A 115,343-nucleotide genomic window follows, 5' to 3' on the forward strand; every position below is an offset into this window, starting at 1 on the left:
CCGGTGATCGGCAATGCGGACAATGTGTCGCAGCTTTATTCGGTTTATGCCGGACCAACGCTCGCGACCCGCGTCGGGGATCTAGATGTCGGTGCCGCTTATCGCTTTGGTTATACAAAGCTGGACAATCATCTCGGCAACTTACCCGCCGGACAGACCGATCTCGGCGGTTTCGATTCATCGACCAATCATGTGCTGGCGGCCAATGTCGGTATGCGGGTCGGAGTCCTGCCGATCGCATGGAATGTCAGCGGCGGTTATGAGCGCGAGGATCAGAGCGAACTCGATCAACGCTTCGAAAGCGGCTTTGTGCGAGCGGACGTGACTGTCCCGGTATCCCCGACGCTCGCAGCGGTGGGCGGCGCGGGTTACGAGAAAATCAGATCGAGCGCGCGCAATGCCCTTGTTGACGACGCGGGCAATCCAGTTCTCAATGGAAACGGAAGTTTCGTGACCGATCCTGCCAGTCCGCGGCTGCTCGATTACGACCAATCCGGGTTTATCTGGGATGTCGGCATATTATGGCGACCAAGCCAACGCACCTCGCTCGAGGCGCGGGTTGGACGCCGTTACGGTAGTATGACGTACATCGGCTCATTCTCGTATCAACCGAGCGACGACATGGCTTTTCAGGTCGGCGTATATGACGGCGTCCAGACGTTCGGACGTCAGATCGACGCGTCACTGTCTAGCTTGCCGACGCAATTCACCTTGCAGCGCAATCCTTTCGGCGGCTCGATCGGAGGCTGCGTGTTCGGCACTTCGGGCGGAAGTGCGGGGGGCAGCGGCGCGGGCGGTTGCCTGAACGATGCGCTGCAATCAATCATTGGCGGCACATATCGATCGCGTGGTGTCAATGCTGTCTGGCGTTATTCGCGCGGGCCGTGGCTGGCCGGCCTCGGCCTTGGTTATGCGGAGCGGACCTTCCTCGACTCGCGCGGTGTGTTGGCGGCAGTCAATGGATCGAAGGATCGCGGCTATTACGTGCAGGCCAATCTGGGGCGGCGGCTGACGTCACATTCGGGCATTGATGGTACTGTCTATATCGACTGGTACGAACCGGGTTTTCCGGGTGCGCAGGACGTGCTCGGCACGGGCGCGACGGGCAGTTATTATCATAATTTCAGCAATCACCTGACCGGCACGGCGACGCTCGGCTTATATTCGACCCGCGTCCAGGATGTTGATTCATCTTTGATCGGTGCGGCTCAAGTCGGCGCCCGGTATCGGTTCTAGGCAGCAGAAGTTTCAGGGAAGTATGCGCAATGTACACTGACTATTACGGTCTGACCGCCCCGCCGTTTCAGCTAACGCCCGACGCTCGTTTCTGGTTTGCCAGCGGCACGCATAAAAAGGCGATGGCGTATCTTGGCTATGGGCTGGCGCAAGGTGAAGGCTTTATCGTTGTCACCGGAGACATCGGCGCGGGCAAGACGACGCTGACCGGCCATCTAATGGCTACAATCGACCCGGCACGGGTTGCGGCGATCCAAATCGTTTCGACGCAGGTTGAGGGCGACGACATGCTCCGCCTTACCGCGCAAGGACTGGGACTGCCGACAGAGGGCGTGGAGAAGGCGCAGTTACTCGACCGGATCGAACGACATCTGGCCGAAACCGGGCGGGGTGGGCGGCGGACTTTGCTGATCATCGACGAAGCGCAGAACTTGCCGACTTCGGCGCTTGAAGAATTGCGGATGCTGTCCAATTTTCAGGCGGGTGGTCATCCGCTAATGCAAATATTTCTCTTGGGACAACCGGAATTTCGTGATCGGCTCGCTGAATCGGAGCAGCTCGAACAACTCCGTCAGAGGGTCATCGCGACGCATCACCTCGACCCAATGAAGCCGGACGAGACGCGGGGTTATCTTGAGCATCGTTTGACCACAGCAGGTTGGACGGGGCGTCCTGCCCTGACCGACGAGGCGTGCCAGATGCTCCACGGTGCAAGCGGTGGCGTTCCGCGCAAACTGAACACGCTGGCGACGCGGGCACTGTTGATGGGTGCGCTGGAGAAGGCGGACACGGTCGATGGTATCATCGTCGCGCAAGTCGTGGCCGATCTCGATGGTGATCGTCCAAAGGTTGTCGTTCAAATTTCATCGCCGCCGAGACAGCCCTTGCATGCCGTCAATGTCGAGCATCAGCAGTCACAAACCAATCCCCGCACCGTCGATCACGAAGTACGGATTGCCATGCTCGAATCGCAAATCCGCGAACAGGAAGCTGCCTTGCGCCGTGTCTTGACGCTGTTGGTTGACTGGGTGGAGCGCGACGAACCCGCAATGGCCCGCGCACCCGCCGCCTGAACCTGTTAGGACGGGCCATGCTCAACGCGCTTTCGGTCGATATCGAGGACTGGTTTCAGGTCGGAGCCTTTGAAAGAGTGATTGACCGTGCCGACTGGGACAATCTGGAATGCCGTGTCGAGCGCAACACCGATGCCGTCATCGCGCTGTTTGCCGAAACCGGCGTCAAGGCAACGTTCTTTACGCTTGGCTGGGTTGCGCATCGTTATCCGGCATTGATCCGACGTATCGTCGCGGCGGGGCACGAGGTCGCAAGCCACGGCTGGGATCACGCACGGGTGTTCACTATGACGCCTGCGGAATTCAAAGCCGATCTGAAGCGTGCGCGCGATATTCTCGAAGATGCAGCCGGATGTCCCGTCACCGGATACCGCGCGCCGAGTTTTTCGATCGATAAGCGTACACCATGGGCGCATGAAGTCCTTGCCGAAGCGGGCTATCGCTATTCGTCGAGCGTCGCTCCGGTAAAGCACGATCATTACGGCTGGCCCGAAGCGCCGCGTTTTGCGTTTCAGCCCGTTGCCGGAGTGCGTTGACTGAATTGCCCGTAACAACGGCGATTTTCGCTGGCCGGACACTGGCGGCTGGGGGCGGGGGATTCTTTCGCCTGTTGCCTTATGCCTTTTCCTCATGGGCGATCCGACAGGTAAATGCGGCGCAGCAGCCCGCGACGTTCTATTTCCATCCGTGGGAGATCGATCCCGACCAACCACGCGTCGCCAATGCGCCGATGCGTTCGAAAATACGGCATTATTCGCGGCTGGACGCCATGGCCGATAAACTGCGTCATGTAGTTCGCGATTTCGAATGGGGCCGTGTGGACGAGGTTATCGAGACTTATAGCGGCGCGGGCCGGGAATCGATCGCTGCGTGACGGTCGTTCGATTGGCTGATTTGAGTTCGGCCGCCGATTGCGCCGCGATCGATGATTTCCTCGCCACCCATTCCGAAACCACCCCCTTTCACCGCCGCGAATGGATCGAGGCGGTCGCAAAGGGATGCGGACAAAAGGCGCACTATCTGATCGTGGGCGCACCCGTTTCGGGCTTGGTGCCGCTCAACGAACTTCATTCGCCTTTGTTCGGTCGCGCCCTCGTTTCCAGCGGGTTTGCCGTTGGCGGCGGCATTATCGCCGATGACGAGGCTACGGCTGATGCATTGGCAACGGCGGTCTGGAAACTGGCGGGAAGTTTGTCGTGTCCAACCGTCGAACTGCGTGGCGGACGTTTGCCCAAAGATTGGCCGCAGGACGTTACGACCTATCTCGGGTTTGCGCGTGATCTGGCTGTGGATGACGAGGCCGAATTGCTTGCCATTCCGCGCAAGCAACGCGCGGAGGTGCGTAAGGCGCTAACCAATGAGCTGACAGTCGATTTCGGCGACCATGATGCGCACTATGCGGTTTATGCAGAGAGCGTCCGCAACCTCGGCACTCCGGTGTTTCCCAGAGCGTTGTTTGCCGCGATTCTCGACGCGTTTGGCGACGATGCGGATATCTTGACGGTCAGGCATAATGGTGTGCCGCTCGCCAGCGTGTTGAGCCTTTATCACCGTAGCGTCGTGATGCCATATTGGGGTGGTGGCACGGCGGCGGCGCGACCGGTGCGGGCGAACGACATGATGTATTTCGCGCTGATGCGACGCGCGCGCGAACGGGGATGCATGCGTTTCGACTTCGGACGGTCGAAAACCGGAACGGGAGCCGCTGCGTTCAAGCGCAACTGGGGTTTCGAGGGTGTGCCGCTGGCCTATGTCAAGCGCACCGCGGATGGACAGGCCGCGCGTGAGATCAATCCGCTCGACCCACGATACAGCCTTCAGGTCAAACTCTGGTCGAAGCTGCCGCTCGCTGTTGCCAACCGCCTTGGTCCAATGATTTCGCGTGGGCTGGGCTGATGGGTGAAATCCTGTTTCTTGCACACCGACTGCCATACCCGCCCGATCGCGGTGACCGGATCAGATCCTGGCATATTCTTCGGGCGCTGGCGAAAATCGCACCGATCCATGTCGCTTCGTTAATTGACCACGAAGCCGATCGCGTTCACCTGGCGACGGTTGAGAGCGTGGCCGTCAGTGTGACCGTAGAACCTCGCGATCCATCGAAGTTGCGTGCAATGATGGCGGCGCTACTGCGAGGGACACCTGCATCGGTGGAGGCATTTCGTAATCAGGCGCTGAAAACCAAGGTCGATGCGCTGCTAATGACTCGTCCAATCGACTGTATCTACGCCTTTTCCGGACAGATGGCGGCCTATGTTCCTCCCGAGTTCGGTGGGCGGTTCATCATGGATTTCGTCGATATGGATTCGGCCAAGTTTGAACAGCTTGGTGGTTTTGCCAATCGTCAGGAGGCCCGGCGGCTTTTGCGCTGGGAGACCGAGGCAGCCGGTCGCGCGGCGGTGTCGCTGTTTGTCAGCGATGCCGAAGTGGGGCTTTTCGAGAGCAAAACAGGTTTGGCTGCAACAATGTTGGGCAATGGTATCGATCTCGATCAATTCGATCCCGATCATGTTGAACCGGTTCCAAAGACTGGTCCCCTGATCGTGTTTACGGGTCAAATGGATTACGCGCCGAACATCGAGGCAGTGGTGGATTTCACGCACACGCAACTTCCTGCGATTATCGCAGCCGTTTCTAACGTGAAATTCGCAATCGTGGGACGTGCCCCGGCGCCCCAAGTGCTGAACCTCGCTGGCCCCGACGTAATCGTGACTGGGGAAGTTACTGACACGCGACCGTGGCTCGCAGCCGCCGATGTCGTGGTGGCTCCTCTGAAACTGGCGCGCGGGGTGCAGAACAAGGTTTTGGAAGCGATGGCGATGGCGCGTCCTGTCGTCGCATCGACAGCCGCCGCATTGGGAATCGACGCCGTGTATGGTCGCGATCTTATTGTGTCGGATAATGCGGCATCTGCGGTGATTGACCTGTTTCAAAATCCGACACGCGCCACCGCAATCGGGGCCGCCGCCCGCACCCGTATGCTGGAGTATTATCCCTGGGACGCTCAACTGGTTCCGCTGGCCGGAATCGTCGCCGGATGACCAGCGCGACGATCACCACCGGCACTGCATCCAACAGGGGATTTTGGCGCGTACCGCTGAAGACGCTCGCGGTCACCCTTGCCGCAATGCTCTTACTTTTTGCGCACGACGCTAACGCAATGGTGTGGCAGTGGTGGAATAGTTCAACCTATCAACATTGTCTTTTCGTGCTGCCGATAGTTGCGTGGCTGATCTGGCAACGTCGTGTTGAGGTCGCTTCAGTCAAATTGGGAGCATGGCTCCCCGGCCTCGCCTTTCTGGGATTGGCTGCGTTCGGATGGCTGATCGGTCAGGCGGGTGGCGCATCGCTGATCCGACACGCCGCTCTGGTTGCGATGGTGCAGGCAACGGTGCTGACAATCCTCGGTCCCGCCGTCACGCGCGCCATTCTGTTTCCGCTATTTTATCTGATCTTTCTGATCCCTTTTGGGGATGCCTTCGTCCCGGCACTCCAGAATGTCACGGCGTCGATAACGATGGCGTTACTGCATCTGACCGGGGTGCCGGCGCATATCGACGGCGTGTTCATCACCATCCCCAATGGCTGGTTCGAAGTTGCGGAGGCTTGTTCTGGCGTAAAATTCCTCGTTGCAATGGTGGCCTATGGTGCCCTTGTCGCGCACGTTTGTTTCAAAAGCTGGCGACGCCGCGCGGCGTTCATGATGCTGTGCATCGTCGCGCCGGTTCTGGCGAACGGTGTGCGAGCCTTTGCAACCATCTACGCCGCGCATCTGACCTCCGTGGAAATTGCGACGGGATTCGATCATGTCGTATATGGCTGGTTCTTCTTCGCGATAGTCATGGCGCTGGTCATGCTTGCGGGGTGGAAATTCTTCGACCGCACGCTCGGCGATCCGTGGTTGGCCGGGTTTCGTGCTCCGGACTTTCGCGCAAGACCATTCCTCGGGATGGCGCTGGCGACGGTCGGCGTGGTCCTGCTGCCATTGCTATGGAACGGAACGGTCATTGCGGCAGGTCGCGCTCAACTCCCGCATAGTATTGCATTGTCTCAAGTCGCTGGTTGGACGATCGAACCGAGAGTCGCAGGATACCCATGGGTTGCTCGATTCGACGGTGCGGATCACCGTCTCTACGGACGCTATCGAGACGCCAGCGGGCAAAGCGTTGACCTCGCCATCGCGCTTTACGGATGGCAGAACGAGGGGCGAGAGATCGTCGGGTTCGCGCAGGGCGCAGTCGACCCCGATAGCAAATGGAAGTGGACGGCCACCGCCGCGCCTCCTCCGGCTGGTAAGGCAGAGCGCCTGATGGCGCCCGGACGGCTGGCGCGTGAGGCGTTGACCTTCTACGTGCTGGGCGGTGGGTCGACGGGAAGTAGCATGACGGTCAAACTGAGGACTTTGCGCGCGCGCTTGCTCGGCGGCGATCAGGGCGCGGCGGTGGTCATCTTGTCGGCAGAGGACGGCCCCGGCCATCCTGCACGGCTCGCCATCGACCGCTTCATGCAGGCATTCGGCCCGCCGCAAGCCCAGACTGCTCGCCTGTTCGCAGTCGCCCGGAGCCACTGACAATGTGCGGCATTGCCGGTCTTTTCCACCTTGGAACGCCGAAGCCAGTCGATCCCGCCCGCGTTCGCGCCATGATCGACATACAGGCCCATCGCGGCCCGGATGGCTCGGGCGTGTGGGTCGCGCAGGGTGTTGGTCTCGGTCACCGTCGCTTGTCGATCATCGACCTGGGCGGTGGCGCGCAACCGATGCTCAGCCCCGACGAGCGGGTCGCCGTTACCTATAATGGCGAAATCTATAATTTCCGCGAAGTTCGCCGCGAACTCGAAGTCGGTGGCGCGGAGTTTCGCACTGACAGCGACACCGAAGTCCTGATCCACGGTTGGCGCGCGTGGGGGCCGGAATTGCTTCCCCGGCTCAACGGCATGTTCGCCTTCGCGCTGTTCGACGCCGATCGGCAGACGCTGTTCATGGCGCGCGACCGCCTCGGCGTGAAACCGCTGCATTATACACGGCTGGCGGACGGCAGCATCGCCTTCGCGTCTGAACTGAAAGGCTTGCTCGCCAATCCCGCCGTCCGCCGCGAACCCTCGCTTCAGGCCATCGAGGATTACTTTGCGCTCGGCTATATTCCCGATGACGCCTGCTTGGTCGCCGGCGTGCAAAAACTGCCAGCAGGCAGCTATCTCCTCCTTGAACGCGGCAAACCCGAACCCGCGCCCGTCACTTGGTGGGATGTCGACTTTTCCCAAAGAACGACCGGATCGACGCGCGACGCCGAAGAACAGATGCGCACCCACCTCCGCGACGGTGTGACATCACGCATGGTCTCCGACGTTCCGCTCGGCGCATTCCTGTCCGGGGGTGTGGACTCCTCCAGCGTCGTCGCCCTTATGGCCGAAGCCAGCCCCAACGCGGTCCAAACCTGCTCCATCGGTTTCGATTCTGCAGCTCACGACGAGACTCACTACGCCGCGTTGATCGCCAAACGGTTTGCCACCAACCATCGTAAACGCATCGTCGCAGCAGATGATTTTCCTGCAATCGACGTGCTGGCAAACGCGTTCGACGAACCCTTCGCCGACGCCTCTGCGCTTCCCACTTGGCGGGTTTGCCAACTCGCACGCGAAACGGTGACGGTGGCGCTATCGGGTGACGGAGCGGACGAAATCTTTGCAGGATATCGCCGCTATAAATTCCAGTCCGCCGAAGAACGCGTGCGTGGCCTGATGCCCGCGGATTTCCGCCGTTCAATATTCGGAAAACTCGCCCACTATTACCCAAAAGCCGACTGGGCACCACAGAAATTCCGCGCCAAATCCACCTTCGAAGCTCTCGCCCGCGACGGCGACGAAGCCTATGCCCGAGCAGTCGGCGTAACCGGCCCCGAAATGCGTGCCGCGCTATTCTCTCCCAGCTTCAAGGCCGCGCTACAGGGCCACCGCGCGGAGGACCGCATCGTCGCCGCCATGCGCAATGCCCCTGCGCGCGACCCGTTGGACCGCGCCCAATATGCCGATCTCAAAATCTGGCTCCCCGGCGACATTCTGACCAAAGTCGATCGCACCAGCATGGCCGTCAGCCTCGAAGCGCGTGAACCACTCCTCGATCACCGCCTTGTAGAATTTGGCGCAACGCTGCCGGTGTCGCTACGTTTGCGAGGCGGCACAGGCAAATGGCTAATGAAAAAGGCAATGCAGAAATACTTGCCTGACGACATACTCTATCGCCAGAAAATGGGCTTCGTGACGCCGATCTCGGCATGGTTCCGTGGCGCGTTGGCAGAGGAGGCGACCCGTATCACCACGACCGCCTTTGCGGAAACCGGATGGTTCGACCCCGTTGTCCTGGCGAAGGTCGGCACCGATCACGCCAGTGGCGTGCGCGATCATGGGCGGCTATTGTGGCAACTCGTCATGCTTGAAAAATCACTTGCCCGCGTATTTGGCCTTCACGGATAGTCGGCCCGCACGAAATACAGCCCATCGGGCGGCGCATTCAGTCCCAGCCGCGTCCGGTCCCTGGCCTCCAGTGCCTCGCGCAAATCGCCCGCCGACCAGCGCCCGATCCCGACCAGCGACAGGCACCCGACCATCGACCGCACCTGATGATGCAGGAACGACCGCGCCGATGCCCGGATGGTAATCGCATTGCCCGTCCGCGTGACATCGAGCCGATCCAGCGTTTTTACCGGATTTGCCGACTGGCAATGCACCGATCGAAACGTTGTGAAATCATGATGCCCGACCAATATCTGCGCCGCGTCGTGCATTGCCTCCGCATCGAGCGCCTTTTTGATCCGCCACTCGCGCCCGGCACCCAATGTCAAAGGCGCGCGCCGGTTTACGATCCGATATTCATAATGCCGCGCCAGACACGCAAACCGCGCGTGAAAGTCCGCCGCGACCGTCTCACACGCGATTACCGCAACCGGTACATCGATCAGGCCCGCATTGATCGCCTCCATCAACGCGAAGGGTGTCATCACGCGCGCTACGTCCAGATGCGCGACCATCCCCAGACCGTGAACCCCCGCATCGGTTCGCCCGGCGGCATGAACAACGATCGTCTCCTTCAGGATCGCGGCGCACGCATCCTCCAGCGCCTTCTGCACGGTGGCCCCATGCGGTTGCCGCTGCCAGCCCATGAATGGTTGCCCGTCGAATTCGACAGTGATTCGAAACCGTTGCGTCAAAGCTGCGTGCCCGCCGGAATGGCAAAGCCCCGCAACAGATCGGCGGGTTTCATTGCTCCACGTCCTGCCCGCTGAACCAAAGTCGGCCGGATCGCGCCGGGATTGCACGCAATCGTCAGCGCGTCATCGATCACCATGGCTGGCCGCGCCGATCCGGTAATCAACGGCTCGGCGCTCAAAATACGAATCCGCTCCCCCAGATATTCAAAAAATGCGCCCGGCGTCGGAGCGAATGCCCGAACTTGGCGCTCAGTCTGTGTCGCGCTTGCCATGAAATCGATCCGGGCCTCTGCTTTGTCGATTTTCGCTGCATAGGTCACGCCTTCGTCCGGCTGAACAACCGGCGGAAACGTGTTCAGATCAGTCAGCACATCGACCAGTAACCGCGCACCCAATTCGGCCAACTCCCCGGTCAATTCCCCCGCAGTCTTCCGCGCAACGTCGGCTTCGACTGTCGCCAGCATTGGACCGGTATCAAGTCCAGCCTCCATTCCCATAATCGTCACGCCGGTCTTAATATCGCCAGCAAGGATGGCGCGGTGGATCGGCGCGGCCCCCGCCAGCGCGGCAGCAACGAAGCATGGACATTGATGCACCCGAATTTCGGCGCATCGAGCACCGCGCGTGGCAAGATCAGTCCATAAGCCGCAACCACCGCAATATCCGCCCCGAAAGCCGCAAACTCTTCCTGAGCCTCCGTCGTTTTCAAGGAAACCGGATACCGAACTGCGATCCCCAACTCCTCCGCGCGGCGCTGCACAGGAGAGGGCGATAACGTCTTGCCACGCCCAGCAGGGCGCGGTGGCTGGGTGTAAACCGCCACAACGTCATGCCCCGCGGCGACCAGCGCGCTCAGGGTCGGGACGGCGAAATCGGGAGTTCCCATGAATGTAATGCGCATCAGGAACCTCAACCGCTTGGCAAGCGCGCGCGCAACCCCCTATCTGTCGGTTCATGGCTTCAACGGAAATCGATGCACTGTCTCAGGCACTGGCCCGGCTTCCCGGTTTGGGCCCACGTTCGGCCCGCCGCGCGGTGCTGCACCTGCTCAAAAAGCGGGAAGGGGCGCTGATCCCGCTGTTGCGCGCACTCGAATCGGTGAACGAACGGCTCGCGACATGCTCGGTTTGCGGTAACGTCGATACGCGCGATCCGTGTTCCATCTGTTCCGACCCCCGCCGCGATGACCGTTCCATCGCCGTTGTGGAGGATGTCGCCGACCTCTGGGCACTCGAACGTTCGCGCCTGTTTCCGGGGCGGTTCCATGTCCTTGGGGGGAGATTGTCCGCGCTCGATGGCGTCCGTCCCGAAGACCTCACCATCGACCGCCTCGTCACGCGCATTTCGCAGGGCGGTGTCGATGAAGTCGTCCTCGCCATGAACGCGACTTTGGAGGGCCAGACGACCGCGCATTATATCGCTGACCGCCTCGAAAATTTCCCGATTCGCCTCACTCAGCTTGCGCATGGGCTGCCGGTTGGCGGTGAACTCGACTATCTCGACGACGGCACGCTGGCGCAGGCATTGCGGGCGAGAAGGCCCGTCAGTTAGTCAGTTTTACATTCTGCGCTTCCCTGAGCCTGACGAAAGGCTGCCCTTCTTCCTCGCAGAACTAACAGACCAATAGTTGACGCAGGAACCCACAATTCCTACCTGAGAATTATGGCGATCCTCTCAATCATAGAAGCCCCGGACCCCCGGCTGCGCGTAATCTCGACCCCAGTAGAGGCCGTCGATGACAGCATCCGCACGCTCGTGGCCGATATGCTGGAGACGATGTACGATGCACCCGGCATCGGTTTGGCAGCAGTCCAGATCGGCGTGCCAAAGCGCCTGCTCGTCATCGACCTGCAAGAACAGGAAGACGAAGAGGGCAAGAGCATCCGTGAGCCGCGCGTCTTCATCAACCCTGAAATCCATGACGAAGACGAAGAATACACCGTCTATAACGAGGGCTGCCTCTCGGTCCCCGATCAATACGCCGAAGTCGAACGACCTGCCTCCATCCGTGCGACCTGGATGGACCTTGACGGTAAGCAGCATGACGAGCGTATCGAGGGGATGCTGGCGACCTGTCTCCAGCACGAGATGGATCACCTTGAAGGCGTGTTGTTTATCGACCACCTCAGTCGCCTGAAGCGCGAGATGGTGATGAAGAAGCTGCTGAAGTTCCGCAAAGCTGCCTAATCCTAGCCAGTAAAACCCGCTTCCGTGAGTCTGTCGAAGGGGTGCCCTCCTTCTCGAGGTGCAGAAAGAAGGACAATCCTTCGACAGGCTTAGGGAAACGGCTAGGCTCGCAAATAACCCCTGTTCCTAACCATCCGTTCGTCCTATGTTCCCGCAATAATTTGACGGGGCAATGCGACGATGACGACCGAAATCCTGATTGTTGCCGTCCTCACGCTGCTTGCAGGGCTGGCGATTGGCTGGCTGCTCGGCGGTCGGACGGCGGGGAAGGTCCGCGAACAACTCGCCGCCGCACAGGTCCACGCCGGACAAGTCGAACAGGTGCGTCAGATGCACCAGCAGGTCGAAACCGAACGTGACCAGCACCTTCGCGACCTCACCGATCTGCGCGCGCGATCCAGTGAACGCGAAGCCGCATCGCAAGCCCGTGCTATAGAACGAGAAACGGCATGGCAGGCATCGCATGACCGTTTGCTCGCCGATAAAGAAGCCCTTGGCGCACAATTCGCCGAAACGGGTGCCAAGCTCCTCGAAACCGCGCAACGCCAGTTTCTCGAACGCGCCGACGCCCGGTTCAAACAATCCGAAGAAACAACGGGGCAGGGGCTAAAAGCACTGCTGGCACCGGTCACCGAAAAACTCGCACGTTACGAAGCCGGCGTTGCCAAGGTCGAAGCCGAACGCCGCGACGCTTTCGGCGATCTAAAGGGCCAGATCGAAGCCATGCGCGTCGGCACCGAGCGTGTTTCCGGCGAGGCGGCGAAACTGGTCAACGCTCTTCGTAACGCTCCCAAGGCACGCGGCCGCTGGGGTGAACAACAACTTCGCAATGTCCTTGAAAGCTGCGGGCTGTCCGAACACGCCGACTTCCAGACCGAAGTCAGCATCAACGGCGAAGAAGGTGGCCGCCTTCGCCCAGACGTCATCATCAACGTCCCCGGCGGCCAGTCATTGGTCATCGACGCGAAGGTTTCGCTGAACGCTTATCAGGACGCATTCGGAGCCGTGGACGAAGGCGAACGGCTGCTCGCCCTGACCGCCCACACCGCTTCGATGCGCGCCCATGTGAACAGCCTCGGCAACAAAGCCTATTGGAGCCAATTCGCCGACGCGCCCGATTATGTGATTATGTTCGTGCCCGGCGAACACTTCCTGTCCGCTGCGCTGGAGCATGACCCAACGCTTTGGGACTTCGCGTTCGAAAAGCGGGTGTTGTTGGCGACGCCAACGAACCTGATCGCCATTGCCCGCACGGTGGCTGCGGTATGGCGACAGGAGAAACTGGCCGGACAAGCGCGCGAAATCGCTGAACTCGGGAAAGATCTTTACGCACGTCTCAGCGTCATGGGCGGTCACGTCGCACGCGTCGGAAAGAATCTAGATACCGCAGTCGGGGCTTACAATGCGTTTGTCGGAAGCCTCGAATCGCAGGTTCTGACACAGGCCAAGAAATTCGAAGCGCTCAACATCGAAACTTCGGGAAAAACGATTGAATCGCTTCCCGTCGTTGAAACTCTGACCCGTCCGCTCGTTAAGCTGGTGAGCGACGCTTCTGGTTGATCACTTCATAAGCCATCACCGCAGTCGCAACCGCAGCGTTCAGACTGTCCGCCTTGCCCAGCATCGGCATCTTCACCAACAGATCGCACTCGGCTTCATAGTCTGCCGGTAATCCCTGCGCCTCATTCCCAACCAGAATGAACGTCGGCGCGGTGTATTTCACGGCCTGATAATCGACATCGGTATTCAGGCTGGTTCCGACCAACTGTCCGGGTCCACCGCGCAGCCATGTTACGAAGTCGGCCCACGAAGCCACGCTCACGCTTTGCGTAAAGATCGCGCCCATGCTCGCCCGCACTGCTTCGACCGAAAACGGGTCGGTGCAATCGTCGATCAGGATCAACCCGCCCGCGCCAACCGCATCGCCGGTTCGTAACATCGTTCCCAGATTGCCGGGATCGCGCAAAGCCTGCGCCACGATCCAGATGTCGGCCGTACTACGATCGACCTGATCCAGCGGCACCAGCCGTTCGTGATACACGCCAAGGACGCTGCCCGGATTATCCTTGCCCGACAGCTTGGAAAGAATATCGGGATGAGTGACAACGACCTCGCCCCCCGCAGCCTCGGTCGCCTCGGTCAGCCGAACCACCAGCGGATGGTTTGCGCTTTCCGGCGAATGCCAAAGCATCTCGGGCGTAACCCCGGCGTCCAGCGCCTCGGTCAATATCCGCAGCCCCTCGGCGAGAAAACGTCCTTCGGCCCGGCGATGCTTCTTGTCGCGCAGCGATCGCACGCGCTTGACGATGGGATTGGAAAACCCCGTAATTTCTCGGGCCATGACCTAGTCTTCCCCGAACTTATTCTCCACCAGTTCGGCCAATGCCGTAACTGCCTGTTCCGCCCCGTCGCCGCTGGCGCTGATCGTCACGCTGTCGCCCATCGCCGCGCCAAGCATCATCAGTCCCATGATCGAGGTACCAACCACGCTGGACCCATCTTTTTCGACCTCGACCTTGGCCGGTAAGCCACTGGCAAGCGTCACGAACTTGGCACTGGCGCGCGCATGTAGTCCGCGCTTGTTGGTGATCAGGACAGTCTTTTGAATCACGCCGCCTGCTCGCCCAGAACTTCGGACGCGACGGAGATATATTTACGCCCTGCTTCACGCGCGGCGGCTACGGCATCACGGACATTCATTGTTCGACGGGCCCCCTCCAGGCGGATCAACATCGGCAGGTTGATCCCAGCGATGACCTCTACCTTACCTGGATGCATTAACGAAATGGCGAGGTTCGAAGGCGTGCCCCCGAACAGATCGGTCAGCACGATAACGCCGCGCCCACCGTCAACCTCGGCAATCGCCTTGGCAATGTCGGTGCGTCGCAGTTCCATATCGTCTTCTGGACCGATGCAGATCGTCGCAATTGCGCGCTGCGGTCCTACGACATGCTCCATCGCGACGACGAATTCCGTCGCTAGCCTGCCGTGTGTCACCAGTACCAAACCGATCATTACGAACCAATCTCGCTTCTAGACCCAATTGTGCCCTCTGACGTCTTAAGCGTCATTTCCTCGCCGGTGCGATGCTTGCCTTCCGTCGAGTCGTCAGGCCTGCTCCGCAAATCACGGTGTAAGACCGTGGGCGAAAATGCTGCATTGCGCAACCGGGCGGCAACCCGCTCTGCAACATGGACGCTGCGGTGTCTCCCGCCGGTACATCCAAAGGCAATCGTTACATAAGCTTTGCCGTCCGCCTGATAGCGCGGGAGGAGGAAAAGCAGCAGTTCCTCGATGCGGCTGACGGCCTCCTCATAGGCAGGATCTTCGGCCACATAGTCGGCGACTGCCGCGTCCAGCCCGCTCAATGGGCGCAGTCCGCTGTCCCAGTGCGGGTTACGCAAAAATCGCATATCGAACATCAAATCGGCATTTCGTGGCACACCACGGGCAAATCCGAACGACATGATTGTCAGCGTAGAGGCCGATTCGCGGTCCTCATCGAACCGTGCACGGATCTCCAGCCGCAGGTCGTTACTTGTGTTTGCAGTCGTGTCGATGACATGGTCGGCCCATCTCCGCAGCGGGCTCAGCAGTTCGCGCTCGCGTGCAATGCCGTCCGACGCCGGGCGGTCGAGTGCCTGCGGGTGCCGCCGCCGCGTCTCCGCATAGCGCCGCTCGAGCTCCGACCCCGAGCAATCGAGGAACAGCGTCCCGATGTCGTCGCCAGCTTCGCGCATGACCTTGATGCGTTCGACAATCGCATCGGCATCGAACCCACGCGTCCGACTGTCGATACCAAGAGCGAGAGGGCGGCTATCGCTTGCCCCCTCGGGCGGTGTTGTCCCAAGCAACAGTCCCAGTAGCCGCAGCGGCAGATTATCGACCGTTTCCCAGCCGATATCCTCGAGTGATTTCAGCACAGTGGACTTGCCTGCACCAGACATGCCCGTGACCAACAGGATGCGACCCGGCCGTGTCATGGAGTCCGCAATCCATGTTGGGCGAGCGCCATCTCGACCTTGATCGGTGCCGATGCTTCAAGTGCGGCCAGTGCCACCAGTGGAATGTCTATCCCGGCGATTTTCCGTTCGCGACCCGGCTCCGGCATTCTCTCGACGGGTTCCCCCACGACGACCATCAAAGCGACAGGCACGCGATCGACATGGGCCATCTGTTGAATTCCAAGACCACGAACTTCAATTTTGCCAGCGATTGTCGCAGGCGCGCTTGCCAGCAGGGCTTTGTCGATACGCTGCGTCAATGTATAATCGTCACTCACCAACGTAGCACCGCGGTCGATCAGCCGTAGCGTCAGGTCGGATTTTCCGGCACCCGACGGCCCTGCGATCAGGACGGCACGACCCGCTATCGCCACGCACGACGCGTGCAGCGTTTCGGACGATACCCCTGTTACGGGCGAATAAACCGTCATGGTGCGCGCTTCTGCTCCTTTATGCCGCGGGCATTCGAATGACGAAACGCGCTCCGTCGGCTCCCGAATCGCGGTCTTCGATCGCGATTGTCCCGTTATGCCCGTCCACGATCGTCTTGGCGATGGCGAGGCCAAGCCCGGAATGTTTGCCGAACGCTTCGGTGTCGGGTCGGTCGCTATGAAAGCGCTCGAACGCCAGTTCTCGCGATGCGACGGGAATGCCCGGCCCGTCATCCTCCACGGTCACGATCACATCTTCGCCTGCTCGGGTCGCTCCGACCTGCACGACGCCGCCGGGGGCGAGAATGAAACCGCATTATCGATAAGGTTGCGGATGGCACGCTCCAGCCGATTGGGGTCGCCCATGACCACCGCTGTGTCGCGCCCCGGACGGGCGAACGCGATGCGTGTCTGGTCGGAGGTTCTGATATTATGTTCGGCAAGCAGCGTTTCGATCAGTTCGCCCAGATCGACGCGTTCAAAGCGCGTCCGGGTCAGCTCCGCGTCGAGCCGGGATATATCCGAAATGTCTGTTATCAGCCGGTCCAGCCTTCGAACGTCCTGCGCGATAATATCGGTAAGCTGCTTTTGCAGCGCAGGATCGGTCACTCGATCTAGGCTCTCGACCGCAGAAGATAACGAGGCCAGCGGGTTTTTCAGTTCGTGCGAAACATCTCCGGCAAACCGCTCGATCGCGTCGATCCGTTCGCGCAGCGCGTGTGTCATGTCGGAAACGGCGCGCGCCAACAGGCCGATCTCGTCGCTGCGACCGGGCAGGCGGGGCACGACGACATCGCGCGCACGGCCAAGGCGCACGCGAACGGCGGCACGCGCCAGTCGCCGCAGTGGTCGAACGATCGTGCGCGCAAGGAAGAACGAGAGCGCGGCTGAAAGAACCAGTGCGATCAGGATGACAGTCGCCAGTCGCAGTCTTTCGGCGCGCACCAGCCGGGTCACATCGCGCGTGTTCTGAACACTGAGCAGATAGGCGGACTGCCCCGGTGCAACGCTTGTCGCGGCACTGATGACAAGGGTGCGATCGGGGGCAAGACGCACTTTTGAACGGACCAACTGCCCCATCATCACATGTTGCAGCTCGCGCCAGTAATGGGCGGGAAGGGCGCCCTGATCGACAAACGGGCTTGGAATATGAGCGCCAACGGCGCGATCTATGACCGCATCCATCCAACGGGCAAAATGTTTGTCCCATGGCTCGCTGGCAGGGTCGACCAACTTAAAACTGCGCCGTTTGTCGTGCCAACTGTCGTAAATCATCGTCCCGGATTTATCGTACATTCGCAGGTGGTCGCCCGAGGTTGCCGCGATGGCATCGAGTATTGCCGGGCGCGCTGCCTCCGGTGCACTGGCGAGTACGACCGAAACGATTCTGATTTCGCTTTCCTCTTGCGTCCGTCGCTCTTCGATGAGGCGGGTGCGAAACCCGTCGAGATACAGCACGCTGCCGCCGATCAGCACCAATACAAGCAGATTGACCACGAGTATGCGGAGCGTGAGCGAGCCACGACCGATCCAGCGTGACGCACGATCCGGGGCGTCACCCGTCGGAAAAGCGATAACCTGCGCCATATAGCGTCTCGATTGCGTCGAATTGCGGATCGACAGCGCGGAATTTGCGCCTCAATCGCTTGATGTGGCTGTCGATCGTGCGATCATCGACATAGGTGTCATCCTGATAAGCAACGTCCATCAACTGACTGCGGCTTTTGACGACATCGGGACGCTGGGCCAGTGCTTCCAAAATCATGAATTCGGTGACCGTCAGCGTTACGCTCGATCCCGCCCAATGCACCCGGTGACGCGCTGGATCGAGTTCGAGGCGGCCCCGGACGACTGGGTCGGGGACTTCTCCCGATGGCTCTCCCGGATCGACCTTCGACAGCTCCACGCGGCGCAGGATCGCCCGAATTCGCGCGATCAGCAGCCTCTGGGAAAATGGCTTTGCAATGTAATCGTCAGCACCGAGCGCAAGCCCAAGCGCCTCGTCCAGTTCGTCGTCTTTGGATGTGAGGAATATCACCGGCAGCGACGACTTTTCCCGCAGGCGACGTAACATCTCCAGCCCGTCGAGGCGCGGCATCTTGATGTCGCTTACCGCAAGGTCGGGTGGATTATCGATCAGCGCCTTCAACGCGGACTCGCCATCAGTGTAGAGGCGCGTGGTGAAACCCTCTGCCTGCAAAGCAATGCCGACCGATGTCAGGATGTTGCGATCGTCATCGATCAGGGCGATGGTCGCGGTCATTGCTACCGGTGATAAGCCAAGCTCATGCCGCCCGCAACCGGTGACCTGTTCCACGGCTATATGTCCCACTGCGGCACCGGACTGGTTTGACGGTTTTACCGACCCGGTATAAGCGCGATCGGAACTGTCCAGATCGACCCGTCACGCGGGAGATTTGTCGTATTTTCCTGAAAGAGGTTCCAGTGACTGATCGCATTCCTTCCTTCGATCTTGCCGCGCAGGGCATTTCCACCGCCGCCAATCTGAATTGGAACCTGATCACCGCGCCACTGGTCGAACACGCAGTACGACGTGGCGAAGGAATACTCGCAGCCGACGGTCCGCTGGTCGTCGAAACCGGCAAGCACACCGGGCGCTCGGCCAACGACAAATTCATCGTCCGTGATGCGACGACCGAAGACACGATTTGGTGGGGCAAGACCAACAAGGGCATGACGTCAGAGCATTTTGCCGCATTGAAGGCCGACTTTTACAGCGCGCTCGCGACGAAAGACACGCTCTACGTTCAGGATCTGTTCGGCGGATCGCAGCCCGAATATCGCGTCAATGTCCGCGTCATCACTGAACTGGCCTGGCATAGCTTGTTCATCCGTACGCTGCTTGTCCGCCCGGAAACGGCGCAACTCGCGGACTTCGCTCCCGAATTTACGATTATCGACTTGCCAAGCTTCCGCGCCGATCCTGCGCGTCATGGCAGCCGTGGCGAAACGGTAATCGCAGTCAACTTCACCGAAAAACTGATCCTCATCGGCGGCACGGCTTACGCTGGCGAAATGAAGAAGTCGGTGTTCGGCATCCTCAATTACAAGCTGCCTGTCGAAGGCATCATGCCGATGCATTGCTCGGCCAACATTGGGCCAAAGGGCGACACGGCTGTATTTTTTGGTCTGTCCGGCACTGGTAAAACGACGCTGTCTGCCGACGCCAGCCGCACGCTGATCGGCGATGACGAACATGGCTGGTCCGACACGGCGGTCTTCAATTTTGAAGGCGGCTGCTACGCCAAGATGATTCGCCTGTCCGCCGAAGCCGAACCTGAAATCTTCGCCACGTCGAAGCGTTTCGGAACGGTTCTGGAAAACGTCGTGATCGACAAGGACACCCGCCAGCTTGACTTCGACGACAACAGCCTCGCCGAAAACAGCCGCGGTTCATATCCGATCGACTTCATCCCCAATGCGTCGGCCGACAACATGGGGCCGGTTCCGCAGAACATCGTGATGCTGACCGCTGATGCTTATGGCGTCCTGCCTCCGATCGCGAAGCTTACTCCCGATCAGGCGATGTACCACTTCCTGTCGGGCTACACCGCGCGCGTTGCGGGCACCGAAATTGGCGTGACCGAACCCGAAGCAACCTTCTCGACCTGCTTCGGCGCACCGTTCATGCCGCGCCACCCCAGCATCTATGGCAACCTTCTGAAGTCGCGCATCGCCAAGGGCGGCGTGTCTTGCTGGCTCGTCAACACGGGCTGGACGGGCGGTAAACACGGCATTGGTCGTCGTATGCCGATCAAGGCAACCCGCGCGCTGCTGAACGCTGCACTCGACGGCAGCATTAACGATGGCGAGTTCCGTACCGATCCCAACTTTGGCTTCAAGGTTCCTGTGACGGTCGCTGGTGTCGATACCGGCATCCTCGACCCGCGTAGCACCTGGGCGGACAAAGAGGATTATGACCGCACCGCGCAGAAACTTGTTGGACAGTTTATCGACAATTTCGCTCAATTCGAAGATCATGTTGACGAAGGCGTTCGTCAGGCCGCCCCGAAAGCTGCATAATCGCCTGACCTCACCGGTAAAGGAAATGACGATGGGTATGCTCGACGGAATTCTGGGATCACTCGGTGGTAACGCCGTGGTTGAAAATCTGGCCGCAAAGGTCGGACTTTCGCCTGAACAGGTGCAGTCCGCTGTCGCCGCTCTCGGTGCCGCTCATCCGCAAGAGGGCGATACTGTTGAGACTGCTGCTGCCAGCACCGGTTTATCGACTGACACGCTTCAGCAGATCGTTGGTCATCTCGGTGGAGAAGGCGCTCTCGCCAGCGTCTCCGGGATGCTTGATCGTGACGGTGACGGCAATCCGATCAACGACATCACCAGCATGATCGGCGGCTTCTTCAGCAAGAAATAAGCCGGCGCTGAACAAAGCGGGGGCGCATTAAAAACGCCCCCGCTATCAGGCTTTCTCGACCAGCAGGACGCTCCGCTCGATACCGATGACGCGCAGGCGATCTCCGATGTCAGCGATTGCGCCACGCGCAGGCCACACGCCGTCACCGACTTTCACGCGTCCCTGAGAGGCGTCGATCGCAGTGACCGCTGTTACTATCTCACCGATCAACCGCGCTCCGCGATCGTTGAGCAATGGATCGGCCGACTCGATCGGGTTGCGCACCAGCACCCGGCGTCCGACGTAAACTGACGCAATCGCGGTGACGGCGAATACAAAAAGCTGCACCGGCACGCCGATGGGCACCAACAACGCCACCAATCCGGTAATCAGCGCGGCGATGCCGATCCACATCAGGAACGCGCCGGGCATAATGATTTCCGCAATGCCGAGCGCGGCTGCGGCAATCAGCCACAGCCAGTGATCCGCAATGCCAGCAGCCCAGTTCATTTCGTGGGCGTCTCAAACGGCCCCGGCCGCCGTAGCGGTGCGGGGGCTGGAGTGGGGCTATCCCTGAACGCATCGCGCGCCAGTTCGCCAATCCCGCCCAGCGTCCCGATCAACTGTGTCGCCTCGACCGGGAACAATATCGTCTTGGCATTGGGCGAAGTCGCAAACAGCGCGACAGCCTCGACATATTTCTGCGCGATGAAATAGTTGATCGCCTGCGCGCTGCCGCCTTCGATCGCGTCGGACACCAACTTGGTCGCAGTCGCCTCTGCCTGAGCCGAGCGTTCCCGCGCTTCGGCATCGCGATAAGCCGCTTCCCGACGCCCCTCGGCCTCCAGAATTTGCGACTGTTTCTGACCCTCGGCCCGGTTGATGTCGTTCTGCCGCGCGCCTTCCGACTCCAGAATCGAAGCGCGCTTTTCACGCTCTGCCTTCATCTGCCGTGTCATTGCATTCACGATGTCGGCGGGCGGGCGAATGTCCTTCAACTCCACGCGGGTGATCTTCACGCCCCACGCCTCGGTCGCGGCGTCAACGACGACCAGCAGCCGCGCATTGATCTCGTCGCGCTTCGACAGCGTCTCGTCCAGATCCATCGACCCCATCACCGTGCGCAGGTTGGTGGTCGATAATTGCATGATCGCGCGGTACAGGTCGCTGACCTCATAGGCGGCCTTGGCGGCATCCAGCACCTGAAAGAACACCACACCGTCGACCGCGACCATCGCGTTGTCCTTGGTGATGATTTCCTGACCGGGAATGTCCAGCACCTGCTCCATCATGTTAACCTTGCGACCGACACGATCGACAAACGGCATGATGAGGGTGAGACCGGGAGGGGCAACAGCGGTAAATTTGCCGAAACGCTCGATCGTATATTGATACCCTTGCGTGACCATTTTCACGCCCATGATGACGTAAACGATGGCTAAGACAGCAAGAACGGTAAACGCGACTTCCATGGACGGCTCCCCAGCGTGAATTGGCTGTCCTTATGGCCCCCCGCGATCCCAACCTCCAAGCACATTCGCGCAACGGTCGGTCAGGGGCAGATAGAGTTCAACCTGTCAGCGGTATTCGTGGGTGACGTCGCGTTTAAACCCTTCCAGTCGCACAGCCCGGTTCCCGATGCAGACCGGTGTCGCGATCACGCGGATCCAGCGATGCCCGCCATTGGCAGGAACGATCTCTGCATCGAGGGTAAAGCCGCGCTGGTGCTTGATCGAATAGGCCCGCAGCCGCTCCATCTTGGTGCGCGAAGCTTCCCGATAGAGCGAAACCGTTCGTTTTCGATTGGCAGGCTTGTGTTGCGGCATTCCGAAAAAATCAAAAACCTCAGGCGACCAGGTCAGCACATTGTTGACGAGATTGCATTCCCAGGTGCCGATACCCTGTTGGGCCAGCATGGCCTGGCCTGCCGAAAGGTCGAGCGTTGCCGTGTTGGACCAGGCAAAGTCATGCCCCAGAGAGAATTGCCGACCGTGTTCGAACAGCGGCCAACTATGGGTAGACTGCGAAAGTTCATTCGATATCATGAGCAGCCCCCTGGTTGCACCTATGCGTAAGCCATTCCTCCAATAGTGGGTACCAGTCAACATCGTCGAGTGCATTTGATGCACTGTCATTAATACTTGTCGCGAACAGACTGAAGGCGGGGAACGGGCGAAGCGACAACGCCAAAACGGCCGTCAACTAATCCTGTACTTGCTTGTCCAGAAACATCGTTACCTATTCAGCCCCCCTTTATGAAGATCCGTACCATCGCTATGGCCTCGAACATGCAACTACTCCGCACGGCGCGAACAGCGATCCCGGTAGCCGTCTTGATGTTATCAGCCTGCGCCAGCAACAATTTCCGCCCGGTGAGCGACGCGCCGGTTCGGATCGGTCGACCCTATATCGTGGGCGGCAAAACGTTCGTGCCCGCACCCGATCCCAGTTACGACATGCTCGGCGTCGCAAGCTGGTACGGTAACGAATCCGGCAATCGCACGGCCAACGGAGAACGCTTCCGCGCCAAATGGATCACCGCCGCGCACACAACTTTGCCGCTTCCCACTTATGCCGAGGTTACTGCGCTCGACACCGGGCGTCGCATCATCGTTCGAATCAACGATCGCGGACCATTTGTGACTGGTCCAAGGATCATCGATCTGTCTCGAGGAGCGGCCGAACAACTCGGTATCCGTGAAAGCGGCCATGCCCGCGTCCGCGTCGTAAGGGTTGAACCGTCGGAGAAAGACCGTGACCGCCTCCGCCACGGCAAACCGGCGCGCGAACTGCCGCCGGTACGTGAGGACGTGCTGCAAAACCTACGCGCTCAGCTTTCGAAGGCGGGCTTATAATTAAGAGTTTGAGCTTTCCCGTTGATGAGCCAAATCCAGCGCTGAACTTCCAGAAGCCCCCCACAGATCCCCAGAATTCGGCGATCCCGCATTCTGAACCTCCGAAATCTCCACATTGCCCAACCCGGAAAACCTACAACGCTAGCGCCAATCGCCCAGTGCGGTTACATGGGCCGCCACGACTCACCCATGAAGGTGCCCGCTTGGCTATCGAAATTCCCCTCGGACTTACATTTGACGACGTTCTGCTTCAGCCTGGGGCGTCCGACGTCCTGCCCAGCCAGGCAGATACGCGTACGCAACTGACCAAGACCATTTCGCTCAACATCCCGATTCTGTCGTCGGCGATGGACACTGTGACAGAGGCCGACATGGCCATCGTCATGGCTCAGCTTGGCGGGATCGGTGTGCTTCACCGCAACCTGACCGTCGAGGAACAGGTCGAAGCCGTCCGTCAGGTAAAGCGTTTTGAAAGCGGTATGGTCGTCAATCCGATCACCATAGCGCCCACGGGCACGCTTGCCGAAGCGCGCACGCTGATGACCTATCACAAGATTTCGGGGATTCCCGTTGTCGAGGCATCGGGTCGTCTGGTCGGCATCCTGACCAACCGCGACGTCCGCTTTGCCGGCAACCCGAACCAGCCCGTCGCCGAACTGATGACCAGCCAGAACCTTGCCACCGTGCAGGCTGGCGTGACTCAGGCCGATGCCCAGCGCCTGCTCCATCAACGCCGCATCGAAAAGCTGCTTGTCGTCGATGAAAACTATCACTGCGTTGGTTTGATTACCGTCAAGGACATCGAAAAAGCAGTTACCTATCCGAATGCGACCAAGGACGGCACCGGTCGCCTTCGCGTTGCCGCTGCCACCACGACCGGCGACAAGGGATTCGAACGGACCGAGGCCCTGATCGACGCCGATTGCGACGTGATCGTGGTCGACACCGCACACGGCCATTCGCTGATGGTTGCACAAGCTGTCGAACGCATCCGTAAACTCAGCAATTCGGTCCAGATCATCGCAGGCAATGTCGCCACCGGTGCCGCCACGCGCGCACTGATCGACGCTGGCGCCAACTGTATAAAGGTCGGCATTGGCCCCGGCAGCATTTGCACCACGCGCGTTATTGCTGGCGTCGGCGTGCCACAGCTTACCGCCATCATGGAAAGTGCCGAAGAGGCCGCGAAGTCGGGCATTCCCGTTATTGCAGACGGTGGCCTGCGGACGTCAGGAGACATTGCCAAAGCTCTCGCGGCAGGTGCGTCAACCGTTATGGTCGGATCGCTGCTGGCGGGCACCGCAGAGGCTCCTGGCGATACGTTCCTGTATCAGGGGCGTCAGTATAAATCCTATCGCGGCATGGGTTCGGTCGGCGCAATGGCGCGCGGATCGGCTGACCGGTATTTCCAGCAGGACATTACCGATCAGTTGAAGCTCGTTCCAGAAGGTATCGAAGGGCAGGTTGCTTTCAAGGGACCGGCCAAGGACGTGATCCATCAGCTCGTCGGCGGCGTGAAAGCGGCAATGGGCTATACGGGTTCACGGACGATCCCGGATTTGCAGCAACGCGCGAAATTCGTGCGGATCACCAATGCGGGCCTGCGTGAAAGCCACGTCCACGACGTCAACATCACGCGCGAAGCTCCGAACTACCCGACGCAGTAACCCGCTCTCGTTTACTAAGTTTTCTTCCGCTTCCCTGAGCCCGTCGAAGGGTTGCCCTTTTTTCCAATCTGGAAGAAGCAGGACAACCCTTCGACAGGCTCAGGGAAGCGGTTTTATTTTATATTAGGCCCAACTCAATGACACCTTCCGCCCGCGTTCAGATGGCAATCGAACTCCTCGACAAGATCATCGCATCGGCACAGCGCAACGGTGCGCCGGCCGATACAATCATCGCGGAATGGTTCAAAACTCGCCGGTTTGCAGGGTCGGGGGATCGTCGCGGCATTCGTGAACTCATCTACCGTGCCATCCGCGCGTTCGGCGAGCCACCTGAAACAGGTCGTCGTGCCATGATGGGTCTGGCTCAGATCGACCCGGAAATAGCCGCTGCTTTCGATGGATCGTCCTATGGGCCGCCAAAGATTGGCCGCGCCGAAAATCCATTGCAGCCTTCGCCGATGCCCGACTGGATCGGCGGGCGGATCGACTCCGCCGAACATGAAGCGTTGCTGGCGCGCGCGCCGCTCGATCTGCGGGTCAACACGCTTCAGACTTCGCGTGATGCGATGATGGCGATATATCCGAATGCTGTTGAGATACGCGGTCTTCCCAACGGTTTGCGTATCGATCCTCCCATTGCGATCGAAGCCGACGACGCCATGCGCGACGGCCTGATCGATGTGCAGGACGCGGGCAGCCAGTTCGTCGTTACGGCCTGTCAGGTCAAACCCGGCCAGACGGTGGTCGATCTGTGTGCCGGGGCGGGGGCAAGACGCTCGCGCTCGCCGCTGACATGGAAAACAACGGACGGCTTATCGCCTGCGACACCGATCGCACCCGCTTGTCGCGCCTCTCGCCCCGCGCTGCTCGTGCTGGCGTCAACGTCGAAGTGCGTTTGCTCGATGGTGGTCGTGAAGCCGCGATGCTTGGCAATCTGGCTGAGAAAGCTGACGTCGTTCTTGTCGATGCGCCCTGCACCGGCAGCGGCACTCTGCGCCGCAATCCAGAGGCACGCTGGCGGATTACGCCCGATCGTCTCCGCGACGTTCTCGACGTGCAGCGCCATGTTCTCGACCTTGCGACGCCATTGGTCCGTCCCGGCGGCGCGCTCGTTTATGCCGTGTGCTCGCTCATCGAGCGTGAGGGGTGGGGGCAGATGGAGGATTTCCTCATGCACAATCCCGACTTCACCGCCGAAACGCTTGAAATCGGGCGTGAATCCGGTCCCGGCCGTATTTTAACGCCGGGTCACGATGGCACCGATGGGTTTTTCGTCGCGCGACTAATTCGTGCGTGCTAGTCTCACTCCCTAGATGGTTTTGGAGACACTGATGCGCCTCACGCCCCCCGCGATTGCCCTTGCTGTCCTTCTCGCAACGGTGTCCAGCGTCAGTCACAGCGCGCGACCCGATGCGATGGTCGATGCTCGCTCGATGGCGCTGCTGAAGCAGGGAGAGGAAGCTGCCGCTTCGGGTCAGTTAACCGCCGCTAACGATGCGTTAGAGACTGCTTTGGCCGTGGACCCACGCAATCGGGGCGCATTTATCGAACTGGCGAAAGTGGCTACCCGTCAGGGTTTGAACGGAAAGGCGATCCGTCTTTATCGTGAAGCCCTTTCGCTCGAACCGAACGACGTCACGGCATTGGCCGGGCAGGGTGAAGCTATGGTTGCAAAAGGTGCTGTGACCAAGGCTGGCGAAAATCTGACGAAAATCAAAACCCTGTGCGTTGTGACTTGCCCGCAAGAGGTCAGCCTTGCTGCGGTTATCGCGCGCGGTGCACCTCCCGAAGCCGTTACTGCTGCTGCCGCCACTCCTGCGCCAGCGAAGCCTGCCGCTAACTGAGCAGGCGGGCAATCGAAACGAATTCCTGAACGCTCAGGGTTTCGGCGCGACGGGCAGAATCGATGCCCAGACTTTCCAGCGCGCCGAGTGCGCCCGGAACAGATTTAACGCTTTGTCTCAACATCTTACGCCGCTGGCCGAATGCCGCGGCGGTCAGTTGTTCGACCGCGCGAATCTTGACATCCTTGGGCTGTGCGATTGGAACAATATGCACGACTGCCGACATGACTTTGGGCGGCGGGGTAAAAGCCGACCTGTGAACCCGCATCGATATTTCGGCAGAACTCCGCCATTGTGACAGCACCGTGAGCCGGCCGAACGCGTCGCTTGCGGTCGGTGCAACGATCCGCTCCGCGACCTCTGCCTGAAACATCAACGTCAACGAAGCCCAGCGCGGGGCCATGCCTCCACCGTCAGCCACTTCACCAATAGCGCCGTTCCGACATTATATGGAAGGTTTGCAACGACATGGCCGCCCTGTTCCAACACTTCATCGAGCGGAACAGTCATCGCATCTGCATCGATAACCCGCAACCTGCCCGGCGCGGTATCACCCAATTCCGCCAGCACTGGAATACACCGCCGGTCCCGTTCCACCGCCGTGACATTAGCCCCGGCATCCAGCAGCGCCCGCGTCAGCCCGCCCGGTCCCGGCCCGACTTCATAAACCGACTGTCCCGTCAGATTGCCCGGAATATCGGCAATACGCCGAAGCAATTGTCCATCGAGCAGGAAGTTTTGGCCAAGCGCTTTGCTCGCCGTCAGTCCATGCCGGGCAATAACCTCTCGCAGAGGTGGCCGGTCGTAGCTCAAGCTGCCTGCGCACACGCCTGCGCGGCCCGTGCCTCCGTCGCCGACGCGGCCATCTGTATTGCCGCGATCATCGCTCCGGGGTTGGCGAGGTTCTTCCCAGCGATTCCGAAGGCCGTGCCGTGATCCGGGGCGGTGCGAACGATCGGAAGTCCCAGCGTCATGTTCACGCCATCATCGAAATGCAGCGTCTTCAAGGGAATAAGCGCCTGGTCGTGATAAAGACAGATCGCCACATCATATTCGGCCCGTGCGCGCGAATGGAACATCGCGTCGGCGGCGATCGGTCCGGTCGCGTTGATACCTTCTGCCCGCAGAATTTCGATTGCAGGCGCGATGAAGTCGATTTCTTCACGACCGAGCGCCCCGTTCTCGCCAGCGTGTGGATTGAACCCGGCAAAGGCGAGTCTCGGATGTTCGATCCCGAAATTGCGCTGTAACCCGCGCGCCGTAGCACGTGCCTTGGCGACGATCATCTCGATCGACAAACTGCCAGAAACCTCCGCCAGGGGAATGTGCGTGGTCACCGGCACGACCTTTAGCGTCGGTCCTGCAAGCAGCATGACGGCATTGTCACTGGATACGCCACAGCGTTCGGCGATAAATTCAGTTTGGCCGGGATGCGTGAAGCCCACTGAGTACAGCTGAGTTTTGGAAACCGGCGCGGTTATCAGCGCACGTGCCGCTCCCGATCGCGCTATTCCTGCTGCGACCTCAAGCGATGCAAGCGCGCAGCGTGCGCCTTCAAAGCTTGGTTTGCCCGGTTCGATCACACCAGCGTCTTCAATCTGCAGCAACGGGATCGCGCGGAAGAATACGCCCATAGTCTCTCGTGGATCGCGGATCCGTTCGATTGGTCCCTGCCAGACAGCATCGATCGATCGCCGGTCGCCAACAACGAAGAACGGCGCAAGCTTGTGGATGTCACGTGCCGTCCACGCCTTTGCGGCGATCTCCGGTCCGATGCCCGCCGGGTCACCCAAGGAAACAACCATCGGGAGCGTAGCTTCGATCATATCAGCGATAGTCGATGACAGCGTCGCGTCGGAGGTCGCGCAGGTAACGCTGAGCGCGCTGATTGACGCGATTTTCCTCGATCTGCGACATAACCTGGTCGAACGTCGGCGCGTTGGTACTCGCCGCTTCATCGCGACCACAGAGAACCAGCACACGGACGCCCTCAGTGGGGGACCCGAATGGTGGCGTCGCCTGTCCGATCGACAGCTTCAAAAGCAGTTCCTGAAGCTGGGGCGGGAGGTCGCGCACCTTTACCTGATCGTTGTCGACCACTTCAGCACCTTGAGCCGCAGCGACTTCTGCCGTCTTTCCGCAGCCCTGCATTGCCTGAGTGGCTTTGCCGAACGCTTCAGCTTGCGCCGTTGCAGCGGCCTTTGTCGTGCCCGGCGCAAACTTCAGCGACATCTGACGGAGGTTCATGACGGCATCGCGGGGATCGGCCATCAACACCTGACGCTTGTCGACCAGATAGACCACGGAAAAGCCGCCCGGAACCGCGATCGGACCAGCGATCTGTCCTACGTTGATCTCGGCCGCTGCCTGAGCGAGCGCATCGGGCAGTTGCGGTCCGCGAACCCAGCCAAGATCGCCGCCGACTGCTGCAGTCGACGCTTCGGAAAACTGACGCGCATAAGCGGCGAATGATCCGCCCTGACGGATCTGATCGATGATCTTGCGACCGTTGGCCAACACTTCGGCCGAGTTTTCGGGCGTCGCCGACAGATAAATCTCGCCGATGTGATATTCTTGTTGGCCTTTGGAGGCCTGCAATCGGTCCATGATCGACTGAACTTCATCTTCGCTGACGTTCACGAACGGTTCGACACGGCGGCGCAGAAGGCGGCTCCATGCGAGCTCGCCTTGAATCTGCCGTTTGATTGATCGTTCCGACGAACCCTGCTCGCGCAGATATGCGCCCATTGTTTCAGGAGTTCGCTTGAATCGCTCTGCTACGCGCGCATAGCTCTGGTTGATCTCCGCAGACGTGACGTCGATATCGTGCGCCTTGGCTTCCTGAATCTGAAGCGTCTCGTCGATGATGTTGCGCAGAACCTGCAGACGCAAACGCTCGCGTTCCTCGTCGGAGATCTTGCCGCCATTCGCGAGAATGACGAGCGCCAGCCGCTGATCGATGTCGGTACCGGTGATGATCGTACCGTTGATGATCGCCGTTGCCTTACGCAAATGCGGATCGACCTTGCCGAAAGTTGTAAGGTCTTTTGGCAGGTTCAACCCGCTGTCGGATGGGTCGGCAGTTTGTGCAACTGCAGCGACCGCCATCAGACCGCTAACCAGCACCGCGGTCACGCGCGAAACGGGCCGGGCACCCTTGAAATCAATGATCAATGCTTGTCATCCGTACAGATCGAACTCGTCGCGATGGTACTGCCTTCGCGATATTGAACGCAGGCTTAGCGGCCAAGTCCCCGGAACACCAGCCTGAGCAAAAAGCTGTTTCCGCTCGTCGCATCGCCCGTCGTATCGTAATCGCGTCGCCACGATAGACCGATGTCGAGACAATTGTCGGTGTAGGCAATGCCGATACGGTGACGGACCGGTTCATATCCGTCGGCGGTGGTCGTCGGATCCTCAGCGGTACTCGTAAGGTCGATCGTCGTAGATCCAAAGATCGAAAAATAACGGCCGATCTGGACGCGTCCGCCAAGTCGGATTTCTTCACGATCGCGTAGATCTTCGAGCGTTGGATCAATGTTTCGATTCAATTTGAGATAGCCGACGGAGAAATAAGTCGCCTGGCTTCCGATTGTCGCATCGACCTCATTTCGGCGAAGCGCGAAATTGTCTTTGTCGAACCGAAAACGCTGGGTGATTTCGACAAAGTTCTTATATTTTACTGTAAAGCGTCCGACGATGTCCGATGTCTGATTGGTCAGCCCCGTACCGTCCGGGAATATCATGGCTGACGAACTGAACCGATAACTTTGCCCTACATTTGCCAGGACAGTCAGGCCGGGGCGGTCGAACGCATAGTCGAGGCCATAAGTGACGCGACTGCTGCCTTCCCATCGGTCATAGCCGGGAAAGCGATTGAGCGCGAACAGGTTGCTGTCTTCAAGGTCGACCGAGCGTGAGTCTTCGTTCGGAATATTCAGATTGGATGCGGGCGGTGAAGCGACCAATTGTATCCGGGGGGTTATGCGCTGCGTGCCACCCATGAATTCACCGATGAACGGCCACCGGATTTCGGCGGCCAAGGCACCGATCGCGCGCGATTGAAAGCCGGGTAGCCCCTGATATTGGACGATTGTCGTCTCTGCGTTCTGTGCGCTATGATAAATGTCGGCACGGCCATAGGCGGTAAAAATAACCTCTTGTCCGAGCGAGGTCATCTTACGCAAATCCCAGCGTAAGCCGGCGAAGGCACGCTGAGTATCCTGTCCGGCAGTTCGGGTCAGAGCGAGAGTATTGAGCTGAAGATCGAAAATGCCCCCTAGGACTGGGTCGGCAATTCGCTTGCGGTAGTCGATGATAGGCGCGGCGACGGGAATTTGTCCCTGCGGATCGAGCGCACGAAGTGTCTGAACGGCCCATCCGGAAACCGAGAAATAGCTCGAATCATCGATATGTTCGATATTGATGTTCGAGCGCAGCCGATCCTCATACGACCTGTCATAGCGGAGCAGGAAAGTGCGATCAGAGACACGGCGCACCGTGCCGCTGATGCTCCATTCGGGATCGAGCTGGAACTTTCCAGTTGCATCGAGAGACCAACGAACTGCGCGTTCGGAGGGCAAGTTGGCCTGATCGATCGGGATAAACGTACCATAGGTGGCAAATGCCGAAATTTTATAGGCACCGTTCGACGTCAGCGCGCGATAGTCGGCTTCTAACGCAGGCAGCGCGGCGGTATAAGCATGAGGCGTGATCGTTAGGTCGCGGTTCGTGCCCATTTTCAAATAATAGGGTAGGCCGACTTCGAACCCGTTGGTGCGGTTATAAGAGAGATTGGGAACGAGAAATCCGCCCGCGCCATCGTCTCCGAGGGGCTGAGTCAGAGTCGGCAGAACCAGAATCGGCAGACCGAACATTTCGACTCGGGCGCCCTTGAAAGTTAGCTTTTTACCTTCGGGATCGTGAATGATACGAACCGCGGTGATTTGCCACGATGGTTTTTTAGGGCAACCATCTTCGCTGACGACGGGACAGGGCGAATAGGCGGCGTGATCGAGCGTCGTTATGCCGTTCGTACGGGTGCCGTGCCGGGCGGCGAGTCTGCCGCCATTCGCCAGAACAAGCAGCAGATTGTTGACGACGCCGTCCTTCAACGTGTCGGTCAGTTCGACATCGTCACCATAAGCCGTATCGCCACCCGGGTTGACGACGACAACGTTGCCCAGAGCGTGAACCTTTCCGGTTTTCCGGTTCCAGACGATGCGGTCGGCGCGAACGCGATTGCCCTCGCTGGCCATACGAACATCGCCCGATGCCGTAACGATGTCGGTATTATTTTCGTAATTTAACTGGTCTGCCGCGAAGTCCACCTGCTGATCGGCCTTCGTAGTTGCAGGTGGGACCGCTTTCGTTGGGACAACTGGCGGGGGGGCGTGCCCTGTGCCTGAGTCGTGCCCTGTGCCTGAGCCGCGCCGACGATTGCGAACGCCAGCGGCACCGAAGTGAGCAGAAAAGCAGTATAGCGCGTCACGGACACCCTTTTTCGGACGATGGGTCACAAGCAGTCGCCATATTCGGGCGCCAACCCTGTCGCCTATCGCATTGACGCGCGACGACCGCAATCATGTGCTTACCAACCGTGATGCTGGACTTTGCTTAGGAACTTGCTTGGGCGTAACAGCCACGTTCCCCGATTCCTTTTTGACTGAGCGAGCCATTAATGCGCGTTTCATTTGTTTCCGTCCGTCCGACGTCCGCCGCCGATCTGGCACTGCTGGTTCCAAAGGACGGCGTTGTCGAAGCTGTTGCCGGGCATGAAGCCGCACATGGCTTGCAAGCTGCGGCGACGCTGGCGCGCTTCGATGGCGATGCCGGAGGGGTTGTCGAAGTCGCTGCAGTTGAAAATGGCAAAGCTAGGCGTGTTCTACTGGCTGGTGTCGGTGCCCGCACGCCCGAAGATTTTGAAAAAGCTGGCTCTGCGCTCTGCGCCCGCTTGTTGACGTCGGGCGCCACGTCGCTTGTTATCGACGCGGTCGGTGCACCTGCTGCGTCGGCTGCGCGCCTTGCTGCTGCGGTCCAGTTGCGGGGCTGGCGCTATGACAAATATCGCACGAAGCTGACCGACAAGCAGAAACCGACATTGAACGAAGTCATTGTCGTCAACGCGGAAGCTGGTCTTGAAGCAGCATGGGCTGCCGCGAGCGCGGTTATCGACGGTGTATCGCTGACCCGCGAACTGGTCACGGAACCGGCAAACATCATCTATCCCGAATCGTTCGTCGAGCGGTGCCAAAGACTGGCTCACGTCGGCGTCGAAATCGAAGTTCTTGACGAGGACGCGATGCGTGCAGCCGGCATGGGATCTCTGCTGGGCGTCTCGCAGGGGTCGAGACGCGAAGCGCGCCTGCTCGTGCTGAAGTGGAACGGGACAGGCAACAGCGACACAACTCCGGTCGTTTTTGTCGGCAAGGGCGTGACTTTCGATACCGGCGGTATATCGATCAAAGGCGCAGCCGGCATGGAAGATATGAAGTGGGACATGGGCGGCGCGGGCGCTGTTGCAGGCACGATGCTTGCGCTGGCGACGCGTAAGGCCAAGGCTCATGTCGTCGGCATTTGCGGACTGGTCGAGAATATGCCCGATGGAAACGCTCAGCGACCGGGGGATGTCGTAACATCGATGTCCGGTCAGACGATTGAAGTGATAAACACCGATGCCGAGGGCAGGCTGGTGCTTTGCGATGCCATGACATGGGCGCAGCAAAAATTCAGTCCGAAAGTGATGATCGATCTCGCCACTCTGACGGGTGCCATGATCGTTGCACTTGGGCATGAGTATGGCGGAATGTTTTCCAACGACGATGGCCTTGCCGCGCAATTGACAGCAGCAGGTGTTTCGACGGGCGATCCGCTGTGGCGGATGCCGATGGGCGATGCCTATAACAAACTGATCGACAGCCCGATTGCCGACATGAAGAATGTTGGTCCGCGCGAGGGCGGGTCGATTACGGCGGCGCAATTCCTGAAACGCTTTGTCGAGGAAGGCGTGAAATGGGCGCATCTTGATATTGCGGGCATGGTCTGGTCATCAAAGTCTGGCGCGGTGTGGGACAAGGGGGCAACCGGATACGGTGTTCGCTTGCTCGACCGGTTCATTTCGGACAATCACGAACGTCAGAATTGAGCCTGCGGTTGCGCCTGCTGGCTTAGCAGCCTACAGGCGCGCCCATCCATTCACCCCTAATAACGGAGCCGCACCAGTCATGGCCGCGACACGCACCTTTTCGATTATCAAACCAGACGCCACTCGCCGTAACATTACCGGTGCCGTAACCAAGATGCTTGAGGAAGCCGGCCTCCGCGTCGTCGCTTCGAAGCGCATCCAGATGACTCGCGAGCAGGCTGAGGGTTTCTACGAAGTCCATCGCGAACGTCCATTTTTTGGTGACTTGGTGACTTTTATGATTTCCGGCCCCGTCGTGGTTCAGGTTCTCGAAGGCGAGAATGCCATGCAGCGCAATCGCGACATCATGGGTGCAACCAACCCTGCGAACGCCGAAGCCGGCACAATCCGCAAGGAACTGGCCGAATCGATCGAAGCGAACTCGGTTCACGGTTCGGACAGCGACGAAAATGCAGCGATCGAGATCGCTTATTTCTTCAAGCCCGAAGAAATCGTCGGCTGATTTAATTTGCGTCAGGGGGCTCGGTCGATGCCCCTGAACATTTCTCAAAACTGGGCGGCGACGCTCATCAGCTTGGTCAGCCGCTTCGGCGCGCTTTTGAGCCAGCTTTTTTTCAGCCAATCGCTGATATCCGACCAGTCGTTCTCGCCGGCGTCGAGTCTGATTCCGATCCAGCCTGATGGGCCGAGATATGCGGGGCGGTAGTAAAGATCGGGGTTCTGTTCGATCAGCATCGCCTGTTCCTCAACACCGCTTGCCTTGACGAGCAAGCCTGTCACACCGTCATGGTGGTGATTGTAGCTGAAATACGCGAAGAACTTGCCGCCGGTCACGAAGAAGCCCGGGCTTCCATGCGACGTTTTCTCCTCGACTTCGGGTAACGCAAGCGCAAGGTCGCGGACTTGATCGAGGAGCGCGTCTGGCCGCACATTGCGGGTTACGAAATTGGCGAGTGTTCGTGAATAAAGCTGATGCTCGGCGATAAGGATGCGGTCGGCCAGCGTATCGGCGGTATCGTCCGGTAGAATGGCGACTTCCGTTTGCCCCAACACCTCGCCTGCATCGAGTTCAGCGGTCACAACATGGACCGAGCAACCCGACACGCGATCGCCAGAATCGATGGCCCGCTGATGGGTATCGAGTCCCTTGTATTTCGGCAGCAGCGACGGATGAATGTTGACCATGCGCCCGGCCCATTTGTCGACAAAACCATCCGACAGCAGCCGCATATAGCCAGCGAGAACAACATAATCGCATCGAGCGGCAGTCAATTCGGCGTGAAGATAGGCGTCGAATTCAGCCCGTTTCATTCCCCGGTGATCAAGTGCGACCACTGGCGCACCTTCCGCGGCTGCCAGTTTCAGGCCACCCGCTTCGGGATCGTTCGCAATCACCACTACAATCTCAAAGGGGCAATCGCTCGCCTTTGCCGCATAGATCATTGCGGCCATGTTCGAGCCTCTGCCCGAAATCAGGACGCCGATCCGCGCACGATTAGCCATTGTGCGTAGCGGACCAGTCGGCACGGGCGCTCCATGTCTCGGTTGATCCGGAGACGGTGCAGCCCTTTGTGCCAGCCTCTATTCGGCCGATTTTGAAAGCGATTTCGTCCGCACTGTTTGCCGCAGCGATCACGCCGTCGGCGTCTTGTTCCGCAACCACGAGCGCCATGCCTACTCCGCAATTGAAAGTTCGTGCCAGTTCCTCGGGCTCGATCGCTCCCTGCGCCTGAAGGAAAGCCATCAGGCGCGGCTGTTCCCATGCATCGGCATCGATATGGGCATGCAATCCGTCGGGCATTACGCGGGGAATATTCTCGAGCAAGCCGCCGCCTGTGATATGCGCCATCGCAGCAATTTTCCCGGCGCGTACCAATGGCAGTAGCGATTTCACATAGATTCGCGTCGGTTCCATCAGCAGGTCGATCAGAATATTATCCTGATCGAATAGGGCAGGGCGCTCCAACTTCCACCCGCGATCGGTTGCGAGTCGGCGGACCAGTGAAAAACCGTTGGAGTGAACACCGGAGGACGCCAAGCCAATTACGACGTCGCCAGCCTTCACGCGCGTGCCGGTCAAAACCTGCGTCCGTTCGACCGCGCCAACACAAAACCCGGCGAGGTCATAGTCGCCGCCCGAGTACATTCCGGGCATTTCGGCTGTCTCTCCGCCGATCAGCGCGCAGCCTGCAATCCGGCATCCTTTGGCAATTCCTGCGATCACGCGTTCGGCCACAGCCGAATCGAGTTTGCCGGTCGCGTAATAGTCGAGGAAGAAAAGTGGCTCCGCGCCCTGAACGATCAAATCGTTGACGCACATTGCGACCAGATCGATTCCCACCCCGTCATGGCGGTTATGTTCGATCGCAAGTTTGAGCTTCGTTCCCACGCCATCGTTCGCTGCTACCAGCAATGGGTCGGAGTAACCTGCTGCTTTTAAGTCGAAAAACCCCCGAAGCCGCCGAGTTCGGCATTGGCTCCAGGGCGTCGTGTCGACTTGGCCAATGGGCCAATCGCCCTGACCAGAGCATTGCCCGCAGCGATCGAAACGCCAGCTTGTTCGTATGTATATCCCGCCATTTAAATGCGCCTAGCGACATCGCGCTTGGATTTCCACGCCTGACCGGTCAAAAGACGCGCCGTGAAGATTGCACCGCTACCTGTCCTCCTGACGCTCGGCCTCCTCGGCCTCGGCGCAGCGGTGTTCGCCCAGATGGAAGGCGGCGACCGCGGCGTCGCTCCGATCGATTCGTCCGGGAGCTTCGAAGTCACCGGAATCGACGTCGATGTTGCGGCGAAAACCGCCGATGCCGCGCGACTCGGGGATGGCGTCTTGCCCAGCGCAAAGGCTGGCAGATGTTATGGGCTAAAATGCACGGCGGCGCTGGCGGAGCGCCGGGCCTGAGCGATTCGGATCTTGATTCGATCGTTGCTGGCATTGTTGTCGATGACGAACAAATCGGTCCAAACCGATATGTCGCCAAGCTGGGCGTCTTGTTCGATCGTGCGCGTGCCGGTCAGATATTGGGCGTCAGCGGCCAAATTGTTCGCTCGCCACCGTTGCTTGTCATTCCGATCGAATGGTCGGGCGGCGCGCCGCGCAGTTTTGAGGCGCGGACCGAATGGCAGAAAGCGTGGGCACGTTTTCGCGCCGGTGGCAGCGCGATAGATTATGTGCGGCCCAGCGGTACTGGTCCCGATCCCCTGTTGCTGACTGTGGGACAGGCACAGCGCCCGGCGCGCAAGTGGTGGCGGCTGCTTCTCGACCAATATGGCGCTGCCGATGTTCTGATGCCGCAGGTGCGGCTTGAGCGGCTTTGGCCCGGCGGACCGGTTATCGGCCATTTCAGCGCACGTCATGGTCCCGACAATGTAGAAATCTCTGCATTCACCCTTCGCGTCGAATCGAGCGACGGCCTGCCGCAAATGCTCGACGAGGGCGTAAAGCGGATGGATCAGGCGTATTCGGACGCATTGTCGATGGGAATGCTTCGCCCCGATCCATCGCTGATTATCGAAACGCCCGTCGATGTCAGCGCGCTGATCGCCAATCAGTCCGAGGCAGTTCCGGTCGAAACAGGCATGGACAATAGCTCGACCAGTGCCACCTTGGGTGAGGTCAAAACTTATACCGTCCAATTCGAGACGCCTGACGTCAGTTCGGTATCCGGAATAGAATCCTCCGTGCGCGGGACGCCCGGCGTTAAATCCACCGATACGACCAGCCTGGCTCTGGGAGGAACGTCGGTCATGCGCGTAACCTTTACCGGCGACCTTGCGACGCTCCGTGCCGCCCTGACCGCGCGTGGTTTCAAGGTTGACGAAGGTGGCGGAACACTTCGTATCCGTCGCGCGGCGGCGACGGACACTCCTTCCGCGCCATGAACCAGATTGCCCTGCCGCTCGATTGGCCGGCAGACGAGGCGGAAAGTGCGTTCATTGTTTCTTCGTCGAATGCCGCCGCCGTCCGTCACCTTCACGCAAGGGGAACCTGGGCGGTTTGCGCGACGATTCTTACCGGACCACGGAAATCGGGTCGCAGCCTCTTGGGGCGCGTCATCACGGCGCAGACCGGCGGTACGTTGATCGACAACGCGCAGGACCATGACGAGGAGCAAATTTTCCACGCGTGGAACGACGCGCAACGGACGCGACGGCCGCTGGTGCTGATCGCCGACGCCGCGCCGCCTGAGTGGTCGATTGTCCTTCCAGACCTTCGTTCACGTCTTTCCGCTACTCCTCACGTCGCGATTGGTGATCCGGACGAGGGTTTGATCGAACGCTTGATTACCACGCTTCTGGAGCGTCGTGGATTGATCCCACAACACGGAGTTGTCGCTTACCTGACGCCGCGGGTCGAACGCAGTCATCATTCTGTCATAGCTCTCGTGGATGCGCTGGATGCGGCGTCGCTGGCCGCCCATCGCGCAATCACTGTGCCTTTGGCGCGCGCAGTGCTGTCAGGCATCGACGCTGTCGCCGCAGCGAGCTAAAGGACGGAAATATGCAGGTTGTGACAAAGAAACCGGCGGACCGGGCCTCTCCTCTTCCCGAAGCGCGCTATTTTAATCGCGAACTAAGCTGGCTGGCATTCAATCGCCGTGTTCTGGACGAATCTGAAAATCGTGCGCATCCGCTGATAGAACGGCTTCGGTTCCTTTCTATTTCGGGTCATAATCTGGATGAATTTTTCATGGTGCGCGTTGCCGGTCTGAAGGGCCAGCAACTACAGGGTATCGAACATACATCGGTCGATGGCCTGACGATCGGCCAACAGCTTGCCGCGATCAGCGCTGACGCCGACGGTCTGATGGGGCGGCAACAGGTCGTTTGGCACAGTATCCGCGAGGAACTGGAGGATGCAGGGATCTGCGTCCTGAACTTTGACGAGGTGACGGGCGAACAGGTCGATTGGCTTGAACGTCATTTCCGCGAACAGATATTCCCTGTGCTGACACCACAGGCGTTAGACCCCGCGCATCCGTTTCCATTCATTCCCAATCAGGGATTGAGCGTGATTTTCGAACTGTTGCGGCTGTCGGACAAGGAACCGATCCGTGAGTTGGTGATGATTCCTCCGACGGTGCCGCGCTTTGTTCGGCTGCCCGGCGAAAATGCCTGCTACATCGCGCTCGAGAGCATATTGCGGCGGTTCACAGGGATATTATTCCCTGGTTACAACGTGCTTGGCGCAGGCGCTTTCCGTATTATCCGCGACAGCGATATCGAGGTTGAAGAAGAAGCAGAGGATCTGGTTCGTTATTTCCGCAGCGCCATAAAACGACGGCGACGCGGGCGAGTTATCAGGCTCGAATTCGAGACCGGCATTCCGCCTCAATTAGAAGCAGCGATAAAAGATACGCTTGGAGGCATCGACGGCATCATCACGGAAACGGCGGGCTTCCTCGGCATTGGAGCACTTGAAGGGCTTACCGAGGAGGACCGGCCCGACTTGAAGTTCTCGCCATATGTGCCCCGGTTTCCCGAACGTATCCGCGAACATGGTGGTGATTGTTTTGCGGCGATCCGTGCCAAGGATATTGTCGTCCATCACCCATATGAATCCTTCGACGTGGTGCTGGCGTTTCTCAATCAGGCGGCAGCCGATCCGGACGTCGTTGCCATCAAACAGACTCTGTATCGGGCGGGTAAGCAACCGACCGTCATTCGCGCGCTTTGCGATGCTGCCGAAGCGGGAAAGTCGGTGACTGCGGTTGTCGAGTTGAAGGCGCGCTTTGACGAGGAGCAAAACCTGCTTTGGGCGTCTCAGCTAGAGCGGTCTGGCGTGCAGGTCGTTTACGGCTTCATCGAATGGAAAACCCATGCCAAGGTTTCGATGGTCGTGCGGCGGGAAGCCGGAGAGTTTCGCAGCTATTGTCACTTCGGCACCGGCAATTATCACCCGGTAACCGCGCGAATTTATACCGATCTCAGCTTTTTCACCGCCGATCCGGGGATCGCACGCGATGCAGCGCAGATGTTCAATTATATCACCGGTTACGTTGAACCCGCCGCTCTCGAACGACTGACGCTGAGCCCTATCCACCTCCGTGCCGCTTTGGTCGATCTCATCGATGTCGAAATCGCCAACGCGCGGAGCGGCAAGGCCGGAGCGATCTGGGCGAAGATGAACTCGCTTGTCGATCCCGCGATCATCGACAAGCTTTACGAGGCGAGCGCCGCTGGCGTCATGGTCGAACTGATCATCCGCGGTATCTGCTGCCTCCGACCGGGCGTGCTGGGCCTGTCGGAAACGATCCGGGTCAAATCGATCGTTGGACGCTTTCTGGAACACAGCCGCATCTGGGCATTCGGCAATGGGCGCGCGCTGCCCAACGATGGCGCGAAGGTTTATATCTCCTCGGCGGACTGGATGCCGCGCAACTTCGACCGCCGCGTCGAATATATGCTGCCGATCACCAATCCAACGGTGCACGATCAGGTTCTCGATCAGGTCATGGTAGCCAATCTGATCGACACCGAACAAAGTTGGGAATTGCACAGTGATGGTAGTTATCGACGGATGGCGGTCGGTTCCAAGCCGTTCAACCTTCATCGCTATTTCATGACAAACCCGTCGCTTAGCGGTCGCGGCGCTGCGCTGGACAATGCGGATTCAGTGCCTCACCTTAGTTTCGGGCGTCGCTGAGTGCGCCAAGGACCGCGGCGCGCAATTATCGATATAGGCTCCAATTCAATTCGTCTGGTCGTTTATGACGGACCACTTCGAGCACCTGCAATCCTGTTTAACGAAAAGGTCATGGCTGGGCTGGGACGCGGGCTAGGCGAGACCGGGATGCTCGGCGCGCAGCCGGTCGCGACGGCATTGCGCGCGCTCGAACGTTTCAGGGCGCTGACGGTTGCGATGAACGCGACGACGGTCCGTACTGTTGCCACCGCTGCGGTTCGTGATGCGAAAAACGGCAAAGAGTTTCTCGCCAAGGTCGCAGCTATTGGCCTCAAGGTAGAGTTGCTGAGCGGCGAGGCGGAGGCCACCGCTTCCGGATTTGGAGTGATCTCTGCAATGCCCGAGGCCGACGGTATCGTTGGCGATCTGGGTGGAGGCAGCCTTGAACTCGTACGGATCAGCGGAGGCAAGGTTCGGGCGCGCGTGTCGATGCCGCTGGGTGTCTTGCGTCTTGCTGCCGTGCGTGCGTCCGGGCGTGGCGCGCTGGACCGTCATGTACGAAAACTGCTGAAAAAGAGCGGTTGGGTGATCGAGAAAGATCTGCCGTTTTACCTGGTCGGTGGATCGTGGCGTGCGTTGGCACGGCTGCACATGCACCTGTCGTTGTGGCCGTTGCCGATTCTGCACGGTTATTCGATGCCATCGATTGCGGCCGCCCGGATGGTTCGTGTGTTGGCGCAGATCGGACGCAAACGCTTGAAGGCGATCGACACTATCCAGACGAGCCGTGTGCCAGCTCTTGTGGATGCCGCCGCTCTTCTTGCCATTCTGGTGCGCTCGCTTGAAAGCAGCGCACTTATCGTTTCTGCCGCAGGGCTGCGCGAAGGGTTGTTGTTTGAGGGACTAACGCCCGAACAAAGGACCGAAGATCCCCTTATTGCTGCTGCTCGGGAATCCGGCGCACGTCAGGGCCGGTTTGCCGAACATGGGGATTTGTTGAACCAGTGGATCGCGCCGTTGTTCGGACCGGAAAATGTCGACGACAGTCGCTTACGTCACGCGGCCTGCCTGTTGGGTGATGTGGCATGGGCGGCCAATCCAGATTTTCGCGCCGAGCGGGGGCTTGAGATCGCGCTGCACGGCAATTGGGTCGGCATCGACGCGCGGGGCAGGGCGATGGTTGCGCAGGCGCTGTTCACAAGCTTCGGCGGCAGTGGCTCGGCACCCGTAGCAGACGTGCTGGCATCGCCTGCCGATCTGGCAATGGCAGTGCGGTGGGGGCTTGCTATGCGGCTTGGCCAGCGGCTGAGCGGGGGCGTCGCAGGCCCGCTCAACGGCAGCCAGATTGGTATGGACGCGACTAGCCTGTGGCTAAAACTGCAAGAAAGCGGTGCCGGGCTTTATGGTGAAGTGGTCGAACGGCGCCACCGGCAACTCGCGACTTCACTTGGCAAGACGGCGAGACTGGAAGCGAGCTAGACTGGAAGTTGCGGCACATCTTCGGTCCGGGTCATCTTCATGCGACCGTTGACGACTGCAAACGCCAGTCGCCCCTCGACCAAATCCAGCGCATCACGTCCGAATTGATCGAAGCGCCAGCCCGTCAGAATTGCCAGATCGGTCCGAACCCCGGCAGCCAGCAAATCCAGTTCTTCGTTTCGCGCAAGCAACCGTGCCGCGACGCTACTTTCCTTCGCCCGGATCTTCAGCAGCAGCTTCAGCAAGTCCGCCACCAGCGCACCGTCCTTACCAAGCCCCGGCTTTCGGTCATCACGTGCGGGCATCAGCTCGGCAGGCATTGGCTGTGCGTTTTCGAGTGCAGCCAGCATCCGAGCGCCGATGTCGTTTCCGGCCCATGACGACGAAAGCCCCCGTACCTTGGCGAGATCGCTCTGCGTTCGCGGTGGGTGCATGGCGAGATCGCCCAGCGTTTCATCCTTGACGATGCGGCCGCGCGGCAGGTTCTTGTTCCGCGCCTCATGCTCGCGCCATCCAGCTAAAGCGCGCAGACGCCCCAGCACCTCGGGCTTGCGACTGGCAATCTTGACGCGCTTCCAGGCATCGCACGGCTCGGTGACGTAATTCGACGGGTCGCCAAGGCGCTCCATCTCCTGATCGAGCCAGTCGCCGCGTCCGGTCTTCACCAACTTGTCGAGCATCATCGGGAATATCCGCGATAGATGCGTTACGTCTCCGATCGCATAATCGATTTGCCGTTTATCTAATGGACGCCGCGCCCAATCGGTAAAGCGCGCGCCCTTGTCGAGTGTGATACCGATCCACTGATCCACAAGATTGGAGTAACCGACCTGCTCGCCCTGACCCAGCGCCATCGCTGCAATCTGGGTGTCGAACAGCGGGTAGGGCGTCTTGCCCGTCAGGTTATGGACGATTTCGATGTCCTGCCCACCCGCGTGAAAGACTTTCAGCACCTCATCATTCTCGGTCATCAGGTCGAGCAACGGCTTCATGTCGATGCCATCGGCTTTCGGATCGATCGCCGCAGCCTCATGCTCGTCCGCGACTTGGATAAGACAGAGATCCGGCCAGAATGTGTTTTCCCGCATGAATTCGGTGTCGACCGCGATAAAGCGCGACTTCGCCATGCGGGCACAGAATTCGGTAAGGGTAGCGGTGTCTTCGATCAGCGGATGAATCTTCATTTTGCTTCCATAGCGGTAAGCCGCGCCTTGACAAACCGGGGTTGCGTCTGTGTTAGCCAGCCTCATGACACTTCACGCTTATCGCACCCACACCTGCGCCCAGCTGCGCGCCGCCGATGTCGGCAACACCGTTCGCCTGTCGGGCTGGATCCACCGCAAGCGGGACCACGGCAATTTGTTGTTCGTGGATATTCGCGATCATTACGGAATCACCCAGATTGTGACCGACACCGATTCGCCGGCGCACGCTGTGCTGGACAAGTTGCGGGCGGAATCGGTTGTGACGATTACTGGTAACGTCGTTGCCCGGTCGGCCGAAACCGTGAATGCGAATTTGCCCTCGGGTGAAGTCGAAGTTCGTGCCGATGATGTGACAGTGCAATCGAGTGCTGGCGAATTACCGATGCCGGTATTCGGAGAGGCTGAGTATCCGGAAGAAATTCGGTTAAAATACAGGTACTTGGACCTTCGTCGTGAGCGGTTGCACGCGAACATCGTTTTGCGGTCGAATGTCATTTCTTCGATCCGCAAGCGCATGATCGATCAGGGGTTCACTGAGTTCCAGACACCCATTCTGACCGCTTCCAGCCCCGAAGGCGCTCGTGATTACCTGGTGCCGAGCCGCGTTCATCCTGGCAAATTTTATGCGCTTCCGCAGGCGCCGCAGATATTCAAACAGTTGCTGATGGTGGCTGGTTTTGACCGTTATTTCCAGATTGCGCCCTGTTTTCGTGACGAAGATGCGCGTGCCGATCGCTCGCCGGGTGAATTCTACCAGCTCGATTTCGAGATGAGCTTTGTTACGCAGGACGACGTGTTTGCCGCGATCGAGCCTGTTCTGCACGGCGTCTTCGAAGAATTCGCCAATGGCCGGAAAGTCAGCCCAGCGCCGTTCCCCCGCATTCCGTATCGCGAATCGATGCTGAAATACGGGTCGGACAAGCCCGATCTTCGCAATCCGATCATCATAACCGATGTTTCGGACCATTTCGCGAAGTCCGGTTTCGGGCGTTTCGAATCGATCGTGGCCGAAGGCGGTCGTGTTCGCGCGATTCCTGCGCCGAAGACCGCCGAAAAGAGCCGCAAATTCTTCGATGAGATGAATAGCTGGGCGCAGGGCGAAGGTTTCGCGGGCCTTGGTTATATCACGCAGAAGAACGGCGAACTTGGCGGACCGATTGCGAAGAACCACGGTGAGGAAGCGACGCGCAAGCTGGTCGCCGAACTCGGCCTTGGTCCTGACGACGGCATTTTCTTTGCCGCCGGTCCCGAACTGACCGCCGCGAAGCTCGCCGGAGCCGCCCGGACACGCGTCGGGCAGCAACTTGGTCTGATCCCGGATGGTGAGTTCCGCTTTTGCTGGATCGTCGATTTCCCGATGTACGAATATGACGAGGAATCGAAGAAGATCGATTTCAGCCACAACCCGTTCTCGATGCCACAGGGCGAGCTGGAAGCACTGGAGACGAAAGACCCGCTCGATATCCTCGCGTATCAGTATGATATCGTCTGCAACGGCATCGAATTGTCGTCGGGGGCGATCCGGAACCATCGCCCCGATATCATGTACAAGGCGTTCGAGATCGCTGGCTATTCGCAGGCAGAGGTCGATACCAATTTCGCCGGGATCATCAACGCGTTCAAACTTGGCGCACCGCCGCACGGTGGTTCTGCGCCGGGTATCGACCGTATCGTGATGATGCTCGCCAACGAACCCAATATCCGCGAAGTCATTGTCTTTCCGATGAATCAGAAGGCCGAAGACGTGATGATGGGCGCGCCCGCACCGGCAACGGCAAAGCAGTTGCGGGAATTGTCCATTCGGTTGATTGATGGACCCAAGGACTAAGCAGAGTCGCCAGATAGGATTTGCCAGTGAACGCCCATGATTTTGTCGTGAAACGCGCCGATGGCACCGAATTTCCGCTGTCGGAGATCAAAGGTCCGATCCTGGTCGTCAACGTCGCCTCGAAATGTGGTTTCACACCGCAGTATGAGGGGCTGGAAAAGTTGAACCAGCAATATGGGACCAAGGGGCTGACCATCCTTGGTTTTCCCTGCAACCAGTTCGGGGGGCAGGAACCGGGCGATGCAGCCGAGATCGCGAAATTTTGTTCGCTGACTTACGATGTGTCGTTTCCGGTGCTGGCAAAGGTAAAGGTTAACGGCGACGAGGCCGACCCTTTCTATAAATATCTGAAGCACGCAAAGCCGGGCTTGCTCGGCATCGAATCGATCAAATGGAACTTTACCAAGTTTCTGATCGACGGGGATGGCAATGTCGTATCGCGCCACGCTCCTACTGAAAAACCAGAGGCGCTGGCGCCCGAAATTGAAAAGCTGCTCGCATGAATGCACCCGACTGGAATGCAGAAGCCAAACTGATCGAGCGTGACGATATGGGTTCGGAAATGGCCTATGACTTTCACGAACGCGCGACCGGAACGCTTGGTGAACTGATCGCAAAGGTCGGCGCGATGTCCCCCCATGAACGCGCGCGCATGGTCATCGATGCCGGGAGTCAGGGTACGATAAATGTGGCTCAGATCGTCGAACTGGCGGGACGCGACGACTTTCCGTTTTGACGAGCCGGGCATAACCGTTAACGCATGACGATGGCCCACGCGCAGTTCGTTCCCCTTCGTATTTTCTCCGCTTACACAATGCTCGAAGGAGCGATCGACCCAAAGGAGATCGCCAAGCGCGCGCGCGAGCTGGGTTTTCCGGCGGCGGCGATTTGCGACCGTAACGGCCTGTACGGTGTCATGCCGTTTTCCGACGCCTGTCGCGCAGCGGGTGTGCAACCGATCATCGGCACATTGCTGTGCGTTGCCCGTCCCGATGTGCCACAGGGTGCTCCCCAGCTTACGACTGGCTGGCGCTTTATGCTCAGGATGAGGCGGGTTATAATAATCTTTGTGTGCTGGTATCGGAGGCACATCTGGGTCGCCCGGTCGAGGAGCAGGCCCATGTTGTTTTCGACAAGCTGGCGCGTCATTGTGACGGCCTGATCGCCCTTACGGCCGGTGCAGAGGGTGCGCTGGCGAAAATGCTCGCGGGCGGCCAGCATGACGCGGCCAGTGCCTATGCTGACCGGTTGACCACCTTGTTTCCGGGGCGTCTCTACGTTGAACTCTCTCGCCGGTTGGATGCTGTGGAGGGCGCAGCCGAGCCGCATCTGATCGCGCTGGCCGATGGTCGCGATCTGCCGCTCGTGGCGACAAATCCCGCCTGTTATGGTGAAGCGAGTTTCCACAACGCGCACGATGTCATGCTGTGTATTGCGGCATCGGCCTATGTGGACAGCGATGACCGCGCAAAAAGTTCGCCCGATGCGTGGATCAAACCTGCGCACGATATGCGCAAACTGTTCGACGATCTGCCCGAAGCACTGGCGAATACGTTGGTCATGGCCCAGCGTTGCGCCGTCGATGCGCCGACACGATCACCGATTTTGCCAAGCCTTGCAGGCGATCCGCAGGCTGAGACTGCGCAGCTTATTCGTGACGCCCATGCCGGGCTGGACGCGCGGCTTGCACTGATCCCGGCCGCCGATCCGGTTGCTTATCGCGCGCGGCTCGATTTCGAGCTGAACGTGATTACCAGCATGGGTTTTTCGGGCTATTTCCTGATCGTTGCCGATTTCATCAAATGGGCAAAGGACAATGATATACCGGTCGGGCCGGGCCGTGGTTCAGGTGCGGGTTCTGTCGTGGCATGGTCGCTGACGATTACCGACCTCGATCCGCTCAAACTGGGGCTGCTGTTCGAACGCTTTCTGAACCCGGATCGCGTGTCGATGCCCGATTTCGATATCGATTTTTGCGAAACCCGGCGCGTCGAGGTGATCCGTTACGTCCAGCAGAAATATGGACACGGACAGGTCGCGCAGATCATCACGTTCGGACGCCTGAAAGCGCGTGCCGTGCTGAAGGACACCGGACGTGTGCTTCAGATGAGCTATGGTCAGGTCGACCGGCTCGCCAAGGCTGTGCCGAACCATCCAACCGATCCCTGGACGCTGCAACGGGCGCTGAACGGTGTTACCGAACTGGCCGCCGAATATAAATCGGATGCCGATGTTCGGCGGCTGTTCGATCTGGCGATGAAGCTGGAGGGGTTGCCGCGCCATTCATCGACCCATGCGGCGGGCGTTGTGATCGGCGACAGGCCGCTCGATCAGCTTGTGCCGCTGTACCGCGATCCGCGTTCAGACATGCCGGTTACGCAGTTCGACATGAAATATGTCGAGGCGGCGGGATTGGTGAAGTTCGATTTTCTCGGGCTGAAAACTCTGTCGGTCCTGCAACGCGCGCTTAATATTATCGAGGAGCGTGATGGACATCGACCCAATCTCGACACTTTGGGTTGGGATGATGAGGCGGTTTATGCCCTGCTGCAAAAGGGCGACACCGTCGGCGTGTTCCAGTTGGAATCCGAGGGGATGCGACGCGCGCTGGCTTCGGTGCGGCCAAGCAACTTTGGCGACATCATCGCAATCGGCGCGCTGTATCGACCGGGGCCAATGGACAATATCCCGCTGTTCGCCGACCGCAAAAATGGCCGGGTGATTATCGAATATCCTCACCCGTTGCTCGAAACGATTCTGTCCGAGACTTATGGCATTATCGTTTATCAGGAACAGGTGATGCAGGCCGCGCAGGTGCTGGCCGGTTATTCGCTGGGTGAGGCTGATCTGTTGCGTCGTGCAATGGGTAAAAAGATCCAGAAGGAAATGGACGATCAGCGGGCGCGGTTCGTGTCGGGCTGTGCCGCCAATGATATTGCGCCACCGAAAGCGAACGAACTGTTCGACCTGATCGACAAATTTGCGGGCTATGGTTTCAACAAGAGCCATGCCGCCGCCTATGCCGTGCTGTCGTATCAGACGGCTTGGTTGAAGACGCATTATCCGCAGGACTTTTTCGCGGCTTCAATGGCTTATGATCTGAGCAACACAGATAAGCTGGCGATCTTTGCAGACGATATGCGGCGCATGGGTGTGCGCTCGCTGGCGCCGTGCATCAACGCCAGCGGGGCCGATTTCACCGTTGAGTCGGATGACGACGGGCTGGTGGTGCGGTTCGCGCTGGGCGCTTTGAAAGGCGTTGGCGAAGGCGCGATGGAGCAGATTTGCGAGGAGCGCGCGGAGAATGGGCCGTTCAAGAGCCTCGACGATCTGGCTCATCGGATCAATCCGCGCCTAATCAATCGCCGCCAGTTGGAAAGCCTGGCCGGGGGAGGTGCGTTCGACACGCTCACGACCAATCGCGCGGGTGCTTTTGCGGTGGCGGAGAATATATTGGCGGTCGCGAACTCGGCAGAAAACGGTCGGACAAGCGGGCAGGGCGGCTTGTTCGGCGGCGAGGTGGAAACGATGGCCGCGATCCAGGTTCCGGCCAACGCGATCTGGACTTTGTCCGAGCGGATGGCGGCGGAAAAAGAGGCGTTCGGTTTTTATTTTTCGGCGCACCCGGCGGATCGTTATTCGCACGTAGCCGCCACTCACGGTGCGCGCAGCTATGCGGCTCTATGTGCCCAGCCCGCAGCGAGCGACGGTTCACGGATGACGGCGGTGATGGCTGCACTGGTCGAGGATGTGAAATATCGGACTTCGGCGCGGGGACGGCGTTACTTGATGGCGACGATGTCGGATGCGACAGGCCAGTTCGTGGCTACGTGTTTCGATGACGATGTGTCGAAGAACATCGAGGAGGCGGGGCGCAATGGTGGGTGCGGGTTGCTCAGTGTGGAACTCGACCGCAAGCCGGGCGAAGAAACACCGCGTGTGACGATCCGGCGGATTCAGCCGCTGGAGGGGCTGGCTGGCAATGCCCGACTGAAAGCAGAGGTGCGGTTGCACGACAGTATCGGCATTGCGTCGCTCGCCACGTTACTGACCGGATCGCGGGGCGGCCGGAGCGAGGTGTTCGTTATCGCTGCACTGCCGGAAGGTGGCGAGGCGGAGTTGTTGCTCGGTCGAGATTTCCTGATCGATGGCGAACTGGCTGACAAGATCGGTGCGCTCGACGGGATCGACGCGATCAGTCTTACTTTGGCGACTTCACCGAAACTGGCGCTGGTTTCCTGACCAGCGCCGTTCGTTCCTATTTGCGCTGACCGAAGAGAATTTGCCGCTCTTCGTCTGTCATTGCGACCGGGCGCGGGCCGTAAGTCGCCTCTTTTCCCTCATAGACGCTGACCACCGCAGGCCGCGCCGCAACGCGTTCGAACCAGCGGTTTAGATTCGGATGATCGGCAAGCACCTGCTTGTGCGCTTCATGCGGGACGATCCACGGATAGATTGCCATGTCGGCGATTGAATATTCTCCGGCGACAAATTCATTGTCGGCGAGCTGTTTGTCGAGAACGCCGTAAAGTCGTTTCGTTTCATTGACATAGCGGTCGATCGCGTAAGGCACTTTCTCAGGCGCATAGACATTGAAATGTCCATTCTGCCCAGCCATCGGACCAAGGCCGCCGACCTGCCAGAACAGCCATTCCAGAACCTTGGACCGCTGGCGGATATCTGTGGGCAAAAACCTGCCGGTCTTTTCAGCCAGATACTGAAGGATCGCGCCCGATTCGAAAACGGTAATCGGTTCGCCGCCGCCAGCCGGGTCGGTATCCACGATGGCGGGAATTCGGTTGTTCGGCGAAATCTTGAGGAATGCAGGCTCGAATTGATCGCCTTTGCCGATGTTCACCGGGAACACATTATGGTCGACGTTGGCTTCTTCCAGAAATATCGAAATCTTGAGGCCGTTCGGGGTGGGCCAACTGTGTAATTCGATCATGGGAACTCCCTTTGCGCCCTTGTGGCGTTATTGGAGAGATAGGGCGCGCATTGCCGGGAAACAGACCGAACGTCCGATAAATCCGTTGTTTCGTCTAAAACAACCGCATCTGTGCGCCTTCGGATGGGCGAAACAAATCGGTCCGTAACTTCACGCGCTCGCCATTCAGTCCATGCCGGGTGCAGCCGATCCTGAAACGGGTCAGCATCAGGTCGTACCACGGCCCCGATCCACGCATTCTCGTGCCGAAACCGGGATCATTGTCACGGCCGCCCCGGATCGACTGGATCATCGACATCACTTTGCCCGCGCGATCCGGGAAATGTTCGTCGAGCCATGCGCGGAACAGCGGCGCGACTTCGAAGGGCAGGCGAACGGGGATGAAAGACGCCCGCCGCGCACCTGCATTGGCAGCGGCTTCCAATATATGCTCCATCTCGCCGTCGGTGATGGCCGGAATAACCGGCGCAATCGAAACCTGAACCGGCACTCCCGCTGCCGCCAGTTTCTCAACGGCGATCAAACGGCGGCGCGGTGAGGGAGCGCGTGGTTCGACGGTCATCGCGATACGTGGGTCGAGCGAGGTGATCGACACCATAACCGACACCAGCCCATCCACGGCCATTGCGGCGAGCATCTCGATATCGTCCAGCACCCGGTCCGATTTCGTCGTGATCATCAGGGGATGCTGGGTCTCCGCCAGCACCTCGATACATTGCCGCGTGATCCGCCAAATGCGCTCGATCGGTTGGTAGGGATCGGTATTCGTTCCCATCGCAATCGGTGCCACGCGATAGGACGGTTTCATCAACTCGGCACGGAGCAGCGCCGGAGCATCGGGTTTGGCGAACAATTTGCTCTCAAAATCCAGCCCCGGTGACAGGTCGTGGAAGGCATGGGTCGGACGCGCGAAACAATAGATGCAGCCATGTTCGCACCCCCGATACGCATTTACCGACCGGTCGAAGGGCACGTCGGGTGAGTTATTATGGGTGATGATCGTCCGGGGTCGCTCGACCGTAACCGTGGTGCGAAGCGGCGGGGGCAAGTCGTCCAGACTTGCGCGGTCATCGAGCCAGTCGCCATCAGCCTCTCGTGCAGGCAGATTGAAGCGCGAACTTTCAGTGTTCAGCGTTGCTCCGCGCACAGCTCGCTTGGGACGTTGCATGAGAACATAGATGGAACAAATGGGCGCCCTTGTCCACAGTCTAGCCTATTTCTCGCGCAGCCTCGGCATCAGTTCAACGAAGTTGCAGGGCCGGTGACGGCTATCGAGCTGCGTGCTGAGAATGCCGGTCCAGCCATCCTCGACTGCGCCGGTCGAACCGGGAAGCGCAAAAACATAGGTACCGCGAACGACCACGGCGCAAGCGCGTGACTGGATGGTAGAAGTGCCGATCTTGGCAAAAGAAAGCCAGCGAAACAGTTCGCCGAACCCCGGAATATCCTTGCCGCCCAAACGAGCCAGCGCGTCGGGGGTTACGTCGCGCCCGGTTACGCCGGTGCCACCGGTCGAAATAATACAATCGACCTCTTCCTGATCGATCCACGCGTGAAGTCGCGCCACGATCGCATCGACATCGTCGCGCACGATGGCCCGCTCGGCGAGGATATGGCCCGCTTCCGTCAATAGCGAGATCAGCTTGTTACCCGATCGGTCATCGGCTGCAGTCCGCGTGTCCGAAACCGTCAGGACAGCAATCCTGACCGGCTGAAACGCCGCACTCTCGTCAATCAATTGCCGACTCGCTCGGTACTCGCGACCTGAACAGCACCCGGGAATTTCGGCCACTGGCCCTGAACCAGAGCGTCACGGCTTGCGGTCTTTTTGCCCGCCTGCTGCTGATACATCCAGTAGTTGCGCATCACGGTCGTCACATAACCGCGCGTTTCCCAATAGGAGATTGATTCGATGTAGAGCAACGGATCGCGATTGAGCGCTTCGCCGCGTGCATTCCAGCGATCAAGCGGTGCCGGACCGCAATTATATGCCGCGATCACTTTTGGCAGCAGACCGCCGGTCTGGCTCATATCACGCAGTTTCTCGATATAGCTTTGACCATATTCCATGTTTACCGACGGCGAAGCCAGCGAACCGGTGAAAGCCTCGCCCTTGTTCCGCGCCATGATCTGGGCCGTTGCAGGCATCACCTGCATCAGGCCACGCGCTCCGGCGGCGCTGGTGGCGTTCACACGGAAATTCGATTCCTGAAGCGCATGGGCGAACACCAGCGATTTATCGACGCGCCAGCCACCCTGCGGAATCCAGGTCGAGGGGGCAGGGTAGCGTCCTTCGGCAGTGGTTCGTGCGCCGGTCGGCCCGTTATGCGCCAACCACAACTGTGTGGAGGGCAGGTTCAGCTTACCCGCGATAAGCGTGAGCGTAGCGTGTTCGATCGGCAAGCCAATGCGCGCCTGCCAGCGGATCAGTTCGTCGGCGCGGTCCAACTGGCCGATTTCAGCCAGTGCGAGCGCCGTGCGAACATTCGGATGATCGGCAACTGCACGGATCGTTGCGCTGCCATCGTCGTCACGCGCCGGGGCCAGTCCCATCGCAGCCTGCGCGAGCAAGCCGTAAAATGTTTCGTCTAGCCGAGCCGCAGCGCGGAGATGCGGCTGTATCTGGTCGGGCTGTTTAGCAGCCATCGCGGCCCGTGCGGCCCAATAATGCCCGGCAGCAACCATTTCGGGATCGGACGTCATGCGCGTTTGTGCCGTGAATGCTTCCGAGGCACCCTTCCAGTCTTTCTGTCGCCATGCGGCAAGCCCTGCGACCCACTGACCCTGTGCTGCCCAGTCGCCTGTGCCGCTGCTTGCCCGCGCAGCGAGAGCGCGAGCGTTCTTATCGTCGCCTGTCAGATAATAGGACCATGCCACCCGCTGACGCCATTCCGTGGCTGCCGCAGGAGACAGCTTGTCTTCATTGGACACCAGAAGGGCTTCGGCGTCGATCGGCCGATCATCCTTGATTAACGGAAGAATTTGCGCGGCAAGCCATGCGGACTGTGGGTCGCCCACCGTGGCGCTAACGCGTGTGCGGCGGGGAGCGGTGCCCAGCCAGTAAAGCTGGCGCACTTCGGGAAGCATTGGAACGGCATCTGCCCCGCGAGCGGCGGCAAGGCGAACCAGCGCAACCGACTGCGGCAGATCGGGTGCCTGTGTTGCGAGAGCGGCAAGCGCAGGGCCGTCGATTTTGGGTGACCCTTTGCCGAGGTAAATGAGCGAGCGTGCGATGGGGTGAAGCGGGCCCGACGGCATCGCATCCAGTTTTGCGGAAGCGTCGGTCCATGCCTGCGCATCGATCGCGGCAAAGATTTCCTGATATTGCGCACGAGCATTCGGACCAAGCTGGACGGGGAGAGTGACGTTTGCTGTCGAAGCGGTTGACGCCTGTGCCGTGCCGACGGCAGCGCTTGTCGCCAAGAGGGCAGTCGCAATTGCCAAACCAAGCTTCACGTATCGTCCTTTTCAATCAGTCTTTGCATATTCAACCAGGCCCGCTGCTTCTGATCTTTGGTCGTCAGGATCCGCGGGTGGGCAGTCGCAACAACATCGACCATGACACCATTAAGGTTAATAGAATGCAAACTTCCATGCGCCTCTACGTCTGTCATCCCGAGGATCGCACAACTCGCCGCTGAACCGATTAGCCAAAGCTGTTTCGGCGCCACGAACCGAACATGATCGCGCGCTGCTTCGGATAATGATTTATGCGCGCCGGCACTCAATGTTCCACTGGGTGGACGACCCGCAGAAACGCTCGCCAGATAGATCGAGCTACGATCCCGACCGAGTGCGCCGAGCATTTTGTCAAACAATGGTGCCAGTTCGCCTGCGAAAAGTTGCCCCGAATCGACGTCCGCCTTTTCAGGGACACCGGTAAGCACCATCAGTCCGCCGTCGATATTTCCCACAGGACGAACGCGCCTTTGCGCGGGGCCGACTTCGGGCCAATCGTTGCCCGTCATCAACCATTCGACCAAAGCATCGAGGGTTTGTGGCGTCTGAACTGGAGGGGCCGAGACAGTGGCTTTACGAGCAGGTGCTGCTCCGGTTGGAGCCAGCCAACTGCGCGGTTCCTCGTCGATCATGACATCGACACCGGCATCTCGCCACCATCGCATCGTGTTCGATACGTGGTCGCCTATCGTGATTTCTGTTGCGAACCCCATCGCAAATGATGAAGCGCGATGTTGACGCCGCGGTCAATCTTTGTGACCGGGGATGCAGACAGTCCGTTTTCGGCGCGCGGCAAAGCGCTGGAAGAGCTAAGGACCAGAGGAACCGAGGAAGATTAATGAGCGAGCCAGAAACTATTGTCCGGGAATCGATGCCCTATGATGTTGTTATCGTTGGCGGCGGCCCCGCTGGCCTTGCTGCGGCGATTCGCCTGAAACAACTCGATAGCGATCTTGCGGTCTGCGTTCTGGAAAAAGGGTCCGAAGTCGGCGCACACATATTGTCAGGTGCGGTCGTCGATCCCCGTGCGCTGGACGAGCTGCTGCCGGACTGGCGGACAATGGGTTGCTCGCTGGTTGATACGCCAGTGACCGATAACTGGCACTGGGTTCTCACCGCAAAAAAGAAATTCGCGCTGCCGCATGCGATGATGCCGCCGTTTATGAACAACAAGGGCACTTACACCGGCAGTCTCGGCAATCTGTGTCGCTGGCTTGCCGAACAAGCCGAGGGTCTGGGTGTAGAAATATTCCCTGGATTTCCCGCAGCCGAAATCTTGTACAACGACGACGGTTCGATCAAGGGCGTCGCGACCGGAGAGATGGGCGTTGCCCGCGATGGATCGCACAAATCGGATTATCAGCCCGGTCTCGAACTCCATGCCAAATACACTTTCTTTGCAGAGGGCGCGCGCGGACATTTGACCCGCCAGCTCAAGACACGGTTCGATCTTGAAGCGAACTGTGAACCACAAGTCTATGGTATTGGCCTGAAAGAGCTTTGGGATATCGACCCTGCGCTGCACGTCCCCGGCCGCGTTTTGCACACGCAAGGCTGGCCGCTTGGCGATGCGTGGGGCGGTGGATTTCTCTATCATCAGGCCAATCATCAGGTCGCCCTGGGCTTCGTCGTGGCGCTTGATTATTCAAACCCGCATATGTCGCCATTCGAAGAGTTTCAGCGCTGGAAACATCATCCCGAAATCGCGGCGATCCTGAAAGGTGGGCGGCGAGTTTCCTACGGCGCACGCGCGATCAACGAGGGTGGCTGGCAGTCGGTGCCAAGGCTCGCTTTCCCTGGTGGAGCACTGATCGGTTGCAGCGCAGGCTTCGTGAACGTTCCCCGGATCAAGGGCAGCCATACCGCGATGAAATCCGCGATGCTGGCGGCCGAAAGCGCGATTGCTGCGATCAAGGCCGGTCGCGCGAATGATGAACTGACCGACTATGAACCGGCCCTTCGCGATAGCTGGATCGCCACCGAGTTGAAGATGGTGAAGAACGTCGAGCCATCGGTCGCCAAGTTCGGTGGGACGCTCGGTACGCTGATCGGTGGCGTTGATATGTGGATGCGCACGCTGAAGATCGGCCTTCCCATCACGATGAAGCATCACCGCGATTGCGACAGCCTGTGGCGCAAGGATCTGGTCAAGCCGATCAAATATCCCAAGCCTGATGGCGTGCTGAGTTTCGACAAGCTTTCCTCGGTGTTCATCTCGAATACGAACCACGAGGAGGATCAGCCGATCCACCTGACGCTGAAAGATCCCGAGGTTCCGATTACCGTAAATCTGGCGCTGTATGACAGTCCAGAGCAGCGTTATTGCCCAGCCGGTGTCTATGAAATCGTCGGGCAGGACGTTGGCGATCCGCGCCTCCAGATCAACGCGCAGAATTGCGTCCACTGCAAGACGTGCGACATTAAAGATCCCACACAGAACATCGTTTGGGTAACGCCGGAGGGCGGCGGTGGCCCGAACTACCCGAATATGTAGCCTCGCCCTGTTGCTGGCCGGTCTAGGTCCGCTGCAGGCTGAGGCGAAACGTGGCCCCCAATCTGCGCTCGAGCTTTATGCCCGAGCGCGGATTGGTGACGGAACGGATGCCGTCCGATCCTATAGCGCCGCGCTGACTGCTGCGCCCAATGAGCCGACTGTTGCGCTTTACGCTTATCGACAGGCGGTCGCCGGTGGCGATTATGCCCTTGCTCTCCGCGCGGCTCAGACCCTGGAGCGCACCGGCTTTCTGACACCCGATGCCCGTTTGCTGCTATACGTTGCGGCGTTGCGCGATCACGACTGGAAAGCCGCCAGCGCGCGTCTGGCCGATATTGCACGAGAGGCGAACTTTGCGTTCATGGTTCCGGTCCTCGCCGACTGGCTGACATTGGGGAGCGAGCGCGAACCCGCATCGGTTCCGGTCAAAAAGACGCTGACGAGCGGCGATGCCTATACTCAGGAAAACCGGGCACTGCTGATGCTTGCGCGCGGTGACGAGGCTGAGGGTAGTATTTTTGTAAAGACGCTCTGGCCGCTCGATCCCTATCGCTCGCAATCCCTGCGGCTGACGGCGGCTGCGACACTGGCAGACCGGGGGCAGCGTGACGCCGCAACCGCGCTACTCATCGCCGACGATTACGCGACGGTGGCTGCAAAGTCTCAAATTGCAAAGCGCCGGTCATTGCACATCGGCATCGACAGCCCGGCCGGTGGTGCCGCGTTCCTTTTCTCGCGGATGGCCGGTGACCTGATCACACAAGGGTCGGGCAGGGCTGCTGTCACGCTTGCCCGTTTCGCCCAATTTGCCGACCCTGAAAACCCGCGCGTTGCGCTGATCGCGGCGGGCGCGCTGGCTATCGGCTCGGATGATGACAAGGCGACTGCGCTTGGGCTGGCGAGTCAGGTGCGCAAAGACCCGGTTTATGGCAACGACGCGGCATCGTTGCGGATCGACCTGCTCGAGCAACTGGGCAACGTCGATCAGGCGGTTGCGGAGGCGCGGGCACGCGCGAAGGGCTCGATCAATGACCTCGCGCGGGTTGGTGATATCGAGGCGCGGCGCGGAAAATTTACTGAAGCGGCGAACATATTTCGTCAGGTGCTTGCTGCCCGGCCTGGCGATCAGGCTAGCGGTATCCTTCTGTTCGCGATCGGTAACGCGCTCGATCAGGCAGGGGACTGGAAGGCCGCGCGCCCTTATCTGGAACGTGCACTGACGTTGACGCCCGGCGACCCCGCGCTGTTGAACGAACTCGGATATGGTCTGATCGAACACGGCGAAGACATGGAGCGCGCGGTCAAGTTTCTTGACGCTGCGGCCCAGATCAAGCCTGAAAGCGCGGCGATCATGGATTCGGTGGGCTGGGCCAACTATCGTCTCGGCAATTACGATCTTGCGATCGCCAGCCTGGAAAAAGCCGTTGCGGTCAATAATGGCGACCCTGAAATCGACGAACATTTGGGGGATGCCTATTGGCGCGACGGTCGCCATATTGCCGCACGCTATTCCTGGGCAGCGGCGCGGATACAGGCCGACGGACCAATGGCCACGCGGCTCGACACCAAGATCGAGCGGGGGCTGCCATGATCGTGCGCGAAACAGCTTTTGCAAAGGTCAATCTGGCCTTGCATGTCAGGGGTCGGCGAGCCGACGGTTACCACGACCTAGAAACTGTCTTTGCCTTTTGTGAAGATGGCGATTTGCTGGAAGTTGAGGATGCTGACAGGCTTTCACTCACAATCGAAGGTCCATTCTCTAAAGGACTGGAAATCGAGGGTAACCTTGTCATGAAAGCCGCGCAGGCGCTTGGTTCCGAGCGTGGCGCTGCAATCCGACTGACTAAAAACCTGCCTATCGCCAGCGGCATCGGCGGCGGGTCTGCGGATGCGGCAGCGGCCCTACGGAGCCTGTCCAAACTGTGGCAGGTGCCGCTTCCCTCGCTCGATGTTCAGCGCAATCTCGGCGCGGATGTGCCCGCCTGTGTCGTGTCGCAGACGATGCGGGGTGAGGGGGTTGGCGAACGTCTGTTCGCCGTGCCGTCGGTAACCGGCATTCCCATCCTGCTGGTTAATCCCCGGATTCCGTTATCAACTGGCGCGGTGTTCGGCCGCTGGGACGGTACCGATCGCGGTGCCCTTACCGATTGGCAAACGGGCCGCAACGACCTCGAAGCTGCTGCCAGGGCAATCGTGCCAGAGATCGCCGCTACGATAGATTGGCTTGTCGATCGCCCGGGAGTCACCCTGGCGAGGATGTCAGGTTCGGGCGCGACCTGTTTTGCGCTTTTCGAAAATACCGTTGCACGCGACGCGGCGCAGGCAGCCGTAGCTCCACAATATTGGACGATGGCCAGTAATCTGCGGTGACAATACCAGCCGAAGGTTGAAATTCACCGCTGCGCCCGGCAAGGCGTTCAGCACCATGACCAATATCTTCGACAAATCCCGCCTGCCAAGCCGTCACGTTTCGGTTGGCCCAGAACGCGCTCCTCACCGGTCGTATTATTATGCGATGGGTTTGGACGAAGAAGCCATTGCGCGCCCGTTCGTGGGTATTGCCAGCGCGGGAAACGATAGCGCACCATGTAACACGACCCTGAACGCACAGGCCGATATATGCCGCGCGGGTGTAGAGGCGGGTGGCGGGATGCCGCGACGGTTCAACACAATCACTGTGACCGACGGTATCGCAATGGGTCATCAGGGGATGAAGTCCTCGCTGGTCAGTCGGGAAGTCATCGCCGACTCGGTCGAGCTATCGGTGCGCGGCCATTGCTACGACGCGCTCGTCACTTTTGCCGGTTGCGACAAATCATTGCCCGGCATGATGATGGCGATGCTCCGGCTGAACGTGCCCAGTATATTTGTTTACGGCGGATCTATCTTGCCCGGTCGCTATCATGACCGTGACGTCACCGTGGTCGATGTGTTTGAAGCTGTGGGCCAATACGCTGCCGGGTCATGCCCGCTCGCCGACCTGACCGAGCTGGAAAAAGTTGCTTGCCCCGGACATGGAGCTTGTGGCGGTCAGTTTACCGCGAATACGATGGCCTGTGTCGGTGAGGCGATTGGATTATCGTTGCCGAACAGTAACATGGTTCCCGCACCTTTCACAACGCGCGAACAGATTGCTCACGCAGCGGGCGAACAGGTGATGGAGTTGCTGGCACGCAACATTCGCCCGCGCGATATCTGCACCCGTGAAGCTTTCATCAACGCAGCCCGCGTTGTTGCCGCAACCGGCGGATCGACCAACGGCGCGCTTCACCTTCCTGCGATGGCACATGAAGCGGGCATCGAATTCGACCTGTTCGACGTGGCCGAGGTTTTCAAAACGACCCCGTATATTGCCGATTTGAAACCCGGTGGCCGCTATGTCGCAAAGGACATGAACGAGGCGGGCGGTATCTACATGGCGATGAAGACGCTTCTCGCTGGCGGGTTCCTTGATGGAAATTGCATGACCGTCACCGGTAAGACGCTCGGTGAGAACATCGACAAGGTAACGTGGAACCCCGACCAGAAGGTCATTTATGACGTCAAAACGCCGCTGAGCCCAACGGGCGGCGTCGTCGGTCTGCGCGGGTCGCTGGCACCCGACGGAGCGATCGTAAAGGTCGCCGGTATGCATCGCCTTCAGTTCACTGGCCCGGCGCGCGTATTCGATTGCGAAGAGGATTGCTTTGCCGCCGTCGAAGCTCGCGAAATTAACGAGGGCGAAGTGATCGTCATCCGTTATGAAGGACCAAAGGGCGGTCCCGGTATGCGTGAAATGTTGTCCACTACTGCTGCACTTTATGGTCTGGGTCTTGGTGAAAAGGTTGCGCTCATCACTGACGGCCGGTTCTCGGGCGGCACACGCGGTTTCTGCATCGGTCATGTCGGACCCGAAGCAGCCGACGGTGGACCGATTGCTCTTGTCGAAAACGGCGACATGATCGCGATCGACGCAGAGGCGGGTACGATCGACCTGCTCGTTGACGCCGATATGCTCGCCACGCGGAAAGCAGCATGGCAGCCGCGCGTGAACGACTATCAGTCGGGCGCCCTTTGGCGTTATGCTCAGAACGTCGGTCCGGCGTGGCAGGGGGCCGTGACGCACCCCGGCGCAAAGGCCGAACGCCATGTTTATGCGGATATTTAAAGCTGCCGTTCTCGTCCTTTTGATTGGTGGTTGTCATCGCGCTTCGTCCGTAGATGTGCCCGCCGCCGACCGCATCGAATGTGCGATCGGCGGCGCGGATCTAGCCAATGATTGCGCGATCCAGAGAAATACGAATGTCGGAGAGTTCGCAATCCACCATCTCGACGGTGGATTCCGCCGATTTGCAGTGGAAAAAAATGGTACGATCAGCGCCGCAGACGGTGCGGACACAGTGTCCAGCAAGCCGATTGGCGACGGTCGGGTCGAACTGAAAATCGCTGGGGATCGCTATATCCTCGGTTCGGCAAGCATCGCTCCGGCCAAAACACAATGATTCCGGTTTCGGGATGCGTTCTTACCGCAGCCCAAATGCACGATGCCGAAATTGCGTCTGGAATTTCCCTGCAAAAGCTCATGGACCGTGCCGGGTGTGCTCTTGCAGAGGCCGTGTGGCGCTTTGGCAGCGGGCGGCCTGCCCTTATCCTGTGTGGACCGGGAAACAACGGTGGCGACGGTTATATCGCGGCGCGGCTTCTGGCGGCATGGGGTGTCGACGTATCGATCGCAGCCAGCGGATTTCCAAAGACCGAACTCGCCGTTGCCGCGCGGGCCGCCTGGGACGGGTTGGTCGGAAATCTCGCCAATGCTCAATCGTCACCAGTTCTTGTCGACGCGCTTTTTGGAACCGGGTTGACCCGCGAATTGCCTGCTGAAATCGCGAAGCCCCTTCACCGTCTGGCAAATGCGGCAGAAATCGTGATTGCTGCCGACCTCCCTAGCGGCGTCGGGACAGACGATGGTCGTGATTATGGAGCAGCACGTGCCGATATCACGCTCGCCTTTGCCGCAGCAAAACCGGCGCATTTGTTACAGCCCGCCGCCTCGCTCTGCGGCAAAGTCCGTATCGCTCACATCGGCGTCGAGTGTGTAGCCAATGTTTCGGTCCTCGCTCGCCCGCATTTGGCTCAACCCGGACCGACGGACCATAAATATACCCGCGGAATGGTGATCGTGGTGGGCGGAACAATGCCGGGCGCTGCCGCACTTTCGGCGACCGCCGCCGCGCGAAGTGGGGCGGGCTATGTTGTCGGGATCGGTGTCACAGGCGACTTGCCCCACGCTATCGTTCGGCGTGATCATGATGAACTGGCGAACACTCTCGATGACCCGCGCGTCCGTGCCGTCGTGATCGGACCGGGACTTGGGCGGAGTGATCGGGCTCGGGAAATGGTCGATCTCGCAATAGCCTCGCCATGTCCGCTGGTTCTCGATGGGGATGCACTCGCGCCTAACGTCGTGAACGACAGGCCCGCACCGACTATACTGACCCCTCATGCCGGTGAATTTACCCGGATGTTCGGTGATGGCGACGGCAGTAAGCTCGATCGCACACGCGCCGCCGCCGATCACTGTGGCGCGACGATTATCTTTAAGGGAGCAGACACCGTCATTGCATCGCCCGGTGGCCGCGCCACGCTTTGCCCCCCGGCAAGCGCATGGCTGTCCACCGCCGGAACCGGCGACGTGCTGGCCGGTATCGCCGGTGCAATGCTCGCCCGTGGCTTTGCCCCCCATGATGCTGCGTGCGCCGCCGTCTGGCTGCACAGCGAAGCCGCCCGACTGGCCGGAAGCGGTATGATTGCCGATGACCTCCTCACCCAATTGCCGAGATGCCTGTGACTGAAATCGTAAGAATTGCTGCCCGTGGAGAGGGTGTTACGGTCGATGGTCGTCATGCTCCATTCGGTGTTCCGGGTGACACGCTGAATAGCGACGGCACAGTTACCGATGGCCCACACCATCAGGCACCACCATGCCGCCACTTCCCCCTCTGTGGTGGCTGCCAGTTGCAACACGCCGATGACTCGACCTACGCCGACTATCTGCGCGATCGCATCACCCACGCGCTTCAGACGCAGGGGCTGGCGATTCCAGAGATGCGCTCTGTCCACCTGTCGCCACCGCGAACCCGGCGACGGGCAACGTTTCAGGCGGAGCGACGCGGGCGGAATATAATCATCGGCTTCAACGAAAGCGCCAGTCATCGCATCGTCGATCTGCGCGAATGCCATGTCGTCCTGCCAGAATTGTTCGCGCTGGTTGGTCCTTTGCGGGCGTTGCTTGGCAAGATCATGGCCGACCGCTCCCGCGCCAAACTATCGATGACCCGTGCCGATCAGGGCGTCGATCTGCTGATCGAAGGCGTAACGGTCGAGGGGTTGGAGGCTGTCGAGGCAGTCACTGACTTTGGCCGCGCCCAGAAACTCGCTCGCCTGTCGGTCGATGAAGGCTATGGCCCATCGCCGCGTTATGTCCCGGAAGATGTAACGATCACGCTAGGCGGCGTTCCAGTGGCGTTACCCGACAGTGCATTCCTGCAAGCGACCGCTGACGGTGAAGCAGCGCTCGTCGCCGCTGTTCGCGAGGCCATCGGTGAAGCACAGGCAACCGTCGATCTTTTCTGTGGTCTTGGCACGTTCGCGCTGTCGCTGCCGGGTGCCGTCCACGCGGTGGAGGGAGCGCGTGATGCGGTGCTGGCTTTGGCGGCGACCCGCCGTGTCACGGTCGAACACCGCGACCTGTTTCGCCGTCCTCTAGACCCAGCCGAATTCTCGCGCTTCGAGGCGGTTGTGCTTGACCCCCCACGCGCAGGAGCACGCGAACAGGCCGTGCATCTTGCTGCATCCACGGTTCCATGGATCGCCTATGTGTCGTGCAACCCGTCAAGCTTTGCACGTGACGCGACCACTCTGATAGCGGGCGGTTACAAACTCGACTGGATACTGCCGGTCGGCCAGTTCCGATGGTCGACCCATGTGGAACTGGCCGCAGCCTTCAGCCGCTAACGATCATCAATCGAAGATAGCGCCCCATTTGCGCTTTACGCGGTTCTTCCACGCGCCGCGATGATAAGCGTCCGATGCCAGCAAAGGCATCACTGAACCGGCTTCGGCAAACACCATCTGCTCGATGCCGGTGTTGACCTTGCCCCAGCTTGCGGCTTCCTGAAGCGTGGATGATGAGCACGCACCGTCGCGGACGTCGGCAACGGTGATCTGCACCGCATATTTGTGAACCGCAACGTCGTCATGGCCAAGGATTTCGGCGCAAACGACCGTGTCCTGCACGAAGTTCTTTGGCACACCGCCCCCAATCATCAGCAGGCCAGTCGTCCCGGCCTTTACCTTGATGTCCGTCAGTTCGCGGAAGTCGGCGATCGCGTCGAGGACCATGTACGGCTTGCCCTCTTTCACACGGTCGACCTGATGCTTGACCAAACCGAAGCCCGCCGACGAATCCACGAACGCGGGGCAAAAGATCGGCACATCATGCTCATAGGCCAGCTTGACGAGGCTGTTGTCCTTCTTGCCATGCTCGCTGAGGTACTTGCCCATCTCGCGGATGAACGCGCGGCTCGAATACGGCTTTGGCTCCAGTGAATTGGCGATCTCGAGGATCGTGTGATCGCAATCCTGCAACTGCTCTTCGTCGATGTAGGTGTCGTAAATCCGGTCGATCAACAGCGAACGCAGCGTATCATCATCAGGAACTTCAAGGGCTTGGTAGTGCTTGTGGCCAAGCCCTTCGAAGAAATCCATGTCCACAATGGTCGCGCCCGTCGCCACGACGCCGTCGATCATGTTCGACCGCAGCAGTTCGGCATACAGGTCCATGCAACCGCCCGCGCTGGTCGAACCGGCAATGACGAGGAAGATCGTGCAATCGGGATCTTCGAGCATCTGATTATAGATGTTCGTTGCTCGCGCCAGATCGCGGCTCGTGAAGCTCATCTTGGCCATCGCATCGACAATCGGCCGCGCGTCGAAGCTGGTGATGTCGATATGCTCGACCTTGGTGGAAAGCAGCTCGGCCTTCCGCGTGTCGTTGATTTTGGTCGTCATGGAATAGCTCCTTGTCCCCCTCCCGACTTGCGGGAGAGGCTAGGGGTGGAAATGAAACATCAATGTGACAGGCTCGCGTCTGTCCTGCAGCAAAGCCGTGCGGTTACAGCGTCACGACGTTCGACGGAACCCGGTGCTGGTCCTCGGTATAGAGCGAAACCATCGGCTCATCGGTCACTTCGATCGTGTCGACCGAACCGAAGCCGTTGAACCCTGTCCGCATCGCACAGCCATAGGCACCCAGCATCCCGATCTCGATATAGTCACCCGCCTTCATATCGGCAGGCAGCATGAACGGTCCCGCCATGTGATCCATGTCGTCGCACGTCGGCCCATAGAAACTGAACGCCATATCGCGTGCGTTCGAGTCTGGTTCGCGGAGCAATTCGACCGGGAAACGCCAGCCGATATGCGCCGCATCGAACAACGCACCATAGGCACCGTCATTGATATACAATTCCTCGCCGCGCCGCTTTTCAACACGGACGATCAGCGACGAATATTCGGCACACAGCGCTCGACCGGGTTCACACCACAGTTCGGAAGAGTAGCTTACGGGCAGATCCTCGAAACATTTGTGAATAACTTCAAAGAACACCTCCAGCGGCGGAGGCTCCATGCCGGGATATGAGGACGGAAATCCGCCCCCGACATCCACGACATCGACGGTCACGCCGGCATCCACGATCGCCGCGCGCACTCGCTCCATTGCGCCCGAATAGGCGGCGGGAGACATGGCCTGACTGCCGACATGGAAACAGATACCGAGCGCATCGGAAACCTGGCGGGTAGCAATCAGAAGCTGACGAAGCTCACTCGGGTCAGCACCGAATTTCGACGCAAGACTCAGCTTCGAGTGTTCTGAAGACACCCGGATACGAACGCATAAAGTCAGGTCGGTCGCGCCACTGGTGGCACGCACGATCTTTTCCAACTCTTCCATCGTATCGAGAGAAAACGTGCGGACACCGTGCGTGTGATACGCCTCGTGAATAGCTTCCTCGGCCTTGACCGGGTGCATGAAGCACATTGTGGCGTCGGGAACCGTGGTCGCAACCAGACGCACTTCGGCAATCGAAGCCACGTCGAAATGCGTGATTCCGCTTTCCCACAACAATGCCAGCAGGTCCGGCGAAGGATTCGCCTTTACCGCATAGATCGACCGACCCGGAAACTTCTCAACAAAGAAGCGGGCGGCACGACGTGCTGCGTGCGGGCGAGTAAGCGTTACCGGTTGAACCGGGAGTAGGGTGGTCGCTAACCCCAGCGCAGTAGGATGCTTGTGCAATTCAAGGGACCTCCAAATGTCGTGAGACAATGACAAAAAAGCTGCCTTGCGGTTGGAAGTCCCATGGGGCAGCGGGGAAGGGCGATATATGATCGAGTGAGATTGATGTAAAGTGATTGATACCGGGAATTTTGTTACAATGCGTCGTGCCGAAATTATCGTGAGAAAACCGACACTTGCAGGTGTCCTTCGGGCCGAACGCGCCGTCGCTCTGGCCGTGCCCCCCACGCCCCTGTTTGAGTTTGAAGCGCAGGGTAGAAAGATCTTTGCGAAAGCTGAATCGCTTCAGCCGATGGGCGCGTTCAAATTACGAGGAGCTTGGCACCGGTTGAGCGCCCTGGGCGATGAAGAACGACGTCGCGGAGTCGTTGCTTTTTCGTCGGGTAACCACGCTCAGGGCGTGGCATGGGCGGCAAAGCGGCTCGGCATTTCAGCGGTGATCGTCATGCCATCCGACGCGCCGGTCGCTAAGCTGGCCGGCACGCGGGCGCTTGGTGCCGAAATCGTCCTTTACAATCGTGAAACCGAGAGTCGCGAGGGGATTGCAGCGGAACTTGCTGAAAAAAGCGGTGCTACCCTCGTACCAAGTTTCGACGATCCGTGGATTATCGAGGGTCAGGGCAGCGCCGGGATCGAGGCCAGCGTCCAGATGGCTGCGCGAGGCCATGGCGCGCCCGACCTGATCGTGACGCCATGTGGGGCGGCGGACTTGCAGCGGGGTTGGCGCTATCCTGTCCTGACGCCCGAATGGTGATCGTCGAGCCTCAACATTGGGACGATATGGGCCAATCGCTTGCTCTCGGAGAGATTGTCGAGGTTGCCAGCGATGCGCCTGCGACCTTTTGTGACGCACTGATGTGCCGTCGTGTGTCTGATCTGACCTTTGAAATCCTGCGAGATTCTGGTGCGACAGGCGTTGTGGTCAGCGAAGCGGAGATTGAATCTGCTATGTGCTATGCTTTCTCAAAGCTGCAGATCATTCTCGAACCCGGCGGCGCGGTTGCGCTGGCTGCAATATTGTCAGGAAAAGTCATCGTCACAGACAACACACTGGTCGTCCTGTCGGGAGGAAACGTTGATCCCGCCGCGTTTGCGGCCATTCTGGCACGGTCGGAGACGCCTACATGACGAGTGGGGGCATAACAGTCGGTGCAGGTCCGTGGGTGCTCGCCATCGCGATGATCGCGGTATTTGCCCTGCTGTGGGGCGGTTCGCGGCTGATACGGGGCCGGACTGACCGAAATAAGGGATGGTTGATGATCGTCGCCGCAGCGGTGCTGCTGGCGAACGTGGCGATACTGACGCTTTAGAAATACCCGGCTAAAGACAAAACCGCTTCCCTGAGCCTGTCGAAGGGCTGCACTTTTCTTTCGCAAAAGTTGAAACAGGACAGCCCTTGGACAGGCTCAGGGAAGCGGGATTGGAGCGAGAGGCGCAGGAAGCGGCTCTCCGGATCGACTACCGAATCGGCGAGTCGGGCGACAGCCGCATATCCAGATACTTATCCACAGACCCCATCAACTCGGGGAGTTCGTTCTGGAACAGGTGATTCGCACCCTTAATCTCGTCGTGGTGGATTGTGATGTGCTTCTGCGTCCGCAACTTATCCACAAGCTTTTGCACAGCACCGGGTGTGACGACTTCGTCGCCCGTTCCCTGAATTATGATTCCGGATGAAGGACACGGTGCAAGGAACGTGAAATCATACATATTTGCCGGCGGGGCGATCGAGATAAACCCCTTGATCTCTGGGCGGCGCATCAACAACTGCATACTGATCCAGGCACCAAAGCTGAACCCGGCAATCCAGGTCGTCTGCGCTTCGGGATGGATCGACTGTACCCAATCGAGCGCCGATGCGGCATCCGACAGTTCGCCGATGCCGTTATCGAACACGCCCTGTGATTTGCCGACGCCACGGAAATTGAACCGCAAAGTCGCAAAACCACGACGCACGAACGTCTGGTAAAGCGACTGGACGATGCGGTTGTTCATCGTGCCACCCGCCTGTGGATGGGGATGCAGGATCATCGCAACGGGTGCGCGTGGACGCGGCCCAGGATTGAAACGACCTTCGAGGCGACCTTCGGGGCCGGGGAAAATAACTTCTGGCATGAGCACTTTCGAACATGGAGAACAGGAAATGCGGCGCACGCAACGTCGCGCATTGCAGACGCGCGCTATATAGCTAGGGGGGTCGCAAGAGCAATGATTTCGAACTGAAGGGCATTCATGGCCGACCGGCTCTATCTCGATCACGCAGCGACGACGCCCGTCATAGCCGCTGCGCGCACTGCTTATGCCGACGGATTGACCCGTTGGGCCAACCCTTCTTCGCCCCATGCAGAGGGCCGGGCGGCCCGTGCCGCGCTCGAGGATGCCCGGTCGCGAATCGCCGCGGCGCTCGATTGGGATGGCGAGGTTATCTTTACCAGCGGGGCAAGCGAGGCGCTGTCGATCGCGCTTGGCCGTACTCACAGTGACGCTGTTCTGGTCAGTTCCGTTGAACATGATGCGGTCCACCGCGTTGCACCCGAAGCCTATATGGTGCCGGTGGTCAGCGACGGGACGGTTGCCCATGACGCACTGGTTGGGCGGCTTGGCGCACTGGGCGCGCGTAACCCATTGGTCGCAATTCAGACAGCCAACAACGAAACCGGCGTACTTCAGCCTTTGGGTTTGCTGGCCGGTATCGTTCGCAGCGCCAATGGGGTTTTGCTCGCTGATGCGTCGCAGACAGCCGGGAAACTGCCATTACCTGAAGCCGACATCATCGCGGTATCGGCGCATAAACTTGGTGGGCCTCCGGGCATTGGGGCGTTGCTGGTTCGTGATTTCGGAATGCTGCAACCGAGCGGCGGACAGGAACGGGGTTACCGCGCGGGTACCGAGAATTTGCCTGCTGCAATGGCGTTTGCCGCTGCGCTGGAAACTCAGCGGGGCTGGTTGACCCGCGCCGCCGACCTTCGCGCGCACCTTGATGGAGCGATCGAGGGTGGTGGTGGTCAGATCGTTGCAAAATCAACACCGCGAATTGCCACCATCGCTGGCTATCGGATGGTTGGGGTGGCGTCCTCGGCACAACTTATCCAGTTCGATATGGCAGGCATCGCGGTTTCGGCGGGCAGCGCATGTTCCTCTGGCAGCCTCAGGCCAAGCCACGTCCTCGCTGCGATGGGCTGGGGCGAAACCGCTGCGTCCGAAGTTATCAGGGTCAGCTTTGGTCCGGAAACAAGCCGCGCGGACATTTATCGGTTCATCGAACAATGGCGGCGGATCGCGGGCGGCGGCAGATGATTTATCTCGACTATCAGGCCACGACGCCGCTCGCGCCAGAGGCAAGGGACGCGATGTTGCCGTGGCTTGGCACCGATGGCTCAGCCAATCCGCATTCTGTCCATGCCCCCGGTCGCGCCGCCAAGGCCGCCGTCGAAGTCGCCCGAGAACAGATCGCCGCTCTGCTGCCTCCGGGCGGCAAAGTCTGGTTCACGAGTGGAGCAACCGAATCCGCCAACTGGGGGCTACGGGGCGTTGGACTGGGCGGTATAGTCACGCTTCCGACAGAACACGCCTGCGTCCGCGATACTGCGCTGTGGCTTGGCACTCACAATCATGACGTCACTTTTATGCCCGTATCCGGTGAGGGACTCGTCGCGTCGATCGAAATACCGACCAACACCCGCATCGTCGCGGCCATGCTTGTGAACAATGAAATCGGGGTGATTCAACCCGTCGCTGAGCTGGCTGCCAAGGCGCATGAAGCGGGCGCGCTGTTCTTTTGCGACGCCGTGCAAGGTTATGGCCGCGTCTCGATCCCTGAAAACTGCGACCTCATCGCCATCACCGCGCACAAGATTCACGGACCGAAGGGGATAGGCGCGCTCTGGGTCCGTAATGGGGTTGAGCTTGATCCTTTGCTGCTTGGGGGCGGGCAGGAAGGTGGCATCCGCTCCGGCACCCTGTCGCCAGCCTTATGCGCCGGTTTCGGAGCCGCTGCTGCCCTTATGGCCGCACGCGCAGACCAGGACGCTGCCCATATCGAACGCCTTTGGACCCTCGCCCTGACCTATCTGCCAGACTGGCAGATCAACGGTTCGCTCCAGCATCGCTACCACGGCAACCTCAACATCCGCCGGGATGGGGTGGATGCCGCACGCCTGATCTCCGAAGTCCGCAACGTCGCGTTTTCCGCCGGTTCGGCCTGCGCAAGTGGTTCGGGCCGCCCCAGCCATGTCCTGAAAGCCATTGGCTTGACCGACGCACAAGCCCGCTCCAGCATCCGCCTCGGATTCGGTCGCTACACTACGGAGGCTGAAATCGACGAAGCAATGTTATTCATCAACACCGCTGCCGAACGCCAGTTGAGTATCGCCGCATGATTCGTGTGCGGTTCATTTCGGCGGACGGTGAGACCATTCATGACCTTCAGGCGAACGAAGGCGATCGCCTGCTCGACGTCGGGCAGGCGGACGGTCAACCACTTGAGGGCACCTGCGAAGGCCAGATGGCGTGTTCAACCTGTCATGTCATTGTCGATGCCGCTGACTTCGCTCGGCTCGATCCGGCGACCGAGATGGAGGAGGATATGCTCGATCTCGCTGCCCACGCCACGCGAACAAGCCGCCTTAGTTGTCAGATATTCCTGGATAAATCTCTCGATGGACTGACCGTTCGTATCCCGTCCGAAAGCCGCAACATGCAGGGCCGTTGAACCGCTCTGCTTTGGGGCGTTGAAAAGCTCGAAGCTTTTCGCCATATGCGCTTTCGAAAGTCGGGCGGACGGTGCTCTCGCCAACCTGGTCAGATCCGGAAGGAAGCAGCCACAACGAATTCGTATCGGGTCGTCCGGCTTTCACCGCGTGTTGCGCGGAGCGTAGCGAAAGCTACACGAACAGCCGCAACGCGCGCGGCCAGCGAACGCAGTTCGACTGACGACGCGGCTTTGCCGCGGCCCTGTAACTCGCTAGACCGAAACTATGACCGCACAACCCTACCGCGTCCTTGCCCGCAAATATCGCCCGCAAACCTTCGCCGAACTCATCGGCCAGGACGCGATGGTCACGACGCTTGGCAACGCGATCAAACGCGACCGCCTCGCCCATGCGTTCTTGCTTACCGGCGTTCGCGGGGTCGGCAAAACATCGACTGCGCGACTGATTGCCAAAGCCCTCAATTGCATCGGCTCAGACGGACAGGGCGGTCCAACGATCGCGCCCTGCGGCATTTGCGAACCCTGCATCGCCATCGCCGAAGGCCGCCACATCGACGTCGTGGAAATGGACGCCGCGTCGAACACTGGCGTCGACGACGTTCGTGAGATCATCGAGGGCGTTCGCTACTCGGCCGTCTCTGCGCGCTATAAAGTCTATATTGTCGATGAAGTTCATATGTTGTCGAAGAACGCCTTCAATGCGCTTCTGAAGACATTGGAAGAACCTCCTCCACACGTTAAGTTTTTGTTCGCGACGACTGAGGTAAACAAGGTTCCGGTGACCGTCCTGTCACGCTGCCAGCGCTTCGACCTGCGGCGTATCCCTTCGGACACGCTCGGCGCGCATTTCGCCATGATATGCGATGCCGAACATGTCGAAGCCGAACCCGAAGCGCTCGCCCTGATTGCCCGTGCTGCCGAAGGCTCGGTCCGCGACGGCCTGTCGATCCTCGATCAGGCGATTGCCCACGCCGATCTGGATGGTGGCGGTCTCGTTACGGCAGTCCAGCTTCGCGATATGCTTGGCCTGTCGGACCGTGGCGCGCTGCGGCGGCTGTTCGGACTGGTTCTGAAGGGGGACGGGCAGGGCGTTCTGGCCGCGCTCGCCGAACAGCATGATCTCGGCGTCGATCCGGCTGCGGTCCTGCGCGGCTTGCTAGAGATTGTTCACGCGACTACCATTCACAAGGTCGGAGCCCCGAACGATCCCGCGCAATCTGTCGAAGAACGCAACGCCCTGAAGGAATGGGCGACCGGCCTCAGCTTCGCGCTGCTCCATCGCCTCTGGCAACTATTGCTCAAGGGACATGACGAGGTCGCCAAGGCCTCCGACCCCCGCGAAGCCGCCGACATGGCGGTCCTGCGGGTCGTTCACGCCAGCACTTTGCCCGACCCCGCCGATCTCGCCAGAAAGCTGGAGAGCGGCGTGGCAATCGCCAATCCCGCACCGAACGCCCCGGATATGCCCACGTTACCAGCAACTTTCGAAGCGCTAATCCAGCTTGTTGAAAAAGCTGGCAAGTATCTGATTGCCCAGCGCCTTCGCGACGAGGTTGGCCTCGTCCGTTACGCGCCGCCTGAATTTGCGATCCGGCCCAGCCGCCCGTTCGATACGCGCGAACTCGGACAGGTGCTGAAAGAAGTAACGGGCGTTATCTGGCAGATCGCTACCGAAGATGCCCCAGCGCAACCGACGATCCGCGAACAGGAGCTGGCCGCTGAAGCTGCGGCGCGTGAAGCGATGCTCGCGCAGCCGGTTGTCCGTGCGGCTTTCGAACATTTTCCCGAGACCGAGCTGATAAGCTGGTCCGAACAACGGAGTGCAACTCAATGAATTCCATCGACGATATCCTGAAAATGGCTGCGAATGTTCAGGAAGAAATGGCAAAGGCCCAGGCCAATCTCGACACGATCGAGGTAGAAGGCGTGTCGGGCGGCGGACTGGTGAAAATCAAGGCGACAGCCAAAGGCCGGATCGTAGGCGTGGATATCGACGAATCGCTGTTGTCTCCAAGTGAGAAGACGATGGTCGAAGACCTGATCGCCGCCGCACTGAACGACGCTCGGACAAAGGCGGATCAGGTGTCCAATTCAGAAATGCAAAAGATGACGGCAGGAATGTCGTTGCCACCCGGTTTCAAACTTCCGAGTTAAAATGCGATAAGTCCAAAGAACATCCGCAGAAATAAATCCGTTTCCCTGAGCCTGTCGAAGGGCTGCCCTGCTTGCTAGTCGAATAGAGAAAGGCAACCCTTCGACAAGCTCAGGGAAGCGGTTCCGACCCGTACCGTTCGACCTGTACTGTTTGAGTTTTCATCTAAATTACGTCGCCCTCAACGGACGAGAGCTAACCCAGACACCCGTCCATATCCTCACGCCGCACGACCCCGGCCCGCGCCGCAATCGCGCCGCCATAACGCCGCGTATAACCCGCAGGAACGCTGGCTTCGCGCTTTTTGGGCAGGGGCAGCACAGCAATGATCCGTGCGGCCTCGATCGGTGTCAGATGGCTCGCATCATGTTTGAAATACCGCTGGCTACCCGCGTTGACACCATAGGTGCCGATCCCGGTCTCTGCGATGTTCAGATATACTTCCATGATCCGCTTTTTGCCCCAAAGCTGCTCGATCAGGACGGTGAACCAGGCCTCAAGCCCTTTGCGGAAGAATCCGCCACCCTGCCAGAGAAAGGCGTTTTTCGCCGTCTGCTGACTGATGGTCGATCCGCCCCGGATATGCTTGCCGCCATTTTCGTTGCGTTTCCATGCTGCGGCAATGGCTTCGCGGTCGAACCCATTATGGGAACAGAACTTTGCGTCCTCACCGGCGATTGCCGCGCGCGCCGCCGTGCGGTCCATAATCGACAGTGGCATCCAGTCCTTCGATATCGAATGTCCGCCTGCCATATCGCCAAGCATCGTGAATGTGATCGGTGGCGGCACGAAACGATAAACGAGTACCCAGAGGACCGAAATCGCGACGAACCAAAGGATCGCCCGCCCAATGATCCAGCCCACGCGATATACGCCCCAACGTGAAGCTGGGCGACTTGAACCTCGGCCGGGTGAACCGGAGTTGCGACGGGAACCGCTTGCGCGTCGTGAAGATTTAGCCATGACGCCGCCGATAAGTGGTTGATGGTCTCCCGGCAATCATGCCTTTCTTGAAGGATGAGAATATGCCGCTCGCGTTCACACGCGCTTGCTTTCACCTTGCAGGCATTGCTCACGAGACCTGAACTTCACGATTTTTTGGGTTTAGTGGCCGGCCTCGACACATCAGCCTGCACCGTCGATCCCGGCCCGCGCACCAAATTTACCGAATTTGACTCGCTTAGGCTCGATACAAGCGAATTGACCATATGAAGGCATGTGGGGGTGGGGAAGTCGTTCCCCACCCCCCTAAATCAAGCGAGTGCCATCGTCCCATTGCCGACCGCAATCCGCACCATCGCCTTTTGCAGCTTGTCGAACGCGCGCACTTCGATTTGTCGAACCCGCTCACGGCTCACACCATAAACCTGGCTCAACTCTTCGAGCGTCTTTGGATCATCGACCAGGCGACGCTCGGTCAGAATGTGCTTTTCGCGATCGTTCAGGTCATCCATCGCTTCGCCCAGCATGGCGTGACGGTGAGTGCGTTCCTGGCTGTCGGCGATCTGCTCGTCCTGCAACGCGCCTTCGTCTTCCAGCCAATCCTGCCACTGACCTTCGCCATCCTCGTTCATCGACACATTCAGCGACGTATCGCCACCCATCGCCATGCGACGGTTCATGCTGATGACTTCGGCTTCGGTCACGCCCAGATCGGTCGCGATTTTCTTGACGTGTTCGGGGCGCAGATCGCCATCCTCAAACGCTTCGAGGTTGGATTTCATGCGGCGCAGGTTGAAGAACAGCTTTTTCTGAGCTGCCGTTGTGCCCATCTTTACCAGCGACCAGCTACGCAGGATAAATTCCTGAATCGAGGCACGGATCCACCACATCGCGTAAGTGGCGAGGCGGAAGCCGCGATCGGGCTCGAACTTCTTCACACCCTGCATCAATCCGATATTACCTTCGGAGATCAGTTCGCTGACGGGCAGGCCATAGCCACGGAAACCCATCGCGATCTTCGCCACGAGTCGCAGATGCGATGTGACGAGCCGCGCTGCTGCCTCCGGGTCGCCATGTTCGGCAAACCGTTTGGACAGCATATATTCTTCTTCCGGTGTCAGGAGAGGAAATTTCCTGATTTCAGATAGATAACGGTTGAGGCTCGCTTCGCCCCCAAGCGTCGGAACAGTGGAGGGCAGATTGCTCTTACCAGCCATAATAGTGTCAAACTCCCTGGTATGGTGCCGATGCACCATATCTGTACCAATCGTTATATAGCAAGTTCTGTGAACAACACCTGCATATCTTCCGGCATTTCGCTTTCAAACGACATAGTTTCGCTTGTGACGGGGTGGATGAATCCCAGCCTTGCTGCATGTAACGCCTGACGGGAGAAATCGAGCCGCTTTAAAAGCGCGCGGTGGGCGGGTTTCATGCGGCCATAGACAGGATCGCCGAGCAGCTGGTGCCCGATCGACGCCATATGCACCCTGACCTGATGCGTGCGGCCGGTTTCCAGCCGACATTCGATCAGCGACGCCTCGCGCAGCGGTTCGATCAGACTGTAATGCGTGACAGCGCGCTTGCCGTTTTCGACGATCGCGACTTTCTTGCGGTCGTGCGGATTGCGCGCGAGCGGTGCGTCGACGCTGCCGCTGGTGGCGATTCCCGTCACGATTGCCATGTAACGCCGGTCGATCGTGTGTTTTGCGAACTGTGCCGACAACCCTTCATGCGCGCGGTCGGTCTTTGCGACGACGAGAAGGCCCGAGGTGTCCTTGTCGATCCGATGGACGATACCGGGGCGCGCAACGCCGCCGATGCCGGATAGACGGCCCGCACAGTGGTGAAGCAAGGCGTTGACCAGCGTGCCGTCGAAATTACCAGCAGCAGGATGCACGACCAGACCGGCGGGCTTGTCCACGATCAGCAGATAATCGTCTTCGAACACGATCTTCAGCGCAATATCTTGCGGCAAATTATGCGCGACCGTGGGGTCGGGGATATTGATTTCATACGGAGTTCCGCCAATCGCCTTCGACGAAGGGTCGCGCGACAGACCCTTGGGACCGGTAACCTGACCTGACGATAGCAGCGCCTTGATCCGCTCACGCGAAAGCGTCGGGATCGCCACCGCAAGCGCCCGGTCGAGGCGCCAGCCGGTCGCGTCATCGCCCAGCTTCACCGAAAGTGTGGAGAAACCCCCGCTCATTGGGTAAGCAATGTGGGGATGACGGTAGAAATTTCAAGCGCGGCACGTGAAACGATGCTGGCCCTGGCCGCCGATAACCCGTTAAGCGAGGTTTGCGGCCTATTATTCGGACAAGGAAGCCGGATCGATGCCGTGACGCCAGTCCGTAACGTCGCGGAAAACCCCCTGGCGAACTTCGAACTCGATCCGTCGGCATTGTTTGCTGCCCTGCGGGAGGAGCGAGCGGGTGGTCCAACCGTATTGGGATATTTTCATAGCCATCCCAATAGCTTATCGAGACCATCCGCCACCGATATCGCGATGGCCCGGCCCGATAATCTCATCTGGATCATCATAGGAAATGAATTGACCGCCTGGCGTTCGACCCCTTTCGGATTCCGCCAATTGCGTGTGCACTAGATTGCCCAACTTGCCCTTCGCCGCACAGTCCGTCAAAGGTGCCCGCGCCATTCGGGATACCCAAACATGACCGTCAACGCCGTCGATTTCGCCAGCCTCCTTTGTTCGCGTCTCTGCCATGATTTGCTCAGCCCGGTCGGTGCGCTGAATAACGGTATCGAGCTCCTCGCCGAGGAGAACGACCCTGAGATGCGGGAACGCTGTCTCGAGCTTCTGGCCGAGAGCGCCCGCGTGTCGGCGAGCAAGCTGAAGTTCTTTCGATTGGCCTTCGGTGCTGCCGGCGGTTTCGGAGACGTCGTCGATACCCGCGAAGCAAAGACCGCGATCGACGGTTTGCTGGGCAGTGACGGTCGGATCGAAATTAACTGGCTGGTCGGGGAAGCCACACTGTCCAAGACAGCGATCAAGGTTCTCCTAAACCTGACCCTGATCGCCGGCGATGCATTGGTCCGTGGCGGCAGGCTCGACATCGGTGGCGAAGTTGTAGGGGGCCGTACCGAGATCGTCATCCGCGCCGAAGGTCCACGACTGGTCCTCGACACAGAACTCCGTACTGCGTTGAGCGGAGAGGCCGACGAAACCGCACTCACGCCTCGTGCTGCTGCAGCATGGCTTGTCCATACCCTCGCAACTGAAAGCGGGGGCCATGCGCAGGTCGCATCGACCGATCCTGCATTTCTGCTGTTCGGCGCGACGCTCGGCCGGGCCTGAAAGCCGGCCTAACTCGTTCTTAACCATCGCTGCCGCAAAAAGGCGGCGTGGATGATCTGACCCAGGAATTCGTCGCGGAAACGCGCGAGATGCTTGAGCATGTAAGCAATGCTTTGCTCGACTGGGAACGCAATCCCACGGCAGTCCGCGATTTCGATGATATTTTCCGTTTCTTTCATACAGTGAAGGGCAGTTGCGGATTTCTCGATCTGCCACGCATCGAGAAACTGGCACATGCCGCAGAGTCGGTGCTGGGTGATCTACGGAGTGGAAAGCGTAATTCCGATGCAGTTCTCGTCGGTGGCCTGCTTCGTGTCATCGACCGCATCATGGTTCTCACATCCGCGCTGGAAACAGGGAATTCTGCCCCTGACGAGGCAGCGGACGCGGCGTTCCTGACGGCACTCGAAACGGGCGTTGCTCCAGAGACATTCTATGCCTCAGCACCAGTCACGCGTCGCAGAAATGTGCGCATCGATATCGATCTGCTCGACGCCATGATGACTCAGGTGTCCGATCTCGTCCTTGTCCGCAACGAATTGATACGCTCCCTTCGTCCGACACTTGGTGCAGACGCGACGGCAAGTTTGCTGGATGCCCTTTCTGCGCGCATCGGCGAACTGCGTGGCAGTATTGCGCGGGCCCGAATGCAACCCGTCGACCGCTTGTTTGCCGCACTCCCTCGATTGGTACGCGACACCGCTTCGGAGCTTGGCAAATCCGTGCGTCTTGTCATCGAAGGGACCGATGTAGAACTCGATCGTGAGATGGTTGAACAACTCCGCGACCCTCTTATCCATATCGTCCGCAATGCCATCGATCATGGCGTCGAATCCGCTGAACGTCGCATGGCTGTCGGAAAGCCAGTCGAAGCCGAACTAAGGGTGACTGCCCGGCAAACCGGCAATCAGGTTGTCATTGCGATTTCCGATGATGGCAAAGGCATCGATATCGATCGACTGCGCGCACGGGCGGTTGCGATCGGATTGAGGGGGGCAAATTTGCTCTCGCCCGAAGCCGCAGCGAACTTGATTTTCCAGCCCGGCCTGTCGACCGCCGACGCCGTGACGGCAATTTCCGGCCGCGGTGTGGGCATGGATGTCGTCCGTGCCAATATCGAAAAGCTGGGCGGGAATGTCTCGCTCGTCAATCGCATGGGTGCTGGGCTGACGATCGATATCTGTGTTCCGCTGACGCTCAGCATCGTCACCGTGCTTACCGTCAGCGCTGGCGGTATGACCTTTGCGGTGCCGCGTGCCATCGTTCAGGAGGTTCTGTCGATCCGTTCGGAAGCGGTTAGAATTGAGCGACTGGGTTCAGGACATATCGCAACTATTCGCGGTGAAAAGCTCGGTACGCTGTCGCTCGCCTCGGTTCTTGAACGGGATGAGGGAGATCAGACGCATTTGCTGATTGTTCAGCCGACTGGTGGACAGCGTTATGGCCTGCTGGTCGAAGCCGTTCATGATCAGGAAGAAGTCGTTGTCCGACAGGTCGCGCCCCGACTGGCGACAACAGGCGTTTTTGCAGGACAGGCTTTACCGAATTCGGGATTACCGATCCTGGTCATCGATGTTCTGGGTGTGGCGCGGCGTGCCGGGTTGAATGTCGATCGTGCAGAGGCGGTCGTCGCTGCCGTGACACCGGTGGCACTCCCGACGATTTCGGTGCTGTCGTTTATTGGCCTAGACGGTCAGTTGTGGGGCGTTCGGACAGCCTTGGTGGAACGGATCGAAGATGTGCCGCGACGTGCCTTTACGGTGCGTGCCGGGGATGCCTTTGTAACACTGGACGGGTTACTTTCACCAGTCGTTCTGGACGGTGCGCTGCCCGCGACGGACGAAATCGCCCTGTTACGGTTGAACGATGGCAAAAGCCGTCTTGGATATCCGGTGTTGCAGATCGAGGATCTTGTCAGGATCGATGAAGCGTCGGTACTCAGCTCCGACCGGAACCCGATTGCGGTCGTGGACGGAGAAGTGATTCAACTCCTTGACGAAAACATCTTGTTTTCCGGGGTAACACCCAAACGAAAAGCGGCCAGCCATGCCATCTGACAAATCGGGTAGCCTGTTTGTGATTGCAGTCGTCGCAGGTCAGCGGATCGCACTGGATGCCGCCAGCGTCGCATCGGTGGTGGACCTGACCAATATCGTGCCCGTACCGCTTGCCCCCGCACATGTACTTGGCCTTTGCACGATCCGCAGTCTGATCCTGACCGTCGTCGATCTGGCATGTGCGTTGGGTCAGCGTCCTGAGCAAATTTCCAAACGAGCGGTAACGATGGAGATCGAGGGTCATCATTACGCCTTCATCGTAAGCAGCGTGGAGCAGGTCGAACCAAGTATCGAGCCGGTTCAACTGGTAGATCAAAGCGTCGGCGCGAACTGGGCTGCGGCGATAACGGGCAGGATTGAAACCGAAAGCGGCACCGCGTTGCTGCTGGAACCCCAACGACTGATCGGCACAGGCGCTGAAATGGGCCTCGTCGGTGCTGGCGACAAAACCTATCTTGTCCCGGCTGATACAAAAATGGTCCATTAAGCCGACAGGATTAACGCAACGCTCATCACTCGATGCTAATACGGTGAATAATCGTTTCCGATCGAAAGTATTCAATGTCGAAATCTTGCCTGATCGTCGATGATTCCAAGGTCATCCGGAAGGTAGCTCGACACATTTTAGAGGCGCTCAATTACACCGTGGATGAAGCGGCAGATGGGCGTGAGGCACTCGATACTTGCCGCCAGAACGTTCCCGACGTGATTCTGCTCGACTGGAATATGCCGGTGATGAGCGGCATAGAATTTCTTCGGGCGATCGACAACGATCCGCTCTCAAGCCGTCCGAAGATTGTGTTTTGTACTACCGAAAATGGTAATGCACACATTAAGGCCGCCATCGATGCCGGTGCCGACGAATATATCATGAAACCTTTCGACCGCGAGACTTTGCAAACCAAACTCGCGCTGGTCGGTCTTGGCTAAACTGCCTCAGCAACGGGACGACGTTGGTACCGTCGGGTTAAACGGTGTCAGAATGAAAATTCTGATCGTCGACGATTCGGTCGTGGTCAGGACGATGCTCGCACGAATGCTCGAGGAGCATTCCGCATTTGCCGTGGTCGGCCAAGTTGATCGCGCCGAGCGTGCCATCGACTGGTTGTCGCAAAACCGCGTCGACATCGTATTGCTCGACATCGAAATGCCTGATCGCGACGGATTGGCGGCGTTGCCTGACGTTATTGCGGCGGGAAGAGGCGCGCGGATCGTCATGGTCTCGTCATCGACAGCGCAAGGTGCGTCGGTCACTTTGCAAGCTTTGGCCGATGGCGCAGCGGACGCTGTGGCAAAGCCAAACGTCGGTGCGCTCGGTCGGCATTTTGCAGTTGACCTGATTGAGCGATTATTGCGGATAGGCTCGGCCGATTGCAGCAACCCCTCGACCGCAGCAGAGAGGTTTAAGCTTCGTGAGGTTGCAACCGGATCGATACCAATCGTTGCGATTGGTTCGTCGACCGGCGGTCTGCACGCGCTCACGACGTTCTTCGCGGCAATGCCCCTTGCATTCGATGCCCCGATTTTGGTCACTCAGCATCTCCCGGCTGCGTTCATGCCATTTTTTGCCGACCAACTTGCCACGATGTCGGGACGACCGTGCAGCGTGGCTCGCGACGGCGCGGTTGCCGCAGAGGGAGCGGTTTACGTCGCTCCGGGGGATGCGCACCTGATTTGCGAGCGGCGGGGATCAAAGATTCTAACGCGGCTACATTCGGGCGAAGTTGCCAATCGAAGCTTGCCGTCGATCGATCCCATGTTCGCCAGCGTCGCAACGGCGTTCGGCTCGAGCGGCATAGGAGTTGTCCTTAGCGGGATGGGGCGGGACGGAGCCGAAGGTGCTGCGCTGCTCGCCGGCGCGGGTGCCGATGTAATCGTGCAAGACGAAGCATCCTCAGTGATATGGGGGATGCCAGGTGCTGTCGCGCGGGCGGGCTTGGCAAGCCTTTGTGGACCTGCCGATGCACTGGCGCGACACATTGTCAGGCGCGGCGCACAATGAATGCACTGGCTGTCCCATCACCGGCACTCACTGTTTTTGCCGATCTTCTGGAACGGCGCACTGGTCAACGTATCTCTGCGGGCCGTTCCTGGCGGATCGAGGCTGCCCTGCGTCCGTTTTTGCGCGAATTGGATATACCGAACCTTGGAGTGCTGGCGGAACGTATAGCGGCGCGCGATGAAGCATTGAGCACTCGTGTGACCGAAGCGCTGTTGAACAATGAAACTTCCTTTTTCCGCGACTTCAACATGTTTGAGCTTTTCAGTCAGGGCGCGCTTTCGTCGCTGGCCGAATCATGCGCTGTCACGCGCAGGTTGCGGTTCTGGTCGGCGGGATGTTCGACCGGGCAGGAGGCTTACACACTTGCGATGATGCTCCGCGATCAGGGCGCGCGGTGGGAGGGTTGGGCCTTCGACATTCTGGCGACCGACGTTTCCGCGTCGGTCATCGCGCGTGGTCGAGCAGGACGTTATTCACAGTTTGAGATACAGCGCGGACTTCCTGTTCGTACGATGCTCAAATGGTTTGAACAGCAGGGTGAGGATTGGGTGCTCGATCCTGATGTGCGCCGGTCAGTGCGTTTCGCCACCCATAATCTGCTGTCACCGGCACCCGGTCGGTTCGATGTGATTCTCTGTCGTAATGTGCTGATGTATTTTCAGGCGGAGGCGCGCGCGCAGCTTTTCGATCATCTCGCTGACGCGCTCGACCCCGGCGGAATATTGGTAATGGGTGCTGGAGAAACCGTTATCGGCCAGACGGCCCGATTCAAGCCGCATCCTGAGTGGCGCGGCTTTTATGCCGGTGTAAATGCTACCGATCGCAAGCCCATGCCCTCTGTTATTGACGGGGCGAACCACCCGCGCGCATGAAGGTGCGGCATGACCGCCATGATCGACACCCCATCGCCAAATTTCGATGAACGAAGGTTGCCGGTTTCGATGCTGGTGCTTCATTATACCGGGATGATCGACGCGGCTTCGGCAATCGCGCGACTGACCGATCCAGAGGCCAAAGTATCTGCGCACTATCTGGTCGCCGAAGATGGGCAGATCGTCCGGATGGTCGATGAAACGAAACGGGCATGGCACGCGGGTAAATCGTACTGGCGAGGCATCGACGACATCAACTCCGCAAGCGTCGGCATCGAATTGGTCAATCCTGGGCACGAATTCGGATATCGTCCATTTGCCGAGGCGCAGATCGATGCGCTTGTTCCGCTGGTCTCCGAAATCGTCCAGCGTCATGGGATTACGCGGGGCAATGTGGTTGGTCATTCCGATATCGCCCCCGCACGCAAACAAGACCCGGGCGAATTGTTTCCGTGGAATCGATTGGCGAAAGTGAGGCTCGCCTTACCACGCCCGACGCGCAATTTAATGGACCCCCACTGGAGTGACGCTGGCTTTCTGCTTGCCCTTCAACGTTTCGGTTACGAGATCGCGGACACGCTTGCTGCGACTGTCGCATTTCAACGCCGTTTCCGCCCTGAATTGCTCGACGGCACGATAGATGGCGAGTGCCGATCGATCCTGCTCGCGCTTTTGCTTCCCAAACCGCAAGGCGACGACTAGGCGGAACCGGTCAGAGGGTCGGGCGACCGCCGCGTGAGCAATTGCGGGGAGGAAAGTCCGGGCTCCATAGAGTGAAGGTGCCGGGTAATTCCCGGCGGGTCGGGGAGTAGTCTCCGGTCAAGGGACAGTGCCACAGAAAACAAACCGCCACAGGTTTCCGGACCTAAAGCTTCGGCGTGGCAAGGGCGAAACGGTGCGGCAAAAGCGCACCGCGCGACGGGCAACCGTAGCGGCATGGCAAACCCCACCTGGAGCAAGACCGAATAGGGACGGCATATGGGCCTGCTCGGCTCTGTCGTCCGGGTTGGTTGCTTGAGGCCATGCGCAAGTGTGGCCCTAGAGGAATGGTCGCACATCACGCGCAATCGTGAAGACAGAACCCGGCTTATAGACCCTCTGACAATTTCCTTTGCAGCGAGAGATTGCTCCGGAATGGAGAGAACCATGGTTGCAGTGGCCGGCAAACTGGTACAGACCATGAACGTGATTGGGGCTGCCAACGAAAACCGGGACGCGTTCAGGATTGCCGCGATAACCGGCGTGTCCAAGGGGCCGGCGGAATATCACTCGGGGTTAGGTCAACGGCAGCAAGGGCAGGGGCTTGTCCTGACATGGGAGGATGAACGAGCCATCCTTTCAGCTCCGGCGTGGAATGCGGTATCATGGAAGCAGCGCATTGACCTGTTGCAGGGCGTACTGGCGACATTCGAATGTATTTCAGATCGCCCCTTGGCAGAGATGCTTTGGCTCTTCTCGGGCAAGGTAACGCGGAAAGCGAATGCTTCCGCTTTGCTAGGGCAGTGGATCCAGGATTGCGGACCTCCGCTTCTGGACGTGATCGATCTGGTCGCTGAGCAGCATAACGAAGGGATGTTGATTAAGACTGTCGGACTCTCGGCCGTTGTCGGGCATGAAATCGATGCGCTCGTTAACAGAGACGGGGATGAGGAACTGGCGAGAATGGTTGGTCGTCTGGCTCAGGAGACATTGATAAACGGACCGCTTCTTACCGTCGGCGCGATTGGTCCCGATGGTAGCGAATATCGGTTCGAGCGAATTGCTGAAACAGATTCCCGTGCCAGAACGATTCGCATCCTCGTTAAAAACACATTCAAAAACGGACTCATCTCCGCGTGCACAAAAGCAGGATGTGCGCAATTGGAACGCCTAAGTAACGAATAGGGACATTCGAGCTTGGGACTGCATTTTTCTATGGTGAACACCAGGGGGCGCTCGAATTCATAGAGGGCTGGCAACGACATCACCTCATTCCGCAACAATGCATACGCGACGCACGAACGCGTTCGTTTTTTTCTGTGATGTACGGCCGGGGTTTCAGACTCAACGATTTCTCGACAAATGGAATATTGCTGCCAACGACTCATGTGCAGGCTGCTCTATCCGGACTTCCGGTGCATTCGGGGCCTCATCCAGAATATAATCTCAAGATAATCGATGCGATCGGGTTGCTCGCTATCCGCTTCAATTTTGCAAACTGTCCGCGTGAAGCACATGCTGCTCTTTCTCATGTGCGTCTTATCCAGGCCCGGCTCCGCGTTTTCATGTATCAGGATCGCCCGATTCCAATCGACACGATAGAGATACTGACGCTCGCAAAGAGTAGCCGGGTTATCGATCGGGCAACCGATACGTTGCTACATATGTGCCGCACCCCTGCTGGGCGCGGTTCGTCGTGATAGACGCATAAGGCCCTTTGCACTTTAGCGACGCTTTGCGTAGGCGGTCGACCGTGGCGAACGAAATACAAAACATCCGACTGGCCGCGCTTATTATTGCCGACGAGGCCGTGGTCACACCCTTGGTTCTCGGGCGGTCGCTCACTGAGTTACAGATCGCCCGTGTCGTTTCTACAGGCGCGCGCCATGTTGTTTGTCTTGTCCGACAGGTTTCGTCGCAGATATTAGCTGTTGCTGATAACCTCCGCGCGAATGGACTGACGATCGACATTGTTCGATCGGTAGCAGATGCCGCAGATGCAATTCATCCCGACGAGGCCGTCTTCCTAGTTGCATCGCAAGTGCTCGTTTCGGGTAAAACGCTTGGCGAGCTAGTGTCGAGCGGCCCACCATCGTTGCTGTGTGTCGGCAATGATGCGGCGACTTCGCAATTCGAGATCATTGATGCCACGACGCGCTGGACGGGGTATGCCCTGCTCGACGGTGCAACTTTGCGAAGTGTCGCGAATATGGTCGGCGACTGGGATGCCGCCTCGACCCTACTTCGCCAGCTCGTTCAGGAAAATGCGCGTCGAATCGTCTTGAATCAGGCACAAGTTGCGGACGCAATGCTCAACATTCGCAACACTGCGGAGGCAACCCAAGCAGGCCGCAAGTTATTGGACGAGGATGGCGACCACCGCCAGAGCCTTGGGGAGTATTGGCTTGCCCGACCGGTCAGCCGATTCCTTGCGCGACTGGCTGGTGAACTAGGACTGAAAAGCCAGATAATCGAATTTTCTGCCATTGGAGCAGCAATCGTTGCTGCGCTCATCGGTCTGACGGGCTGGCTGGGTGTTGCGTTATTGATACTCCTGACAGCATATTTTGCGCGATCAACAGCGGTACTTCTGGCGGCTGCCCTTGGAGAAATTCATCCCCGCGGTATCGTTTTCCGTTCAGTGATGACAAGTGCTGCGGTGGTAATCGTTGGTGCGTGTTCAATAAGCTTCGCATCGAGAACGGGACAGTGGGGGTGCCTACTTTTGGGCGGACTTTTGATTGGTGCTCAAACCCTGATTGCTCAACGTCGGCCCAATCCCAGAAGTTTTTCACGTTGGCAGGCGGATCCACTCAGCAGCATCGCTTTATTATTTCTCGGTGTAATCTCGACGATTCCGGTTGCCGGTCTCTTTCTAGCGGCGGCCCACGCTGTTGCGAGTTATCTTCTGCTGAATCATCGGACGACGAACGTGGTTTTCGATGAGGAATAACGTGGTCTTAACCGTGCGCGGATTAAGGCGGTTCAATGCGACAGTCCGTTTCCTCGCTCGTTGGCACTCCAACGCCTGTTTCCAGCGTGGTGCCGAGCCATGTCTGACGTCATCAGGGGGCGTGTCGATTTATCTGGCAAGCTGATTGCCGCCGACGCGATGCTTTTACGATTGCAGGAGCAGGCGGGCAGTAGCCTGGGCAACGATATCGCGGTTCCGGCGCTGGCGAGCATCGTTCGCTTAGCTCGAACGCTTGGCGTTTTGATTTCGCGCAGCGTGATCTGTGCGAATGGCGACCATGATTTAGAGCTTATCGTTCGTGCCCGCCCCGACAAAGATGGAGTCAAACTTTCCATCGGGGGATGGATGCCGCGACCTCTGCGCCAGCCCTGGTTACCTCCCCACGATGTATCTTCTGATGCACCGGCTGACAGCGAGATTAGCTGGAGTTGGGAAACCAATGCGAAATTGGAGATTTTGAAGACGTCCGATCTGATCGACCCAGATATTATCGGACAAAATCTGACGCACGTTTTTCGGTTAATTGAGGATAATCTCGGTACGATGCCGATCCTCGAAGCTGCGGCAAATGGAAATAGTTTTACCGATCAGCCCGCAGTCATGCGCGCGGAGCCCGAACAAGAGGTTGTGCTTTCCGGTCGACCAGTCCGCGACGAGCAGGGGGCGTTCGCTGGCTTTGAGGGCAGCGTAACGAGCGCCAATCAAAGGGGCGATGCCGAATCGATAACAAAGACCGACGCGGGTGCCGCATTTACCGAAAAGCTGGATGCGGCGTTGCGCGCTCCTCTTAGCCGAATAGTTGCCAATGCTGACAGCATCAGCGCACAAACCGATGGTCCGTTGCGCCGCGACTATGCCGACTATGCTGGTGATATCGCGAATGCCGCTCGTCACCTGCTGGCGCTAGTCGATGATCTTTCCGACTTGCAGACTGTCGACCGAGCGGATCTGCATGTCGAATCTGAGGAGATCGATCTGGCTGATCTGGCGAGGCAGGCATCGGGCTTATTGAAGGTTCGAGCCGGCGATCGCGAAATTCGAATCGACAGTCCGGGAACGCATGACGCTCTTGTGGCGCGTGGGGACTACCGGCGAGTTTTGCAGATAATGGTCAATCTGATCGGCAACGCCATCCGATATTCGCCAGACGCTGGAATGATCTGGATACGAATCGAGAAAGATGAGGACACCGCAGTCCTGATCGTAGCAGACCAGGGCAAGGGCATTGCTCTGGCCGATCACATCCGCATCTTTGAAAAGTTCGAGCGCGTCGATCCGTCCGAGCCCGGCGGAAGCGGGCTCGGACTGTTTATCTCCCGCCGCCTGGCTCAGGCGATGGGTGGAGACATCGTAGTCGATTCGGCACCGGGGCAGGGTGCCCGTTTCGTGCTTACCTTGCCCGCTGTTTAGCGCTGACCGACCGGTACATAATCGCGCTGCGTCGGCCCCGTGTAGAGCTGGCGCGGACGACCGATTTTCTGTTCAGGATCGGAAATCATCTCGTTCCACTGAGCAACCCAGCCAACGGTTCGGGCCAAGGCAAACAGCACGGTGAACATTGTCGTTGGGAAACCGATCGCAGACAGGATCACTCCAGAGTAAAAATCGACGTTCGGGAACAGTTTTTTCTCGATGAAATACGGATCGTTCAGCGCCATCTCTTCGAGCTGCAAAGCAACGTCGAAGATCGGATCGGTGACGTTCAGTTCTTTCAGAACATCACGAACAGTCTGCTGCATTACCGTAGCGCGCGGATCGTAGTTTTTATAAACGCGGTGACCAAAGCCCATTAGGCGAAACGGGTCATTCTTGTCTTTGGCGCGTTCGATGTAATGCGGGATACGATCGGGCGTGCCGATCTCGCGAAGCATATTGAGCGCAGCCTCGTTCGCGCCGCCGTGCGCTGGTCCCCAAAGGCAAGCGATACCGGCAGCGATGCAAGCAAACGGGTTGGCACCTGACGAACCGGCAAGACGCACGGTGGACGTTGAGGCGTTCTGTTCATGATCGGCATGAAGGATGAAAATCCGGTCCATCGTCCGCTCGATGATGGGGTTGACCTCATATGGCTCGGCCGGATTCCCAAAGGCCATACGCAAAAAGTTGCCCGTATAGGACAGGTTATTCTGCGGATAGACGAACGGGCGACCAACTGAATACTGATACGCCATCGCGGCGATCGTTGGCATCTTGGCGATCAAGCGATGGGACGCGATCATGCGCTGCGTAGGGTCGGTGATCTCGGTCGAATCGTGATAGAATGCGCTCAGTGCGCCGACTGCACCGCACATGATAGCCATCGGATGTGCATCGCGACGAAAACCACGGAAAAACATTGCCATCTGCTCGTGGAGCATGGTGTGGCGCGTGATCGTGTTGGTGAAGTGATCCAGCGTGGACTTGTCGGGCAGTTCACCGTTTAGCAGGAGGTAACTGACCTCCATGAAACTCGACTTTTCAGCGAGCTGGCCGATTGGGTAGCCACGGTGGAGGAGGACACCCTCATCACCGTCAATATAGGTGATCGCGGAGTCGCATGAGGCGGTCGATGTGAAGCCAGGATCGTAAGTGAATGCCCCGGTCTGCGCATAAAGTTTGCGGATGTCGATGACGTCTGGGCCAACAGTTCCCGACAGGACTTTATAGTCGAAATCCTTGCCTTCGAAATTCAGCTTCGCTGGTGCATCCGCCATGGTCGAACTCCTTTATAGATTTATGATGCGCCCGATGCGCTGTCTGTCAGGCAATCGTCAAGACGCCCCAGCGACTCCTCACGGCCGAGAAGCACCAGCACGTCGAATATTCCAGGCGAGGTCGTACGACCCGTCAGCGCCGCCCGCAGGGGTTGCGCTACTTTGCCAAGTCCAAGTCCGGCATCCTCCGCGAACCTTTTTACCGCATCTTCCAGTGCCGCTGCGGTCCATTCCGAACTGTCTGCCAGTACAACGCGGACATTCCCGAGCAGTACCAACCCCTCGGGTGATAGCAGTGCAGAGGCTCCGGCGTCGAGACCCAGCGGACGGCTTTCGAACAGGAAAAGAGCACCGTCTGCCAGAGCTAGCGTCGATTTCGCACGAACCTTCAATGAAGCCATCGCTGTGGTCAGGATTGCCTGTTGGTCCGTATCCAGATCTCGACCGAGTTTCGTTGCGATCAGCGGCGCAGCAATTGCAGTGAGACGTGGATCATCGGCTTCACGGAGATAATGACCGTTGATATTTTCAAGCTTTTTAAGATCGAATCGCGAGGGCGATCGCCCGACGCCGTCGATGTCGAACAGCGCGATTGCCTCTTGTCGACTGATCATCTCGTTGTCGCCGCTGCCCCATCCAAGACGGAGGAGATAGTTCGAAAGCGCTTCCGGCAAGATTCCGAGTTCGTCGCGATAGACTTCGACGCCCAGAGCACCGTGGCGCTTCGACAGTTTCGCACCGTCAGCTCCGTGGATGAGTGGGACGTGTGCATAGACAGGCTCGTCCCAGCCCATTGCGCGAATCAGGACGAGTTGGCGGAACGCGTTGTTTAGATGGTCGTCGCCGCGAATGACGTGGGTGATGCCCATGTCGTTATCGTCGACAACGACGCTGAGCATATAGGTTGGGGTGCCGTCCGAACGGAGCAGAACGAAATCGTCGAGTTCAGCGTTTTGTACCGTGACCGGACCCTGAACGCGGTCCTTTATCGTCACTTCGCCCGTCTGGGGCGCGCGAAGGCGAACCACGTAAGGCAAATCCGGAGCATCGGTGCGATCGCGCCAACGGCCATCGTAGCGAAGAGGTTGTTTGGCGGCGCGCTGAGCGGCGCGCATTTCCTCCAACTCTTCCGTCGTAGCGTAGCAGCGGTACGCGTGCCCGGTTGCGAGCAATGTGTTGGCGACTTCTGCGTGGCGGGCGGCTCGGGCAAATTGGAAAACGGCGTCACCGTCCCAGTCGAGGCCTAGCCACTTCATCCCGTCGAGGATCGCATCGATCGCGCCCTGGGTAGAGCGGGCGCGATCGGTATCCTCGATTCGCAGCAGGAAGGTGCCGCCGAAGTGGCGGGCGTAGAGCCAGTTGAACAAAGCAGTGCGCGCACCGCCGATGTGCAAATATCCCGTCGGCGACGGTGCGAAGCGGGTTACGACAGGCTTGGTTGGTATGCTTGCGCTCACGCGACTTAATCTCCAGTCAGGGCGCAATGGATGCGGTATTCGACAGCGCCCCTAGCACGCTGCCCGAAACGCGCCAATCGGGGCTTTTAACGCGCCTGAATAGAAAAATCGAAACTGCGCTCGACTATCAGCGCGACCAATTGCCGCTTTGGCTGCCTATCATGCTCGGCTGCGGGATTGCGGCGTGGTTCCTGTTGCCCGGCCGAAGCGACTGGGTTGCGTGGATTGTCGGGATGATCGCGATTGCCGGAGGTGGGCTTTTGATGCCCAAGTACGGCAGGCTGAAGGCCGCAATGATCATCGCGCCGCTGACCTGCGCGCTGGGCTGTGGAATCGCATGGGTGCGGAGTGAAGCAGTTGCCGCGCCGGTGATGTCGCGACTGGCGATTGAGGCATTCAGTGCGCGGGTCGAGAGGATCGATATCCAGCTAACCAAAGATCGCGTGAGGCTGACGCTGTTGCCAATCGATGCTCCGACTTTGCCTCTCCGCGTGCGGATCAATGTCGATTCGGCGGACGCTCCGTCGAATCTAGCGATTGGTGACCGGATTCGAATGAAGGCGCGTTTGCTGGGGCCTCAGAATGCGAGTGTGCCGGGCGGTTACGATTTTTCGCGTGCGGCGTGGTTCATGGGGTTGGGGGCGACGGGAAAATCGCTTGGGCCGGTGGTGCGTGAGGGAAGTGAAGCACCGAATGCGCCGGGTATTCGGGATCGGTTATCGGCGCATATCAAGACGCAAGTGGAGGGGAGTGCTGGCGGTATTGCCGCTGCTTTTGCGACGGGGGACCGGGGAGGGATTGCGACTTCGGATGAGGATGCGATGCGGGCGAGCGGGCTGACGCATTTGCTCTCGATCAGTGGGCTGCATGTTACGGCTGTCGTAGCAGCTACGATGTTGATTACATTGCGGTTAATGGCGTTGAGCAGTCGGCTTGCCCTGCGATTGCCGCTGATTGTCGTGGCAGCGGGCGCGGGAGCTTCGGCGGGGATCGCTTACACGCTGCTGACGGGTGCGGAGATTCCGACGATTCGGTCGTGCGTCGCGGCGGTGCTGATCGTGATCGGTGGAGCAATGGGGCGACAGGCGTTCACGCTGAGGCTCGTAGCGGGGGCGCGCTTGTCGTGCTTCTGGTCTGGCCAGAATCGCTGATTGGTCCCAGTTTTCAGCTCAGTTTTGCGGCAATTACCTCGCTTGTGGCGCTGCATGAATGGGGACCGGTCCAGCGACTGCTCGCCAGTCGTGAAGAGAGCATTTTTGCCAAATTTGGACGCGGCGTGCTGTCGCTCCTGATGACGGGACTGGCGGTAGAAGTCGCGCTGGCCCCCATCGCTCTTTTCCATTTTCACCGACAGGGGCTTTACGGGGCGCTCGCCAACATCGTCGCGATCCCGTTGACGACGTTCGTCACAATGCCGTTCGAGGCGCTGGCGATCGTGTTCGATACGATGGGGCTGGGCGCACCTTTCTGGTGGTTGACGGGGCTATCGCTGGACCTTTTGCTGGGCATTGCGCGCCATGTCGCGGCATGGCCGGGCGCGCAGGCGGCATTGGCGAGTGTTCCGACAGGGGCGTTTGCAATCACGCTTGGCGGGGCATTGTGGGTCATTTTATGGCGTGGAAATGTGCGCATTTGGGGTTTTGGGCCGATTTTGGTCGGAATTGCCTGGATTCTGGCAACACCGTCACCCGATCTGATCGTTACCGGGGATGGCAAACACATGGCCGTCAGGGGCGATAATGGTGATCTTGCGACGTTGCGGACGCGAGCCGGGGACTATGTGCGATCGACGCTGGCAGAACGCGCCGGCGACCTTGGCGAGTTGGGGGATCTGGACACTCTGGAAGGGGCCAGTTGTTCGGACGATCTGTGTCGGGTGACACTGATGCGGGATGGGCGGGCGTGGCGGATTCTGGCGACGAGGAGCCGTTTCATTCTGCCGATCAAGGCGTTTGTGGCGGAGTGCGCAGCAGCGGATATCGTGATTAGTGACCGACGATTGCCCCGGACGTGTAAGCCGCGCTGGCTGAAGGCGGATCGGCCTCTGCTTGAGAAAACCGGAGGGCTGGCAATCAACTTTGGCTCTCAGGCGGTCGATACCGTCTCAGGAAACGATGACGATCATCCGTGGGTGGTTGCGCGGCGGGTCGGATTGGCAACGAGGTTCGAAGGTAAGTTTCCAAGGACGTTCAAAAGAAGTCCGCTTCCCTGAGTTTGTCGACGCGCCGTTCTTTCTGTGTCGTGAAATAGGCAGGGCAACCCTTCGACAGGCTCAGGGAAGCGGGGGCAGACGCGCTTCTAATAACGCGTCTTTAATACCGACGCAGCAAACCGGCGAGCCGGCCTTGCACGCGGACCTGATTGGCGGCGTAGATCTGAGCTTCGTACAGCGCATTAGCAGGGTCGAGGCGGATGCGTGGTCCGTCGTGGTGATAATATTTCAGGGTGGCTTCGCTATCGTCGATCAGGGCCACGACGATTTCGCCATCGCGGGCCGTCTCTGTCTTTCGAATGAGAGCGTAATCGCCGTCGAGTATGCCTGCCTCAACCATCGAATCACCGGAGACTTCCAAAGCGAAATGTTCGCCGGGGCCGAGCAGGGCAGCAGGAACTGGAAGCGTCGATTGCCCCTCCAGCGCTTCGATCGGCATACCGGCAGCGATGCGACCATGCATTGGCAGTTCGATTACGTCGTTCGCTGCTGCTGGCAGGATGATCGGGCTGGTCGATGGTAACGGCACGCGGAGTTTCTGTTCGCCGCGTTCGGGCATACGCATGACTTCGAGAGCGCGGGCGCGATTGGGGAGGCGGCGGATAAATTGACGTTCTTCAAGAGCACTTATCAGGCGGTGAACGCCCGATTTCGATTTAAGGTCGAGCGCGTCCTTCATTTCCTCGAACGACGGTGACACTCCGGTTTCGGCAAGCCGATCGTTGATGAAGCAAATCAGCTCATGCTGTTTACGAGTGAGCACCGGCAACCTCCTTGTTCCGTAAGAACGAACTAGGAACGTGTAGGAAACATTACAGGTCGCGTCAAGCGAGCAGGATGGCCTCGACCAGCGCTCCGGATTCGAGTGCAGGGGAGCCAGCGGCGCGGATAACGAGGGCGTCGGCACCGGATAATGGCAGCAACATTCCGCTGTCGCCGGGGAAGGTTGGAACGAGCGCGCCACCCTCCCAATGTGTCCGCACGAAATCGGTGCGAGGACCGACTGCGGGGAGCGGTTCGCCCATACGGACGCCGATGCGCGGTGGCAGCGGCGTGGACGCGCCGGACAGGTGTGCGATCAACGGGCGCAGGAACAGGATAGCGGTGACGAGCGCGGACACCGGGTTGCCGGGCAGGCCGAGAACGACGGTATCGCCGAGGCGACCTGCCATCAGAGGTTTGCCGGGGCGCATGGCGACTTTCCAGAAGTCGAGCGTTGCCCCCGCCGCATTCAGGGCGGGACGGACAAGATCATGATCGCCGACCGATGCGCCGCCAGTGCTGACCACGATGTCGCAGGTTTTGGAGGCGTTGAAGGCAGCGGTGAGGGCGGTCAGATCGTCTTCGATAATGCCGAGATCAACGACATCGACGGGCAGATTACGCATCAGAGCGGCGAGCATCGGTGCGTTGGAGGATGGCAGGCGATCGGTTCCGGTGTCCGTTCCGGGGGGCACGAGTTCGCTGCCGGTCGAGATGATTGCCACGCGTAGGCGGCGGCGGGCCGCGATGGTGCCGTGACCACCCATGACCGCGAGGGCGATGCGGGCGGGGGTGAGGAGTTGACCGGGTTCGATCAGGGTCGCGCCCGTGGTGAAGTCTGAGCCTGATTTTCGGACGTGTTCGCCAAGGGTTTCCGGGCCATCGTTGGTCAGCGTAATCAGGTCGCCATCGCGGACGATATTTTCTTGTATGACAATCGTGTCGCTGCCTTCGGGAAGTGCAGCGCCGGTGAAGATGCGTATGGTTTCGCCGGGGCCGACTTGTCCTGCGAAGGGTATTCCGGCTGCGGATTCACCGACAACGCGCCACGGGCCAGCAGCGTCTTCGTACCGGATTGCGTAGCCATCCATTGCCGAAAGGTCGTGGGCGGGCTGGGTACGTTTTGCTACGACGGCGGCCGCGGTCCAGCGACCGACGGCTTCGAGCAGAGGCACTCCTTCCATCGAGACAGGGGCGTGGAGCGCGAGGATACGCGCCTGGGCTTCTTCGACGTCGATCATGCCTGATAATCCCCGGATCGGCCGCCCGATTTTTCCAGCAGGCGGATGTCGCCGATTCGCATGGCGCGATCCATGGCCTTTGCCATGTCGTAAAGGGTCAGGAGCGCGACCGAAACGGCGGTCAGGGCCTCCATTTCGACGCCTGTAGGGCCTGTGGTGGTGACGTTTGCGGTGGCGCGAATTCCGGTTGGTTCGAACGCGAAATCGACGGTTACGGAGGACAAAGCGAGCGGGTGGCAAAGCGGGATGAGGTCGCTGGTGCGTTTGGCCGCCATGATGCCGGCTATGCGCGCGACGGCGATCACGTCACCCTTTTTGGTGATGCCGTCCTTGATCGCGGTCAGGGCATCAGACGATATGGAGATGCGGCCTTCGGCGGCGGCTTTACGCGCGGTATTCGGTTTGCCTGAGATGTCGACCATGCGGGCCGCCCCTGTCTCGTCGATATGGGTAAGAATGGTCATGCTCCGGTCAATAGCGCGCGGGTGGCCGATTCGAGGTCGGGCTGGCGCATCAGGGATTCGCCGACGAGAAAGGCGCGAACGCCGTGGTCGGACATTGCCGTCAGGTCGGCGTGGTTGGTGAGGCCGCTTTCGGCGACGAAGGTTACATCTTTGGGCGCTTTGCCGACGAGTTCGTATGTGCGGGCGAAATCGACGCTGAAGTCGCGGAGGTCGCGGTTATTGACGCCGATCAGCCGCGATTTCAGGCGGAGGGCGCGGTCGAGTTCGGCGTCGTCATGGACTTCGACAAGCACGTCCATGCCGCGTTCGATGGCAGCGGCTTCGAGTTCGGCCATCATCGTGTCATCGAGCGCAGCGACGATGATGAGGATTGCGTCGGCACCGATGCTGCGCGCTTCGGCTATCTGCCACGGATCGACCATGAAATCCTTGCGGAGAACAGGCAGATCACAAGCGGCGCGGGCGGCGACAAGATAGTCCTCGTGACCCTGAAAATAAGGGGCGTCCGTGAGAATGGAGAGGCAAGCGGCACCCCCGGATTGATACGCTTTCGCGTGGGCGGGCGGATCGAAATCGGCACGGATCAGCCCTTTTGAGGGACTGGCTTTCTTGATCTCTGCGATGAGGGCAAAGCCGGTTTTTGCGTGCGCGTCGAGAGCGGCTTTGAACCCGCGTGGGGCGGTCTGGGAGGCGGCTGCGCGGTCGATGTCGTTTACGGAGAGCACAGCTTTGCGGCGCGCGACTTCGGTGCGGGTGGAGGCGCAGATTTCGGTAAGCTTGTTCATTTGTAGGCGATCCAGCAGTCGAGCAGCGTGTTGGCAAGTCCCCGATCGAGGGTTTCGGCGGCTTCTTCTATGCCCTCTCGCCAGTCGGAGACGTGGCCTGCGACAATCAGCGCGGCGGCTGCGTTGAACAGCACGGCGTCGCGGTAAGCTCCGGTTTCGCCGAGGAGCATCCGGCGGAGCGCAGCGGCGTTGAACGATGCGTCGCCGCCGAGCAGGGCTTCGGACGGGTGACGCGGGAGGCCGATGTCTTCGGGAGCGATGCGGGTGGCGGGCTGGCGGAGGCGAATGATGGTGCTTGGTTGAGAGACTGACAGTTCGTCGAGCGGTTCATCTCCCGCGACCAGCATGGCGTCTTCGGTGTTGAGCAAGATGAGCAATTCGGCAAATACCGGAAGGAAATCGGGGCGCGCGACACCGATGAGCTGACGCGTGACGCCCGCGGGGTTCGCGGCGGGGCCGGTCAGGTTGAATACGGTGCGGCGACCGATTGCTTTGCGAATCGGGGCGAGGCGAGCGAGCGCGGGGTGATGTTTCTGCGCGAACAGGAAGCAGATGCCGAGGTCTGCGAGCGTGGCTTCGGCGGTTTCGGACGCGCGGTCGAGGTTTAAGCCGAGGGCTTCGAGTGTGTCAGCGGCTCCGGCCTTTGAAGAGGCGGCGCGGTTGCCGTGTTTGGCAACGGGCACGCCGCACGCTGCCACGACGATGGCGACGGCGGTGGAGACGTTAAGGCTGTGGCTGCCGTCACCGCCGGTTCCGCAGACGTCGATGGCTCCGACGGGGCGGCAATCGGGATCATCCGCGCGCGCATGGCGGCGGCGGCGGCGGCGATTTCAATGGCGGTTTCGTCGCGGTCGGACATGACCGACAGGAAGCGGGCGGTGTCGGCGTCTTCGGTTCGGGCGTCGAGGATGGCGTCGAAGGCGTGGGCTGCTTCGTCGGCGGTCAACGGGACCGACGTATCGGGGAGTTTCACGCTAATGCTTTCAATCTGGCTCCGGGTTTTACGGTCATTCCGGCGATTGTCATGAAATTGGCGAGAAGGCGGTGGCCGTGTTCGGTGGCGATGCTCTCTGGATGGAACTGGACGCCGTGGATGGGGAGCGTTGTGTGACGCAGACCCATGACGCAGCCGTCGGGGGCGGTCGCGTTGGCGATGAGGCAAGCAGGCACGTCCTCGACCACGAGCGAATGATAGCGAGTGGCGATGAAGGGACTGGGCAAGCCAGCGAATACGCCGGTGCCGTCGTGGCCGATGTCGGACGTTTTACCGTGCATCAGGCCGCCGCGCACGACTTTGCCACCGAAATGATGGCCGATTGCCTGATGACCGAGGCAGACGCCCAGAAGGGGGCGACCCGCTTCGGCAACGGCGGCAACCAGATCGAGGGATATTCCGGCTTCCTTTGGAGTGCAGGGACCGGGGGAAATGAGGAAGGCTTCGGCACCGCTGGACATCGCTTGCCCCACCGAGATCGCGTCGTTGCGCACGACTTCGACTTCGGCACCCAGTTCCATCAGATAGTGGACGAGGTTCCAGGTGAAGCTGTCGTAATTGTCGATGACGAGGATCATGCGGTTGGCCTTAGGCGGCGTTGCCGGGTTTTGCCAGCTATTGGCCGAACCCGGCCTCATTCGACCGGGTGACGGCTTCGCGGGCGGCGGCGATCAGGGCTCCGGCCTTGGCTTCACACTCACGCTGTTCGGAGGCGGGGTCGCTGTCGGCAACGATTCCGGCACCGGCCTGAACATGCATGACGCCGTCTTTTACGACGGCGGTGCGCAGGACGATGCAACTGTCCATCGAACCGTCGGGGCTGAAATAACCGACTCCGCCAGCATAAGCTCCGCGAGTTTCGGGTTCGAGTTCGGCGATGACCTGACACGCGCGGACTTTGGGTGCACCGCTGACCGTGCCTGCGGGGAAACCGGCAAACAGGGCGTCGAGCGCATCTTTGCCGGGGGCGAGCTGGCCGACGACGTTGGAGACGATGTGCATGACATGGCTGTAATATTCGACGGTGTAGCTGTCCGTGACGGTGACACTGCCTGACGTCGTGACGCGACCGACGTCGTTGCGGCCGAGGTCGAGGAGCATGAGGTGTTCGGCGCGTTCCTTTGGATCGGCGAGCAGGGACGCGCGGTTTTCGGAGTCTTCGGCCGCAGTTTTGCCGCGTGGGCGGGTTCCGGCGATGGGCCGAATCGTGACTTCACCATCGCGTGCGCGGACGAGGATTTCGGGGCTGGAACCGGTCAGCGCAAAGCCGGGCAGGTCGAGGTGATAGAGGAATGGCGACGGGTTGATACGGCGCAGCGCGCGATACAGGTCGAACGCGGGCAGGGCGAAGGGAAGCGTGAAGCGCTGGGCCAACACCACCTGAAAGATGTCACCTGCAGCGATGTAGTTTTTGGCGCTGGCGACCATTTCGCCGTAGCGGCCGGGGGCGAGGACTGGCGATGGATCGGGCAGGTCCGTGACGTTCGTTGGCGCGACCTGTGGCAAAGGCTGAGCCAGGCGCGCAGAGGCGGCGTCTATGCGATCAAGGGCCAGGGCGACCTGCTTTTCAGGATCGCCACCCGGCCACACCGGCGCGACCATGAACAGGCGGTCGGCGAGGCGGTCGAAGACAAGGATCAGGGTTGGCCGCACGAACATCATATCGGGGAGGTTCAGCGGGTTGGCAGGTGGGCGCGGCAGATCTTCGACCAGACCGACCGTTTCATAGCCGAAATACCCGACAAGGCAGGCGAGCACGCCGGGCAAGCCGTCCGGCACGTCGATGCGGCACGATGCCACCAGCGAACGCAGGGCAGGGAGTGTCGATTCGGTCAGCGGCGCAAACGCCTCGCGGTCGGTTAGCCACTGATTGTTGATCTCGGCTGCCGCTCCATGCGCGCGGAAAACGAGGTCGGGGGCGAGGCCGATAAGGCTGTAGCGTCCTCGGACCGCGCCACCTTCGACGGATTCGAGCAGGAAATCACCGCGTCCGGATTCGATCAGCTTGAGCGCCGCTGACACCGGTGTTTCAGTGTCTGCAATCGCGCTCCGCCATACCAGCGCTGGCTTGCCTGAAGCCAGTGACGCAATCGCATTGTCATCATCAGGCTTCATGCTGCGACAATCCCCACGCCGTTCATTGCGCCGGGGCACCGCCCACCAGCGAACGCTTCAGCGCATCGATGGCCGCGGCGTCACGTTTCGAACCAACCTGAGCTTTCAGCGCATTGACGAACTGTCCCGCATATTCATCGCTGATGACGCGCGAAAGCTGTTGTTGCGTTGCCTGAATCAGACCCGGGGCAAGTGCCGTGTCGCTGCGGTCGATCTTGTCGAGATAGACGATATACCAACCCTGACTGTCGGCGATGCCGAGCACTTTTGCGCTCTTTTCGGGCATGGTGAACAGCAATGCGACCGGTGGCGGCACCTTGTCTCCGGCGCGCGCGATGTCGAGCCGCTTGCCCCCGGCAGGGCGCGGCGCGGGAAGTTTGACGCCCGCACCAGCGATCGCCTGAGCCATCGGCATTCCGTGATTGATATTGGCAGCGATTGCATCGGCCGTTTTCTTGGCGGCAGCAGATTCAGCATCGCGCGATGCCTCGGCAATGACCTGAGTGCGAACCTGTGTGAGCGGACGGGGGGCCGCAGATACGACCTTGTCCAGATGCCAGAAAGCAAAGCTCTTGCCCGATCCCAGTGTCGCAACTGCCGACTGGTCGTCGGGTTCCGCAAGGAAGGCGTCGCGCATAACGATCGAGAGTTCGGGAGCGGCGTTATAGGTCGGCTGATCCGGGTTCTGAGCCTCTTTGGTCAAGGCAGGCGTAGTCTGCGCTGTCAGGCCATATTTCTTTGCTATTTCGTCGAAGGTCGCGCCGCCGTCGGCTTCATCATTCAGCTTCGCCACGAAAGCGGATGCAGCTTCGTCGAGCTTTTGCTGTGAGAGTTGCGTGATGATCGCGGGGCGCACTTCGGCGAGTGTTTTTGCAGGCGTCGAAACGATCGTGTCGACATGGATGAGATGATAGCCAAGGCCGGATTGCACAACGGCTGCAAATCCATCCTTGGGAGCCGCAAACGCTGCTTCGGCAACTGCGGGGCTTGTCAGTTTTGCAAAGGACGCCTTGTCACCGGCGGGAACAACCAGCGGGGCGCGCCCCACGGCCTTGGCTGCTTCGGCGAGCGATTGGCCGCCCTTAACCTTGGCAAGCAGTTGGTCGGCCTGATCCCGTGTCTGGACAATGACCTGTGTAAAGCCGCGCGTTTCCCGTGCTGCATAGCTAGCGGCGCCCGTCTTGTAGAAGTTGGCGATGTCTGCGTCGGTTGGTTTTACCTGATCTTCGAACCGCGAGCGATCGAACAGGGCGTAACGAACGATACGCCGTTCGGGCAAAGTATAGCGCGCAATATTGCGGCTATAAAAACTGGATATCTCCGCATCGGTCGGCGCTGGCAGATTAGCGAAAGCGGCGCTTGGAACAGCACCGATCAAGCCACTCCGCGTTTCCAGCAACAACTGAGCATAGGGCTTTACCAATCCAGCGGGCATTTGCGCCGCGCCAGCGACCGGGGTCAGCAGTGCCTTGGTCAAGATCTCACGGGCAAAATCCTGACGCAGTTCGAGTTCCGGAATTTTGCGTTGTGAAAGTGTTGCAAGGAAGATGTTGCGGTCGAATTTGCCGGTTGGGCCGTTGAAGGCGGGAATGCTGGCGATCTGTCCATCGACGAGCCGCTTGCTGGCGACCATGCCTTGGCTTTCCGCAAATATCTGTAGTGTTCGTCCGTTCTGGATCTGATCGACGGTTTGTTCGACGCCCCCAGCGGCAACGAATGCCGCCATTGTCAGGTCGGGCTGCTGCTGGCGCGCCGCCTCGAGCTGGGACTGAACCCGCTGACGGACTTCCGTCTCGCCGATCTTTTTACCGCCGACCGATGCAACGGTGCCACCGCCGCCAAGCGAATCGCCGCCGAAGCCCGCCTTGCCCTCATAAAGAGTGACGACGAACGCGATCAGGATGATGGCGAAAATTCCGATACCCAACGGTGAAGCTGCGAAACGGCGGAAGAAAGACATCATGAAGCGGAAATCCGGCCTTGAGCAATGATGGATGCCCCCATAGGACGCGGGCATGAATATACGCAAGCTGATCGCTGGAAACTGGAAGATGAACGGTACCGTTGCCGTGCTCTCCGAAATTGAAACCATTGCTGCCGGAACTCCCGATAGCGTCGATGTGGCAATATGCCCTCCATTCACTCTAATTGCCCCGGCTAGCGGGCGCGGAGTGCCGATCGGTGCTCAGGATTGCCATTCGGCATCCACGGGTGCGCATACCGGCTGTGTATCGGTGGCGATGCTGAAAGAGGCTGGCGCGACATTGTGCATCGTCGGACACAGCGAACGTCGTGCGGATAATTTCGAAACCGATTCTGATGTCAGGGCAAAGGCCGAGGCAGCGCAAGCGGGTGGCTTGATCGCAATTGTTTGTGTGGGCGAGACACTAAAACAGCGGGATGCTGGTGAAGCGATCTCCGTCGTGCAGGGGCAGTTGGCTGGGTCGCTTCCCGAGAATCGGGATGGACTGGTTGTGGCTTATGAACCTGTCTGGGCGATCGGAACGGGACGCACGCCGACCACTGGCGACGTTGCCGATATGCACGCTGCGATCCGGGCCGTGGTCGGTCCTGCCGTGCGTATCCTTTATGGCGGGTCGGTCAAACCATCGAATGCAGCGGAATTACTGGCCGTGCCGAACGTCGATGGCGCGCTGGTTGGGGGAGCAAGCCTGACAGCGGCGGATTTCCTGCCAATCGTTGCAGCAGCAGCCGGAGTTGCCCGGAACGACGCTACGGGCTAGAGGCTCGCGCTTTCCCGCGCTCAATCTTAGAGAATTTTCACCGATGCTGACCTTTCTGCTCGTCATACACGCCATTATCACGGCGACGCTGGTCGGGGTCATCCTGATGCAGCAGTCGGAGGGCGGCGGACTCGGCATGGGTGGCAGCCCAACCGGGCTGATGTCAGCGCGCGGCGCAGCAAATTTTCTGTCGCGGGCAACAACGATATTGGCGAGCCTGTTCGTGATTCTCTCGATCGTGAGCGCGGTCGTGGCATCGCGCGGCGCATCCAAAACGATCGACACATCGCTGGCGCGGGCCCCTGCGCCAGTAGCACCGGCCCCGAGTGTTCCTTTGAACGGTGATCCACTGGCTGCTGCTGCTGCATCAGGCGCCAACGGTGCTGCTCCCGCGTCTGTTCCTGTTCCCGTGACCGCGCCACCAGTAAGGGCTGAGGTGCCCAAGGCCGATGAGCCAAAGGTTCAGCGTAAGCCGGTCGTTAGTGAGCCGTCGCGGCCAACACCAAAGGTCGACAGGCCGCCCGTTGTGAGCACGACGGTGCCTGCTCCGGCAGCAACTCCGGCTCCTGGGAGCAACGGCAACTAAACGCGAGGGCGCAGGTTTTTTACGAGGGAAACACGCGGATCTTGCGATTCGCGTCCTTGCTCTTTGCCTGCTCTCGCGGTTAAGCCCATCCTCCCATGGCACGGTTCATTTTTATCACCGGTGGCGTGGTTTCCTCGCTTGGCAAAGGTCTTATGGCGGCGTCGCTTGCGGCGCTTTTGCAGGCGCGGGGCTACACCGTCCGTATTCGCAAGTTCGATCCATATTTGAATGTGGATCCGGGCACGATGTCGCCGTATCAGCACGGCGAGGTCTATGTGACCGACGACGGCGCAGAGACCGATCTCGACCTCGGCCATTACGAACGCTTCACCGGCGTCGTGTCGCGGCAGTCGGACAATGTGACTTCCGGTCGGATCTATCAGCAGATTATCCAGCGCGAACGGCGCGGAGACTATCTTGGCGCGACGGTACAGGTCATTCCACACGTCACCGACGCGCTGAAGACATTTGCGCTGAACAAGACCGACGATGTTGATTTCGTCCTGTGCGAAATCGGCGGGACGGTTGGCGATATCGAATCGCTGCCGTTTATCGAGGCGATCCGTCAGCTTCGGAACGATCTGGGGCGCGGAAATTCGGTTTCGATTCACGTCACGCTGGTGCCCTTTATTGCGGCAGCGGGTGAGTTGAAGACCAAGCCCACGCAACATTCGGTTCGCGAACTGACTGCGCTGGGCGTGCAGCCGGATATTCTCGTTTGTCGCTGCGAGCAGTTTTTGCCGGTCAGTGATCGCGCGAAGATCGCGCTATTCTGTAACGTTCGGCAAGAGGCGGTTATTCCGGCGCTGGATGCTGCGAGTATTTATGACGTGCCGCTGCAATATCATGCCGAGGGGCTGGACGATGAAGTCCTGCGTGCGTTCGGCATCGAGCCGGCGGCGGACCCCGAACTTTCGCGCTGGACCGATATTGCCGAACGGCTTGCCAATCCAGAGGGCGAAGTCACGATCGGCGTCGTCGGCAAATATGTTGGTTTGCCGGATGCTTATAAATCACTGCATGAGGCACTGGTGCACGGGGGCATCGCCAACCGGGTGAAAGTCCGTGTGAAATGGCTTGATGCCGAGATGTTCGAGAACGGGCAGGACGTTGCTGCCGAACTGGAACCCATGCACGCTATTCTGGTGCCGGGTGGCTTTGGCGAACGTGGCAGCGAGGGCAAGATTGCCAGCGTCCGCTTTGCGCGTGAACGCAATGTGCCGTTCTTCGGAATCTGCCTCGGGATGCAGTTGGCCTGCATCGAGGGCGCGCGGAATACCGCCGGCATTGCGGAGGCATCGACGACCGAATTCGGTCCGACGAGCGAACCTGTCGTCGGCCTGATTACCGAATGGATGGGTGCCGAAGGTCTGGAGAAGCGCGCTGCGGATGGCGACATGGGCGGCACGATGCGACTGGGCGCCTATAACGCGACGCTGGCGGGTAACAGCCATGTTGCAGCCATATATGGCACGTCGGCGATTTCGGAACGTCATCGGCATCGGTATGAGGTCAATGAGCATTACCGCGATCCGCTCGAGGCGGGCGGCCTGCGCTTTTCGGGAATGTCGCCGGATGGCACACTGCCTGAAATCGTGGAGCGACCCGATCATCCGTGGTTCGTCGGTGTTCAGTTCCATCCAGAACTGAAATCCAAACCTTTCGATCCGCACCCTTTGTTCGCGAGTTTCATCGAAGCGGCGGTAAAGCAGAGCCGCCTGGTCTGAGAAGCTGAACTATTGGGGTCGCAATTATTGCTGCGCTTTTAATCTATAGCGATCTGGTGGACTAAGCTCTCGTACAGGGAGTAAAAAATGAAAAAGAACACCGTTTACCTCAGCGTGTTATTGTCCACCGCCTTTCCGATCGTAGGTCACGCGCAAACGACCGGATCGCAGTCGGCTTCTGAAGTCGATAATGATCCCGGTGCCATCGTCGTCACCGCCCGCCGTCGCGAAGAGCGCGCGCAGGATGTGCCGATCGCATTGTCGGTTCTGAGTGGCGTTTCACTGGCTCAGCAGGCGACCTTCTCACTGGCACAAGTTACCCAGCTTGCGCCGACGTTGCAGTTTACCTCGTCGAACCCGCGTAACACGTCGCTGAACATCCGCGGCCTTGGCGTATCCTATGGTCTCGCCAACGATGGGCTTGAGCAGGGCGTCGGGTTTTACGTCGATGGCGTTTACAACAGCCGTCCCGCAGCAGCGGCGTTCGATCTCCTCGATGTTGAGCGCGTCGAAATCCTGCGCGGCCCACAGGGTACGTTGTTTGGCAAGAACACAACCGCAGGTGCCATCAACATCACGACAGCGGCACCAAGCTTCACACCGGAAGGCCAGTTCGAAGGCTCGGTCGGCACGCACAGTTTCGGCCAGATCAAGGGTTCGGTTTCCGGGCCGCTGATCGGTGACAGCGTCGCCGGTCGCCTGTCGATTGGCTACACTACGCGCGACGGTTTCGTTAAGTCGACGGCTACGGGGCGCAACACCAACGACCTCGATAACTTCGTTGTTCGCGGTCAGTTGTTGTGGAACGCGACGCCAACCCTGAACTTTCGATTGAGCGGCGACTTCAACCTTCAGAACCCCGACTGCTGCACGCAGGTTTATGTGCGGGTAGGGCAGACGTTGAAGCCAGCAGCGCGGCAATATGCGGCAATGGCTGCATTTCTGGGTTATGCTCCACCAAGTCTGAATTATGCCGACCGTCTTGCCGATGTCGATGGCAAGCTGGCTGCGCGATCGGAACTGGGTGGCTTGTCGTTCACTGGCAATCTCGATCTGGGTCGTGCGACAGTAACGTCGATCACCGCATGGCGCTATTGGGACTGGAAGCCGGCCAATGATCGTGATTACACATCGCTGGACATCCTTCCGCAGTCCGCAAATCCGGTTCAGCAGAACCAGTATAGCCAGGAGTTGCGAGTTTCTTCGAACGGCAAGAACACCATCGACTATACAGTCGGTGTTTATGCCTATTACCAGAAGCTTTATGGTCAGAACGTTACGGAATGGGGCAGCGACGCCGCATATTGGCTGATTGGACCAACGACGGGAACGGGTGCGGCTGCCAATACGCCGGTTCCGCGCAACCTGCTCACCGGGTATTTCACGACGTCGCAGGCAGTTTCGACCGTCCAGAGCTATGCCGGTTTTGCCCAGGCAACATGGAACATCACGCCGACGCTGCATTTCACTCCGGGCCTGCGCTATACCTATGAAAAGAAGGATGCCGATTATGCCGCTATTGTCGGCGGCGGCCTCGACACCACGACGCTGGGGTTGAACGCCGGACAAGTCGCCGCACTTAATTCCGCAAAGCTGTCGATTGCTCGTCCGCAAGCCTATTCCGTCGCGTTCAACTCGGGTGCTTTGACCGGAGATGCCAATCTTTCATGGCAGCCTGTTCCAAACGTTTTGGTTTACAGCAGCTACGCACGCGGATTTAAGTCGGGCGGGATCAACCTCGCCGGCCTCCCACTGAACGTGCAGAACAACCCGGCGCTCAATCGAGCCGTCGTCAGCCCGGAAAAGAACCAAACCTACGAAGCTGGTCTGAAGACCCAGTGGTTCCGCCATTTGTTGACGGCAAACTTCGCGATCTTCCGGACCGACGTAAGGGATTTCCAGGCTAACGTGGTCGACACAGGCCCGGGAGCGTTGCGCGGTTACATCGCCAACGTCGCAAAGGTCCGCAGTCAGGGCGGAGAGTTCGACCTTTCGGTCGCTCCGATCAGCGGATTCTCGGGCTATGTGCGCGGCGCTTATACCGATGCAAAATATGTATCGTTCGCCAACGCACCGTGTCCGCTCGAACTGATCGCAAACACGACGGCATCATGCGACCTATCGGGTCAACCGCTGCCCGGATCGTCGAAATGGGCATTGTCGGCAGGAACAGAATATCGTCGCCCGGTGCGTGATGGCAGCGCCTATGTTGGCGTTGACGCAAACTACCGCTCGTCCTTCTACGCCGATTCTTCGGATTCGAAATATTTGAGGATCGACGCATACACGTTGGTCAATTTACGTGTCGGCTATGCCTCCAACAAGGGGTGGGAGGTATTCGCTCTCGTGCGCAACTTGTTCGACAAGAACTATTTGCAGCTCCTGACACCGCAGACAGGCAATTCGGGACTTGTGTCCGGCTTGCCCGGTGATCCGCGCACATTCCAGGTTACCGCCCGATATCGTTTCGGCGGCTAAACTCTCTCTCCCAGAGCCTGAAGGGGCTATCCGCAAACGTGGATAGCCCCATTTTTTTGGGTCGAGCAATGAAATCTGAAGTTAAAACGAAAACGCCCGGGCCGTTTCCAGCCCGGGCGCCTGCGTGACGATCGCTCGTCAGCCCCCTTCAAAATCCTGTCTGCTACGCTGTGCCGTTCCCCCAAAGATAAGCACAGCGGAGACTGGATCTCCCCGAACCGCGGCCGTTGCCTTTCGTTTCAGAAGTATGTCGTTATGACCGGTGCGGACGTTTGTCACTCGGGATGCGCCACTTCGCCCACGATTTGGGTACCCCTGTGTTCATTACGCAACATATTGCTTCTGGTTGCGGGATATTGCGCGGAACCCTAAGGCGTGGCGCTTATGTTACTGTCCCCCTATGAAGCCATGATCGCTCGCCGCTACCTCCTGCCGGGTAAAGGGGAGGGGTTCATCTTCCTCGTAGCATCGATCAGCCTTGTTGCTGTGATGCTGGGCGTCGCGGCACTTATCATTGTGATGAGCGTCATGAACGGCTTTCGCGCCGAACTGTTCGACAAGATCGTCGGGCTGAACGGCCATGCAGTGGTGCAGGGATTTGGTGGACGATTGCCTGACTGGCGCGACATCGTGGCGCAGGCAAAGGCGACACCGGGCGTTACATCGGCAACGCCGCTCATCGAACAACCGTTGATGGCGAGCCACGATGGACGGGTTGAAGGTATCCTCGTGCGCGGAATGCGGGTGGAGGACATCCGTACCAACACTGCCCTAAAGACCAAAGTGCTGGCCGGGCGGCTCGATGCGCTTGTGCCGGGCAGCGGTAACGTGGCGATCGGTGCACGGCTTGCCGAGGCATTGGGTGCGCAGGTCGGTGGTGAAATCAGTCTGGTTTCGCCCGCCGGACAGGCCACGCCGTTCGGCACCGTGCCGCGCATTGTTAGCTACCGCGTCGCCGCAATCTTTGAAATTGGCGTCTATGATTATGACAAGGCGTTCGTCGTGATGCCGATATCCGATGCGCAGACGCTGCTTTTGATGGGTGATTCGGTCGGTATGGTCGAACTGGAAACCACCAACGCAGACAAGGTCGGCCAGATACTGGCACCGCTGGAGCGAAAAGTCGGCGCGCGTGGTGTCATCAGCGACTGGCGTAGTATGAATTCGGCCTTGTTCGAGGCTTTGACCGTCGAACGCGTAGCGATGTTCGTTGTGCTGTCGATCATCATTTTGGTGGCGGTGTTTAATATCCTGTCGTCGCTCATCATGCTCGTCCGCGCCAAGACCCGGGACATCGCCATCCTGCGAACGATGGGCGCGAGCCGCGAATCGCTTATCCGTATTTTCGTCGTGGTCGGCGTGACCATCGGTGCGCTTGGCACGGCGGCGGGGCTCATCCTCGGCTTCATCTTCTTGTTTTTCAGGCAACAGGTGATCGGGGGTGTCCAGTTCATTACTGGGCAAAACCTGTGGGACCCGTCGATCCGTTTTTTGACCGAATTGCCTTCAAAGCCCGATCCGGTCGAGGTGATCGGCATTGCTGTCATGGCGCTGTTGTTCAGCTTCCTTGCCACGCTTTATCCGGCCTTCAAGGCGGCGAGTACCGATCCTGTGCAGGTGCTTCGTTATGAATGACGTTCTCGCAGTCACTGGCTTGTCGCGGTCTTTCCAACAGGGCGAAGTCACGATCGAAGTCCTGCGGGGGATCGATATGACCATAGCTCCGGGCGAGATCGTCGCGTTGTTGGGGCCGTCGGGGTCAGGAAAATCGACGCTGCTGCAGGCTGTAGGTTTGCTGGAAGGTGGATTTGAAGGTTCGATCCGGATCGATGGTGAGGAAGCCGCGAAGCTGGATGCCAAGGGACGCACGCGGCTACGCCGCGATGCGCTCGGCTTTGTTTATCAGTTCCATCATTTGCTCCCCGATTTCAATGCGAGCGAGAACGTCGTCCTGCCGCAGTTGATTTATGGAACACCGCGCGCCGCCGCCGAAGAGCGTGCCGCGTCGCTGTTGAGCGCGCTTGGCCTCGGCCACCGGCTGACGCATCGGCCAAGCCAGCTTTCAGGCGGCGAGCAACAGCGTGTTGCGGTCGGACGCGCACTGGCAAACAAACCGCGTCTGGTGCTGGCGGATGAACCGACCGGCAATCTGGACGAGGCAACCGCCGATCGGGTGCTCGGGGAATTCCTGCGCCTTGTCCGTGAGGAGGGCAGCGCTGCTCTGGTGGCAACCCATAATGAGCGATTGGCAAAACAGATGGACCGGGTGCTGAGGCTCCACGAAGGACACCTCGCACCGGCGGTCTGATCTAATCGAGTAGCCAAACCTTATTCGGGCAGAAAGTCCGGCACGGATAAATAACGCTCGCCGGTGTCGTAATTGAAGCCGAGCACGCGCGCGTCCGGTGCCAGATCAGGTAGTTTCTGAGCGATGGCGGCAAGCGTTGCGCCCGATGAAATTCCGACCAGTAAACCTTCTTCGGCGGCCGAGCGTTTTGCCATCGTTTTGGCATCGACAGGATCGACCTTGATTACGCCATCCAGCAATTGAGTGTGCAGATTCGCGGGTATGAAGCCTGCACCGATACCCTGAATCGGGTGGGGACCGGGCTGGCCGCCGGAAATCACTGGCGACAGGGTGGGTTCAACCGCGAATACTTTCAAACCGGGCCATTTGGCTTTCAGAACCTGTGCGACGCCGGTGATGTGGCCGCCGGTTCCGACGCCGGTAACGATAGCGTCCAGTGGCGTATCGGCGAAGTCGTGGAGTATCTCAATTGCCGTGGTTCGCGCGTGAATGTCGATATTGGCCGGGTTTTCGAACTGCTGTGGCATCCATGCTCCGGGCGTGGACGCAACAATCTCCAGCCCGCGCTCGATCGCACCCTTCATGCCCTTTTCCCGCGGCGTCAGGTCGAAAGTCGCGCCATAGGCTAGCATCAAGCGGCGGCGTTCGACCGACATCGATTCCGGCATTACCAGAATGAGTTTATAGCCTTTTACCGCAGCGACCATCGCGAGGCCGATACCGGTGTTGCCGCTGGTCGGTTCGACAATTGTGCCACCGGGCTTCAGCGCGCCGTATCGCTCGGCATCGTCGATCATGGCAAGCGCGATACGGTCCTTGATCGAGCCGCCAGGATTCGACCGTTCGGATTTTATCCAGACTTCGTTGTTGGGGAAGATGCGGCCGACGCGAATGTGCGGCGTGTTGCCGATGGTGTCGAGGACAGAGGCGGCTTTCATGCTGGTTTCTCCTGCAAGACGGCATTGGCAAGGGCAGTTTCGGGTGGGTCGAATGTACGCGCGTTTTTAAGCTGCGGAAACAGTCGAACCCATAGTAATGTGATCGCGATTGCGCCGATACCGCCGCCGACAACCGCGATAACGGGACCGATCAATGCGGCGAGGAAACCGGATTCTGCTTCGCCCAACTCATTCGACCCGGAAACGAACAATGTGGAAACCGCACCGACCCGACCGCGCATTTCATCCGGCGTGTAAAGTTGTATCAGCGACTGGCGGACATATACCGACAGCATATCGGCTGATCCCAGCACCGTCAGCGCCAACAACGAAAGCGGCATCCAGCGAGACAAGCCGAACACAATAGTTGCCGCACCGAACACCGCGACCGCCGCCAGCATCTTTACGCCGACGTTGGTTTTCAGTGGACGGAAAGCGAAATATAGCGCGGTGACCGCTGCGCCCAAAGCAGGGGCGGCGCGTAAATCACCCAGACCCTGTGGCCCGGCATGAAGAATATCGCGGGCATAAACCGGTAGCATTGCCGTCGCGCCACCCAGCAAAACGGCGAACAGATCGAGCGAAATCGCACCCAGCACGAGCCGGTTTTGCCGCACATAACGTAGACCGTCGATCATCTGCACCCAGGGCGGCGCGGCCGACATCGGCGGGCGGGGCACAGGCCGAACCATCATCAGGCACAGGAAGGCGACCCCGAACAGGGCCGCGCTTACAGTATAGGGCAGGCCGTGCCCCGATGCGTACAGGTAGCCGCCGATCGCTGGCCCGAGAATCGAGCCGCCCTGCCATGCAATCGATGAAAGCGCGATTGCGCTTGGCAGGATTGCTTTAGGCACAAGATTTGGAGCGAGTGCGGACAGGGCAGGGCTGGCAAACGCCCGCGCAACGCCCAGCAATGCCGCGATGGAGAAAAGCCACGGCAAACTGATCGCGCCAGTTGCGGTAAGATAGGCAAGCGCTGTCGCACAACCGGCTTCGAGAGCCAGTGCCCCGCGCGCAATCCAGCGACGATCGATGCGGTCGGCTATCCAACCAACGACAAGCGTCAGCAAAGCCAGCGGCAGGAATTGTGCAACCCCGATCATACCGAGCTGAAATGCCGCGTCTTTCAATGACATATGCAGGGTGCCGCGCGCAATATCGTAAACCTGATAGCCGATAATAACGACCATCGACGTCTGCGCGAGCGTCGTGGTCAGCCGGGCGATCCAGAAATAACGAAAATCGCGGATACGAAGGGGGGAGGCGGTTGAATTCACCACCTCCCTTTGAACTGTCAAATCGTTGGCTGCAATCCGCCGAGCATCGGATCGATGGCTGCGGCGCGGCGAATATCTTGTTCCTCTGATAGCTGACCTCCTCGCAGGAAGTCGGTGAGGTCACGAATCACCTCATCCTTGTGCGTCGCCAACGTTGCGTGAGGCGCTCCGTTATACTCGATAAGCCGGGCATGCGGGATGAGGCGAGCGGCTTCGCGCGCACTGCCATCGATAGAGACGACATGATCGCCAGTGCCGTGCAGAATAAGAGTTGGTACAGTAAACGCCGCAGTATCGGCCCTGAAATCGGTTGCCGCGAATGCGCGGACGCACGCGAGGGTCGGGGAGAGACCAGCCTGCATTGCCCAGATGAAAAAGGTGTCGAGGACGGCCTGACTGACGGGTTTACTCATGATTCCAACGCCGCAGAACGTCTTGGCAAAGCTCTGCATGAAGTCGCCGCGATCTTTGCGGATTCCATCCAGCATCCCGTCGAAAACCGACTGGTCGGTGCCTTTCGGATTGTCGGCGGTCTTCAACATAAAGGGGACGACAGACGATATCAGAACGGCGTGCGAAATGTTGGACCCGCCATGTTTGCCGAGGTAGCGTGCGACTTCGCCGCCGCCCATCGAGAAGCCGACGAGAGCAGCATTTTTGGATTCGGTTTTCTCTATTACCGTGGCGAGGTCATCAGCGAGTGTGTCGTACTCATAGCCGCCGACCGGCTGATCCGATCGCCCGAAACCGCGACGGTCATATGCGATCGCGTGAAACCCGGCTTCAGCCAGTCCGAAGCCAATGTCATCCCAACTATCGGCGTTCAGCGGCCAACCGTGGATGAGGATAACCGGTGGCCCCGCGCCCCATTCCTTGACGTAAAGCCGAGTATTATCGCTGGTCGTCACATAAGGCATCGCAGCACTCCTGAAGGTTAAAAATCACTAACGAACAGGATTGGAATGGGTTGCCGCCGATTATGAAGCCCGGTCAGCTTGGACTTATGAAGCTGTCCAAGACGCGCTTGCGCCCGGCCACTTCGAAGTCGATCTCAAGCTTGTTGCCCTCGATCTCTGCGATCAGGCCATAGCCGAATTTGGTGTGGAACACGCGCATTCCGACCGACACATCGCCGCGGCCTTTGTTGCCGAGGCTGACAGCAGAACCGCGCGCCTCGACAATACGGGTAGGCGATACCGAGAACCCGCCGGCATTCGCGCGTTGCCAGCCGGGGCCGCGTCCGGTTCCGCGTGCGACATTGGCAAACGGGTCGGTGCGGTCGGACCAATTTGCCTGCCACAACGATGCGCCGCCACTCATTGTAGTTTCGGAATCAACGTTGGCATCCGGGAGTTCACCAACGAAACGGCTTGGGATGCTGGATGTCCACTGGCCGTAGATGCGGCGATTGGCAGCGTGGAGGATGGTCGCGGACCGCCGTGCGCGAGTGATCGCGACATAGGCGAGGCGGCGTTCCTCCTCCAGACTGGCGAGGCCGCCTTCGTCGAGCGCGCGCTGCGATGGGAAAACGCCTTCTTCCCAGCCGACGAGGAACACTTTTTCGTATTCCAGCCCCTTTGCGGCGTGAATTGTCATTATGGTGACTTTTTCGGTATCCCGCTGTGCGTCATTATCCATGACCAGTGACACATGTTCGAGGAACGCGCCGAGGTTTTCATACTCCTCCATCGCGCGGACGAGTTCGGCCATATTCTCCAGACGACCAGCAGCTTCGGCTGATCGGTCGGCTTGTAGCATTGCTGTGTAGCCGCTTTCGTCGAAGACCTGACGGGCGAGGTCGGGATGCGACATTGACCCCGCCATGTCGCGCCAGCGAGCGATATCGCCGACCAGATTGCCAAGCGCACGACGGGCCTGCGGAGTCAGTTCATCGGTGTCGAGGATCATCGCCGCGGCGGTCGACAAGGGCACGTAGGCTGCACGGGCTAGTTGCTGGACCTTTGCCACGGCTTTGTCGCCCAGCCCGCGTTTGGGGACGTTGACGATGCGTTCAAGGGCGAGGTCATCGCTTGGTTGATTGACGAGTCGCAGATAGGCGAGGGCATCGCGGATTTCGGCGCGCTCGTAGAATCGGAATCCGCCGACGATTTTATAGGGCAGGCCGATAGCGATAAATCGATCCTCGAACTCACGCGTCTGGAACTGCGCGCGGACGAGGATCGCTATGGTGTCGAGACTGTTCCCTGCGCGCTGCCAACTGTCGACCTCATCCCCGACACGGCGGGCTTCTTCGGGACCGTCCCACACGCCGATGACCTGAACCTTGTCTCCATCGGGTAATTCGGTGAACAACGTCTTGCCGAGGCGTCCGCTATTATTAGCAATCACCCCGGAGGCCGCAGCAAGGATATGCGGCGTCGACCGGTAATTCTGTTCCAGTCGGATAACCTTCGCGCCGGGGAAATCCTTTTCGAACTTCAGGATATTTTCAACCTGAGCGCCACGCCACGAGTAAATCGACTGGTCGTCATCGCCGACGCAGCAAATGTTCTTGCGGGTCTGGGCAAGTAAACGGAGCCAGAGATATTGGCTCGAATTGGTGTCCTGATACTCGTCAACCATGATGTAGCGAAAGCGGTTCTGGTAGTTTTCGAGAACGTCGCGATTGCCCTTCAGAATCGTCAGGACGTGGAGCAGCAAGTCGCCGAAATCGCAGGCGTTGAGAGCGAGCAGCCTTGCCTGATATTGCGCATATAATTCCCCGCCGCGCCCATTTGCGAACCGTTCGGATTCACCCGCGTCGATGTCCCTGGGGAGCAGCCCTTTGTTCTTCCACTGATCGATTAGCCCGGCGAGTGCCCGCGCGGTCCAGCGTTTTTCATCGAGTTCCGCAGCCCGGATCAACTGCTTTATCACGCGTAATTGATCGTCGGTATCGAGGATCGTGAAGTTTGATTGCAGCCCAACCAGTTCGGCATGGCGACGCAACATCTTTGCGGCGATGGCGTGAAACGTACCGAGCCACGGCATCCCCTCGACCGTATCTCCGACCAGTCGCCCGACACGTTCGCGCATTTCGCGGGCGGCCTTGTTGGTGAAAGTGACGCTCAGGATTTCGGAAGGATAGGCTTTGCGCGTGTGAAGCAGATGCGCGAGCCGCGCAGTCAGGGCGGCGGTCTTGCCGGTGCCTGCACCCGCGAGAACAAGCACTGGCCCATCGGTCGTCAGCACAGCTTCACGTTGCGGGGCATTCAGTCCCCGCAGATACGGCGGGTCTTGTTCGGTTGGCGCGGGCAGGGACATTGGTGAACAAGTAGGGAACGGCGCGCGCTGGGGCAAGGTGCTTTAGGGCAACTCTCGAACACCCCTGCTTCTGTGAGCTTGTCGAAGGGTTGCCTTTCTCCTTCGGCTAAGATCAAGGAGGGCAGCCCCTCGACAAGCTCAGAGAAGCGGAGAAATAGTTAGTGGACCGACAACAATGAGTTCAGCGAAGCGGGTACTCGGCGCGAGCCTGATCGGGACGGCGGTCGAGTTTTACGATTTCTATATCTACGCCACCGCCGCCAGCCTGATTATCGGGCCGCTGTTCGTTCCGTCCACCTCCAGTTCGGCCCAATTGCTGCTGGCTTATGCCAGTTTCGGCGTTGCGTTCGTGGCGCGACCGGTGGGGGCGGTCGTATTCGGCCATTATGGCGATCGGATCGGGCGCAAGACCACTTTGGTCGCATCGTTGCTGATTATGGGCGGATCGACGATGGCGATCGGATTGTTGCCCAGTTACGCAACGCTGGGCTGGGTCGCGCCGCTGATCCTGTGTTTGCTGCGCTTTGGACAGGGCTTCGGCCTGGGTGGCGAGTGGGGCGGAGCAGCTTTGCTGGCGGTTGAGAACGCGCCACCGGGGTGGCGTGCCCGTTACGGAATGTTCCCGCAATTGGGCGCTCCGGTTGGGTTTATCGCGGCGAATGGGCTGTTTCTGTTGCTGGGGCTGTTCCTAAACCCCGATCAATTTCGCGAATGGGGCTGGCGACTGCCGTTTCTGGCGAGCGCCTTGCTGGTCGCGGTCGGACTTTGGGTGCGGTTGAAACTGACCGAAACGCCCGAGTTCAAGGAATCATTGGCGAAAGCTCCGCCGCCGACAGTGCCCATTGCGGAGGCTTTTCGGTCGCATTGGGGCGCGATCCTTGGTGGGACTTTCGGGGTTGTGGCGTGTTTTGCGATCTTCTACATCGCGACGGCCTTTGCGCTTGGCTATGGCACGACGACGCTGGGTTACACGCGTAATCAGTTCTTGCAGATGCAACTTGGCGCTATCCTGTTCATGGCGGTCGGCATTTTGTTGAGCGGGTGGCTGGCCGACCGATATACTCCGGCGCGCGTGCTGACCGGTGGGTGTGTCGGCACCATAGCGACGGGGCTGTTGCTGCCGGTGATGCTGGGCAGTGGATCGGGGTTTCTGGTCTTTGCTTTTCTGGCGTTGGCGCTGTTGATGATGGGGTTTGTGTACGGGCCGCTGGGCGCATGGTTGCCCGATCTGTTTCCGGCGCGGGTGCGCTATACCGGCGTGTCGATTGCCTTCAATGTCGGTGGCATGATCGGGGGCGGATTAACGCCGTTTGTCGCGCAATCTCTTGCGATTGAGAGCGGGCTTGGCGGGGTTGGGCTCTATCTGGCTGGGGCTGGGGCCGCGAGTTTGGTTGCGTTGGTGATGCTAAAGGCTGGCAAACCCGGAACGCTGAAAGAGTAGGGGGGAGAGATACAAGTGTCTGCTATTGGGGGGAAAGCTGCCATTGCTTTGCTTGCCGACAGGATGCAGGGCCTTATGAGGCGTGTTCAAAAGCATCTATTTTACTGCACGGTTCTTACCATGTTTTTTTTAGGCTCACTTGGCGCTATTTTTCAGGATGACGCTTCTGCCAAAGTGATAGCGGGCGTTTGCGCGTCAGCCCTGTTTGTAATGGCGATGCTGCTTTATTGGCGGGAACATCCACGCCTATCGTGATGTCGGCAAATGGTGGAAAGCTGGCGTTAGTCCACGCAAATAGCCAAATTGGCCTTACTGCGACTGACGGTTAGCCTGCAACCGAATGGACCTTCATTTGTAGGAGCACAAATACCTGCTGCCTTCTTACCATACTGCGGCATAAGTCCATTTCCATCCTTAACAGCTTCGCACTGTCCGGCCTCGCACTGTGCACCGTCTACACAATGCTTGCCTGCATCCTTCATCTTCCGGACACATATTTCGTTGCGAAGCATGCCAACTACTCCAAGTCGCCCGCTCGTAGCCACACAAGAGGCTTTCTCAGCAGCGGTCATCCGGGTTTGCGCTGCCATGGGTACCGTTGCAAAAAGTCCGACAGCTAAAAACAGAATGTTCATAGAGGACTTGTAATTCATAGCTGCACACTACCGTGCATCTCAGCGGCAGCAATAGGGCGCGAGCCGCCTGACGGATATCACCCGTTTGT

At 59.3% G+C, this 115,343-nt stretch carries 94 protein-coding genes, 2 other RNA genes and 11 pseudogenes (1 of these 107 cut by a window edge); 63 read left to right on the plus strand and 44 right to left on the minus strand.

Features of this window, described 5'->3' with window-relative positions; all coding sequences use genetic code 11:
* From D3Y57_RS18215 to D3Y57_RS18245, 7 genes and pseudogenes are all read left to right on the plus strand, one after another.
* Positions 1-1,236, plus strand: the 3' portion of a protein-coding gene (locus tag D3Y57_RS18215; RefSeq protein ID WP_121154886.1) for a TonB-dependent receptor. It extends 384 nt beyond the left edge of the window; the window shows 1,236 of its 1,620 coding nt (coding positions 385-1,620); its start codon lies off the left edge, out of view; its stop codon occupies positions 1,234-1,236.
* Positions 1,237-1,265: 29 nt separating this feature from the next.
* Positions 1,266-2,309, plus strand: coding sequence for an XrtA/PEP-CTERM system-associated ATPase (locus D3Y57_RS18220; RefSeq protein WP_121154889.1), 1,044 nt, complete (start codon positions 1,266-1,268; stop codon positions 2,307-2,309).
* A 17-nt stretch (positions 2,310-2,326) separates the two neighbouring features.
* Positions 2,327-3,183, plus strand: a pseudogene (locus tag D3Y57_RS18225) (XrtA system polysaccharide deacetylase).
* The gene (locus tag D3Y57_RS18230; protein ID WP_121154892.1) at positions 3,180-4,205 is read left to right on the plus strand and encodes a FemAB family XrtA/PEP-CTERM system-associated protein; all 1,026 of its coding nucleotides are present in this window, start codon (positions 3,180-3,182) and stop codon (positions 4,203-4,205) included. The pseudogene D3Y57_RS18225 and the gene D3Y57_RS18230 overlap by 4 nt, the downstream one beginning before the upstream one ends.
* Complete coding sequence (locus D3Y57_RS18235; protein WP_121154894.1) at positions 4,205-5,350, plus strand: TIGR03087 family PEP-CTERM/XrtA system glycosyltransferase; 1,146 nt, start codon at positions 4,205-4,207, stop codon at positions 5,348-5,350. Before D3Y57_RS18230 ends, D3Y57_RS18235 begins: the two co-directional genes overlap by 1 nt.
* Complete coding sequence (xrtA, locus tag D3Y57_RS18240; protein ID WP_121154896.1) at positions 5,347-6,879, plus strand: exosortase A; 1,533 nt, start codon at positions 5,347-5,349, stop codon at positions 6,877-6,879. The genes D3Y57_RS18235 and xrtA overlap by 4 nt, the downstream gene beginning before the upstream one ends.
* Before the next feature lie 2 nt (positions 6,880-6,881).
* Positions 6,882-8,780 carry an XrtA/PEP-CTERM system amidotransferase gene (locus tag D3Y57_RS18245; protein WP_121154899.1) on the plus strand — a complete coding sequence of 633 codons (1,899 nt, stop codon included), beginning with the start codon at positions 6,882-6,884 and terminating at the stop codon, positions 8,778-8,780.
* Here D3Y57_RS18245 and truA read toward each other — a convergent pair.
* Complete coding sequence (gene truA, locus D3Y57_RS18250) at positions 8,771-9,514, minus strand: tRNA pseudouridine(38-40) synthase TruA (protein WP_277873326.1); 744 nt, start codon at positions 9,512-9,514, stop codon at positions 8,771-8,773. The two genes, D3Y57_RS18245 and truA, sit on opposite strands and share 10 nt — an antisense overlap.
* Positions 9,511-10,415, minus strand: a pseudogene (gene fmt / locus D3Y57_RS18255) (methionyl-tRNA formyltransferase). The gene truA and the pseudogene fmt overlap by 4 nt, the downstream one beginning before the upstream one ends.
* Positions 10,416-10,468: 53 nt before the next feature.
* On the opposite strand from fmt, the gene recR reads away from it, so the two are divergent.
* From recR to D3Y57_RS18270, 3 genes are all read left to right on the plus strand, one after another.
* Positions 10,469-11,065, plus strand: a complete 597-nt coding sequence (gene recR / locus D3Y57_RS18260; RefSeq protein ID WP_121154901.1) for a recombination mediator RecR — start codon at positions 10,469-10,471, stop codon at positions 11,063-11,065.
* A gap of 111 nt (positions 11,066-11,176) precedes the next feature.
* Positions 11,177-11,701, plus strand: a complete 525-nt coding sequence (gene def / locus D3Y57_RS18265) for a peptide deformylase (RefSeq protein ID WP_121154903.1) — start codon at positions 11,177-11,179, stop codon at positions 11,699-11,701.
* A 180-nt stretch (positions 11,702-11,881) separates the two neighbouring features.
* A complete protein-coding gene (locus D3Y57_RS18270; protein ID WP_121154905.1) occupies positions 11,882-13,261 on the plus strand; it encodes a DNA recombination protein RmuC in 1,380 nt (459 codons plus the stop codon).
* On the opposite strand, the gene D3Y57_RS18275 is transcribed toward D3Y57_RS18270, so the two are convergent.
* The 7 genes and pseudogenes from D3Y57_RS18275 to D3Y57_RS18305 all read right to left on the minus strand — a co-directional run bounded on the left by D3Y57_RS18275 (position 13,233) and on the right by D3Y57_RS18305 (position 18,399).
* Entirely contained in the window at positions 13,233-14,042 is an 810-nt protein-coding gene (locus D3Y57_RS18275; RefSeq protein ID WP_121154906.1) for a TrmH family RNA methyltransferase, read from the minus strand. The two genes, D3Y57_RS18270 and D3Y57_RS18275, sit on opposite strands and share 29 nt — an antisense overlap.
* Before the next feature lie 3 nt (positions 14,043-14,045).
* A complete protein-coding gene (locus D3Y57_RS18280; RefSeq protein WP_121154908.1) occupies positions 14,046-14,312 on the minus strand; it encodes an HPr family phosphocarrier protein in 267 nt (88 codons plus the stop codon).
* Positions 14,309-14,716: a PTS sugar transporter subunit IIA gene (locus D3Y57_RS18285; RefSeq protein WP_121154911.1), complete on the minus strand. Its 408-nt coding sequence runs from the start codon at positions 14,714-14,716 to the stop codon at positions 14,309-14,311. The genes D3Y57_RS18280 and D3Y57_RS18285 overlap by 4 nt, the downstream gene beginning before the upstream one ends.
* Positions 14,716-15,684, minus strand: coding sequence for an RNase adapter RapZ (gene rapZ, locus D3Y57_RS18290; RefSeq protein ID WP_121154913.1), 969 nt, complete (start codon positions 15,682-15,684; stop codon positions 14,716-14,718). The genes D3Y57_RS18285 and rapZ overlap by 1 nt, the downstream gene beginning before the upstream one ends.
* Positions 15,681-16,136, minus strand: coding sequence for an HPr kinase/phosphorylase (locus D3Y57_RS18295; protein WP_121154916.1), 456 nt, complete (start codon positions 16,134-16,136; stop codon positions 15,681-15,683). Before D3Y57_RS18295 ends, rapZ begins: the two co-directional genes overlap by 4 nt.
* Before the next feature lie 19 nt (positions 16,137-16,155).
* Positions 16,156-17,723, minus strand: a pseudogene (locus D3Y57_RS18300) (sensor histidine kinase).
* The gene (locus D3Y57_RS18305) at positions 17,692-18,399 is read right to left on the minus strand and encodes a response regulator transcription factor (RefSeq protein ID WP_121154918.1); all 708 of its coding nucleotides are present in this window, start codon (positions 18,397-18,399) and stop codon (positions 17,692-17,694) included. Before D3Y57_RS18305 ends, D3Y57_RS18300 begins: the two are co-directional and overlap by 32 nt.
* 182 nt (positions 18,400-18,581) lie before the next feature.
* Between D3Y57_RS18305 and D3Y57_RS18310 the strand changes: the two genes are divergently transcribed.
* Together D3Y57_RS18310 and D3Y57_RS18315 are read left to right on the plus strand one after the other, a co-directional pair.
* Positions 18,582-20,180 carry a phosphoenolpyruvate carboxykinase gene (locus D3Y57_RS18310; RefSeq protein ID WP_121154920.1) on the plus strand — a complete coding sequence of 533 codons (1,599 nt, stop codon included), beginning with the start codon at positions 18,582-18,584 and terminating at the stop codon, positions 20,178-20,180.
* 31 nt (positions 20,181-20,211) lie between these two features.
* Positions 20,212-20,532, plus strand: a complete 321-nt coding sequence (locus tag D3Y57_RS18315) for a hypothetical protein (protein WP_121156176.1) — start codon at positions 20,212-20,214, stop codon at positions 20,530-20,532.
* 45 nt (positions 20,533-20,577) lie between these two features.
* On the opposite strand, the gene D3Y57_RS18320 is transcribed toward D3Y57_RS18315, so the two are convergent.
* The 3 genes from D3Y57_RS18320 to D3Y57_RS18330 all read right to left on the minus strand — a co-directional run bounded on the left by D3Y57_RS18320 (position 20,578) and on the right by D3Y57_RS18330 (position 22,556).
* Positions 20,578-21,021, minus strand: a complete 444-nt coding sequence (locus D3Y57_RS18320) for an NfeD family protein (RefSeq protein ID WP_121154923.1) — start codon at positions 21,019-21,021, stop codon at positions 20,578-20,580.
* Positions 21,018-21,983, minus strand: a complete 966-nt coding sequence (locus D3Y57_RS18325) for an SPFH domain-containing protein (protein ID WP_121154925.1) — start codon at positions 21,981-21,983, stop codon at positions 21,018-21,020. The genes D3Y57_RS18320 and D3Y57_RS18325 overlap by 4 nt, the downstream gene beginning before the upstream one ends.
* Positions 21,984-22,088: 105 nt before the next feature.
* Positions 22,089-22,556, minus strand: coding sequence for a hypothetical protein (locus tag D3Y57_RS18330; protein WP_121154928.1), 468 nt, complete (start codon positions 22,554-22,556; stop codon positions 22,089-22,091).
* A 291-nt stretch (positions 22,557-22,847) separates the two neighbouring features.
* Between D3Y57_RS18330 and D3Y57_RS18335 the strand changes: the two genes are divergently transcribed.
* The 4 genes and pseudogenes from D3Y57_RS18335 to D3Y57_RS18350 all read left to right on the plus strand — a co-directional run bounded on the left by D3Y57_RS18335 (position 22,848) and on the right by D3Y57_RS18350 (position 26,877).
* The gene (locus D3Y57_RS18335; protein ID WP_239026093.1) at positions 22,848-23,366 is read left to right on the plus strand and encodes a septal ring lytic transglycosylase RlpA family protein; all 519 of its coding nucleotides are present in this window, start codon (positions 22,848-22,850) and stop codon (positions 23,364-23,366) included.
* A gap of 209 nt (positions 23,367-23,575) precedes the next feature.
* Positions 23,576-25,033 carry an IMP dehydrogenase gene (gene guaB, locus D3Y57_RS18340; protein ID WP_121156181.1) on the plus strand — a complete coding sequence of 486 codons (1,458 nt, stop codon included), beginning with the start codon at positions 23,576-23,578 and terminating at the stop codon, positions 25,031-25,033.
* Between the two features lie 137 nt (positions 25,034-25,170).
* A pseudogene (locus D3Y57_RS18345) lies at positions 25,171-26,333 on the plus strand (RsmB/NOP family class I SAM-dependent RNA methyltransferase).
* A 31-nt stretch (positions 26,334-26,364) separates the two neighbouring features.
* The gene (locus tag D3Y57_RS18350) at positions 26,365-26,877 is read left to right on the plus strand and encodes a tetratricopeptide repeat protein (RefSeq protein WP_121156183.1); all 513 of its coding nucleotides are present in this window, start codon (positions 26,365-26,367) and stop codon (positions 26,875-26,877) included.
* Here the strand turns inward: D3Y57_RS18350 and rsmA are convergent.
* The 4 genes and pseudogenes from rsmA to D3Y57_RS18370 all read right to left on the minus strand — a co-directional run bounded on the left by rsmA (position 26,870) and on the right by D3Y57_RS18370 (position 32,207).
* Positions 26,870-27,690, minus strand: a pseudogene (rsmA, locus tag D3Y57_RS18355) (16S rRNA (adenine(1518)-N(6)/adenine(1519)-N(6))-dimethyltransferase RsmA). The gene D3Y57_RS18350 and the pseudogene rsmA sit on opposite strands and share 8 nt — an antisense overlap.
* Positions 27,687-28,703: a 4-hydroxythreonine-4-phosphate dehydrogenase PdxA gene (gene pdxA / locus D3Y57_RS18360; protein WP_121154930.1), complete on the minus strand. Its 1,017-nt coding sequence runs from the start codon at positions 28,701-28,703 to the stop codon at positions 27,687-27,689. Before pdxA ends, rsmA begins: the two are co-directional and overlap by 4 nt.
* A gap of 1 nt (position 28,704) precedes the next feature.
* Positions 28,705-29,985: a peptidylprolyl isomerase gene (locus D3Y57_RS18365; protein ID WP_121156185.1), complete on the minus strand. Its 1,281-nt coding sequence runs from the start codon at positions 29,983-29,985 to the stop codon at positions 28,705-28,707.
* Between the two features lie 131 nt (positions 29,986-30,116).
* Entirely contained in the window at positions 30,117-32,207 is a 2,091-nt protein-coding gene (locus D3Y57_RS18370; RefSeq protein WP_121154933.1) for an LPS-assembly protein LptD, read from the minus strand.
* A 350-nt stretch (positions 32,208-32,557) separates the two neighbouring features.
* Here D3Y57_RS18370 and D3Y57_RS18375 point away from each other — a divergent pair, with 350 nt between their 5' ends.
* Positions 32,558-34,021, plus strand: coding sequence for a leucyl aminopeptidase (locus D3Y57_RS18375; RefSeq protein WP_121154935.1), 1,464 nt, complete (start codon positions 32,558-32,560; stop codon positions 34,019-34,021).
* A 79-nt stretch (positions 34,022-34,100) separates the two neighbouring features.
* Positions 34,101-34,523 (plus strand): nucleoside-diphosphate kinase, encoded by a 423-nt coding sequence (gene ndk, locus D3Y57_RS18380; RefSeq protein ID WP_121154938.1) that lies wholly within the window; start codon positions 34,101-34,103, stop codon positions 34,521-34,523.
* 44 nt (positions 34,524-34,567) lie between these two features.
* Here the strand turns inward: ndk and purN are convergent, their stop codons facing one another.
* Positions 34,568-35,524: a phosphoribosylglycinamide formyltransferase gene (gene purN, locus D3Y57_RS18385; protein WP_121154940.1), complete on the minus strand. Its 957-nt coding sequence runs from the start codon at positions 35,522-35,524 to the stop codon at positions 34,568-34,570.
* Positions 35,517-36,601 (minus strand): annotated as a pseudogene (purM, locus tag D3Y57_RS18390) (phosphoribosylformylglycinamidine cyclo-ligase). Before purM ends, purN begins: the two are co-directional and overlap by 8 nt.
* A 61-nt stretch (positions 36,602-36,662) precedes the next feature.
* Between purM and D3Y57_RS21460 the strand changes: the two are divergent.
* From D3Y57_RS21460 to D3Y57_RS18410, 5 genes are read left to right on the plus strand one after another with little or no spacing between them, the layout of a single operon-like run.
* A complete protein-coding gene (locus D3Y57_RS21460) occupies positions 36,663-36,926 on the plus strand; it encodes a hypothetical protein (protein WP_347400402.1) in 264 nt (87 codons plus the stop codon).
* On the plus strand, positions 36,878-37,906 hold the full coding sequence (locus tag D3Y57_RS18395; RefSeq protein WP_347400403.1) for a heavy-metal-associated domain-containing protein: 1,029 nt from the start codon (positions 36,878-36,880) through the stop codon (positions 37,904-37,906). The genes D3Y57_RS21460 and D3Y57_RS18395 overlap by 49 nt, the downstream gene beginning before the upstream one ends.
* Positions 37,903-38,514: an HdaA/DnaA family protein gene (locus D3Y57_RS18400; protein ID WP_121154942.1), complete on the plus strand. Its 612-nt coding sequence runs from the start codon at positions 37,903-37,905 to the stop codon at positions 38,512-38,514. The genes D3Y57_RS18395 and D3Y57_RS18400 overlap by 4 nt, the downstream gene beginning before the upstream one ends.
* Positions 38,515-38,525: 11 nt before the next feature.
* On the plus strand, positions 38,526-40,670 hold the full coding sequence (locus tag D3Y57_RS18405; protein WP_121154944.1) for an RNA degradosome polyphosphate kinase: 2,145 nt from the start codon (positions 38,526-38,528) through the stop codon (positions 40,668-40,670).
* Positions 40,671-42,128: a Ppx/GppA phosphatase family protein gene (locus D3Y57_RS18410; RefSeq protein ID WP_121154946.1), complete on the plus strand. Its 1,458-nt coding sequence runs from the start codon at positions 40,671-40,673 to the stop codon at positions 42,126-42,128. It begins immediately after the preceding gene.
* Here D3Y57_RS18410 and rnd read toward each other — a convergent pair.
* Entirely contained in the window at positions 42,125-43,312 is a 1,188-nt protein-coding gene (rnd, locus tag D3Y57_RS18415; RefSeq protein WP_121154949.1) for a ribonuclease D, read from the minus strand. The genes D3Y57_RS18410 and rnd overlap by 4 nt on opposite strands.
* A 64-nt stretch (positions 43,313-43,376) precedes the next feature.
* On the opposite strand from rnd, the gene aspS reads away from it, so the two are divergent.
* From aspS to dnaE, 4 genes and pseudogenes are all read left to right on the plus strand, one after another.
* Positions 43,377-45,161 (plus strand): aspartate--tRNA ligase, encoded by a 1,785-nt coding sequence (aspS, locus tag D3Y57_RS18420; RefSeq protein ID WP_121154951.1) that lies wholly within the window; start codon positions 43,377-43,379, stop codon positions 45,159-45,161.
* 26 nt (positions 45,162-45,187) lie between these two features.
* Positions 45,188-45,664 (plus strand): glutathione peroxidase, encoded by a 477-nt coding sequence (locus D3Y57_RS18425; RefSeq protein ID WP_121154954.1) that lies wholly within the window; start codon positions 45,188-45,190, stop codon positions 45,662-45,664.
* The gene (locus D3Y57_RS18430; RefSeq protein ID WP_121154956.1) at positions 45,661-45,897 is read left to right on the plus strand and encodes a hypothetical protein; all 237 of its coding nucleotides are present in this window, start codon (positions 45,661-45,663) and stop codon (positions 45,895-45,897) included. Before D3Y57_RS18425 ends, D3Y57_RS18430 begins: the two co-directional genes overlap by 4 nt.
* Before the next feature lie 30 nt (positions 45,898-45,927).
* Positions 45,928-49,403, plus strand: a pseudogene (gene dnaE / locus D3Y57_RS18435) (DNA polymerase III subunit alpha).
* A 16-nt stretch (positions 49,404-49,419) separates the two neighbouring features.
* Here dnaE and D3Y57_RS18440 read toward each other — a convergent pair.
* The 5 genes from D3Y57_RS18440 to D3Y57_RS18460 form a co-directional block, all read right to left on the minus strand.
* Positions 49,420-50,109: a glutathione binding-like protein gene (locus D3Y57_RS18440; RefSeq protein WP_121154958.1), complete on the minus strand. Its 690-nt coding sequence runs from the start codon at positions 50,107-50,109 to the stop codon at positions 49,420-49,422.
* Between the two features lie 94 nt (positions 50,110-50,203).
* Positions 50,204-51,277: a PA0069 family radical SAM protein gene (locus D3Y57_RS18445; protein ID WP_121154960.1), complete on the minus strand. Its 1,074-nt coding sequence runs from the start codon at positions 51,275-51,277 to the stop codon at positions 50,204-50,206.
* A 45-nt stretch (positions 51,278-51,322) separates the two neighbouring features.
* Positions 51,323-51,847, minus strand: a complete 525-nt coding sequence (gene moaB / locus D3Y57_RS18450; RefSeq protein WP_121154962.1) for a molybdenum cofactor biosynthesis protein B — start codon at positions 51,845-51,847, stop codon at positions 51,323-51,325.
* Positions 51,844-53,565 carry a lytic transglycosylase domain-containing protein gene (locus tag D3Y57_RS18455; RefSeq protein ID WP_121154965.1) on the minus strand — a complete coding sequence of 574 codons (1,722 nt, stop codon included), beginning with the start codon at positions 53,563-53,565 and terminating at the stop codon, positions 51,844-51,846. The genes moaB and D3Y57_RS18455 overlap by 4 nt, the downstream gene beginning before the upstream one ends.
* Positions 53,562-54,281, minus strand: a complete 720-nt coding sequence (locus D3Y57_RS18460; protein ID WP_121154967.1) for a uracil-DNA glycosylase family protein — start codon at positions 54,279-54,281, stop codon at positions 53,562-53,564. Before D3Y57_RS18460 ends, D3Y57_RS18455 begins: the two co-directional genes overlap by 4 nt.
* A 125-nt stretch (positions 54,282-54,406) precedes the next feature.
* Between D3Y57_RS18460 and D3Y57_RS18465 the strand changes: the two genes are divergently transcribed.
* Genes D3Y57_RS18465 through D3Y57_RS18495 form a run of 7 tightly spaced genes read left to right on the plus strand, consistent with a single transcriptional unit; the run spans position 54,407 to position 63,055 of the window.
* Positions 54,407-56,062, plus strand: a complete 1,656-nt coding sequence (locus D3Y57_RS18465; RefSeq protein ID WP_121154970.1) for an electron transfer flavoprotein-ubiquinone oxidoreductase — start codon at positions 54,407-54,409, stop codon at positions 56,060-56,062.
* Positions 56,037-57,653, plus strand: a complete 1,617-nt coding sequence (locus D3Y57_RS18470; protein ID WP_162987197.1) for a tetratricopeptide repeat protein — start codon at positions 56,037-56,039, stop codon at positions 57,651-57,653. Before D3Y57_RS18465 ends, D3Y57_RS18470 begins: the two co-directional genes overlap by 26 nt.
* Positions 57,650-58,432: a 4-(cytidine 5'-diphospho)-2-C-methyl-D-erythritol kinase gene (locus tag D3Y57_RS18475; RefSeq protein ID WP_121154974.1), complete on the plus strand. Its 783-nt coding sequence runs from the start codon at positions 57,650-57,652 to the stop codon at positions 58,430-58,432. Before D3Y57_RS18470 ends, D3Y57_RS18475 begins: the two co-directional genes overlap by 4 nt.
* A 55-nt stretch (positions 58,433-58,487) precedes the next feature.
* On the plus strand, positions 58,488-60,209 hold the full coding sequence (ilvD, locus tag D3Y57_RS18480; protein WP_121156187.1) for a dihydroxy-acid dehydratase: 1,722 nt from the start codon (positions 58,488-58,490) through the stop codon (positions 60,207-60,209).
* Positions 60,196-60,543 (plus strand): hypothetical protein, encoded by a 348-nt coding sequence (locus tag D3Y57_RS18485; protein ID WP_162987198.1) that lies wholly within the window; start codon positions 60,196-60,198, stop codon positions 60,541-60,543. The genes ilvD and D3Y57_RS18485 overlap by 14 nt, the downstream gene beginning before the upstream one ends.
* A gap of 35 nt (positions 60,544-60,578) precedes the next feature.
* The gene (locus tag D3Y57_RS18490; RefSeq protein WP_239025929.1) at positions 60,579-61,889 is read left to right on the plus strand and encodes an NAD(P)H-hydrate dehydratase; all 1,311 of its coding nucleotides are present in this window, start codon (positions 60,579-60,581) and stop codon (positions 61,887-61,889) included.
* Positions 61,880-63,055, plus strand: a complete 1,176-nt coding sequence (locus tag D3Y57_RS18495; protein WP_121154981.1) for a class I SAM-dependent RNA methyltransferase — start codon at positions 61,880-61,882, stop codon at positions 63,053-63,055. The genes D3Y57_RS18490 and D3Y57_RS18495 overlap by 10 nt, the downstream gene beginning before the upstream one ends.
* A gap of 6 nt (positions 63,056-63,061) precedes the next feature.
* Here D3Y57_RS18495 and D3Y57_RS18500 read toward each other — a convergent pair whose 3' ends face one another.
* Together D3Y57_RS18500 and D3Y57_RS18505 are read right to left on the minus strand one after the other, a co-directional pair.
* Positions 63,062-64,111 (minus strand): 1,9-bis(guanidino)-5-aza-nonane synthase, encoded by a 1,050-nt coding sequence (locus tag D3Y57_RS18500; protein WP_121154983.1) that lies wholly within the window; start codon positions 64,109-64,111, stop codon positions 63,062-63,064.
* Between the two features lie 103 nt (positions 64,112-64,214).
* Positions 64,215-65,399 carry a type III PLP-dependent enzyme domain-containing protein gene (locus D3Y57_RS18505; protein ID WP_121154986.1) on the minus strand — a complete coding sequence of 395 codons (1,185 nt, stop codon included), beginning with the start codon at positions 65,397-65,399 and terminating at the stop codon, positions 64,215-64,217.
* A gap of 139 nt (positions 65,400-65,538) precedes the next feature.
* On the opposite strand from D3Y57_RS18505, the pseudogene D3Y57_RS18510 reads away from it, so the two are divergent.
* Positions 65,539-66,527: pseudogene (locus D3Y57_RS18510) on the plus strand (threonine ammonia-lyase).
* The gene (locus D3Y57_RS18515; RefSeq protein ID WP_121154989.1) at positions 66,524-66,709 is read left to right on the plus strand and encodes a hypothetical protein; all 186 of its coding nucleotides are present in this window, start codon (positions 66,524-66,526) and stop codon (positions 66,707-66,709) included. The pseudogene D3Y57_RS18510 and the gene D3Y57_RS18515 overlap by 4 nt, the downstream one beginning before the upstream one ends.
* 148 nt (positions 66,710-66,857) lie before the next feature.
* Here D3Y57_RS18515 and D3Y57_RS18520 read toward each other — a convergent pair whose 3' ends face one another.
* Complete coding sequence (locus D3Y57_RS18520) at positions 66,858-67,514, minus strand: alpha/beta hydrolase (RefSeq protein WP_121154991.1); 657 nt, start codon at positions 67,512-67,514, stop codon at positions 66,858-66,860.
* A 117-nt stretch (positions 67,515-67,631) separates the two neighbouring features.
* Here D3Y57_RS18520 and D3Y57_RS18525 point away from each other — a divergent pair, with 117 nt between their 5' ends.
* The 6 genes from D3Y57_RS18525 (at position 67,632) to D3Y57_RS18550 (ending at position 72,264) form a co-directional block, all read left to right on the plus strand.
* Complete coding sequence (locus D3Y57_RS18525) at positions 67,632-68,696, plus strand: cysteine desulfurase family protein (protein WP_121154994.1); 1,065 nt, start codon at positions 67,632-67,634, stop codon at positions 68,694-68,696.
* Positions 68,693-69,778, plus strand: a complete 1,086-nt coding sequence (locus tag D3Y57_RS18530; RefSeq protein WP_121156189.1) for a cysteine desulfurase family protein — start codon at positions 68,693-68,695, stop codon at positions 69,776-69,778. The genes D3Y57_RS18525 and D3Y57_RS18530 overlap by 4 nt, the downstream gene beginning before the upstream one ends.
* Positions 69,775-70,110, plus strand: coding sequence for a 2Fe-2S iron-sulfur cluster-binding protein (locus tag D3Y57_RS18535; protein WP_121154996.1), 336 nt, complete (start codon positions 69,775-69,777; stop codon positions 70,108-70,110). The genes D3Y57_RS18530 and D3Y57_RS18535 overlap by 4 nt, the downstream gene beginning before the upstream one ends.
* 53 nt (positions 70,111-70,163) lie before the next feature.
* Positions 70,164-70,258: signal recognition particle sRNA small type (gene ffs, locus D3Y57_RS18540), an RNA gene on the plus strand.
* A gap of 117 nt (positions 70,259-70,375) precedes the next feature.
* On the plus strand, positions 70,376-71,944 hold the full coding sequence (locus D3Y57_RS18545) for a DNA polymerase III subunit gamma/tau (protein ID WP_121154999.1): 1,569 nt from the start codon (positions 70,376-70,378) through the stop codon (positions 71,942-71,944).
* Positions 71,941-72,264 (plus strand): YbaB/EbfC family nucleoid-associated protein, encoded by a 324-nt coding sequence (locus D3Y57_RS18550; RefSeq protein ID WP_121155001.1) that lies wholly within the window; start codon positions 71,941-71,943, stop codon positions 72,262-72,264. Before D3Y57_RS18545 ends, D3Y57_RS18550 begins: the two co-directional genes overlap by 4 nt.
* Positions 72,265-72,457: 193 nt before the next feature.
* Here D3Y57_RS18550 and mtgA read toward each other — a convergent pair whose 3' ends face one another.
* The 3 genes from mtgA to D3Y57_RS18565 all read right to left on the minus strand — a co-directional run bounded on the left by mtgA (position 72,458) and on the right by D3Y57_RS18565 (position 75,416).
* Positions 72,458-73,225 carry a monofunctional biosynthetic peptidoglycan transglycosylase gene (gene mtgA, locus D3Y57_RS18555; RefSeq protein ID WP_121155004.1) on the minus strand — a complete coding sequence of 256 codons (768 nt, stop codon included), beginning with the start codon at positions 73,223-73,225 and terminating at the stop codon, positions 72,458-72,460.
* 290 nt (positions 73,226-73,515) lie between these two features.
* A complete protein-coding gene (gene rpoH / locus D3Y57_RS18560) occupies positions 73,516-74,421 on the minus strand; it encodes an RNA polymerase sigma factor RpoH (RefSeq protein ID WP_121155006.1) in 906 nt (301 codons plus the stop codon).
* Positions 74,422-74,474: 53 nt separating this feature from the next.
* Entirely contained in the window at positions 74,475-75,416 is a 942-nt protein-coding gene (locus D3Y57_RS18565; protein ID WP_121155009.1) for an RluA family pseudouridine synthase, read from the minus strand.
* An 18-nt stretch (positions 75,417-75,434) separates the two neighbouring features.
* Between D3Y57_RS18565 and D3Y57_RS18570 the strand changes: the two genes are divergently transcribed.
* From D3Y57_RS18570 to D3Y57_RS18630, 13 genes are all read left to right on the plus strand, one after another.
* Positions 75,435-75,815 (plus strand): M67 family metallopeptidase, encoded by a 381-nt coding sequence (locus D3Y57_RS18570; protein WP_121155011.1) that lies wholly within the window; start codon positions 75,435-75,437, stop codon positions 75,813-75,815.
* 66 nt (positions 75,816-75,881) lie between these two features.
* Complete coding sequence (locus D3Y57_RS18575; RefSeq protein ID WP_121155014.1) at positions 75,882-76,526, plus strand: histidine phosphotransferase family protein; 645 nt, start codon at positions 75,882-75,884, stop codon at positions 76,524-76,526.
* Positions 76,527-76,573: 47 nt separating this feature from the next.
* A complete protein-coding gene (locus D3Y57_RS18580; protein ID WP_121155016.1) occupies positions 76,574-78,583 on the plus strand; it encodes a chemotaxis protein CheA in 2,010 nt (669 codons plus the stop codon).
* Entirely contained in the window at positions 78,573-79,070 is a 498-nt protein-coding gene (locus D3Y57_RS18585; RefSeq protein WP_121155018.1) for a chemotaxis protein CheW, read from the plus strand. The genes D3Y57_RS18580 and D3Y57_RS18585 overlap by 11 nt, the downstream gene beginning before the upstream one ends.
* Positions 79,071-79,144: 74 nt before the next feature.
* Positions 79,145-79,513, plus strand: a complete 369-nt coding sequence (locus D3Y57_RS18590; protein WP_121155020.1) for a response regulator — start codon at positions 79,145-79,147, stop codon at positions 79,511-79,513.
* Positions 79,514-79,565: 52 nt separating this feature from the next.
* On the plus strand, positions 79,566-80,585 hold the full coding sequence (gene cheB, locus D3Y57_RS18595; protein WP_121155022.1) for a chemotaxis-specific protein-glutamate methyltransferase CheB: 1,020 nt from the start codon (positions 79,566-79,568) through the stop codon (positions 80,583-80,585).
* Complete coding sequence (locus D3Y57_RS18600; RefSeq protein ID WP_121155025.1) at positions 80,582-81,457, plus strand: CheR family methyltransferase; 876 nt, start codon at positions 80,582-80,584, stop codon at positions 81,455-81,457. Before cheB ends, D3Y57_RS18600 begins: the two co-directional genes overlap by 4 nt.
* 18 nt (positions 81,458-81,475) lie before the next feature.
* On the plus strand, positions 81,476-82,159 hold the full coding sequence (locus D3Y57_RS18605; RefSeq protein WP_430739051.1) for an N-acetylmuramoyl-L-alanine amidase: 684 nt from the start codon (positions 81,476-81,478) through the stop codon (positions 82,157-82,159).
* 10 nt (positions 82,160-82,169) lie between these two features.
* Positions 82,170-82,563: RNase P RNA component class A (gene rnpB, locus D3Y57_RS18610), an RNA gene on the plus strand.
* Between the two features lie 40 nt (positions 82,564-82,603).
* Positions 82,604-83,341 carry a hypothetical protein gene (locus D3Y57_RS18615; RefSeq protein ID WP_121155030.1) on the plus strand — a complete coding sequence of 246 codons (738 nt, stop codon included), beginning with the start codon at positions 82,604-82,606 and terminating at the stop codon, positions 83,339-83,341.
* A gap of 59 nt (positions 83,342-83,400) precedes the next feature.
* Positions 83,401-83,856: an AHH domain-containing protein gene (locus D3Y57_RS18620; protein WP_277873362.1), complete on the plus strand. Its 456-nt coding sequence runs from the start codon at positions 83,401-83,403 to the stop codon at positions 83,854-83,856.
* A gap of 53 nt (positions 83,857-83,909) precedes the next feature.
* Positions 83,910-85,109 carry a hypothetical protein gene (locus D3Y57_RS18625; RefSeq protein WP_121155035.1) on the plus strand — a complete coding sequence of 400 codons (1,200 nt, stop codon included), beginning with the start codon at positions 83,910-83,912 and terminating at the stop codon, positions 85,107-85,109.
* A gap of 99 nt (positions 85,110-85,208) precedes the next feature.
* Entirely contained in the window at positions 85,209-86,540 is a 1,332-nt protein-coding gene (locus D3Y57_RS18630) for a sensor histidine kinase (RefSeq protein ID WP_121155037.1), read from the plus strand.
* Here D3Y57_RS18630 and D3Y57_RS18635 read toward each other — a convergent pair.
* Positions 86,537-87,823, minus strand: coding sequence for a citrate synthase (locus D3Y57_RS18635; RefSeq protein WP_121155041.1), 1,287 nt, complete (start codon positions 87,821-87,823; stop codon positions 86,537-86,539). The two genes, D3Y57_RS18630 and D3Y57_RS18635, sit on opposite strands and share 4 nt — an antisense overlap.
* Positions 87,824-87,843: 20 nt before the next feature.
* Entirely contained in the window at positions 87,844-89,280 is a 1,437-nt protein-coding gene (gene gltX, locus D3Y57_RS18640) for a glutamate--tRNA ligase (protein WP_121155043.1), read from the minus strand.
* Between the two features lie 263 nt (positions 89,281-89,543).
* Between gltX and D3Y57_RS18645 the strand changes: the two are divergent.
* Positions 89,544-91,492: pseudogene (locus tag D3Y57_RS18645) on the plus strand (ComEC/Rec2 family competence protein).
* Between the two features lie 100 nt (positions 91,493-91,592).
* On the opposite strand, the gene lexA reads toward D3Y57_RS18645, so the two are convergent.
* From lexA to D3Y57_RS18685, 8 genes and pseudogenes are all read right to left on the minus strand, one after another.
* Complete coding sequence (gene lexA, locus D3Y57_RS18650) at positions 91,593-92,255, minus strand: transcriptional repressor LexA (RefSeq protein ID WP_121155045.1); 663 nt, start codon at positions 92,253-92,255, stop codon at positions 91,593-91,595.
* A 61-nt stretch (positions 92,256-92,316) separates the two neighbouring features.
* Entirely contained in the window at positions 92,317-93,495 is a 1,179-nt protein-coding gene (locus D3Y57_RS18655; protein ID WP_121155048.1) for a molybdopterin molybdotransferase MoeA, read from the minus strand.
* A complete protein-coding gene (gene moaC / locus D3Y57_RS18660) occupies positions 93,492-93,959 on the minus strand; it encodes a cyclic pyranopterin monophosphate synthase MoaC (RefSeq protein ID WP_121155050.1) in 468 nt (155 codons plus the stop codon). Before moaC ends, D3Y57_RS18655 begins: the two co-directional genes overlap by 4 nt.
* Entirely contained in the window at positions 93,956-94,744 is a 789-nt protein-coding gene (trpC, locus tag D3Y57_RS18665; protein ID WP_121155053.1) for an indole-3-glycerol phosphate synthase TrpC, read from the minus strand. Before trpC ends, moaC begins: the two co-directional genes overlap by 4 nt.
* A pseudogene (gene trpD / locus D3Y57_RS18670) lies at positions 94,741-95,723 on the minus strand (anthranilate phosphoribosyltransferase). Before trpD ends, trpC begins: the two are co-directional and overlap by 4 nt.
* Positions 95,714-96,316: an anthranilate synthase component II gene (locus D3Y57_RS18675; RefSeq protein ID WP_121156198.1), complete on the minus strand. Its 603-nt coding sequence runs from the start codon at positions 96,314-96,316 to the stop codon at positions 95,714-95,716. The pseudogene trpD and the gene D3Y57_RS18675 overlap by 10 nt, the downstream one beginning before the upstream one ends.
* A 37-nt stretch (positions 96,317-96,353) precedes the next feature.
* The gene (locus tag D3Y57_RS18680; RefSeq protein WP_121155055.1) at positions 96,354-97,853 is read right to left on the minus strand and encodes an anthranilate synthase component I family protein; all 1,500 of its coding nucleotides are present in this window, start codon (positions 97,851-97,853) and stop codon (positions 96,354-96,356) included.
* A 22-nt stretch (positions 97,854-97,875) separates the two neighbouring features.
* The gene (locus tag D3Y57_RS18685; RefSeq protein ID WP_162987199.1) at positions 97,876-99,816 is read right to left on the minus strand and encodes a peptidylprolyl isomerase; all 1,941 of its coding nucleotides are present in this window, start codon (positions 99,814-99,816) and stop codon (positions 97,876-97,878) included.
* A gap of 52 nt (positions 99,817-99,868) precedes the next feature.
* On the opposite strand from D3Y57_RS18685, the gene tpiA reads away from it, so the two are divergent.
* From tpiA to D3Y57_RS18715, 6 genes and pseudogenes are all read left to right on the plus strand, one after another.
* Positions 99,869-100,597, plus strand: coding sequence for a triose-phosphate isomerase (gene tpiA, locus D3Y57_RS18690; RefSeq protein WP_121156200.1), 729 nt, complete (start codon positions 99,869-99,871; stop codon positions 100,595-100,597).
* A gap of 43 nt (positions 100,598-100,640) precedes the next feature.
* Positions 100,641-101,003, plus strand: a pseudogene (secG, locus tag D3Y57_RS18695) (preprotein translocase subunit SecG); the annotation flags it as partial.
* Between the two features lie 275 nt (positions 101,004-101,278).
* Positions 101,279-102,910, plus strand: coding sequence for a CTP synthase (gene pyrG, locus D3Y57_RS18700; protein ID WP_121155063.1), 1,632 nt, complete (start codon positions 101,279-101,281; stop codon positions 102,908-102,910).
* Positions 102,911-102,997: 87 nt separating this feature from the next.
* Positions 102,998-105,388 carry a TonB-dependent receptor gene (locus tag D3Y57_RS18705; protein WP_121155065.1) on the plus strand — a complete coding sequence of 797 codons (2,391 nt, stop codon included), beginning with the start codon at positions 102,998-103,000 and terminating at the stop codon, positions 105,386-105,388.
* 384 nt (positions 105,389-105,772) lie between these two features.
* The gene (locus D3Y57_RS18710; RefSeq protein ID WP_121155068.1) at positions 105,773-107,023 is read left to right on the plus strand and encodes a lipoprotein-releasing ABC transporter permease subunit; all 1,251 of its coding nucleotides are present in this window, start codon (positions 105,773-105,775) and stop codon (positions 107,021-107,023) included.
* Positions 107,016-107,696: an ABC transporter ATP-binding protein gene (locus tag D3Y57_RS18715; protein ID WP_121155075.1), complete on the plus strand. Its 681-nt coding sequence runs from the start codon at positions 107,016-107,018 to the stop codon at positions 107,694-107,696. The genes D3Y57_RS18710 and D3Y57_RS18715 overlap by 8 nt, the downstream gene beginning before the upstream one ends.
* A gap of 20 nt (positions 107,697-107,716) precedes the next feature.
* Here the strand turns inward: D3Y57_RS18715 and cysK are convergent, their stop codons facing one another.
* The 4 genes from cysK to D3Y57_RS18735 all read right to left on the minus strand — a co-directional run bounded on the left by cysK (position 107,717) and on the right by D3Y57_RS18735 (position 113,178).
* Positions 107,717-108,634, minus strand: coding sequence for a cysteine synthase A (gene cysK, locus D3Y57_RS18720; RefSeq protein ID WP_121155077.1), 918 nt, complete (start codon positions 108,632-108,634; stop codon positions 107,717-107,719).
* Complete coding sequence (locus D3Y57_RS18725) at positions 108,631-109,914, minus strand: MFS transporter (protein ID WP_121155080.1); 1,284 nt, start codon at positions 109,912-109,914, stop codon at positions 108,631-108,633. The genes cysK and D3Y57_RS18725 overlap by 4 nt, the downstream gene beginning before the upstream one ends.
* Positions 109,915-109,931: 17 nt before the next feature.
* Positions 109,932-110,831: an alpha/beta fold hydrolase gene (locus tag D3Y57_RS18730; protein ID WP_121155082.1), complete on the minus strand. Its 900-nt coding sequence runs from the start codon at positions 110,829-110,831 to the stop codon at positions 109,932-109,934.
* 73 nt (positions 110,832-110,904) lie between these two features.
* A complete protein-coding gene (locus D3Y57_RS18735) occupies positions 110,905-113,178 on the minus strand; it encodes an ATP-dependent helicase (protein WP_121155084.1) in 2,274 nt (757 codons plus the stop codon).
* 175 nt (positions 113,179-113,353) lie between these two features.
* On the opposite strand from D3Y57_RS18735, the gene D3Y57_RS18740 reads away from it, so the two are divergent.
* Positions 113,354-114,619, plus strand: coding sequence for an MFS transporter (locus D3Y57_RS18740; protein ID WP_121155087.1), 1,266 nt, complete (start codon positions 113,354-113,356; stop codon positions 114,617-114,619).
* The last annotated feature ends 724 nt before the right edge of the window (positions 114,620-115,343 follow it).

Origin of the sequence: Sphingomonas paeninsulae (assembly GCF_003660165.1) — a bacterium.
Lineage (GTDB): Bacteria > Pseudomonadota > Alphaproteobacteria > Sphingomonadales > Sphingomonadaceae > Sphingomonas_O > Sphingomonas_O paeninsulae.

What these genes read in the sequence shown, in the direction of transcription:
- D3Y57_RS18500 (WP_121154983.1), bottom strand. Translation starts at nt 64,111, where the DNA reads ATGACGACCAAAATCAACGACACGCGGAAGGCCGAGCTGCTTTCCACC.
- rpoH (WP_121155006.1), bottom strand. Translation starts at nt 74,421, where the DNA reads ATGGCTGGTAAGAGCAATCTGCCCTCCACTGTTCCGACGCTTGGGGGC.
- moaC (WP_121155050.1), bottom strand. Translation starts at nt 93,959, where the DNA reads ATGACCATTCTTACCCATATCGACGAGACAGGGGCGGCCCGCATGGTC.
- D3Y57_RS18730 (WP_121155082.1), bottom strand. Translation starts at nt 110,831, where the DNA reads ATGCCTTATGTGACGACCAGCGATAATACTCGGCTTTACGTCAAGGAA.
- D3Y57_RS18305 (WP_121154918.1), bottom strand. Translation starts at nt 18,399, where the DNA reads ATGACCGCGACCATCGCCCTGATCGATGACGATCGCAACATCCTGACA.
- D3Y57_RS18535 (WP_121154996.1), top strand. Translation starts at nt 69,775, where the DNA reads ATGATTCGTGTGCGGTTCATTTCGGCGGACGGTGAGACCATTCATGAC.
- D3Y57_RS18275 (WP_121154906.1), bottom strand. Translation starts at nt 14,042, where the DNA reads ATGGCCCGAGAAATTACGGGGTTTTCCAATCCCATCGTCAAGCGCGTG.
- tpiA (WP_121156200.1), top strand. Translation starts at nt 99,869, where the DNA reads ATGAATATACGCAAGCTGATCGCTGGAAACTGGAAGATGAACGGTACC.
- D3Y57_RS18350 (WP_121156183.1), top strand. Translation starts at nt 26,365, where the DNA reads ATGCGCCTCACGCCCCCCGCGATTGCCCTTGCTGTCCTTCTCGCAACG.
- D3Y57_RS18490 (WP_239025929.1), top strand. Translation starts at nt 60,579, where the DNA reads ATGCACGATGCCGAAATTGCGTCTGGAATTTCCCTGCAAAAGCTCATG.
- D3Y57_RS18515 (WP_121154989.1), top strand. Translation starts at nt 66,524, where the DNA reads ATGACGAGTGGGGGCATAACAGTCGGTGCAGGTCCGTGGGTGCTCGCC.
- trpC (WP_121155053.1), bottom strand. Translation starts at nt 94,744, where the DNA reads ATGAACAAGCTTACCGAAATCTGCGCCTCCACCCGCACCGAAGTCGCG.
- D3Y57_RS18545 (WP_121154999.1), top strand. Translation starts at nt 70,376, where the DNA reads ATGACCGCACAACCCTACCGCGTCCTTGCCCGCAAATATCGCCCGCAA.
- D3Y57_RS18710 (WP_121155068.1), top strand. Translation starts at nt 105,773, where the DNA reads ATGTTACTGTCCCCCTATGAAGCCATGATCGCTCGCCGCTACCTCCTG.
- D3Y57_RS18605 (WP_430739051.1), top strand. Translation starts at nt 81,476, where the DNA reads ATGATCGACACCCCATCGCCAAATTTCGATGAACGAAGGTTGCCGGTT.
- D3Y57_RS18485 (WP_162987198.1), top strand. Translation starts at nt 60,196, where the DNA reads ATGCGGATATTTAAAGCTGCCGTTCTCGTCCTTTTGATTGGTGGTTGT.
- D3Y57_RS18675 (WP_121156198.1), bottom strand. Translation starts at nt 96,316, where the DNA reads ATGATCCTCGTCATCGACAATTACGACAGCTTCACCTGGAACCTCGTC.
- rnd (WP_121154949.1), bottom strand. Translation starts at nt 43,312, where the DNA reads ATGAAGATTCATCCGCTGATCGAAGACACCGCTACCCTTACCGAATTC.
- D3Y57_RS18685 (WP_162987199.1), bottom strand. Translation starts at nt 99,816, where the DNA reads ATGATGTCTTTCTTCCGCCGTTTCGCAGCTTCACCGTTGGGTATCGGA.
- D3Y57_RS18315 (WP_121156176.1), top strand. Translation starts at nt 20,212, where the DNA reads ATGGGTATGCTCGACGGAATTCTGGGATCACTCGGTGGTAACGCCGTG.
- purN (WP_121154940.1), bottom strand. Translation starts at nt 35,524, where the DNA reads ATGGCTAATCGTGCGCGGATCGGCGTCCTGATTTCGGGCAGAGGCTCG.
- cheB (WP_121155022.1), top strand. Translation starts at nt 79,566, where the DNA reads ATGAAAATTCTGATCGTCGACGATTCGGTCGTGGTCAGGACGATGCTC.
- pdxA (WP_121154930.1), bottom strand. Translation starts at nt 28,703, where the DNA reads ATGATCGAAGCTACGCTCCCGATGGTTGTTTCCTTGGGTGACCCGGCG.
- D3Y57_RS18550 (WP_121155001.1), top strand. Translation starts at nt 71,941, where the DNA reads ATGAATTCCATCGACGATATCCTGAAAATGGCTGCGAATGTTCAGGAA.
- ndk (WP_121154938.1), top strand. Translation starts at nt 34,101, where the DNA reads ATGGCCGCGACACGCACCTTTTCGATTATCAAACCAGACGCCACTCGC.
- D3Y57_RS18335 (WP_239026093.1), top strand. Translation starts at nt 22,848, where the DNA reads ATGTTATCAGCCTGCGCCAGCAACAATTTCCGCCCGGTGAGCGACGCG.
- D3Y57_RS18320 (WP_121154923.1), bottom strand. Translation starts at nt 21,021, where the DNA reads ATGAACTGGGCTGCTGGCATTGCGGATCACTGGCTGTGGCTGATTGCC.
- D3Y57_RS18285 (WP_121154911.1), bottom strand. Translation starts at nt 14,716, where the DNA reads ATGATCGGTTTGGTACTGGTGACACACGGCAGGCTAGCGACGGAATTC.
- D3Y57_RS18705 (WP_121155065.1), top strand. Translation starts at nt 102,998, where the DNA reads ATGAAAAAGAACACCGTTTACCTCAGCGTGTTATTGTCCACCGCCTTT.
- D3Y57_RS18430 (WP_121154956.1), top strand. Translation starts at nt 45,661, where the DNA reads ATGAATGCACCCGACTGGAATGCAGAAGCCAAACTGATCGAGCGTGAC.
- D3Y57_RS18635 (WP_121155041.1), bottom strand. Translation starts at nt 87,823, where the DNA reads ATGGCGGATGCACCAGCGAAGCTGAATTTCGAAGGCAAGGATTTCGAC.
- D3Y57_RS18525 (WP_121154994.1), top strand. Translation starts at nt 67,632, where the DNA reads ATGGCCGACCGGCTCTATCTCGATCACGCAGCGACGACGCCCGTCATA.
- mtgA (WP_121155004.1), bottom strand. Translation starts at nt 73,225, where the DNA reads ATGGCTAAATCTTCACGACGCGCAAGCGGTTCCCGTCGCAACTCCGGT.
- D3Y57_RS18365 (WP_121156185.1), bottom strand. Translation starts at nt 29,985, where the DNA reads ATGGCGGTCGCTGCAGTTGCACAAACTGCCGACCCATCCGACAGCGGG.
- D3Y57_RS18330 (WP_121154928.1), bottom strand. Translation starts at nt 22,556, where the DNA reads ATGATATCGAATGAACTTTCGCAGTCTACCCATAGTTGGCCGCTGTTC.
- cysK (WP_121155077.1), bottom strand. Translation starts at nt 108,634, where the DNA reads ATGAAAGCCGCCTCTGTCCTCGACACCATCGGCAACACGCCGCACATT.
- D3Y57_RS18460 (WP_121154967.1), bottom strand. Translation starts at nt 54,281, where the DNA reads ATGGGGTTCGCAACAGAAATCACGATAGGCGACCACGTATCGAACACG.
- D3Y57_RS18405 (WP_121154944.1), top strand. Translation starts at nt 38,526, where the DNA reads ATGCAGGTTGTGACAAAGAAACCGGCGGACCGGGCCTCTCCTCTTCCC.
- D3Y57_RS18740 (WP_121155087.1), top strand. Translation starts at nt 113,354, where the DNA reads ATGAGTTCAGCGAAGCGGGTACTCGGCGCGAGCCTGATCGGGACGGCG.
- ilvD (WP_121156187.1), top strand. Translation starts at nt 58,488, where the DNA reads ATGACCAATATCTTCGACAAATCCCGCCTGCCAAGCCGTCACGTTTCG.
- D3Y57_RS18295 (WP_121154916.1), bottom strand. Translation starts at nt 16,136, where the DNA reads ATGACGGTTTATTCGCCCGTAACAGGGGTATCGTCCGAAACGCTGCAC.
- D3Y57_RS18715 (WP_121155075.1), top strand. Translation starts at nt 107,016, where the DNA reads ATGAATGACGTTCTCGCAGTCACTGGCTTGTCGCGGTCTTTCCAACAG.
- pyrG (WP_121155063.1), top strand. Translation starts at nt 101,279, where the DNA reads ATGGCACGGTTCATTTTTATCACCGGTGGCGTGGTTTCCTCGCTTGGC.
- D3Y57_RS18655 (WP_121155048.1), bottom strand. Translation starts at nt 93,495, where the DNA reads ATGATCGACGTCGAAGAAGCCCAGGCGCGTATCCTCGCGCTCCACGCC.
- rapZ (WP_121154913.1), bottom strand. Translation starts at nt 15,684, where the DNA reads ATGACACGGCCGGGTCGCATCCTGTTGGTCACGGGCATGTCTGGTGCA.
- D3Y57_RS18590 (WP_121155020.1), top strand. Translation starts at nt 79,145, where the DNA reads ATGTCGAAATCTTGCCTGATCGTCGATGATTCCAAGGTCATCCGGAAG.
- D3Y57_RS18565 (WP_121155009.1), bottom strand. Translation starts at nt 75,416, where the DNA reads ATGAGCGGGGGTTTCTCCACACTTTCGGTGAAGCTGGGCGATGACGCG.
- D3Y57_RS18400 (WP_121154942.1), top strand. Translation starts at nt 37,903, where the DNA reads ATGAACCAGATTGCCCTGCCGCTCGATTGGCCGGCAGACGAGGCGGAA.
- D3Y57_RS18495 (WP_121154981.1), top strand. Translation starts at nt 61,880, where the DNA reads ATGCCTGTGACTGAAATCGTAAGAATTGCTGCCCGTGGAGAGGGTGTT.
- aspS (WP_121154951.1), top strand. Translation starts at nt 43,377, where the DNA reads ATGACACTTCACGCTTATCGCACCCACACCTGCGCCCAGCTGCGCGCC.
- D3Y57_RS18680 (WP_121155055.1), bottom strand. Translation starts at nt 97,853, where the DNA reads ATGAAGCCTGATGATGACAATGCGATTGCGTCACTGGCTTCAGGCAAG.
- D3Y57_RS18615 (WP_121155030.1), top strand. Translation starts at nt 82,604, where the DNA reads ATGGTTGCAGTGGCCGGCAAACTGGTACAGACCATGAACGTGATTGGG.
- D3Y57_RS18465 (WP_121154970.1), top strand. Translation starts at nt 54,407, where the DNA reads ATGAGCGAGCCAGAAACTATTGTCCGGGAATCGATGCCCTATGATGTT.
- D3Y57_RS18445 (WP_121154960.1), bottom strand. Translation starts at nt 51,277, where the DNA reads ATGCAACGTCCCAAGCGAGCTGTGCGCGGAGCAACGCTGAACACTGAA.
- D3Y57_RS18325 (WP_121154925.1), bottom strand. Translation starts at nt 21,983, where the DNA reads ATGGAAGTCGCGTTTACCGTTCTTGCTGTCTTAGCCATCGTTTACGTC.
- D3Y57_RS18630 (WP_121155037.1), top strand. Translation starts at nt 85,209, where the DNA reads ATGTCTGACGTCATCAGGGGGCGTGTCGATTTATCTGGCAAGCTGATT.
- D3Y57_RS18270 (WP_121154905.1), top strand. Translation starts at nt 11,882, where the DNA reads ATGACGACCGAAATCCTGATTGTTGCCGTCCTCACGCTGCTTGCAGGG.
- recR (WP_121154901.1), top strand. Translation starts at nt 10,469, where the DNA reads ATGGCTTCAACGGAAATCGATGCACTGTCTCAGGCACTGGCCCGGCTT.
- D3Y57_RS18220 (WP_121154889.1), top strand. Translation starts at nt 1,266, where the DNA reads ATGTACACTGACTATTACGGTCTGACCGCCCCGCCGTTTCAGCTAACG.
- D3Y57_RS18570 (WP_121155011.1), top strand. Translation starts at nt 75,435, where the DNA reads ATGACGGTAGAAATTTCAAGCGCGGCACGTGAAACGATGCTGGCCCTG.
- D3Y57_RS18395 (WP_347400403.1), top strand. Translation starts at nt 36,878, where the DNA reads ATGTTATGGGCTAAAATGCACGGCGGCGCTGGCGGAGCGCCGGGCCTG.
- D3Y57_RS18735 (WP_121155084.1), bottom strand. Translation starts at nt 113,178, where the DNA reads ATGTCCCTGCCCGCGCCAACCGAACAAGACCCGCCGTATCTGCGGGGA.
- D3Y57_RS18440 (WP_121154958.1), bottom strand. Translation starts at nt 50,109, where the DNA reads ATGATCGAATTACACAGTTGGCCCACCCCGAACGGCCTCAAGATTTCG.
- D3Y57_RS18245 (WP_121154899.1), top strand. Translation starts at nt 6,882, where the DNA reads ATGTGCGGCATTGCCGGTCTTTTCCACCTTGGAACGCCGAAGCCAGTC.
- D3Y57_RS18575 (WP_121155014.1), top strand. Translation starts at nt 75,882, where the DNA reads ATGACCGTCAACGCCGTCGATTTCGCCAGCCTCCTTTGTTCGCGTCTC.
- D3Y57_RS18585 (WP_121155018.1), top strand. Translation starts at nt 78,573, where the DNA reads ATGCCATCTGACAAATCGGGTAGCCTGTTTGTGATTGCAGTCGTCGCA.
- D3Y57_RS18375 (WP_121154935.1), top strand. Translation starts at nt 32,558, where the DNA reads ATGCGCGTTTCATTTGTTTCCGTCCGTCCGACGTCCGCCGCCGATCTG.
- D3Y57_RS18235 (WP_121154894.1), top strand. Translation starts at nt 4,205, where the DNA reads ATGGGTGAAATCCTGTTTCTTGCACACCGACTGCCATACCCGCCCGAT.
- xrtA (WP_121154896.1), top strand. Translation starts at nt 5,347, where the DNA reads ATGACCAGCGCGACGATCACCACCGGCACTGCATCCAACAGGGGATTT.
- D3Y57_RS18530 (WP_121156189.1), top strand. Translation starts at nt 68,693, where the DNA reads ATGATTTATCTCGACTATCAGGCCACGACGCCGCTCGCGCCAGAGGCA.
- D3Y57_RS18520 (WP_121154991.1), bottom strand. Translation starts at nt 67,514, where the DNA reads ATGCCAGAAGTTATTTTCCCCGGCCCCGAAGGTCGCCTCGAAGGTCGT.
- D3Y57_RS18475 (WP_121154974.1), top strand. Translation starts at nt 57,650, where the DNA reads ATGATCGTGCGCGAAACAGCTTTTGCAAAGGTCAATCTGGCCTTGCAT.
- D3Y57_RS18600 (WP_121155025.1), top strand. Translation starts at nt 80,582, where the DNA reads ATGAATGCACTGGCTGTCCCATCACCGGCACTCACTGTTTTTGCCGAT.
- def (WP_121154903.1), top strand. Translation starts at nt 11,177, where the DNA reads ATGGCGATCCTCTCAATCATAGAAGCCCCGGACCCCCGGCTGCGCGTA.